This is a genomic window from Luteibacter sp. ME-Dv--P-043b (assembly GCF_030209605.1).
Lineage (GTDB): Bacteria > Pseudomonadota > Gammaproteobacteria > Xanthomonadales > Rhodanobacteraceae > Luteibacter.
In genome coordinates this window covers 1-82443 of record NZ_JARVRT010000020.1, presented here as the reverse complement: position 1 = coordinate 82443, position 82443 = coordinate 1, and the positions used below count along the sequence as shown (strand labels likewise).

The following is an 82443-nucleotide window of genomic DNA, read 5'->3' as shown; positions in this document are numbered from 1 at the left end:
GTTCGAAGCCCGACCCGGATGTGGCGCGGGTAGGAGCGCACGATGTGCGCGAATCGGGTACACGGCCGCGGAGCGGCCCTTCTCCAGCGGGTCGCCGCAGGCGTGGCCCCGAGGGTGGCACCCGCCGGCTCTTGCCCCAAGGCGCCAAGGTGCCAAGGCCCAACGCGATGCCGAAGGCGAGCCCACCAACCTCACACCGATCCAGCAATACGCTCCCGCAACCACTGATGCCCCGGATCGCGGTGGACCCGCTCAGGCCAGAGCATCAGCATGTCGAAGCCGGGCACATCCACGGGCGGCTCGACGACCCGAAGCATCGCGTTGCCGCGTACCAGACGCGACGGCACCATCGCCACCAGGTCGGTACTCGCCAGCACGGCGCTCATGAACAGGAAATGCGGCACCGACAGGACGACGCGACGGTGCATGCCACGCTCGGCCAGCACCGCATCGGTCGCGCCCTGGAAGCCGCCCCCATCCGGCGACACGATCACCTGGTCGAGCTTGCAGAACTGCGCCAGCGTCGGGCGGCGTTTCAGCTGGGGATGGTCGGCACGGCCCGCCAATACGTAGCGCTCGGTGAACAGCGGCCTGCAACGCAGGTCAGGCGAGGCTTCACTGCCGATCAGGAAGGCAAGGTCGATGTCGCCTTGCTCGGCCCGGCGGGCTACCTGCGCCGGCGCGCTCTGCATCACGGCAAGCCGCATGGCCGGCGCCATCGCGCGCAGCTCGGCCAGCGCGGGCAGCAACACGGTGAACTCGCTGTAGTCGAAGGCGGCGATACGCCAGGTCCGGTCGGACCGGGCCGGATCGAACGGGCGGGCCGGCGCCACGGCCTGTTCGAGCGCGGCCAGGGCCAGCCGGAGCGGCTCGCGCACCTCGTCCGCGCGTGCGGTCGGCCGCATGCCGCGCGGGCCCGGCAGCAGCAGGGGGTCGCCGAAAATCTCCCGCAGCCGGGCGAGCTGCACGCTGACCGATGGCTGCGAGAGATGCAGGCGCACGGCGGCGCGGGTCACGCTGTGCTCGACCAGCAAGGCATCCAGCGTGACCAGCAAGTTCAGGTCGAGACGTCGCAAGGCATTGTTCATGGCAATACCTAAGATAGCTGAAATTCATTTCCACTATGAGCGACCGGCCATCAGTCTTTCCTGCTTCAGCGAAGGAAGCCCGACCATGAAAGTTCTGCTCGTCCATGCACACCCCGAACCGACCTCCGTGACGCACCAACTGGCCGACATCTCGCACGAGGTACTGCAAGCGCAGGGGCACGAGGTGATGCGATCCGATCTGTATGCCATGGGATGGAAGGCCGTCTTCGACGCGCAGGACTTTCCCGACCGAGTGCAGCGGGATCGCCTCTCCTTCATCGACGAGTCGCGGCATGCGTTCGCGCAGGCGTGCCAGACGGCCGACGTACAAGCCGAGCAACACAAGCTGCAGGAAGCCGAAGCGGTGATCCTGCACTTTCCGCTGTGGTGGTTCAGCATGCCGGCGATCATGAAGGGCTGGGTGGATCGGGTGTGGGCCTACGGGCTCGCGTATGGCTATCGGGAGGCCGGCAACGCCTTCCGATACGGTGATGGTGGCTTTGCCGGCAAGCGTGCGCTGCTGGCCGTCGCCGTGGGCGGCCCGGCGATCGACTACTCCCCTCGCGGCATCAATGGTCCGCTGGACCAGCTGCTCTTTCCCATTACCCATGGGACACTGTTTTTCCCGGGGATGCAGGTATTGCCCACGTTCGCCGTCTACGGCGCCGCCGCCATCGATGCCGCGGCGATGGCCGAAGCCGCTACGACATGGCGCAGGCGGGTGGAGGGGCTATTCGACGACGCACCTATCCCCTTTCGTACCCAGAACGGTGGCGACTACCCGGACCGTCATGTACTGGCCGATCATCTCGTGCCGGATCGCAGGGGACTGATGGCGCACGTGGCCGAAGCCCTCGCGGAGACGGAGGGCCAGGCGCCGGTCGCTCGTTGAGGTGCACCGTTGACGCGCTACGCGAAATCCGCAGGCGTCAGCGGCACCATGCCGTGCTTCAGCCTCGCCTTGTCGCACTGCGGGCTGGGCTGTCCGTTTTCCCACGCGGGCTGCAGGTCGTGACAGGGCGAGGGGCGTACTGCGTAGATACCGCAATGCGCCGCCACGCCCACCTCGCCGACCAACGACCGGCACCGCGGCTCGTACGCGTTGGTGCCGTGCATGTTCACGCGATGCGGATCGAGGTGCTCCGTCAGCGCCGACGGCACGATGCCGCCGGCGAGGTCGGTTTCCATCCAGTGGAAGGCCACGCGATACGTGGCGCAGCACGCGCCGCAGCGCAGGCAGGGATGCGTCATGAGCAGCTGGTCAGAGCGAACCGGCGAACGTGTCGCACTGGGCCATGTCGCCCGAGGCCAGGCCGGTCTTGAACCAGTGCACGCGCTGCGCGGAGGTGCCATGGGTGAACGAGTCGGGCACGACGCGACCCTGCGCCTGTTCCTGCAAGGTGTCGTCGCCGATGGCGGTGGCCGCGTTGATCGCCGACTCGATGTCGCCGGCCTGCAACCACTTCTGCCGCTGGTCGGAGTGGTTGGCCCAGACGCCGGCGTAGCAATCGGCCTGGAGCTCCTGGCGCACCGACAGGCCGGTGGCGCCTTCCACCGAGGCGCCTCGACGCTTGGCACCGTCGACCTTGTCGAACACGCCGGTCAGGTTCTGTACGTGGTGGCCGACCTCGTGCGCGATGACGTAGGCACGGGCGAAGTCGCCTGCCTCGTGGAATCGCTGCTGCATGGTCTGGAAGAAACCGAGGTCGAGGTACACCTTGTGATCGGACGGGCAGTAGAACGGGCCGACCGCGGACGAGGCGGAACCGCAGGCCGTGCGCACGCCGTCGCGGAACAGGACCAGCTTCGGCCGCTCGTACTGCTGCCCCTTCGCGGCGAATATCTCGCCCCAGGTGTCTTCGGTCTCGCCGAGGATCGCCCGCACGAAGTCGGTCTGCGGATCGGCGGCCGAGGCCGCGTCGTCCACCGGGCGTGCCGGCTGCTGCTGGGTGGTCTGGTCGGTGCCGGCGCCCGGATCGCCCTGCCCACCCAGGAGCGCAGTGGGGTCCTTAAAGAACACCATGCCGATGATCGCCAGCAGGATGATGCCGCCGATGCCCAGGCCCCGACCGCCGAAGCCGCCACCACCGCCGCTGCCGCGACCGGCATCTTCCACGTTGTCGCTTCTGCGACCCTTTTGCCAAAGCATGTCGGTGTCTCCTCCCATGGGGCGCCTCCAGCGAGACGCGGTCGGCATGATCGCATGGACGGTTGCCGGTAGACTCGCAGGTCATTCAGCCTACGGATCGCTTCATGACCAGCCAGCTACCCGCCGTCGTCACCCTGCTCACCCTGCTGCTCATGTTCTACACGGTATGGACGGTAGGCCACGCACGCAAACGCTATGGCATCAAGGCGCCGTCCATCTCGGGCGATCCTGCGTTCGAGCGCGCCTGGCGGGTGCAGATGAACACGCTGGAGAACGCCGTGATGTTCATCCCGGCGCTGTGGCTGGCGGCCCAGTACGTGGATCCGCTGTGGGCCGGCATCGCCGGTATCGTCTGGCTGGTCGGGCGCGTGTGGTACGCGATGGCCTATGTGCGCGACGCCTCGCGCCGCGGCCCGGGCTACCTGGTGTCGATGATCGCCTGGGCGGCGCTCATGCTGATGGCCGCCGGCGGCATGGGCATGGCCATCATGGAGAACAACGCGTCGCCGCCGGTGGACGACGCCGCCGCGGCGGGCTGAGGCCTCTCAGGCCTCGTCCCGCGGCAACGACAGCACGCGCACGCGCTGGATGCGGGCGCCATCCATGGCGGTCACCTCGAAGTCGAAACCGTCGACATCGAAGCGATCGCCAGCCGCTGGCAGCCGGCCCAGCTGGGACAGGACAAAGCCCGCCAGCGTGGAGAAGTTTCCCTCGGCCGAGCCCGGCAGGCGATGACCCAGCAGGTGCTCGACGCGACGCACGTCCAGGCTGGCATCCAGCAACCAGGCCCCATCGGGCTCGCTGACCGCCGAGGGGTCGCCTTCGCGGCTCTCGTCGGGGAATTCGCCGGCGATCACTTCCAGCACGTCGGCGGGGGTGACCAGGCCGAGGATGCTGCCGTATTCGTCCACCACGAGTGCCATCTGCAGCGGCGCGCGGCGGAACTCGTCGATCAGGCGCAGCACGCTCAGCGATTCCAGCACCGTGATCGGCTTGCGCACGAAGTGCGAGGTTTCCAGGCGGCCGTGATCGGCCAGACTGGCCAGCAGGTCGCGTGAGGACACCACGCCCACCAGCTGGTCGAGGTCGCCCTCGGCCACCAGCATCCAGTGGTGCGCCGACTCGCGCGCTTCCGTCAGCAGCGTGGTCAGGTCCTCGCCGGGGTCCACCCAGACGATCTCCGTGCGCGGCGTCATGATGGAGCGCACCGGACGCTGCGAGAGGTCGAGCACGCCCTGCACCATCTCCAGCTCGTCCTTGCCGAACACGGGCGTGTCCGCGGCTTCGACGCCGGTGTCGTTCTTGCCGTTGTCCGGCTCGTCGTCGGAGCGGCCGCCGAGCAGGCGCAGCACGGCCTTGGCGGTGCGGTCGCGCATGGCGCGGCCGCCGACCAGCAGCGAGCGGTGGCGATTGCGCCGCATCGTCTGGTTGAACACCTCGATCATGATCGAGAAGCCGATGGCCGCGTACAGGTAGCCCTTGGGAATGTGGAAGCCGAAGCCCTCGGCGATGAGGCTGAAGCCGATCATCAGCAGGAAGGACAGGCAGAGGATCACCACCGTCGGACGCGCGTTGACGAACGCGGTCAGCGGCTTGCTGGCGGTGATCATCAGGGCCATGGCCACCACGACGCCGACCATCATGATCGACAGGTGATCCACCATGCCCACGGCGGTAATCACCGAATCCAGCGAGAACACCGCGTCCAGGATGACGATCTGCGCCACCACCAGCCAGAAGCTGGCGCGGCGACCGGACTTGCCGCCGTCGTCGTCGTCGGCCTCCAGGCGCTCGTGCAGTTCCAGCGTGGCCTTGAACAACAGGAAGCCGCCGCCGATCACCAGGATCAGGTCGCGCCAGGACAGGCCGAAGCCGTTCCAGTTGAACAGGGGGGTCGTCAGCGTCACCAGCCAGGACATGGCGGCCAGCAGGCACAGGCGCATGACCAGCGCGAGGCCCAGGCCCATCAGCCGCGCGTGGTCGCGCTGGCGGGCGGGAAGCTTGTCGGCGAGGATCGCGACAAAGACGAGGTTGTCGATACCGAGCACGATCTCCAGCACGATCAACGTGAGAAGACCCGCCCAGGCCGAAGGGTCGGCAAGCCAGTCGAATGCGAACATGGGTCGGCGCGGCGAAGCGCCCGGTTTCCTCCTGAAGGGACGAAATACTATACAGGTGCCACGTGACGGTCGACGCCACGCGCGTCGTTGCATTTGCCGCGGGGCCTCCGCTAGGGTGCCGCATGCCTCACGACCTGCCCCTCGCCACGCCGCCGCCCGTTCCGGTCGCCGCCCCTGTCCGCGCGCCCGGGCTGGTGGAGGCCATTCTCACGATCCTGGCCTACTTCGCCCTGCAAGTGGGCTTCGGCGTGGGGTTCAAGCTCAGCACCGACCTGCTCGCCCGCTGGTTTCCGGACGCCATGCCGGATGCGCCGGACCGCATCATCCTGGTGGTGATGGCGACTGTGGCGCTGTCCACCTGGCTGATCGTGCACGTCGTGCTGCGCCGCTGGGGTCCACTGGCGCGGTCCGGCGACGCCCTCGGCCTCGGTTTCCGTGAGCCAGACGGCAAGTTCATTGCCATCGGCGCCGGGCTGGGCATCGCCGCGGCCATCCTCGGCGGGTTGCTCACTCAGTGGCTGGCGGGCGATCGCGCGGTCTCGCAGACCGTCACCGAGATCGCCGATAAAGCGCACCTGGGCATGCGCATGGCCCTGGTGCCTGTCGCCGTCCTGGTCGGGCCGCTGGTCGAAGAGGTGCTGTTCCGTGGCGCGCTGCTGGCCCGCCTGCGTGTGCGCCTGGGCGACGGCTGGGCCATCGCGATATCCAGCGTGATCTTCGGCGCCGTGCACCTGCCCGACCTGGGCTGGCTCTGGTATGCCGTGCCCAACCTGATCCTGGTGGGCGTGTTCTGCGGGTGGCTGCGCGTGCGCAGCGGCTCGATCTGGCCCGCCTATGTGGCCCACGCGGCCAACAACGGCCTGGCCGTGATGGCCTGGTTCTCGGCTACCGCAGCGGGTTAGCAGGTCTCCAGCGCGGCCACGTGGCGCGCCAGCCGCGGGCTGGCGTAGCACTGCGAGCCCACCGGGATCAGCCCCACGGCGTTGAACGCCTCGCGATAGAACCGGGCCGGCCGGCCGTGGAAGCCCACGCGATCGCCGCCGGGATCGTCTTCCCGCGTGTACACCTCGAGGAAGGCCAGGCCTTCGGTCATTTCGCCGATGCCGACAAGTCCCGCGCGGATCTCGGCGGGCTTGAGGTAGTGCAGTACGTCGGTGCACACGATCAGGTCGAAGCGGGTGTCGAAGCGCAGCTCGGCCAGCTGACCGAAACGAGCCAGGCCGATCTGCCGGGAGCGGCCGTAGCGCGCCACGGCGTATTCGCTGGCTTCCAGGCCGCGGTAGGCGATGCCCGGACGCAACCGGCGCAGCACGGCCCGCCAGGGCGCCTCGCCGCAGCCCACGTCCAGCACGTTGCGCACCGGCCGGCCGAGATAGAACTCCGCCTGGCCCAGCACCATCGATACCTTGCGGGTCAGCTCGGCCGGGGAACGCACGGCGTGCTCCGCGCTGCGATACCACTTGTCGAAATAGGCCTGGTCGTAGGTCTTGCTCATGCGCCGCACGCCACCGGAAAACCGCCATGGTAGCGGGCCGTACACCCGGGGCATACATCGATCGCCGCAGCATCGGGGCTCTTTGTTCCGAGGACCAGCCCATGCCCCTTATCCAGCTCCGTATCACCGGCGACCGCGACATCTTCGACGACGTGATGAACGCCATCCATGGCATCGACCGGGTCGAGCGGGTCGAGGAAATCGACGACCTGATGATGGGCGTCCGCGACGATTCGAGCTCCAGCGAGTTGTCCGACGATGTCTCGTCGCGTACGTACGTACTCGAGGTCGAGGTGCCGAACGACAAGGTCGGCGAAGAAGTGCGAAGCGTGGCCGAAGAGACCGCCGGAACGCGCGAGGCCGCGATCGAATTCGTCGATCCGGACGAAAGCGAAATCTGAACCGACCCATGAATGCTGCATTTTCTTGCGGCATTCATGCGTAAACCCCTTGAAAGGGTCGCCGTTCTAAGGTGTTGCACGCACCGAGAACGGAGGTTCCATGCGATCGCTCGCTATCGCTATCCTGCTGGCCCTGACTGCCCTGCCCGCCGCCGCGCGCGATGCGCCGCTATCCAAAGACGACGTAGCGTGGCTGAATCGCGTCACCTTCGGCGTGGATTCGGCCACCGTGGCGCGCTACCGCGAACTGGGGAGGCGACGCTTCCTCGACGAACAGCTGCACCCCACGGCCCAGGGCCTGCCCGAGGCGGTACGCGCGCAGATCGCCGCCTACGACGTGATGAAGGCACCGCTGCCCCTGCGCATGGCGCAGCTGCGCCAGCGTTACCAGTACATCAAGGCGATGCCCGACGGCGATGCCAAGACGGAAGCAAAAAAAGCCGTGCAGAAGGAAGGCAGCCAGTACGCCGAGCAGGCGCAGGCGATCGAACTGCTGCGCGCGGTGTACGACGAGAACCAGCTACGCGAACAGATGGTCTGGTTCTGGCTGAACCACTTCAGCGTGTTCCAGGCCAAGGACCGCGTGCGCTGGCTGGTGGCCAGCTACGAAGAAGACACCATCCGCCCGCATGCGCTGGGCAAGTTCCGCGACCTGGTCATGGCCACGCTGCGCAGCCCGGCCATGCTGGAATACCTGGACAACGCGCAGAACGCGCGCGACAAAATCAACGAGAACTACGCGCGTGAACTGATGGAACTGCATACGCTGGGCGTAGGCTCCGGCTACACGCAGGACGATGTGCAGAACCTGGCCCACGTGCTCACCGGCGTGGGCATCGACAACGACGGGCAGCCGCGGAAGATCCGCCCGGCTTGGCAGGCGTACTACGTCAAGGACGGCCTGTTCGAGTTCAATCCGAACCGCCACGATTTCAGCGACCAGCATTTGCTCGGGCAGACCCTGGCAGGCGGCGGCATGGACGAGGTGGAGAAAGCGGTCGACCTGATCGTCAGCCAGCCGGCATGCGCGACGTTCGTGTCCACCAAGCTGGCCAAGTACTTCGTCTCAGACAACCCGCCGCCGTCGCTGGTCGCAGCCATGGCCAGGACATTCCACCGTACTGACGGCGACATCGCGGCGGTGATGCAGACGATGCTGGAGTCGAAGGAGTTCACCGCCTCGCTGGGCAAGCGCTACAAGGACCCGACCCAGTTCCTGGTATCGACCATGCGGCTGGCCTACGACGGCAAACCCGTGAGCAATCCCCGCCCGCTGGTGAACTGGATCAACCAGCTCGGCCAGGCGCCGTTCGGCCGTATCACGCCCGACGGCTGGCCCACCGCGGACACCGAGTGGTCCAGTTCCGGCCAGGTGGCCAAGCGCTTCGAGATAGCTCGCTCCATCGGCAGCGGCGCCAACCACCTGTTCGATGTGGACGACAGCGGCAAGGTGCAGGGCGGCGGTTTTCCGCAACTGACCACACCCACTTACTACGCCACCATCGAACCGTGGCTGAGCCCGAAGACGCGCGACGCGCTGGCCCAGGCCACGTCGCAGCAGGAATGGAACACCTTCCTGCTGTCCTCCCCCGACTTCAATTACCACTGAGGCTTCCCATGGATCGCCGCCAGTTCCTGCTCGCCCTCGCCGCCACCGTGCCCGCCCTGACCCTGGGCGGACAGGTATTCGCCGCACCCGCCGGCTCGCCGCGTTTCCTCCTGGTGTTCCTGCGTGGCGGCTACGACGCCAACAACCTGCTGGTGCCTTATTCCAGCGATTTCTACTACGAATCGCGCAAGAACATCGCGCTGGCCCGACCCACGCCCGGCGATCCTAAGTCCGTGCGCGCCCTGGACGCGAACTGGGGCCTGGCGCCGGCAGTCGCGGCCAGCATGGGCCCGCTGTGGGACAAACGGCAGCTGGCCTTCGTCCCCTTTGCCGGTACCGACGACCTCTCGCGCAGCCATTTCGAGACCCAGGACAACATCGAGGCCGGTGCCTCGGGTAACAGTCGCGACTACGGCTCGGGCTTCATGGGCCGTCTGTCGTCGGTATTGCGCGGCGTGCCGCCGATCGCCTTCACCGACGCGCTGCCGCTGACGTTCCGCGGCACGGGCGACGTGCCCAACATCTCGCTGAAAGGCGGCGACAAGGCCGTTTTCGACGACCGTCAGTCGAAGATCCTTGCCGACATGTACCAGGGCACGACACTGCAGGCGGCGGCCACCGACGGCCTGCAACTGCGCCAGCAGGTCGCGAAGGACCTGCAGACCGAGATGGTCGCCGCCAGCCGCGGTGCGGTGAACGCGCGCGGCTTCGCCCAGCAGGGCCAGCGCATGGCCACCCTGATGCGCGATCGCTTCCGCCTGGGCTTTGTCGACGTGGGCGGCTGGGACACGCACGTCAACCAGGGCGGTGCCGATGGCCAGTTGGCTGGCAACCTCGACAACCTCGGCCAGGGCCTGGCGGCGTTCGCCGACGGCCTGGGCGAGGCGGAATGGAACAACACCGTCGTGGTGGTCGTGTCGGAATTCGGCCGCACCTTCCGCGAGAACGGCAACAAGGGTACCGACCACGGCCACGGCACCACGTACTGGGTGATGGGCGGCAAGGTGAACGGCGGTCGCATCGCCGGGCAGCAGGTCGCGGTGGATGCGAAGAACCTGCTACAGAACCGCGACTACCCGGTGCTCAACAACTACCGCGACCTGCTCGGTGGCCTGATGCAGCGCATGTACGGGTTATCCCAGGAGGACATCAACCGGGTGTTTCCCGAGGCGAAGCCCACCGACCTGCATCTGGTCTAGGGCTGCCAGACCTGCCCGTCTGGATCGCTCAACTGACGATCCAGATAGAACGCGGCACTGATGAAAGCCAGATGCGTCAGCGCCTGCGGGAAGTTGCCCAGCAGTTCGGCTCTCAGGCTCAGTTCCTCGGAGAACAGGCCGAGGTGGTTCGCGTAAAGCACGCCGCGCGCCATGATCTCGCGCGCCTCGGTCAGGCGACCGGCGCGCGCCAGGCATTCCACGTACCAGAACGTGCACGTGGTAAAGGCACCCTCCCCGCCTTCCAGGCCGTCCTCGTTGCGATAACGGAACATCATCCCGTCGTCGGCCAGCTGGTCGTGGATCGCATCCAGCGTGGCCAGCCAGACCGGATCGGTAGCAGAGACGAAGCGCACCAGCGGCATCATCAGCAGCGCGGCATCCAGATCGGTGCCACCTCGCGTCTGCACGAAGTAACCGTGCTCGGGGTGACGGAAGTTCGTCCAGATGTCGTCGGCGATGCGATCGCGCACGGCGGCCCACTCCACCACGGGACCCGGCAGCGAGCGCTTGCCCGCCAGCCGGACGGCGCGGTCCAGGGCCACCCAGCACATCAGCCGGGAGTGCAGGAAATGCTGCTTGCCGCCGCGAATCTCCCAGATGCCTTCGTCGGGGTCCTGCCAATGGCGACTGACGTGATCGACCATGCGCACCACGTGCAGCCAGCCGGTGTGGCTGATCGCGCGGCCGTACTTGTTGGCCAGGTACAGGCTGTCCATCAACTCGCCGAAGATATCCAGCTGGGTCTGCGTGCGCGCTCCGTTGCCGATACGCACGGGGCGTGACCCGGCGTAGCCGGCCAGGTGCTCCAGCGTGTCTTCCTCCGCTGCTTCGGTGCCGTCGATGGCATACATGATGCGCAGCGCGGTGTCCTCGTCCAGGTCCATCAGCCGGGCTTCCGTCCAGCGACGGAAGTGCTCCGCTTCGTCGATGTAGCCCAGGCGCATGAACGCGTACACGGTGAACGAGGCGTCGCGTATCCAGGTGGCGCGATAATCCCAGTTGCGACCGTGGCCGGTGGCTTCGGGCAGGCCGAAGGTCGCGGCGGCCGCCACCGAGCCGTGCGTGTGCGACGTAAGCAGTTTCAGCACCAGCGCGGAGCGCTCGACACGCTCGCGCCAGCGACCGCGGTAGGTCGATCGACGCGTCCAGCGGCGCCAGGCCTCGGCGGTGTCCTCGCAGGCGGCTCGGCATTCCGCTTCGTCGGGCGGATCGTGCGCCTCGTCGCCAAGGGTGAACCACACTTCCTCGCCAGGATTTAGCTCAAACTCGGCGTGCGCGGCGCCCTCGCCTTCCTCGATCATCAGCGGCACCTTGGACGCCAGGCGCAGGGACTGCGGCCCGTCGTGGAAGACCACGCTGTCGCCGTACTCCTCCACCGCCGGCACCCGCCGCGCGTAATCCAGTCGCGGGCGGCAGCGCACGCGGATACGCACCCTGCCACGCGGCACGCGGATACAGCGCATCACGCAGGCGGCCACGCGCGGTTGTGTCTCGGGATGGGGCATGAAATCAGTGAGTTCGACGCTGCCCGCCTCGCTCATCCAGCGCGTAATGAGCACGTTGGTCTCGGGTACGTAGAGCTGCATGGTGCGCGCATCGACCAGGTCCGGCGTCACCGTGAACTCGCCACCCTTGTCCGGATCGAGCAACCCGGCGAAAACGGTGGGGCTGTCCATGTGCGGCCAGCACATGAAATCGATGGTGCCGTCGCTGGCGACCAGTGCCGTGGTGTCGAGGTTGCCGACGATGCCGTGTTCGCCGATGGTGCGGCCGGGCACGGGGTTGAGCTGCGGTGTTTTCGAGGGCTTGGACATGGCTAACCCATGCCACAGCACATGTGAAGACGAAGCGGTAGGACCGCTCAGAACTCCATGCGGTAGGCCACCTTGACCAGGCCCTCCTGCACGTCCTTCAGGGAGAAACTGCGCCGGAACTGGGATTGGACGTCATCGTCGACGTCGTCGGTGTAGCCGCCGCGGTTGTAGACCACGTAGAGGTTGGACAAGGGGGCGATTTCATAGCGGTAGCGGATCTGGAAGCCCAGGTTGGCCACGCCCAGGCCGTCGATCGGCTGGTCGGTATCGACCGCGGCGCCCGAGGGCGTGATCTCCAGACGGCGGCGCAGCGTCGCGCCCACGGCCAGGGCTTGCATCTTCACCCGCAGCTCCTGCTTGTTGCCCAGGTTCCAGTTGAGTCCGCCGTCCAGACCCACTGTGCGTCCGTCATAGGCACCCACCAGGTTGTCGTGCTGCCAGATCAGCCAGTTCGGGTCCCACTCGTAGCTGGCCCCGGCAAACACACTGAAGGCGTCGGTGATGAAATAGGTAGGCGTGAACTTGAAGTAGCCGCCCAGGCGGTGGTAACCGGTGAGCGCATTGCCGCCGATGAAGCCCTCGGCTTCCCAGGCCCAGCGGCCGACGCGCGGGTGCGTGCGGTCGTAGCTGAGCTTGGCCGTCGGCGGCGTGCGCTGCTTGTTGCCGCCGCGCGTGAGCAGGTCGTCGTAGGCCGCCGTGAGGGCGTCCAGCCGCCACATCTCCTGGCCGCCGTCGCGCCGCTGGCTGTTCCGCTGGACACGGAAGCGACGGCGCACGATGAGGCCCTCGGTGTTGGTCTGCGCCGACACGCGATACCGCCACACATGCGATGCGTAGGCCGAGTCGGCCGGCAGGCCGGTTTCGCGTTGCCGCACTTCCCAGTGCAGGTAGCGCATATCGTTGCGCGGCAGGTAGCCGAAGTCGTCGATGTCCAGCCGCCGGCCGAAGTACATGCCCAGCCACTGCTGGCTCCACACGTCGTTCATTTCCCAGAACGCGATACTTGTGGCGCCCAGCCCGGCGCTGTCGTTACGCGGCTGGTCGATCTTGCTGCCCACCACGTTGCTGGTGAGGGTGAAGCTCTCGTTAGGCTGCCAGCGGTGATCCAATCCCAGCACGTTGGCGTCGCGGTCCAGGTAGGGATGGTTCACCCGCGTGGCCAGAAGACCGAAGGATTGCGTGCCGGCGTTCTGCAGCAGGCGAAACGCGCCGAAGGTGCGGCCGTCGTCGCCTTTCTCCTGTGCCGTGAGGATGCCGTAGCTGGTCGAGCCGACGCTGCCGTTGACCTTCACCGCCGCGGCGATATCGGCGGCACCGTGACCATCGTCCGCGGCGCCGCCCACGCGCCGCGTGTAAAGCAACTGCGAATCGTCGTCGAGCAGGCTGAAGTCGAAGATGCCCTGGCTTTCCGTGAAGAACGGGCGCTTGTCGGTGAAGAAGGTTTCCTGCGGCGAAAAGTTCACCACCAGGTCGTCGCTTTCCACCTGACCGAAATCCGGGTTGATCGTGGCGGTGAGCTGGGTTTGCCCGTTCGGTTTCCAGAGGATGTCCGCGCCCTGTTCGAACGACGTGCCGCCATGTGCGCGATCCACCTTGCCGACGAGGTAGGGTGTCACGGCCACCAGCGACTGCGAGTACGCCGGCACCTCCACGCGCTCGAAGCGCGAGAGGAAACGCCCGCGATCGAAGGCGACCGCCGGCCACGCCATCCGTTCGCCGGTGGCGGCGATCACCCGGTCGATGTACAGGCCGATGGTGCGCGTCTCGCCATCGGCCTTGCGCATGGGTGCGATGTACCAGGGAATCAGCAACTCGACGGAGTAGCCTTCGGCATCCTCGCTGACCGCGTGGTCCCAGCGACCGTCCCAGTCGTAGCTGAAGTCGGATTCGTTGGTGATGACCTCGTCGGCCACGCCGCCCATGGACTTCACCTCGAAGTCGTAGCCGACGCGTCCATCCGCATCGAAGTCCACCATGACGTTGATCCGATCGACCATGGCGTCCTCGTCGCGGCGGGTCTGTTGCCGCGAGCGGGGCACGTCGGCCGACTGGGTGACGCGGATGGCCACGGCCAGCCCTTTCGGCGTGGACATCACCCAGGCCTCGGTCGGCTGGCTGCCGGGCTTGCCGGTCATGGGCTGGGTGTCGCGAAAATCCGCGATGCGCCGCGCGCCCGCCCACTCGGCGGGGTCGATGTGGCCATCGATGACCACCTCGGCCCTGGCAACCGCCGTGACGAGGAAGAGCACGGCGAACAAAGCGAGGCGACAGCGCATGAGGGGTCCGGAGGGTCGTGACATTCTGCGGATAGGATGCCTGCCGGTCGCAAAAGGTTGGGCATGACTATCGGCCCATGCGCCGCGGCGGCCGGCGTGGGTGCTGCCCCGAAGGCGACGCGCTCTGCTACTTTCACGGCGTTCGCCACTTTTTCCAGGGGTTTTCCATGCTCGCTCGTAACTGTATTGCGCTCGCCCTTGCCTTCGCCCTGCCCGTCCCCGTCATGGCCGCGGACGCGCCCGCCGGGGCGCATACGCCGACACCGAAGGAACTACTCGCCAAGGCCGCTCCGGCGGAATGGCGCACGCCGGACCCGCAGAACCTGGTCTACATGGACCTGCCGCAGGGCCGCGTGGTGATCGAACTGGCACCGGACTGGTCGCCGCTGCATGCCGCCAATATCCGCACGCTGATCCGCGAGCACTATTTCGACGGCACCCAGGTGATCCGCGTCCAGGACAATTTCGTCACCCAGTGGGGCGACCCCGATGGCGACGACAAGAAGAAAGCGAAATCACTGGGCACGGCGAAGGAGACCCTGCCGCCGGAGTTCACGCGCAAGGGCGGCAAGCCCTACCCGTTCACCCGGTTGCCGGATGGCGACGTGTACGCCCCCGAGGTCGGGTTCTCCGACGGTTTCCCCGTGGCCCGCGACAAGGGCGAGGCATGGATCGCCCACTGCTACGGCACCGTGGGCGTGGCCCGCGACGTCGGCGCGGACACCGGCAACGGCAGCTCGCTCTACGCCATCATCGGCCAGGCCCCGCGCAACCTGGACCGCAATCTCGCGGTGGCCGGCAAGGTCATCGAGGGCATGGACCTGCTCGCCGCGTACCCACGCGGCGGCGAGCCGATGGGCTTCTACGACAAGCCCGAACAGCGGGTCACGATCAAGCAAGTGCGCCTTGCTGCCGATGTACCAGTAGCGGAGCGCACTTCAATCCAGGTCCTACGGACCGACAGCACGACGTTCGCCGCGCTCATCGAGGCCAAGCGCAACCGCAAGGACGCTTTCTACACCCGTCCGGCCGGGAAGATCGACCTCTGCAACATCGGTGTGCCGTCGCGGAATCCGTCAGGCAAGCCATGACCGATACCATCGAAGCCAGCGGCGACTACCTTATGAAGACCTTCTCCCGGCTCGACCTGGCGAAACCCAAGGACTAACGCAAGTCGAATCAAGCCTTTGGAAATCTCCTGCCGCGCCACCTGGGTGATTTTGAGGCGATTAGTCGGCGTGCGACTAGATTTGGGCTGCTTTCGGCCATGTTGCCATGGTGGTTTTCGTGTCCTCTAGCAGCCGACCGTCCGCGGCTTTGATCGGATAGGAAAAAGGGAATGTCATGCAGATCTTCATAAACACGCTGATCGGAAAACAAATCGCTTTGGAAGTAGAATCAGACACGACCGTCGACGAAGTCAAATCCAAAATCGCTGATAAGGAAGGCATACCGACGGATCAACAGCGCCTGTTATTACCGGGCGGGAAAATAGTGCTCGAAGATGGAAAAAATCTCTCTTCTTATGGCATAGGATTCAATGCCAAGATCAACTTGACCGTCAAATTAAGCGGAGAGAGCTGACTTTGCGCGAATGCCCTCGTTTGCTATTTGCAGAATCAATGCTCGCCGTGGGCGGTTTTGCAGCGCCGCATAGTGCAGGGCTGATCACATAGGTTAACGACCTGCCTGCCGCCGTCGGCCTGTTTGAAGTCGCGACAATCTAACTATTGGGCAGGTTTGCTTGTACGCACCGCGGGTCTCCTTACCGGTATTTTGTTTCGAGACCTCGGTGTGTTTGGAGCAGTGCATGGCCGATCGTCAGATTGCCCAGCGTGTCGCTAAGGCACGGCAGGAGACGATCTATCCGCGTGGCGGCGAACCCATGGGCGTCTACGACAAGCCCGCGCAGCGCGTGTCGATCAAGAGCGTGCGCGTGGCCGCCGACGTGCCCGAAGCGGAGCGCACGTCTATACAGGTGCTGCGGACGGACAGCACCCCTTTCGCCGCGCTGATCGAGGCCAAGCGCAATCGCAAGGACGATTTCTACACGCGACCAGCGGGGAAGATCGACCTGTGCAACATCAACGTGCCGGTGCGGGATCCTTCGCAGAGGAAGCCGTAGGCGCCTCGGACCCGGACGAGGCCGCGTCCGGCTTGACCACTTCCTGCCGCAACCCGCGAAGCTTCGCTTTCAGCTTCGCCTCATTGATCGGACCGACACGGATCATGAAGCGCTGCCCGGCCGAGAGCTGCTCGATGGCCGGGTTGGCGTAGATATAGCCTTCCTTTTCCGGCAGCAGCTGCAGGTTACCCTGCGGCTCCGGCGCGGCCAGCAGGTCGTCGATCACCTGCACCAGCCGGTCGTTGAAATAGCCGCCGGTGCCCAGGTCGCGATAGGCCTGCTGGAACAGCGGGTAGTTGTGCTTGTACCAGGCAGCCGCGGCCTTGGGGCTGATGCGGTCGGCGACATACATGTAGGTCGCGTAGCGCTCCGCATTTTTCTTCGACGCGACGAAGCTTCCATCGTCCGACACCACCTGGAAGCGGCCGGCCGGCGTATGCAGCGGCAACACGTTCGTGCCCACGGTGCGTTTCGGCAGCGCGTCGATCGTCGAGACCATGCGCGAGACGATGGCATCGGACTTGAGCAGCGACTTCAGTGCATCGTCGCTGGTCAGGGCCAGCAGGCCCGACAGCACCGCATCGTCACTCTGGTCCAGGCTGGGCAGCGCGGCCGTGGAACCCGTGGCGGGGCCGATGGGGTGCTGGGGAAGCGCGGGTTCGTTCAACGCCGTGGACGTCGCGCCAGCAACCGACGACGCAGCCGTGGGAGCGGGCGTGGCGGCGTCGCGCGCCTGTTTTTCGCGCCAGAAGAACACACCGGCCACCGCAACGATGGCAAGGATCAACACCCCGGCGATCCACTTCGAACCCGACGACTGACTGCTCAATGTACCGCTCCCACGACAAAATCTGTCCCCATGGGACTACGGATGGGGGCGATGGTTCAAGGTTGCAGGGTGAATCCAGCGGTGGCAACTACACGAGTTACCATGGAAGGATGCCGGTATTCCACCATTACCGCGGCATCTCACGCTTCACGCTTTCCTTCATCGGCCAGGCACGACGGCCGCAGGCTTCAGCGGGGGATATGCCCAGCGTAGTGCGTAGTGCTCGGAGGCTCGATAAATGGTGTCGTGGTGCTGGTCCGGGCGGGGCACGTACGTCCAAGTGAGGCCAGCGGGCGGTGCAGCGGCCAGAAGGCGATCCAGCTGAGCGACGTGCGGGCCGATGGTGTCCTCGTCGGCGGAGGTGAGGAACAGACGCCGCGGGGCGGCGGGCATCGCGGCGATCAGCGCGGGTGCGTCACGCATCAGCGCCGCGTCGTTCCACCAGAGACTGGGGCTGATCGCGATCACCGTGTCGAACAACGTGGGCTCGCGCAGCAGGCTTTCCACGGAAAACAGCCCCGCTAGCGATTCGCCGATGATGCCGCGGTGCCCATCCACGCGGTAACGCCGGGCAATCTCCGGCACCAGCTGCCGGGCGATGAAGGCTCGGAATAAGGCCGAGCCGCCCACGTGTGGGGCGATCTTCTTGTCCTCAGCCACCGTAGTGGGCCCGGTCATGTCGCGGCGCCGTTCGGTGTTCTCGATGCCCACCAGGATCACCGGCCGGATCTCCCCTGCCCGGATGCCTTCGTCGAGGGTGGCGGCTACATGTGGAAAATCCTCCTGCAACCCGCCGTCGGGCATGTAGAGGACGGGATAGCGGTCTTTAGAGGAGCCGTAGCCCGGGGGCGTGTAGACGTTGATGTGGCGGGTTTCGGCGGATGCCGTGGCAACCAGCGTGAAGCCGTCGCTATGCGGAGTCACCTGGGTGGCCTGCGTGGCTTGCGCGACCTGGGCGGCCTGCGTTCCCGGCGCCACGATCGCGAAAATCGTAAAACCTAAGGCGATGGCCATCCGTTGCATGCAGGACTTCCCTGAAAGTATCGCCCCAGCTTAGCCGCATCGACCCGACGGGACCAAGCCTTGCCGGGTCCACATCGGGCACTGCCGCGGCGCCTGGCCGCCGCGCCGATTACATGTTTCGGCGGTACTCGCCACCCACGTCGTACAGCGCGTGGCTGATCTGGCCGAGGGAGTTGTTCTTCACCGCGTCCATCAGCTGCTCGAACACGTTACGCCGGTCGCGCGCCGTCTTCTGCAACGTCACCAGGCTCTCCGGGGCCAGGTCGTTGCGCGCCTTGCCGTAGAGCAGCACGTTGTCGATCTGCTGGCCCTTTTCTTCTTCCGTGGAGCGGATCAGCTCGATCTCGGTGGCGATCTCGCCGCCATGGTCCTTGGGCAGGAAGGTGTTGACGCCGATCAGCGGCAGCGTGCCGTCGTGCTTGCGGTGCTCGTAGTACATCGACTCTTCCTGGATCTTGCCGCGCTGGTACATGGTGTCCATGGCGCCCAGCACGCCGCCGCGCTCGCTGATCGCTTCGAACTCCTTGTACACCGCTTCTTCCACCAGGTCGGTCAGTTCGTCGACCACGTAGCTGCCCTGCCACGGGTTTTCGTTGAAATTGAGGCCAAGCTCGCGATTGATGATGAGCTGGATCGCCACGGCGCGTCGCACGCTTTCCTCGGTGGGCGTGGTGATCGCCTCGTCATACGCATTGGTGTGCAGGCTGTTGCAGTTATCGAACAGCGCGTACAGCGCCTGCAGCGTGGTGCGGATATCGTTGAACTGGATCTCCTGCGCATGCAGCGAGCGGCCGGAGGTCTGGATGTGGTACTTGAGCATCTGGCTGCGCGCGGTGGCGCCGTACCGCTCGCGCATCGCGCGCGCCCAGATGCGCCGCGCCACGCGGCCGATCACCGTGTATTCCGGGTCCATGCCGTTGGAAAAGAAGAACGACAGGTTGGGTGCGAAGTCGTCGATCTTCATCCCGCGGGCGAGGTAGTACTCGACGATGGTGAAGCCATTGGACAGGGTAAAGGCCAGCTGGCTGATCGGGTTGGCGCCGGCTTCGGCGATGTGATACCCCGAGATCGACACCGAGTAGAAATTGCGCACCTTGTGGTCGACGAAATACTGCTGGATGTCGCCCATCATGCGCAGGGCGAACTCCGTGCTGAAGATGCAGGTGTTCTGGGCCTGGTCTTCCTTGAGGATGTCCGCCTGCACCGTGCCGCGCACGTTGGCCAGGGTCCAGGCCTTGATGCGCGCGTAGGTTTCCGGATCGACCACCTCTTCGCCGGAAACGCCGAGCAAGCCGAGGCCCAGCCCGTCGTTACCCTCCGGCAGGTCGCCGTGGTACGTCGGGCGGTTGCCGTCGGGGTACAGGCGCGCGATATGCGCGTTGGCGGCATCCCAGCGCGAGGCGTCCTCGTTGAGGTACTTCTCGATGTTCTGGTCGATCGCAGTGTTCATGAACATCGCGAGGATGATCGGCGCGGGGCCGTTGATCGTCATCGACACGGACGTGGATGGCGCCGAGAGGTCGAAGCCCGAATACAGCTTCTTCATGTCGTCCAGCGTGGCGATGGACACGCCGGAGTTGCCGATCTTGCCGTAAATGTCCGGCCGCGGCGCCGGGTCTTCTCCGTACAGCGTGACCGAATCGAACGCAGTGGACAGCCGCGCGGCGGCACCGCCCAGCGACAGGTAATGGAAACGACGGTTGGTGCGTTCCGGCGTGCCCTCGCCCGCGAACATGCGGGTGGGGTCCTCCCCTGCGCGGCGATACGGGAAGACACCGCCGGTATACGGGTAATGGCCGGGCAGGTTCTCCCGCATCAGGAACGACAGCAGCTCGCCCCAATCCTTCGTCTTCGGCGGCGACACCTTGGGGATCTTCTGGTGGCTGAGCGATTCGCGGTAGTTCTCGACCCGGATCACCTTGTCGCGCACCTGGTACTCGTTGAACTCCGCCGTGACCGCGGCGAAGCGTGACGGCCACTCCCGCAACAGGTGGATGGCCTCGCTGGTCAGTTCGCGCACGGCTTCGTTGTAACGCTGGCGGAGCGTGACCAGCGAGCGGTCGCCTTCCACGGTGAGCGCCGCGTGGTCGTAGAGGTCGAACGCCCGCGGCAGCGCGTCGTCACCGATGTCCTTCAGCGATTCGTAGTAGTGCTGCGCCTTGCTCGCCGCCTCGGCCTGCTTCGCGATGCCGTGGTTCACGCCGCGCCCCTGCTCGGCGATTTCCGCGAGATAGCGCACGCGGTTGCCGGGAATCAATACCGTGGCGCGCGGCTCGCGCAGCGTGGTATCCACCACCGGCGTCCATGTCGCGCCGGGCAGCGCCAGCTTCTCGCGCAGTAGCCGGCACAGATTGTCGAACATCCAGGTGACGCCCGGGTCGTTGAACTGGCTGGCGATGGTGGGGTAAACCGGCACGTTCTCGTCGGCCATCTGGAAGGCGGTGCGGTTACGCTTCCACTGCTTGCGCACGTCGCGCAGGGCGTCTTCGGCGCCACGCTTGTCGTACTTGTTCAGCACCACCAGCTCGGCGAAATCCAGCATGTCGATCTTCTCGAGCTGGCTGGCCGCGCCGTATTCGCTGGTCATCACGTAGACCGGGAAATCGACCAGGTCGACGATTTCCGAATCGCTCTGGCCGATGCCGGCGGTTTCCACGATCACCAGGTCATACGCCTGCGATTTCAGAAAATCGATGCAGTCGTGCAGCACGATGGACGTGGCGGCGTGCTGCCGGCGCGTGGCCATCGAGCGCATGTAGACGCGCGGACTGCGCAGCGAGTTCATGCGGATGCGATCGCCCAGCAGCGCACCGCCGCTGCGGCGACGCGTGGGATCCACCGCCAGCACGGCGATGCGCATGTCCGGGAACGCATGCAGGAAACGCAGCAACAGCTCGTCCACGACCGACGACTTGCCCGCGCCACCGGTGCCGGTAAGGCCGAGCACCGGCGTCTTGCCGCCGGCCAGTTGCCAGGCCTTGCGCTGGCGCGCCAGATCCGCCTCGGGAAGCTGGTCTTCCTCGATGGCGGACAGCATGGCGCCGATGGAAATCTCGTCGTCCACCGAGGTAGCTTCCGGCGTGGTGACGGTGCGTTCGCGCGTGGCGTTGCGCGTGCGCGTCATCACGTCCTCGATCATCTCGGTGAGGCCGAGCTTCATGCCGTCGTTGGGGTGGTAGATGCGCTCCACGCCGTACGCCTGCAGTTCGCGGATCTCCTCCGGCGTGATGGTGCCCCCGCCACCGCCGAACACGCGCACATGGCCGGCGCCGCGCTCGCGCAGCATGTCGACCATGTACTTGAAGTACTCCACGTGGCCCCCCTGGTACGACGACAGCGCGATGGCATCGGCGTCTTCCTGCAAGGCGGCGCGCACCACGTCTTCCACCGAGCGGTTGTGGCCCAGGTGGATCACCTCGGCGCCCTGGCTCTGGATGATCCGTCGCATGATGTTGATCGCGGCGTCGTGGCCGTCAAACAGGCTGGCCGCCGTGACGAAACGCAGCGGCGTTCCCTCCGCGTCGGTATGGCTGGCGGGGATAGGCTTGGGCTGCGAGCTCATGGAAACTCCGGGGAACGCGACGTCTGGGGAGGGAACCGGTCGATTCTAGCCCCGCGGGCGCCGCGGGCTCTGACGCGGTGCAGCGAGACTCTTCCCCGGCCGCGCCGAGATCGGGTCTAATGCCCTTTGGACCAGGGAAGGAGCGCCACGCTTGGCCGACGTACAGCACGCCTACCGCTACCAGGGCGCCTCGGCGGTCGCCGACCGCGCCGACTGCGCCGGCCCGCACCTGACGCTGGTGACCAGCAGCCCGCTCGAGGCCGCCCCGCCCCGTTTCTTCGAGGGTCGCGTGCACCGCCCGCGCCTGGTCGCCGATGCGCTCACCGCGGTGCACCTGATCGTCGGCGCGCGCTTCTTCACCCCGCCGAACACGCTGGCCAAACGCATCGCGCTGGCCGACCCGGTGGTCACCTCGGGCGGCGGACTGCTCCGCTTCGAGGGCTTCTCGTCCTGTTGCAGTGCCTACATCCGCGTGGACCTGGGGCAGCGCGGCTACGAAGGGGACATCGTCGGCAAGGGAACCACCAACGTCGATTTCAACGCCCCTATGCGCGCCGCGCTTGCCCGCGTGCGCGACGATCATGGCCTGGGCTTTTCGGTCGGCACCGACGAAATGACGCTGACCAGCGGCGCAGGGTCGGTCACCGAACGCAAGGTCGCCCTGCCCGAACGCTGGGTACGCGGCATGCTCGAAGTGCAGGCCTTCCAGTCGGCGATGACGCCACGACTGGAGGTCACCGCCGTCGATGCGCTGCGCTTCCTCCGCGCGCTGCCTCGCGCCTCCACCAGCCGCACACCGCTGTGGATCGCCCGCGGTGCGTCGGGCCTGTTCACCACCACCCGCGCCGTGGACGATGGCGTCCGCCTCACCGACAGCACGCGCCTGCGCGTGCTCGAACCGCTGCTGCCGTACGCCGAGCGGCTCACCGTCCACGCGGATCCGGCCAACCAGGCCAGCGCCTGGGTGCTCGACTTCGACGGCATCCGCGTCACCCTCGCGCTGAGTGCGGAAACCTGGCGCGGCTTCTCCGGCGAGGGTCAATCGCTGCATGCGTTGATGCGCCTGGACAACGAAGGCCACGCATCCGTGCTCGATCGCGTCCGCGCCCATCTGAACTGGCAGGGCCTGCTGCGCGCGGACGAGGTATCGCTGGCCACCGGTATCGCCCTCGAGCGGGTCGACGACGCGTTACGCGCCCTCGGCGCGGTCGGCCTCGTGGGCTACGACGTCGCCGAGCAGGCCCACTTCCACCGCGTACTACCCTTCGATCTTTCGTCTATCGACGATATGCATCCCCGTCTGGCCGCGGCGAAAGACCTGCTCGCCCATGGCGCGGTACGCCTGGAAGCCGGTCCGTCGTTCGTTGCCGAGGTCGAGAGCGACGGTATCAGGCATCGCGTCCGCGAGGTCGACGGGCAGGTGCGCTGTACGTGCCCATGGTTCGCCAAACACGGCGAGGAACGCGGACCGTGCAAGCACGTGCTCGCGGCCACCGCCCTGCGCGAGGCCCAGGCATGAGCACGACCATCGGCCACATGCTGGACGAGGCGATCGAACGGGGCGATATCGAGGCCGTCACCGCCGCGCTGCGCGAGATACCGCGCGGGCAACGGGCCAGCCTTGCACCGGCTCTTCGCGAGCGGGCTCGCGTGCTCAGGGAACAGGACGACCCGCAGGTGCCGTGGGAGGACAAGCAACCCCAGCGCGACCGCGAGTTCGCCACGGGCGCGGCTCTTTTCGTTTGCGGCACGGCACGCGACGCGGCCGGCGCGTTCCTGCGCGCAGACGATGCCGCGGCGCTGGCTCGCGAGTTCGATCCGCCCAGCCTCGAAGGCCTGGGCGAGGCGATGATGGCGCTGCCACGGGTCACGCTGAATTACCTGAACCCGTTCATCGAAAGCGGCCTGGTGCCCCGGCCGGACGATGAGGCTCACACGCAGATGATGATGGACCTGCCGACCTACGCCGGCTGGGCCAAGAAGGTGTCGATGGAAGCCTATGTGCAGGGCGATCCCACCTTGCACGACGTGATCCTGCGCGTCATGGAAATCGAAGGCACCTCGGATGCCAGCCTCGCCTCCGTGGACAAATACCGCCGGGACGCGTGGTCGATCTTCTTCGCCTCGCCGTGGTCACAGTCGCACTTCGGTCGCGACCTGCTGCTGGACAAGACCCTCGACGCGCTGGAAAAGGACTGGCCGCAGTTCCGCTCGGGTTGGTTCTCACGTTTCCACGAGCGCCTTGGACCTACACCCGACGAACTCGGCGCGCGCCTGCCGCGTTACCTTGCGCTGTGCCGCAGCCGCATTCCGCCCACCGTGGGCCTGGCGCTGAAGGCGCTGGAGAAGATCGACGCCTCCGTATCGATCCAAGGGCACGACCTGCTCGACGCGCTCGCACCTGTCATGCACGCGGCGGCGAAAGGACAGGTCGAATCGGCGATGAAGCTGGCCGAGCGCCGTCTGCGTGTCGAACCCGCACTGGCGGACCAGGTAGCGCGGCTTCTCGTCGACGCATTGGGGCACGCCGATGCGGGCGTGCAGGCGAAGGCGATCAAGCGGCTGAGCGGTATAGCGCTCGACGACACGTTACGCGCGACGCTCGCGACCTACCTGCCCGGCATCGCCGCATCGAATCGCCCCGCGCTGGTCACACTGGTCGCCCTGTCGCCCGCCGTGGAACGCCAACCGGTCGACGTCTTCATCGAAACGACGAAGCTGCCGGAACCGTGCGATGCCTCGCGCGAACTGCCACGCATCGACGATGCCGACACGCTTGCGGAACGCGTGGCCTACGTCTTCGCGAACGACACGGACATCGATGCGTTCGAAGCGGTCCTTGCTGCGCTGACACGCATGGCGCCACTCGGTGCAACCGTTCGTGCGCGACTGGCGCCGGTGGCGAAGCGGCTGTCACGCCAGCGCAAGCCGATCGCCCAGGCGCTCGCGCAGGTCGTCGCGATGCTGCTCGACCTCCCCGCGCCGCACTATGCACGAATGGTGGACAACTACGGCGAGCACGCAGACATCGACCTGCAGGTACTCCACCGCGTGGTCGACACCGTCGCAACCGCGCGGCACGGCGCAGGCCTGGAACCGCTCGACGCGGCAACCCATCGCGGCGGTTTCATCGATCCCGGCCGCCTCGCCCAGCGCATTGCCGCCCATGGCGCGGCCGGCGTGCCGTGGGAAAGACGCACGGCGGTGCGTGCGCTGCTTCGCCTGCCGTCCGCGGCGCCGATGCCGGACGAATTCGCCGCATTGCCCGCTTCATCGCTACGCCAGGCCTTCGGCCATGCGCTGGGCGGCGCCCTCGATCCCGGCGAGCCCGATAGCGCGCTCATGGCTGCGGCGGCGCGCATCCGCCACCCCGGTGCGGACGATCCGCTGATGCTTGCGCGACTGGGCGACCTGGGACCCGACACCACACGCGCGCCAGTGATCTCCTGGCACATCGAGACCCGGCAATCGCAGGTCGACGGCAAGACCTACACCTTTCACGATTTCATCCTCGACGACGACTGCGCGCCCGAGGGTGCCGATCCGCTGTTGATCGCCCTGCACCGCCACCAGCCATCCGCGTTCAAGCCGCGATATGCCTCGCATCGATGGGGCTACGCCGGTATCGACGAAGCGCTGGTGCGTTACTCGGCCACGTTGCTGCCGTCGTGCATGGATACCTTTTTCGCCGGCGGCTGTCGCCTCGTCGGCAACAACCTGGGCTGGTACGAGGCGCAGTGGCAGAACCGCGCCTACCTGTTCCCTTTGCTCGAACCGACGGTGACGCCCGGTCCGATGGGCACACTGCTGCTTGCCCTCGCCCTGGCCGGAAAGGAGCCAGGACAGACGGCACTGGCCGTGGACGGGCTGGCGCAGTCCTCGCTTGAAGGGCGGATCGACCTCAACCGGCTCGGCACGGATATGAGCGCGCTCCTGGCAAGCGACCATGTGCTTGCCGCGCGCTATGCGAAAGCACTGGCCGCCGCCGCACGCACCGCGCCGGGTATGCTGCCGGTGGTGACCGGCCTGCTCGAGGTCTTGATCGGCGCACGCCCCGAGGATCCGCCGCGCGACACGTCGGCACTGCTCGCGCTGCTGCACGAGTCGCTGCTGGAGTCGGGCGGGCGGATCGGCGAGAACACGCGCGCGGTATTGCCCAGCCTCAAGCTGTCCGGACGCGGCGCGGCGCTGAGGAAAGCCCTACTCGCCTGAGCGTCAGCCGGCCTTGAGTCCCACGGAATACTCGCTGGCCCGATGGGAGCTGATGCCGTGGCGCTGCTCGGCCCCCAACGAGAACGCCGGATCGCGCACGAACACCTGCGGCCGCGTGGTCGGTCCCATCAGTTGCAGCAGCAAGGCCTGGCCGAGGCTGTGCGGATGGTGGCGTACCTCATTGGCCAGCGTCGCCGACATCGGTGGCTCCACGGCTTGCGCAGGGTCGGTCCACAGCTTGCCGATGCGGTCGAAGTCGGCCGGGGATACCTCCACCCACACGCCGATCTGGTAACGGTCGTTGCGCCCCGTCAGCGGTAGCGGCAACGTAGAGCGAACGAAGAAACGACGCGCGTCGATCACGCAGAGGTCGTCGTTCTCGAACACGCTGGCGGCGCGGGTGGCCTCGTCGAGTTCCAGTACGGCATCCGGGCGGCGATAGCCCAGTTCGAGTGCTTCCGGGTCGTGCTCCGATCCACACACCGCACAGGTGGTTGTCATGGCTCGCTCCTGGAAAAGAGGCTGGATGGGCGGGTCAGCAAGGCGCCGCGCCCGCGAGAAAGCGTATCGCTGCCGTCATGACGCCTGCGTCATCGACGATGCGGCGGTGCCCCAGGCCATGCGTCTTCAGCAAGGTCGCGCCGGGCCAGAGGCGGGCATACAGTTCACCCTCGCCAACCGGCACGTCGCGGTCGGTGTCGTCGTGCACCACCAGCAGGGGCTGCGTGCGTTGCGGCCCATGGTGCGCGATGTGCAGGGCCTCGATGGCGACGCCCGTGCGCCGCGCCAGGGCGTCGTGCATGGATGGGCGCAGGTGCTGGCCCAGCCGCACGAAACGGGCGAATCGCGCGGTGGCGGCTTCCGGATCGGCCGCGGGCGCGATCAGTACCACGCGCTTCGTCGTCCAGCCACGCTCCAGTGCCAGCGTCGCGGCTGCGCCACCGAGGGAATGGGCGACCACGCCTTCCGGATCGCCGAAATGCCGGGCCACGGCGGTCAGCGTGCGAACGAAATCCGGCAGGGTGCACAGTTCGCCGCCGCTGTGGCCGTGCGCCGGCTGATCGAACGCCACAACCGCCCAGCCCTGGGCAAGCAGATGGGGCGCCCATGTCTCCCAACGCAGGCCGAGGCTGGACCAGCCATGGACAAGCAGGATGTACGGCTGCGTGGCCGGATCGCCCCAGACGTATGTCGCGATGGACTCCCCGTCCAGGGACAACGTGCCACGGCGCGCGGACGTCGACGCCACGGCATGCACCGCCCGCTGGCGGCTGCTGGTCAGCGGCGTCTGGAAGATGCGCGCGGCGTGGGCGACCGTGCGACCGGGCGCGAGCCGGCTGCCCAGCCGATAGGCGAGGCGGATGCCAAGCAGGGTCGCGACGGTGCGCGCACTGAACCGGCGGGGAGGCTTCATGGACTCGGCAGGTCGATGGACGAAAAGGGAAGCATGCGGGAATTCGAGCGCTGGCGGGGAACAAGGTTCCCGCAGCGCGGCGATTTCACGAACCTGAACGCGCCAGAGGCAAGGGTCAACCGGCATCGGCCCGCCCACGTTCTGGCACACGAATCCGCAACCGCGGAGCGTCGCGAAGGAGACCGTCCATGAAGCGCCCCATGCCCCTGCTCGCCACCCTGGCCGCCCTTGGCCTCACCTTCGGCGCCGCGAGCTACACCGCGCCCGCCGCGGCGCGCGAATACGTCAGCGTGACCGTGACTGACCGTCCGCCGCCGCCGCGCTTCGAGCGCATGCCGCCGCCCCGGGTGGGCTATGTCTGGGCCCCCGGTTACTGGAACTGGTATGGCGGCCGCTACGTCTGGGTCGGCGGTCGCTGGGCCGCGCAGCGCCCCGGCTACGTCTACCACCCGCCGGTCTGGCATCCCTACGGCCGCGGCTGGCGCGTCGAACGCGAGACCTGGGTGCGCGACCCCTACTGGCACCGCTGAGACCGTCTGCTGCGCCGCAACCACACGAACCGGCGCAAGGGTTTAAACTAGGCGCCTGACACGACAGATCGCCCCCGCCCTTGCAGGCCGGGGCGATTTTTTTGGACGGTCATTATCGACCGGCGGTCCCCGCCGCCGGTCATTCACCTAGAAGCGGCCTCGCCGCCGCTTGCCACTGGAGTTTGCGCTCGATGATTTTCGAAACCATCGCCAACACGGGCCACGAAGAAGTCGTCTTCTGCCACAACAAGGACGCCGGCCTGAAGGCCATCATCGCGATCCACAACACCGTGCTGGGCCCCTCCCTCGGCGGCCTGCGCATGTGGCCCTACAAGACCGAGCAGGATGCCGTGAACGACGTGCTGCGCCTGTCGCGCGGCATGACGTACAAGAACGCGGTGGCGGGCCTGAACCTGGGCGGCGGCAAGGCCGTGATCATCGGCGATCCCTCCAAGGACAAGTCCGAGGCGCTGTTCCGCGCGTTCGGCCGTTTCGTCAACTCGCTCAACGGCCGGTACATCACCGCCGAGGACGTGGGCATCGACGTCAACGACATGGAATACGTCTACCGTGAAACCGAGTACGTCACCGGCGTGCACCAGGTACACGGTGGCTCGGGCGATCCCTCGCCGTTCACCGCGTTCGGCACGCTGCAGGGCCTGATGGCCGCGCTGCAGTCCAAGCACGGCAACGAGGACGTGGGCAAGTACAGCTACGCCGTGCAGGGCTGCGGTCACGTGGGCAGCGAGTTCATCAAGCTGCTGCGCGAACAGGGCGCCAAGGTGTTCGTCACCGACATCAACAAGGATGCCGTGCAGCGCTGCGTCGACGAACTCGGCTGCGAGGCCGTGGGCCTGGACGAGATCTACGACGTGGACGCCGACGTCTACAGCCCGTGCGCCCTGGGCGGCACGGTCAACGAGCAGACCATCGACCGGATCAAGGCGAAGATCATCTGCGGCGCGGCCAACAACCAGCTGGCCACGGACGCGATCGGCGACGAACTGGCCCGTCGCGGCATCGTCTACGCCCCGGATTACGCCGTGAACGCCGGCGGCGTGATGAACGTCTCGCTGGAGATCGACGGCTACAACCGCGAGCGTGCCATGCGCATGATGCGGACGATCTACTACAACGTGGGCCGGATCTTCGAGATCTCCGCCCGTGACAACATCCCGACCTACAAGGCCGCGGACCGCATGGCCGAGGAGCGCATCAGCGCCATCGGCAAGATCCGCCTTCCCCACATGGGCAACGGTGCGCCGCGGTTCCAGGGCCGTATGCGCGGGCAGTAAGCCCGGCGGGATGTGCGTGATGAAGAGCCGTCCGGGCGACCGGGCGGCTCTTTTGTTGGAGGGCGAGGTGGCCAATAATGCAAATGTAGGAGCGGACGATGTCCGCGATCCCCTCAGGCCCACCCCGGCCGTATGTCCGCGATCCCCTCAGCGATCGCCTCAGGCTGGCCAGGGCGAACGGCCAAACCCCGAAAAGACACACCTCCCCGCCAGGGTGGCTTCGTTGGGCTCACGGAACCGCCTGGACCTTGGGGCGCATGGCGTCTTTCGCCTCGACCGAAGGTGAGGGTTCGCCCACATCGTGGGCTCCTACCTGGCCTTATGATCTGTTATGCTTTTGGCGCCCCTGGGTTCTTGTAAGGCTTTGCCTACACGGCGCTTTTGGGGCCAAGGGGATGCCGCCCAAGGGCTGGCGACGACACGACACTTCCGATCACCTTCATCGCCTCGGTGATGCGCATCCATGACTGGCACAAGCCATCGGTGGATCGCCCGTCCGGGGATGAAATGGACTTACCGAGCTATGAGCGCGATCCCAGCTGACACCCTCACCTACGACGACGTCCTGGTTCGGCTGCGCGCCGTGCTGCAGGAAACGTTCGAGATCGATCCGGCCAAGGTCACGCCCGAGGCCAACCTGTTCACCGATCTGGAGCTGGACAGCATCGACGCGATCGATCTGGCCATCCAGGTGCAGGACATGACCGGCACCCGGATCAAGCCCGAGGATTTCAAGAGCGTGCGTACGGTGGGCGACGTGGTCGCCACCGTGCAGACGCTGGTCGCCCGCTGAGCGGACCGATGGCGGGCCGGTACGAACCGCGCGACGACGCGGCGCCTTCCTTCGCGCCCTGCGCGGTCGTACCGATCTACAACCACGGATCGACCATCGCCGCCACGGCCGAGGCCCTGGCGGCCCATGGCCTGCCCGTGCTGATCGTGGACGACGGCTCCGAGGCCGCTACCGCCGATGTGCTGGACCGGCTGGTGGCCGGACGCGACGACCTCCGCCTGATCCGCCTGCCGGTCAACGGCGGCAAGGGTGCCGCGCTCACCGCCGGGTTCCTCGCCGCCCATGCCGCCGGCTACAGCCACGTGCTGCAGATCGACGCGGACGGACAGCACGACACCGCCGACGTGCCGCGCTTCCTGGCCGCCGCGGCCGCCGCGCCCGATGCCATGGTCTGCGGCAAGCCGATCTACGACGACTCCGTGCCCCGGGCGCGCCTCTACGGTCGCTACCTGACGCACGCCTGCGTCTGGGCGGAAACGCTGTCCTTCGACATCGCCGACTCCATGTGCGGCTACCGGCTGTACCCGCTGGCCCCGACCCGCGCGGAAATCGCGCGCAAGCCGCTGCCCTCGCGAATGGATTTCGACACCGAGATCGCCGTGCGCCTGTTCTGGCGCGGGGTTCCGGTCATCAACCTGCCGACCCGGGTGATCTACCCCGAGAACGGCCTCTCCCATTTCCGCATGTGGCGCGACAATGCGCGCATCACCGCCATGCATACGCGACTGCTGCTCGGCATGCTGCCGCGCGCGCCGCGCCTGCTCCTTCGCACCTTCCACCACGGAAACCGCTGATGCGTCGTCTTTTCGCCTTGTTTGCCCTGCTCCTCGTCTCCACCGCCCATGCCCAGGCCCCGTCGCTTGTCGACGACGTGCTGGGTCGCCTCGCGAAGCATCCCCAGGTGCGCGCCGAATTCACCCAGCAGCGCGACAACCCTGCCCTGGCTGCGCCGCAGGTAAGCAAGGGCGACCTGTTGTTCGTGATCGGGCACGGCATGATCTGGCATACCCGCGAACCGTTCGAGGACACGCTGGTGCTGACCTCCGGCAACAGCGCCCGCCTGAATGCGCAGGGCAAGCTGGAGCGCGTGCGCGATGGCAACCGCGGCGTCAGCCAGGTATCCGGCATGCTGCAATCGCTGCTGGCCGGCAAGTCGGACGAGGCCATGCGCCAGTTCACCATCACGGCCGAGGGCAGCCCGGAAGCGTGGTCGCTCCGCTTCGTGCCGCGCCAGGCGCGCGTCGCGCGTGTCCTCGCCGGCATCACGCTCAAGGGCGATGCGTTCCTCGAATCCATCGAGGTGAACCTCGCCAGCGGCGAGCGCACGCTGATCACCTTCACCGGCACGCGCGACGCCGATACGCTCACCCCGCTCGAAACGCAGGTCCTCGGCGTCAAATGAAGGCGTCGCCGACCACTGTGCGCGCCGGTCTGTTCGCCATCGCGGCGCTGGGCGTCTGCCTGCTGTGTGCGTGGCTGCTGTTCGGTCGCGCCACGTCGCCGTTGCAGACGGACATCCTGACCATCCTGCCGGCCACGGAGCGCCACCCCCTGGCCGAAGACGCCGTCGAGCGCCTGGCCCGCGCCAGCGGCGACCGGATGATCCTGCTGGTGGCGAACCGCGACGACGCCTCCGCCAAGGACGCCGCTCGTGAACTGGGCGAGACGCTGGGCAAGGACCCGACGTTCGCGTCGGTGATCGCCGAGCTGCCGCCGTTCGACCTCGACCAGCTGGTCACGCCGTTCCTGCCGTTCCGCTTCCACCTGCTGACGCCGGAAGATCGCGCCGCCGTGACCCTGCCGGGCTTCGATGCCGTCGCCACGCTGTCGCGCCGGCTCAACGAGCCGTTCGGTGCCAACGTGGGCGCGAAGCTCACCGACGATCCGTTCGGCTGGATGCAGCACTGGCTGGACCGCCAGCCCTGGAACCGCTCGGCCCTCGTTCCCGAGGACGACATGCTGACCGCGCACCAGGGCGACACCAGCTACGTGCTGGTGATCGCCACGCTCAAGGGCTCGTCGTACGACGACACGGTGCAGCGCGCGGCGCTGGCCACGCTGGAGCGTGCCGAGGCCGGCATGCTGGCGAAATACCCCGGCACCACGCTGCTGCGCACCGGGGCGATCTTCTACGCGGCGGCGGCGCGCGCCGGCGCCGAGCGCGACACCCACGTGGTGGGTATCGCCTCGTCGGTGGGTATCGCCCTGCTGTTGCTGCTGGTGTTCCGCTCGGCGCGGCCGTTGCTGATCGCCTTCCTTTCCACCGCGCTGGGCGTGGTCGGCGCCATCGTCGCCACGGTGCTCGTGTTCGGCCAGCTGCACCTGCTGACCCTGGTGTTCGGCGCAGCGCTGCTGGGCGAAGCGGTCGATTACTCGATCCAGTACCTCTGCGCGCGTGCGAACGCCGGTGCCGCCTGGAACGCCGAACGCGGCGTGCGCCAGGTGCGTCCGGCGCTGCTGCTGGCGCTGGGCACCTCCCTGCTGGGTTACGCGCTGCTCGGCGTGGTGCCGTTCCCGGCGCTGCAGCAGATGGCCGTGTTCGCCATGTCGGGTATGGCGGTGGCCTGCGCCAGCGTGTTCTGGCTGCTGCCGGCGCTGGCGCAGAAACCGGCGCGCGCGCCGCTGTCGCCGGCGCTGGTGCGCCTGGCGCTGGGCTGGCAGCGGGCCGCCTCGGGCCGGCGCGCCCTCGTCGTGCTGGCCGTGCTCGCGCTGGTCGCGATCCCGGGCTGGCTGCGGCTGGGCCACGACGACGACATCCACCTGCTGATCTCGCCGCCGAAAACGCTGGAAGCACAGACGAACGCGATCCGCGACGTCGCCGGCTTCGGCGGCGGCACGCAGTTCTGGCTGGTCGAGGGCGCCACGCCCGAGGACGTGCTGCAGCGTGAGGAAGCGCTGACCGATCGCCTCCAGGCCTGGATCGCGCAAGGCAAGCTCACCGGCTTCACCGGCATCACCGCCATGCTGCCCTCGGCGAAGCGACAGGCGGCCAACATCGCCGCGCTCGATCCACTGTTCACGCCGCGCGAACGCATGACCGGCTGGCTGGGCGCGGCCGGCTTCCGGCCGGAAGGCACCGCCGCCTTCGTCGCCGCCTACCCGGGGCGCGCCTTCACGCTGGACGACTGGCGCGCCATGCCCGCCTATACGCCGTTCCGTTACCTGTGGCTTGAAGGTGAACACGGCACCGGCAGCATCGTGGTGCCGCAGGGCCAGGACGACGTGGCGCTGTTGCGCGACGCATCGGCGGGCCTGCCGGGCGTATCGCTGATCGACAAGCCGGCCAGCATTTCCGCACTGTTCGGCCGCTATCGCAGCTACGCCGACGTCTGGCTGGGCGGCGCGCTGGCCCTGGTCGGGCTGGCCTTCCTGTGGCGCTACGGCCCGCGTGCGGTGGGCCGCGTGCTGTTGCCGCCGATGGCCGGCATCGTCTTCAGCGTGGCCGCGCTGGGTTATCTCGGCCAACCGCTCACGCTGTTCCACATCATGGCCCTGATGCTGGTGCTGGGCGTGGGCGCGAACTACGCCGTGTTCCTGCGCGAGGGTGAGCCGCATGCGGCGCATATCCCCGGTGCCGCGTACGCGGGCGTGCTGCTGTCCGCCGTCACCGCCTTGCTGTCCTTCGGCCTGCTCGCGCTGAGCACGATGCCGGCCCTGCAACATTTTGGCCTCACCCTGTTACTCGGGATCGGCTTCACGGCGCTGGTGGCGCCCGTGAGCGTTCCCGCACCGAAGAAACCACTCGCATGAACAGCGCAGCACAGGTCACCGGCGGACGGACGCCCCGGCGCGTCGTCGTCACCGGCTTCGGCGGCATCACCCCGCTGGGCAACGACTGGGACGCCATCGAGGCGCGCCTGCGCAGCTTGCGCAACGCCGTGCGTCGCATGGGCGAGTGGGATTACTTCGATGCACTGAACGGCCGCCTGGGCTGCCCCGTCGATGATTTCACCCTGCCCGCCCACTGGTCGCGCAAGCACCTGCGGTCGATGGGTCGCGTGGCGCAGCTGGCCGTGGCCGCAAGCGAGCGGGCACTGGCCGATGCCGGCCTGCTCGACGATCCGGCCATCGGTGACGGCCGCATGGGTGTGGCGTACGGTTCGTCCGGCGGCAGCATCGCGCCGGCCCGCACCATCGGCCGCATGCTGGAAACCGGCTCCATGCAGGGCGTGACCGCCACCAGCTACATCCAGATGATGGCGCACACCACTGCGGTGAACGTGGGCGTGTTCTTCGGCCTGCGCGGGCGCATCATCACCACGTCCAGCGCCTGCACGTCGGGCAGCCAGGCCATCGGCTATGGCTACGAGGCCATCCAGCAGGGCAAGCAGACGCTGATGCTGTGTGGCGGCGCGGAGGAATTGTCCGGCCCGGGCGCGGCGGTATTCGACACCTTGTTCGCTACCAGCACGCGCAACGACGCGCCGGCCACCACGCCGCGTCCGTTCGACGCGAAACGCGACGGCCTGGTGGTGGGCGAAGGCGCCACGACCCTGGTGCTGGAAGAATACGAGCATGCGCTGGCACGCGGCGCCACGATGTACGCCGAGGTGGTCGGCTTCGGCACCAACTCCGACGGCCAGCACATCACCCAGCCCACGCGCGAGACCATGGCCGCGGCCATGCGCATGGCGCTGGCCGACGCCGGGCTGCCTGCCGATGCGATCGGCTACGTGAGCGCGCACGGCACCGCCACCGATCGCGGCGACGTGGCCGAGAGCCACGCCACCGCCGACGTGCTGGGCGCGGGCGTGCCGATCAGCTCGATGAAGAGCTACGTGGGCCACACGCTGGGCGCGTGCGGCGCGCTGGAATCGTGGTGGGCGATCGAGATGATGCGTCGCGGCTGGTTCGCGCCCACCATCAACCTGGACACTCCCGATCCGGAATGCGCCGCGCTGGATTACCTCACCGGCCAGGGCCGGGAGATCCGCACCGGGTACGTGATGAACAACAACTTCGCGTTCGGCGGCATCAACACCTCGCTGATCTTCAAAGCCCTGCCCGAATGAGGCGCGTCGTCGTCACCGGCATGGGCGCCGTGTCCTGCCTCGGGCCGGATCGACGCGCCCTGTTCGACGGACTGCGCGCCGGACGCGCGGGTTTCCGCGACATGCCGGACTTCGCGGCGCTGGGCATGCGCTGCCGTGTGGCCGCACCGGTCGAGCTGGACGGCCTGGCGCCACCACCGCGCAAGCTGCGTCGCTACCTGCCGCCGGCCGCGGAATACGCCTGGCACGCCACGCGTGAGGCGCTGGACGAGGCCGGTCTGGACGCCGCGCGCCTGCACGAGCGCGATGCCGGCGTCGTCATGGGCGGCTCGGCCGCACTGAGCGAATACGACGCGGGCCTGACGGTGTTCCAGGGCCGCGGCATCGGGCGGCTGTCGCCGTTCACGGTGCCGCGCACCATGGGCAGCGCGATAGCGGCGACGCTGACGCATGCCTTCGGTTTCGGCGGCCGCGCCTTTACCGTCAGCTCGGCCTGCAGCAGCGCCACGCATGCCATCGGCCAGGCAATGGAACTGATCCAGCTGGGCCGCCAGGACATCGTGGTCTGCGGTGGCGCGGAAGAACTGCACGACAAGGCCGCGATGTGCTTCGACGTGATGCATGCGCTGTCCACCGGCAGCGTGGCCGGGCAACGTGTGTCCGCGCCTTACGAAGCCGATCGCGACGGCCTGCTGCTGGGCGGCGGCGCCGGCGTGCTGGTGCTCGAATCGCTCGACCACGCCCTGGCTCGCGGCGCGACCATCCTCGCGGAAATGGCAGGTTACGGCGCCGCGTCCGATCCGGACGGCATGATCGGGCCGGCGGCGGACGGCATGGCCGAGGCCATGCACCAGGCGATCGACCTGGCCGGCATCCTGCCCGACTACGTGAACACCCATGCCTGCGCGACCGTGCACGGCGACCTGGCCGAGTGGCAGGCGCTGCAGCGCGTGTTCGCCGATCGCGGGCAAGCGGTGCCGTGGATGTCCTCGATCAAGGGGCTGACCGGACACGCACCCGCGGCGGCCGGCGCGCTGGATGCGATCGCCGCCATCGCCATGATGGACGCCGGCGTGATGCTGGGCGGCGCGCCCCTTCGCGAACGCGATGCCGCCTTCGCCGACGCGCCGCTGGTGGAAGGCGAGCACGCGGCACGCATCGACAGCGTGCTGTCGAACACCTTCGGTTTCGGCGGCAGCTGCGCGGCCCTGCTGGTGCGCCGCTTCGACGAGGCCGCCGCATGATCGCGCTGCGCGTGGACGACTGGCGTGCGTGGGCACCCGGCATCGAGGATGCCGACGCATGGGCACGCTGGGCGGGGGCACCGCATGTTCCCGCGGAAACCAACGAACAACCCGACTGCGCCTTCGTGCCGCCGATGCAGCGGCGCCGGCTCAGCCGGCTCGCCCGGATCGTGATGCATGCCGCCTGGCCGCTGTGCGGTGAGGACGAACAGCTGCCCTTCGTCTATGCGTCGCGCCACGGCGAAACCACGCACACCTTCGCGATGCTCGATGACATCGGCCGCGGCGTGCCGTTGTCGCCTACCCGCTTCGGCCTGTCCGTGCACAACGCGATTGCCGGGCAATGGTCGATCCTGCGCGAACAGCGCGGCGAGTCCGTGGCCATCGCCGGGGAAGCGGATACGTTCGAACACGCCATCGTCGAGGCGGCCACGCTGCTCGATGACGACGTGCCCGCAGTGATCGTCGTCATGGCTGAAGAGCGGCCGCCGGCTGCCTACGACGGCTGGATCGACGACGTGCCGTGTTCCTATGCCGTTGCGCTGCGCCTGTCGCGTATCGGCGCAGAGGGCGCCGGACCCTGCTGGCGTTTGTCGCTGGGCAAGGCGGACACCACACCGCTGCCGATGTCGTCCGATTACCCGCATGCCTTGCGCTTCGTCCGCGCGCTGCACGATGGCGCTCCCTTCGCACCTGCATGGAAGGCCCGGCAGTGGACCTGGCGACCGCTCCCGTGACGCGCCGCCGCGACGCCTGGGCCTGGCGTTTCGTCGCCACGGCGCTCAGCTTCGCGCTGTTCGGTGTCGGCGGGCTTCTGCTGCGCGGGCTGATCCTGCCCATCGTGCTGCATTGGCCGGGCGAGCCTGCCGTGCGCCGCCGACGCGCGCGACATACCGTGGGCCGCGCCTTCTGGCTGCATTCGCGGTTCATGCAGCGCATGGGCGTGCTCGAGATGCGTTTCGAGGGCCAGGAACGCCTGGGCAAGCCGGGGCAGATGATCGTCGCCAACCATCCGTCGCTGATCGACGTGGTGTACCTGCTGGGCCACGTGCCCGACGCCAACTGCATCGTCAAGCACGGGCTGTGGAAGAACCCGTACATGCGTGGCCCCGTGACCGTCGCCGAATACATCAGCAACGACGGCAGCGCCGAGATGCTCGACCGCGCGGCTGCGGTGTTGCGCGAGGGACAGACACTGATCGTCTTCCCCGAGGGCACGCGCACCACGCCTGGGCAGCACCCGGTATTCCACCGGGGTGCGGCCGCCATCGCCGTGCGCGGCGCACGGGTGGTCACGCCCGTGTACATCACCGTGGAACCGACCACGCTGACCAAAGCCGACCGCTGGTACCACGTGCCCGACCGTCGCGTCCGCATGCGCCTGCGCGTGGGCGACGACATCGATGTGTCGGCCTTCAGCGACGGCGTGCCCGCACCGATCGCCTCCCGCCGCCTCAATGAGCACCTTCACCACCTTTACGCCACGGAACGGACGTCATGAACGACCTCGAAAGGGATATCGCGCAACTGATCATCGATACGCTGGCGCTGGAACACCTGCGCGTGGACGACATCGCGGTGGACCAGCCACTGTTCGGGCAGGGGCTGGGGCTGGATTCCGTGGATGCGCTGGAACTCGCCCTGGCCTTGCAGAACCGCTATGGCCTGAAGGTGGGCTCGGATTCGCGCGAGGCGCGCAAGCACTTCGACACGCTGCGCAGCCTGGCCCTGTACGTACACGCGGAAGGCACGCCATGCGCAAGCTGAGCTCCCTGGTGCTGCTGATCGTCGGCATCCTCTATCCGTTCATCGTCTACTTCGGCATGGACCATGTGTCCACGCCGATGTTCGGGCTGATCCTCGGCGCGCTGTGGCTGGTTCGCGCGCCGGCGCTGATGCGCCAGCCGGGCGGTCGCTGGATGCTGGCGATCACGCTGGTCTACTGCGCGGTGCTGGCGTTCGGCGGCGAGGAACACCTGCTGCGCTGGTACCCCAGCCTGATCTGCGCGCTGCTGTTCGCAGCGTTCGCGCTCAGCCTGAAGTTCGGGCCGCCGATGATCGAGCGCATCGCGCGCGTGGCCGAGCCCGACCTGCCGCCGGTGGCCGTGGCCTATACGCGCAAGGTCACCTGGGTGTGGGTGGCGTTCTTCGTGGCCAACGGCACCGCATCGGGCCTGCTGGCCGCGTGGGGCCCGCTGTCCTGGTGGACGTTCTACAACGGCATCCTGGCCTACTCGGTGATGGGCGTGCTGTTCGTCGGCGAGTGGATCATGCGCCAGCGCCTGCGCCGCCGGATCAACAAGGCACCGATGGACGCGGCCGCCGCGCGACTGCACTCGCATCCGTGGGTGGACGGTGCCATGGGCGGCTATGCCGGAAAGAAGGGTCCCGGCATGGTCGTGGCTCTCTCCGCGGCAGGGCGTACCGCCCTGCTGCGCCACGGGCGCACGGGCCTGCTCAACGAACTCGGCCAGCAGGCCGCGGGCGACGATGCGCTGTCCACACCGCTGGTCTGGCGCTTCGCTTCCCGACTGCCGGAAAGCGCCGGCGTGGACGACGTGCTGCGCGGCGCTTTGCCCGACGATCCGGTGATCCTGGCCGAGCGCCGCGACGGCGACGACGTGGTCATCGACCTCGAACTGCCGCTCGACCTGGCCTGCTTCGCCGACCATTTCCCGGAAGCCCCGGTGCTGCCGGGCGTGACCCAGGTCGGCTGGGCGCTGGCCTTCGCCGCGCCGCGACTGGGTACGTCGACGACCTGCCGCGCGATGGATGCGCTGAAGTTCCAGCGGCTGCTGCGCCCCGGCGACCGTATACAGCTGACCCTGCGCCACGATGCCGAACGGGGACGGCTGCACTTCGCCTACCGCATCGACGGCGAGCCGGTGTCCTCGGCATGGCTGCGCATGGGCGATGCGCATGCCTGACTCCGTCGCCACCGGGCACTGGGCCACGCGCCGGGAGCGCGGCAGCTTCCACCTGCTCAAGCTCACCGCCATCGCCGTGCGGCTGCTCGGCCGCCGTCCCGTGGCGCCCGTCATCGGGCTGGTGGTCCTGTATTTCTTCGTCACCGGACGCCGGGCGCGCCGGGCGGTCGCCGACTACCAGCGACGGCTGGCGGCATGGAGCGGCCGGGACGACCTGTTCCCCCGCCGCCGTGCCGCGCTGGCCCAATACCGCGCCTTCGGCGAGTGCATGCTCGATCGCTTCGACCTGTGGCGCGGCCGGCTGACCCTCGCCGGGGTCGACATGCTGGACCCGGACGACGTGCGTGGCGCCCTGCTCGGCGGCGGCCGTGGCCAGATCCTGGTCTGCACGCACCTGGGTAACCTGGACGTGTGCCGCGCCATGGCGCAGATCGGCGAGGGCGTGGCGCTGAACGTGCTGATGCACCTGCCGCAGGCCGCCCATTTCAACCGCCTGCTGGCCCAGTCGGGCGACCCGCGGCTGCGGCTGATGCATGTGGGCGACCTGGATACGGCAACCATGCTGGACCTGTCGCAGCGGCTGGACCGCGGCGAGTGGATCGCCATCGCGGGCGACCGCGTGCCCGTGCATGGTGGCCGTACCGTGGCCGCCGACTTCCTCGGCGCTCCGGCGCCCTTTCCGCAGGGGCCGTGGCTGATGGCAGCCCTGCTGCGTTGCCCGGTCAACCTGGTGTGCTGCCTGAAACAGGGCGGGCGCTATCGCATCCACCTGCGCCGTTTCGACGACGCGTCCGGCTGGGACCGATCGCACCGCGAACGTATCATCGGCGAATCGGTGCAGCGCTATGCCGACTGGCTGGCGCAGCGCTGCCTCGACGCACCCCTGCAGTGGTTCAACTTTCACCCGTACTGGCAAGGTACGAACGGAGCGTCGCATGCGCGCTAGCGGTGTGCTCGGCACGCAGATCGAACTGGTGGTGCCGTTCTTCGACGTGGATTCCATGGAGGTGGTCTGGCACGGCCACTACGTGAAATACCTGGAGCTGGCGCGCTGCGCGCTGCTGGACGAACTGGGCCACAACTATGTGCGCATGAAGGAGACCGGCTTCGTCTGGCCGATCATCGACATGCAGTTGCGCTATGCGCAGGCGGCACGCTTTGGCCAGACCCTGATCGCGCGCGCCGACCTGGTGGAATGGCAGAACCGCCTGAAAATCCATTACACGCTGAGCGACGCCGCCAGCGGCGAGCGCCTCACCCGCGCCAGCACCGTGCAGGTGGCGGTCAGCCTGGCCACGGGCGAGATGCAGCTGGTCTCGCCCCGTGTCTTCACCGACGACGTGGAACGGCGCCTGGCGCGTTCGCCGTCGTACGCCGTCCTGGATCGCGCGTGATGAAATACGCCAGCGCCACGTACGTGGAAGAAACCCGCCTCGGCTTCGTCTTCCTGCGCACCCACACCTGGCAGCACCACGTGTTGCGCGTGGCCATCGACGACCTGAAACGCCTGATCGGATCGCCGCTGCCGCAGGGCGGCACGCTGCTGGACGTGGGCTGCGGCCAGGGGCGCTCGTTCCGCTACCTGCGCGATGCGTTCCGGCCGGATCGCCTGATCGGCCTGGATGCGGATCCGCACAGCCTGGAGCACTCGCAGGCGGAAGCGTCGCGCGAAGGCATCCAGGCCACCCTGTTGCTGGGCGACTGCGCGCACATCGACCTGCCCGACGCCAGCGTGGACGTACTGTTCTGCCACCAGACCTTCCACCACCTGGTGGAACAGGAACGCGCGCTGGACGAATTCTGGCGCGTGCTTAAACCGGGCGGCCTGCTGCTGTTCGCCGAGTCGACGCGGGCGTATATCGACACCTGGGTGATCCGCTGGTTCTTCCGCCACCCGATGCACGTGCAGAAGAGCGCGGACGAATACCTGGCGATGCTCCGCGACCGGGGGTTTGGTTTCGACGCGCGCCAGGTCTCGCTGCCCTACCTGTGGTGGAGCCGCGCGAAAGACTTTGGCCTGCTGGAGCGCTGGGGCATCCGCCGGCCACCGCCGCCGGGCAGGCGCGACGAAACGCTGGTGAACGTCGCCGCGCGCAAACCGCTCGACCCCGCATGACCACCTTCCTCAACGCACTGGGTGTGGCCTGCTCGCTCGGCGTCGGCAAGGCGGCCGTGGCCGAGGCCCTGTTCGGCGGCGCAATGCACGGCCTGCGTGACAGCCCCGACTGGGTGCCCGGCCGCACGCTGCCGGTGGGTGGCATCGACGCAGCGCTGCCGTCGCCGCCGCCGGCAATGGCCGATCGCGACACGCGCAACAACCGCCTGCTGCTGCTCGCCGCGCAGGAGATCGAGGACGAACTGCGCGTCGCGGTGGCACGTTACGGTGCCGATCGCGTGGGCGTGGTCATCGGCACCAGCACCACGGGCATCGAGGAAGCCACCGCACACATCGGCACGCGGGGCGCCACGGGCACGTGGCCTGCCGCGTACCGCTACACCGACCAGGAACTGGGCGCACCGGCGGCCTTCCTGGCCGAGTGGCTGGGCACCGCCGGGCCGGCCTACGGCATTTCCACGGCCTGCACCTCGGGAGCGCGCGCCTTGCTTAGCGCGCGGCGCCTGCTGCGCCTGGGCCTCTGCGACGCCGTGGTCTGCGGTGGCGTGGACACGCTGTGCCGGCTGGCCACGCAGGGTTTCGCCGCGCTGGAGGCGATCGACGACCGGCGCTGCCTGCCGTTTTCGCAGGCACGCCGGGGCATCAACATCGGCGAGGCGTCCGCGCTGTTCCTGATGACGCGCGACACCGGGCCAGTGGCCTGCGTGGGCGGCGGCGCCAGCGCCGATGCCCACCATATGTCCTCGCCGCTGCCCGACGGCAGCGGCGCCGCCGACGCGATGCGCCATGCCCTCGCCGACGCCGGCATCCCGGCGGCCGCCATCGACTACGTGAACCTGCACGGCACCGCGACGGAGCACAACGACGCCATGGAAAGCCACGCGATGGCCCGGACCTTCGGTCACCCCGTGCCTTGCTCGTCCACCAAGGCCCTTACCGGCCACACGCTGGGCGCGGCCGGTGCACTGGAAGCGGCGTTCTGCTGGCTGGTGCTGACCGATCCCGCGCGTCGTCTGCCGCCGCATGTGTGGGACGACGATACCGACCCCGCCCTGCCGCCGCTGCATTTCACCGCACAAGGCCACCGCCTGGCGGACGGCACACGGCACCTCATGAGCAACTCGTTCGCGTTCGGCGGCAACAACGCGAGCCTGATCCTGGCGAACGCGACATGACCCTCTGGCCTATCGAAACCCTGCTGCCCCACGCCGGGCGGATGATCCTGCTCGATCGCCTGGTGTCGTGGGACGCCGAAAGCGTGGTCTGCGAGCGCCTGGTCCGCCGCGGCGACCCCTTCGTCGACGCCACCGGCCTGCCCGCGTGGGCGGGCGTCGAGCTGATGGCCCAGGCCATCGCCGCCTGGAACGGCTGCGGCATCCTCGCCGCCGGCGGCAGCGTGCGCCCGGGTTTCCTGCTGGGCACGCGCAGCTACCGCGCCGATGCCGACGCCTTCGCCCACGGTGCGCTGCTGCGCATCGAGGCGATCCGCCATTTCCACGACGAGGACGGCATGGGCGCGTTCGCCTGCCGCATCGACAGCGACACAGCGCACGCCGAAGCGCGCCTGACCGTCTTTAGCCCGGTCGATCCGACGCCGTTCCTCGATCCTCGCCATAACCGTCTCGACTCCAGGGGTACCGCACCATGAGCGACACCGTTCTCGTTACCGGCTCCAGCCGCGGCATCGGCCGCGCCATCGCGCTCAACCTCGCCGACGCAGGCTACGACCTCGTGGTGCACTGCCGGTCGCGTCGCGAGGAAGCGGATGCCGTGGTCGCCGAAATCCTCGGCAAGGGCCGCGCGGCACGCGCGATCCAGTTCGACATCGCCGACCGCGCGGCCTCCGCCGCGGCGCTGGAAGCCGACGTGGCGGAACATGGTGCGTATTACGGCGTGGTCTGTAACGCCGGCCTGACGCGCGACGGTGCGTTCCCCGGCCTGACCTCCGAAGACTGGGACCAGGTGCTGCGCACCAACCTCGACGGCTTCTACAACGTGCTGCATCCGCTGGTGATGCCGATGATCCGTCGGCGCAAGGCGGGGCGCATCGTCTGCATCACCTCGGTGTCGGGCCTGATCGGCAACCGCGGCCAGGTGAACTACAGTGCGTCCAAAGCCGGTGTGATCGGCGCGGCGAAGGCGCTGGCGGTGGAACTGGCCAAGCGGAAGATCACCGTCAACTGCGTGGCGCCGGGCCTCATCGACACCGACATGCTCGATCCGGAGGTGCCGGTGGAACAGATCCTCAAGGTGATCCCGATGGAGCGCACCGGCACGCCGGAGGAAGTGGCCGCCGCGGTGCGCTTCCTGGTCAGCCCGGAAGCCGGCTACATCACCCGCCAGGTGCTGGCCGTCAACGGCGGCCTCTGCTGAGGCCACGCATGCGCCGCCTACGCGAACTTGCCGAGTCCGACCGCTTCGCCGATGTCGTGCGCGTGCTGTTCGCGCTGACCGGCATCGCCGTGTGGTGCACGATGGCCGGCCCGGCCGACGCCATCGTGCCGGCGCTGCTCGGTGCCATCGCCTGTGCGCTGGCGGAGACCGACGATGCATGGCGGGGACGCCTGCGCGGGCTGATGGTCACCCTGCTGTGCTTCGCGGTGGCCGCCGCCGCGGTGAAGGCTTCCCTCGGTACGCCCGTGATCTTCGCGCTGCTGCTCCCGCTGGGCACGTTCGCGCTGGTGATGCTGGGTGCAGCCAGCGGACGCTACGCCACCATCGCCACGGCGACGCTCATCCTGTCCGTATACACGATGATCGCCAGCGACGGTGCCGGCGCGACGACGGACGGCTGGCGCGGCACGCTGGCGATCCTGGGCGGCGCGGCCTGGTACGGATCGCTGTCGCTGCTGTGGAGCGCACTGGCACCCCAGCGCGCGGTGCGCCATGCGCTGGCGCGGCTGTTCGCCTCGCTGGCCGACCTGATCGAGGCCAAGGCCGCGCTGTTCGAACCGGTGCGCGGCCTGGACCGCGACGCGCTCGACCTCGCCGTCTCCCGGCGCAACTTGCGCACAGTGGATGCGCTGACCGCCGCGCGCGGCGCCCTGCTCGACCGGATCGGCCGGCGGCAGCCGCGTGGCCGCGCCGCCGCGCGCCTGGGCATGTTCTTCGTGGCCCAGGACATCCACGAGCGGATCAGTTCGTCGCACTATCCCTACGATGAACTGGCAGGCGCGCTTTACCACAGCGACCTCATGTTCCGTTTCGGTCGCCTGTTGCGCCTGCAGGCCATGGCGTGCCGCGAGCGTGCCGATGCCATCCGCCGGGTGGCGCCGCTGCGCTCCATCGCCCTGCCCCGCGCCGCGCTGGACGATGTGCGCGAGGCGATGGCCTATCGCCGCCGCCACGACCCGCCCGACCAGGCCGTGGACGATGCCCTGTCCGCGCTGCTCACCAACATGCAACGCCTGCAGGAAGGCATCGAGGACGAAGGCAGCCTGCGTGAGGATGCGGACATCGCCCTGCAGGGCAACGAGCCCGCGTCGCTGCGTGAAGCCCTGGCACGTGTCCGGCTGCGGCTGGACCGCCGCTCGATGCATTTTCGTCACGCCATGCGACTGGCCGTCGGCATGCTGGGCGGCTATGCGCTGATGCTCGCGCTGCATCCGCGACACGGCTACTGGATCCTGCTGACCACCCTGTTCGTCTGCCAGCCCGGCTACGGGGCCACCCGGCGCCGCCTGATCCAGCGCGTGGCCGGCACCACCGCGGGGCTGGTGGCCGGCTGGGCCCTGCTGCGCCTGCTGCCGCCGGGCGACTGGCGGCTGCCGGTACTGGTCGCCAGCGGCGCCGCCTTCTTCGCTTTCCGGCTGCGCCGCTACACCCTGGCCACGGGTGTCATCACCCTGTTCGTCCTGCTCTGCTTCGATCGCGTGGGCGCCGGGTACGACGCGATCGGGCCGCGCCTGCTCGACACGCTGCTGGGTGCCCTGGTGGCGGCCGCAGCCATCCGCTGGGTATTGCCCGACTGGCGCGTGCGACGGCTGGACGACATCGTGGCCGACGCATTGCTCGCCCTGGGACGCTATCTCGAGCGCATCGCCGACCAATATGCGCACGGCAAGGTCGACGACCTGCCCTACCGTATCGCGCGCCGCGACGCGCACGCAGCGCTGGCCGCCGTGGCGGGCAACGTGGCGGAACTGCTGGCCGAGCCCGGCCACCCGCGCGACCGTGGCGAACGATCGCTGCGGCGGCTCAGCGCACTGCAGGCGGGGCTGTCGCACCTTTCCACGCTGGGCGCGCACCGCCAGCGCCTCGCCGACGCCGATGCTGCCGTCTTCCGGCAGCGGGCGCAGCGGATCGCCGGCGGCTTCGACACGCTGGCCGCGCACGTCCGCGCCGGTACGCCGATGCAAGCCCTGCACGGCCTGGACGGCAGCGATGGCGTCCCGCCGGATACCGGCTTGCCCGACGAGACCCTCCGACTGGTCCATCGCCAGTGCCGCCTGCTGGTCCGCGTGCACGACCGCATTGCGGCCATCGAGCCCGCCTGATTGTTGCGTCGCGCCGTGGCTTGACCCCCTGCGCACGCTAGGATGGACGGGTTTTCCCATCCCTTCCCCGGAGTTGCACCATGCGCCCGTTCTCCCTCGGCGACGACCTCGACCTCCTGCGCGAAAGCGTCCGCGCGTTCGCCGACAAGGAAATCGCCCCGCGCGCCGATCGCATCGATCGCGAAAACGTCTTCCCTGAAGACCTCTGGCGCAAGTTCGGCGACATGGGCCTGCTGGGCATCACCATTCCCGAGGCATACGGCGGCTCCGGCATGGGCTTCCTCGCCCACATGGTGGCGATGGAGGAAATCTCGCGCGCATCGGCTTCGGTCGGCCTGTCCTACGGCGCGCATTCCAACCTGTGCGTGCAGAACATCTACCACAACGGCAACGACGAACAGCGCCGCAAATACCTCCCCAAGCTGGCCAGCGGCGAGTGGGTGGGCGCGCTGGCGATGAGCGAACCGGGTGCGGGGTCCGACGTGGTCGGCTCAATGAATTGCCGCGCCGAGCTGGTAGACGGCAAGTGGATCGCCAACGGCACCAAGATGTGGATAACCAACGGCCCGGACGCCGACGTGCTGCTGGTCTACATGCGCACCGCGCCGCGCCCGGCCGGCAGCCGCTGCATGACCGCCTTCATCATCGAGAAGGGCATGCCCGGGTTCACCACCGCGCAGAAGCTGGACAAGCTGGGCATGCGCGGTTCCAACACCTGCGAGCTGGTGTTCGACAACTGCGAGATTCCCGCGGAAAACATCGTGGGCGAAGTGAACGAAGGCGTGCGCGTGCTGATGGGCGGCCTGGACACGGAGCGCTTGGTGCTCTCCGGTGGTCCGATCGGCATCATGCAGGCCGCGCTCGACCTGGTGCTGCCGTACGTGCGCGAGCGCAAGCAGTTCAACGCCCCGATCGGCACCTTCGGCATGATGCAGGCCAAGGTGGCCGACATGTACACCGCGCTGCAATCGTCACGCGGCTTCGCGTACATGGTGGCGCAGCAGCTGGACAACGGGGTGAAGTCGCGCATCGACCCCGCCGCCTGCCTGCTCAACGCCTCCACCAATGCCGTCAAGGTGGCGCTCGAAGCCATCCAGTCCCTGGGCGGCAACGGCTACATCAACGAGTTTCCCGCCGGTCGGCTGCTGCGCGACGCCAAGCTCTACGAGATCGGCGCCGGCACCAACGAGATCCGGCGCATGCTGATCGGCCGCGAACTGTTCCACGGCAAATCCTGACTCACCAGGCCATGCGGAAACTCGCGTTCGCCGAACGCGAGTGATCCCGGTCCGCGAAGCGCTGGTCCACGTTGAAACCGAGCTGCGTGCTCGCGGTCATGTCCCAGCCCAGCGACATACCAGCGGTGCCCGCGCGACGGGACAGGCCGATGCCGTCCACCGGCGCCCACTGCGCAAAGCCGGTGTAGCGCGCGGCGAACACTTCGCCCCGGGTGGCGAAGGCGTTCTGCCAACCGAGCTTCGCGTCCAGGTGCACGGCGCCACGCGTGGTCAGCCACGAACTGCCCGCGCGCAGACCGAACCCGGCCTGCCAGCGTGAGGTGGTGTGTCCGTCCGCGGTGAGGCCGAAGCCGTCGCCACCGCTCTCGGAGAAACCGCCGCGACGGATGCTGGCGTACTGCACGTTGGCGAAGGGCGTGACGGTGAAGGCACCCGCCTGGCTGCGGAAGCCCACTTCGCCATAGGCGGAGTTGTAGCTGCCGTTCTGGTCGCTGCCCGCGAAGGCGGCCTGATCACCGAAACGCAGCAGGCGGCGCATGTCGCCGCGGAAGCTGCCGAAGCCGACCTGGCCGACGCCGTACCACTGGGCGCCACGCGAACCGGCGTAGAACATGCCCGCCGTGGAGCGGCTGCGCTGGCTGTCGAAGCTGCCATTGAGCTGCCCGCGACTGGACATCTGCGCCACGGCGACACCGGCAAAACCGTTGATACCCAGACGGACATCGTGGCCCGCCAGGCCACCGTTGAGGTTGAAGCCGACGTTGCCGTAACCGCCGCGGCTCATGCCGCCCTGGTAGCCGAGCGACTGCGTCCACGCGCCCGTGCCCTGCTGGTCGAGGTGGGCGATCAGCGCATCGTTGCCGGCATCGATCCCGGCCAGCGTCACCGCCGTGCCCGCCGCGTACAGCTGACCGGACAGGGATTCCAGCGAGGCCTTGGCCACCGCATCGGTACGCGACTGCTGGATCTGCCCCGCCGCCACCAGCGTGCCGGTGGATGGCGTGGTGACCGATGCCGCGGGCGACGCGAGCGCACCCTGGATCTGCTCGAACGCGCCATCCAGTCGCGTGGCCGAGGTCATCGCCGCCGCCGAGCCGGACATGACCGCGCTGGCGCCTGCCACCGCGGTCACCTTCAGGCTGGTGGTGTCGACCCAGATTTCTTTCGGCGCGTACTGCACCGTGGCGGCAAGGAACACTCCCTGGGCCAGCGTGGTTGTGGTGAAGCGACCGCTGACCGAAGTGGCGGTCAGCACCGATTGGTGGCTTGTCACGGTGTAACCGGGTGTCGCACCGGCAATGTAAAGATCGCCGCCGTACAGCTGCGTGGTGCCGTTCACTGTCACCGGTGCACCCAGCAGGACCGACAGCCGTGACGGGCCGTACATTGTCAGGTCTGCGTTGACCTGGGCGGGATGCGCCGCAAGCTGCAAGGTGCCGTTGACATCGACGCGGCTCCGGTTCGCACCGGAACCGCCGCGGCCGATGTCGCCGTGGACGATGGCCCTGGCACCGGTGCCGGCGATGGTCAGCGTGTCGGGCACGTCGTTCATCACTTCCACGGTGCTCGTGCCGCTGACCGTCAACGCGCCGAAGCTGTTCTTTCCGGTCAGCGTGAGCTTGCCGCTGCCCAGGACGTTGAGGTCGCCGCTGCCGGAGATGTCGTTGGAGAAGGTGACGTTGGCCGTGCCGATGTCCGCGTTGAATCGCCCGAAGTCCAGCCGCGAGGGACCGAGGATCGCCTTGCCCAGGTTGAGCCGCCCGTTGCCGTACACGGCATCCACGCCGGGATCGCCCAGGTCGTCTGCCGTGCCCAGGATCAACTGGCGCACACTGTCGGTGTTGAACTGCGGGAACGTGGACGAGAGCACGGCGGCGGCACCGGCCACCTGCGGGGCGGCCAGCGAGGTACCGGTCCAAACCTGATAGGCCGGCTTCGCCGCCGTGGACGATGCGGCGAGTGTGACGACGGCGCCGGGCGCCGCGACGCAGAAGGCCTTCGCATCGCCGCAGCGGTTGGAATAGGACGCGATCTGGCTGGTGTTGTTGCTGTCCAGCGCGACCACGGCGATCCACCCGCCGGCGAGGTTGGGCACGCGCAATGGCAACGCGGCGATGTCGGACGGGTTGGCCCGGCTGTCGTTGCCCGCGGCGAAGACGTAGAGCGTATCCAGGCTGCCCGCGTGCTTGTACGCATCGGCGAAGCTCGCCGTCACCGCGGTATCGGTGGCATCCCAGTACACCCCGCCCCACGAGTTGTTGGAGATGCGAGCGCCGGCCTGGTAGACCGCATCGTTGACGCTGCCCAGCGGGTCCGCCGAGGTCACCTTGTTGCCGTTGCCCGAGCCGTCGTCCTTGGGTTCGGTGTCGCTGACGATGCGTGCCGAGACGATCGTCGCATCGGGCGCCACGCCACCGGCGAACTGGCCGAACGGACGGCCGGCGGCTATCTCGGCGACGGCCGTGCCGTGGCCGACCACGTCGTCGACATTGAGGTTGTTCGCGCGCGGGTCGACGTAGTTGAGCTTGGCCACGACCCGCCCCGACAAGGCCGGGCTGGCGGCGGTGACGCCGCTGTCGACGATGCCGATGACGGCGCCCGCGCCGGTCAGCTTCGCTGCGTGGGCCACGTCGGCGCCGGTGGCGGCCAGTTGCACGTCGGACGGCGGCTGCGGCTGGGTGGGCGTGGTGGGCTGGGACGGGGTGCTGGGCGGCTGCGGCGTGACCGTTTTTGGAATGTTGTAGCTCGGCACGCTGCCGCCACCACCACCGCAGGCGGTCAGGCCCAGGCTCACGCACACGGCCAGCGCGATCTCGCGCCGACGCGGCAGATTCGTCGTGTTCACGTTGTTCCCCTGATATGACGTCAATGTCTCACGCCCGTCCTCGACGGGCGTATCAGGGCGGATGGTGCCACAACACATTGCGAAAAACCTCACCGACCGTGCAGAAGCTCGACGCATGTCGCAGCGCAGATTGCCCCCCGCGCGCCGCCACTGCGATACTCGACGGGTTTCCGTCCCGTAAGGGGCGGCCATAACGATGTCCCACGGAGTCTCCATGTCTGAGATCGTCATCGCGGGCGCCAAGCGCACCGCCATCGGTTCCTTCCTCGGTCAGTTCACCGGCGTACCCACGCCCACGCTCGGCGCCGTCGCCATCAAGGCGGCACTGGAACAGGCGGGCGTCGCGCCGGACGACGTCAGCGAGGTGATCATGGGCTGCGTGCTGCCCGCCAACCTCGGCCAGGCGCCCGCACGCCAGGCGTCGCTGCAGGCCGGGCTACCCACCTCGGCGGGCTGCACCACGATCAACAAGGTGTGCGGTTCCGGCATGAAGGCCATGATGCTGGCCCACGACCTGATCAAGGCCGGGTCCGCCGCCATCGTGGTGGCCGGCGGCATGGAGTCGATGACCAACGCGCCGCACATGGTCAACGCGCGTACGGGCATCCGCTACGGCGACGGCCAGCTGGTCGACCACATGGCATGGGACGGCCTGACCAACCCGTACGACGGCCAGTCGATGGGTGTGTTCGGCGAGCAGTGCGCCGACAAATACCACTTCACCCGCGAGGAACAGGACGCCTTCGCCATTGCCTCCGTCGAGCGCGCCAAGGCCGCCCAGGCGTCTTCCGCCTTCGCCGGCGAGATCGTTCCGGTGACCGTGCAGGGCCGCAAGGGCGCGCAGGATTTCGTCGAGGACGAGCAGCCGGGACGCTCCGATACGGCAAAGATTCCCACCCTGCGCGCCGCGTTCCGCAAGGAAAACGGCACGATCACGGCGGCCAGTTCGTCCAGCATTTCCGACGGCGCGGCGGCACTGGTGCTGCTTTCGGCCGATGATGCGAAGGCCCGCGGCGTCACCGCGCTGGCCCGCATCGTGGCCCACGCCACCCATTCGCAGGCGCCGGAGTGGTTCACCACGGCCCCGGTCGGCGCCATTTCCAAGGTGCTGGAAAAGGCCGGCTGGTCGGTCGGTGACGTGGACCTGTTCGAGATCAACGAGGCGTTTGCCGTCGTGCCGATGGCCGTCATGCGCGAGCTGGACGTGCCCCACGAGAAGGTCAACGTCAACGGCGGCGCCTGTGCGCTGGGCCATCCGATCGGCGCCAGCGGTGCCCGGATCGTGGTCACCCTTCTCAATGCGTTGACGGCCCGTGGCGCAAAAAGGGGCGTCGCCGCGCTATGCATCGGTGGCGGCGAGGCAACGGCAATCGCCATCGAAGTGGTGTAAAACCGGGGTCGACGCATTATTTCCAGGCATTGAACCGCAATCACGCCAAATACATGGGCTTTAATGCCCACTGAAGCGGCACGATGAGGTTTATAGCTAAGTTACGATAACTAGGCTTTAATACGCCCGCCTCACGGCATTCCACGGCTAAGGAGAAACATAATGAATTTGACGCGTACCCTTCTCGCCTCTGCGCTCGTCGCGCTTCTGGCAGCTTGCAGCAACGGCGCGCAGGATTCCGCGCAGGACGCCCAGAAGTCGGCTTCCGACGCCCAGCAGCAGGCTGACAAGGCACAGCAGGCCGCCGACCAGTCGGCCAATGCCGCCACGACGCAGGCTGCCGACCAGGCTCAGCAGTCCGCCGACCAGGCCAAGGCTGCTGCCAACCAGGCTTCGCAGGCCGCTTCGGCCTCGACGGCTGGTGGCACCCCGGAAGCTGCCAAGGACGCCGCTGCCAACGCTGCTGATCAGGCCGACAAGTCGGCTGACCAGGCGAAGGACGCTGCTTCCAACGCGGATAGCGCCAAGGACGACAGCACCAAGAAGTAAGCCGCAAGGTTTGCTTCGCTGTCGAAACGGCCACCTTCGGGTGGCCGTTTTTTTTGGCGCATTGCAGCGTTTGCCCACCTCGCGCGACCGCTATCATGGTCGTTTCGTCATAGCGCGAACGCCCACCATGCCCATCCTCGATTCGCAGCTCGATACCCGCTCGGCCGAGTTCCAGGCCGCCAGCCAGCGCCTGCGCGCACTGACCGACGACCTGCGTGCCACGTTGGCACGTACCGCCGAGGGAGGCGGAGCCAAGGCCCGCGACAAGCACGTGGCCCGCGGCAAGCTGCTGCCCCGCGAGCGCATCGCTGCCTTGCTCGATCCCGGTTCGCCCTTCCTCGAGATCGCCCCCCTGGCTGCCCATGGCATGTACGACGACGCCGCGCCGGCCGCCGGTGTCATCGCCGGCATCGGCCGGGTGATGGGCCAGGAGGTGGTGGTGCTGGCCAACGATGCGACGGTCAAGGGCGGCACGTATTTCCCGATGACGGTGAAGAAGCACCTGCGCGCGCAGGAAGTGGCGATGGAGAACCGCCTGCCCTGCGTCTATCTGGTGGACTCCGGCGGCGCGTTCCTGCCGCTGCAGGACGAGGTGTTCCCCGATCGCGAACACTTCGGCCGCATCTTCTACAACCAGGCGCGCATGAGTGCCCAGGGCATTCCCCAGATCGCGGTGGTCATGGGTTCGTGCACCGCCGGCGGTGCCTACGTGCCGGCCATGAGCGACGAGACGATCATCGTGCGCGAGCAGGGCACGATCTTCCTCGGTGGCCCGCCGCTGGTGAAGGCCGCCACCGGCGAGGTGGTGGATGCCGAGGCGCTGGGCGGTGCCGACGTGCACACGTCGGTATCGGGCGTGGCCGATCATTTCGCCGAGAACGATGCGCATGCGCTGGCGATCGCCCGTGACATCGTCGGCACGCTCAACCGCGTGAAGCAGCAGCCGCTGGCCGTGCGTGCGCCGCGCGAGCCACGCTTCGCCGCCGAGGAACTGTATGGCGTGATCCCCGAGGACACGCGCCGCCCGTTCGACATCCACGAGGTGATCGCGCGGGTGGTAGACGACTCGGAGTTCCACGAGTTCAAGGCGCGCTACGGCAAGACGCTGGTCACCGGCTTCGCACATATCCATGGCTACCCCGTGGGCATCGTGGCCAACAACGGCATCCTGTTCGGTGAATCCGCGCAGAAGGGTGCGCATTTCATCGAACTGTGCAACCAGCGCAACGTGCCACTGGTGTTCCTGCAGAACATCACCGGCTTCATGGTCGGGCGTAAATACGAGAATGCCGGCATTGCCAAGGACGGCGCGAAGATGGTGACGGCGGTGGCGTGTTCGCACGTGCCCAAGTTCACCGTGGTGATCGGCGGCAGCTTCGGTGCCGGCAACTACGCGATGTGCGGGCGAGCGTATGGCGCGCGCTTCCTGTGGATGTGGCCCAACGCGCGGATCAGCGTCATGGGCGGCGAGCAGGCCGCCTCGGTGCTGGCCACCGTGCGCCGCGACGGCATCGAGGCCGGCGGCGGCCAGTGGAGCGCCGAGGAGGAGGAAGCCTTCAAGGCCCCCGTACGCGACCAGTACGAACGTCAGGGGCATCCTTACTACGCCAGCGCGCGCCTGTGGGACGACGGCATCATCGATCCGGCGGATACGCGTCGTGTGCTCGGGCTGGCCATCTCGGCCTCGCTCAATGCGCCGATCGAGCAGGGCCGCTTCGGCGTATTCCGCATGTAATGCGTTAAGCGTCAGGCGTAAACCGTTAGGCGATAAGGCATTCGGTGCGCGCTAGCGCTTTACGGTTCACGGTTGACGCTTTACGCTTCACGGTCCATGTCCGCCTTCGACGACCGCGCGCCCCCCGAGATATTCACGCCCTCCGGCCTGAACCGGCTGGTGCGCGACCTGCTGGAAGACGCCCTGCCCATGGGCGTGTGGATCGAGGGCGAGCTGTCCAACGTCGCCCGCCCCGCTTCCGGCCATGTCTATTTCACATTGAAGGACGCCAGCGCCCAGGTGCGCTGCGCCATGTTCCGCACCGCTGCCTCGCGCCTGCGCTTCCGTCCCGCGGACGGCATGCATGTGCTGATGCGGGCCAAGGTCGGGCTGTACGAGGCACGCGGCGAGTTCCAGCTGGTCGCCGACCACATGGAGCCCGCGGGTGAAGGTGCCCTGCAGCGCGAGTTCGAGCAACTCAAGGCACGACTGGGCGCCGAAGGCCTGTTCAATGCGGAGCGCAAGCGCGCCCTGCCGGCGTTCCCGCGCCGCATCGGCGTCATCACCTCGCCCTCGGGCGCGGCGGTCCGCGACGTGCTCAGTGTGCTGGGCCGGCGCTTTCCGCTCGCCGAAGTGGACGTGCTGCCCGTGCCCGTGCAGGGCCGCGAGGCCCCGCCCGCGATCGCGGCCATGCTGCGCAAGGCCTCCGCCTGCGGCCGCTACGACGTGCTGCTGGTCACCCGTGGCGGTGGCTCGCTCGAAGACCTCTGGGCGTTCAACGACGAGGACGTGGCCCGTGCCATCCATGCCAGCGCGGTGCCGGTGGTCTCGGCCGTGGGCCACGAGGTGGACTTCACCATCGCCGACTTCGTGGCCGACCTGCGCGCGGCCACCCCCTCGGCCGCGGCGGAACTGCTGGTGCCGGACGGCGTCGACCTGCAACACCGCCTCGATCGCCTGCGCCAGCGCATGACCACCCTGACCACGCGTCGCCTGCAGGCCGCTGCGCAACGGGCGGACCACTGGCAGGCGCGGCTGAACGCGCAGCGCCCGCAGGCCCGACTGGCGCGCGACGGCCAGCGCCTGGAAGCGCTGCACCGACGCCTCGTGATGACGGCCGGTCAAGCCGGCGCCTTGCGCCGCGCACGGCTGGAACGTCTGCAGGCGCGGCTTGCCGCGCAGCACCCACGCCTGCGGCTGGCGCCGTCGCAACGGCGTCTCTCCGACCTGCGCCAGCGACTGGCCGCGTCCATGGCGCGACGCCTGGAACGCCAGCGTGCCCGCCTCACGGAACAGGCGCGCACCCTGCATGCGGTCAGCCCGCTGGCCACGCTGGAACGCGGCTACGCCATCGTGTTCGACGAACGCGACGGTATCGTGCGTCGCGCCGGCGATGTCGCCGTGGGTGAGCGGCTGCGCGTGATGCTGGGCGACGGCGAACTGCACGTACGCCGCGACGACTGAACCCGCCCGGGTCTATACAGCCACTGAACACCGCCGGCGGCATCATGGCGGATCGCTCACGACGAGGCCCGCGCCATGCTCGAGAAGAGCTACCCCTATTACGTGGCCAACAAGGCCCGTAAGACCGGCAAGAAGCTGGATGTTCTGGACAAATACACCGGCAAGGTCGCGACACGCGTCGCCCTGCCCGACGCCGCTGCGCTGGAACAGGCCATCGCGGCGGCGCATGCGGCCACCCGCCCGATGAAACAGTTCAAGCCCTACCAGCGCCAGGCCGTGCTGGAGCATTGCGTGCGCCGCTTCGGCGAGCGCCGCGACGAACTGGCCTATGCCCTGTGCGTGGAAGCGGGCAAGCCGATCAACGACGCGGCCGGCGAAGTCACCCGGCTGATCGAGACGTTCAAGATCGCCGCGGAGGAAGCCGTGCGGATCAACGGCGAGACGATCAACCTGGAGATCTCCGCACGCGCTGCCGGGTACCACGGCTACACGCGGCGCGTGCCGCTGGGCGCCGTGTCGTTCATCACGCCGTTCAATTTTCCGCTGAACCTGGTCGCGCACAAGGTCGCGCCGGCCATCGCTGCCGGCTGCCCATTCGTATTGAAGCCGTCTGAGCGCACCCCGCTGGGCGCCCTGATCATCGGGCAGATCCTGGCCGAGACCGATCTGCCTAAAGGCGCGTTCTCGGTGCTGCCACTGGACGGCAAGCATGCCGACCCACTGGTCACCGACCCGCGGTTCAAGCTGTTGTCCTTCACCGGTGGCCTGATCGGCTGGGACCTGAAAGCCCGCGCCGGCCAGAAGAAGGTGACGTTGGAACTGGGTGGCAACGCCGCATGCATCGTGGACGGCGATCAGGCCATCCATCTGGACGCGGTGGTCGAGCGTCTTGTGTTCGGCGCGTTTTACCAATCGGGGCAAAGTTGCATCAGCGTGCAGCGCATCCTCGTCCACGACGACGTGTACGACGCACTGCGCCGCAAGCTGGTGGCCCGGGTGCGCACGCTCAAGGCCGGCGATCCGAAGAAGAAAACCACCTTCCTCGGGCCGATGATCGACGAGGCCGCCGCGGCGCGCCTGGAAGGCTGGGTGAAGGAAGCCAGGCAAGGCGGCGCACGGGTGCTGTGCGGCGGCGGCCGCAAGGGCGCCATGCTGGAAGCGACGCTGCTGGAGAACGTGCCGCACGACGCGAAGCTGCAACGCATGGAGGCGTTCGGCCCGGTCGCGTCGATCCAGCGTTTCCTCTCGTTCGACGAGGCGCTGGCCACGGTGAACGACTCGGACTTCGGCCTGCAGGCGGGCATCTTCACCAACGACCTGCGCCATGCGATGCGGGCGTGGGACGAACTCGAGCAAGGCGGCGTCATCGTCAACGACGTACCCAGCTTCCGCGTGGACAACATGCCGTACGGCGGCGCCAAGTCCTCCGGGATCGGCAGGGAGGGCGTGCGCTACGCCATCGATGACATGAGCGAGACACGACTGATGGTCATCCGCGACGTCTGACGAGGAAACAGGCATGGCTACCCTGGTTTTCGTGCACGGCTGGAGCGTTACCGATACATCCACTTACGGCAGCCTGCCGAAGGCACTGGCCGACCGCGCGGCGCAAGCGGGCGCGCCATTGCGGATCGTGGACATCCGGCTGTCGGAGTACGTCACCTTCGACGACCGCGTCACCATGGAGGATATCGTGCGCGCATTCGATCACGCCCTGCGCGGGTTGCAGCTGGCCGATGGCACGTTCGACTGCATCACCCACTCCACCGGCGGCACGGTGGCCGTCGCCTGGTTGAACGCGCAGCGCGATCGCCCCGCCCTCTACGCGCCGATCCGGCTGCGCCATCTGGTGATGCTCGCCTCCGCGCACTTCGGCTCCGCCCTGGCTGCCCTGGGCAAGGGCGTGGTCGGTCGATTGAAGGCCTGGTTCAATGGTGTCGAGCCGGGACAGCGCATCCTCGACTGGCTGGAGCACGGTAGCCCCGAGTCGCTGGCGCAGGCGTTGAATGTCATCCATGGTCCGGACTACGCCACGCACGGCACCTATCTGTTCGACCTGATCGGCGATCGCCCCGATCGCAAGCTCTACGACTACGTCAACTCGTACACCGGCGAGGACGGCTCCGACGGCGTGATCCGCCTGGCGGCGGCCAACCTCAACGCACGGCATGTGGTGCTGACGCAGGATCGTGCCAGCGCCGCGTTATCGATGACGACCACGAAAGCGCCGCGTACGGCGTTCAAGCTGCTGGCCGGCCTGTCCCACTCCGGCAGCGACCACGGCATCATGGCCGCCGAGCCGCCGTCACCGCTCACCGTCGAGACGATCATGCGCTGCTTCGCCGTGGAATCCCCGGCCGCCTATACGGCGCTGTGCGATGCGTTCGCCGCGGAAAACGCGCGGCGCGACCGTGACAAGGTCGAGGTGGAAACCAAGCTGCTTACCACGCGCACGCACATCCACGATCCGCACAGCCTGCTGATCTTCCGGCTGCTGGACGATCGCGGCGAGCCGCTGCCGCAGGCGCACTTCCTGCTGACAGCGGGACCCACCGCGTCGCCCAACGACCTGCCACCGGGCTTCTCCACCGACCGGCAGGCCAACGCGCGCAGCCCGGCCACGGTCACCCTGTTCCTGAACCACGCGCTGCTGGCCGGCGATGGGCCCGTCGTGGATCCGCGCGATGCAGGCAAGGTTCTGCGTGAGGCGCAGCCCTCGCATGCGCCTTACGGCGTACGGATCGACCCGGTGGACCCCACGGGGCTGATCGGCCATGTGGTCGCCTCCACCCTGCCGCGTGACGACCTGCTCGCGGTGCTGGGCGCGCATGAGACCACGATCCTAGACGTGGTGTTGTCCCGCCGCGTGGCCGAGGGTGTGTTTCGTTTCACCACCGACCTGACACCGGCAAATTTCCGCACGCCGGTCGCGGGCGCGGATCTTCCCTGAGAGACGCGAAAGAGCGAAGGGGCGCCCTGTGGCGAAGACGCTGCTCCTACGACTTCCGGCCTACTGGACGTGAGATGAGCTTCGTACTATCACGGAATGGTGAGCAACGCAGGCCATGGCGGCCAAGAAGCACGCCATGACATGGAAAGTCAGCTGATCGCCGACAAGCGCGGCGCAGTCGCACTACGCATGGACAGCACAAAGGATCCCACCCGTGACGGACCAACCCCAGCGTGCCCACGCGCCCCTCGCGAAGGACGATTTTTACTCCAACGCGTTCGGCTTCTACAGTCATGTCAGCGGCGCCGTCGACCCGCGCACAGGTATGTATTCGGCGACGATCGACCTGCCCACCGGTAAAGGCAACCGGCTGCGCGGCCCTCACCTTGAATTCCGCCTGAGCTACAGCGCGTTGAACCCCAACGACGACGGTTTCGGCGTGGGCTGGCGCCTCGGCCTGACCGAGCTGAATCGCATTACCAACATGCTCACCCTGGGCGACGGCGACAGCCACCGCATCGAGTGGTTTTTCACCGACACCCCCGCGACCTTCCCCGATCGGAAGCTGGAGAGCTTCCGGCTCGTCCCGGGCGCCGGCAACCTCACCGCGGTGCTCACCCACGCGACCGGCGTGATCGAGTACCTGGAACCGACGCCAGCGAACTCTTATGTCATGCGCCCCGTGCGCATCGTCAACCCAGGGGGGAACGCCATCCACCTTACCTGGGAACTTGGGCCCCACGGTGGCGCGGTGCTGACCCGCGTCACCGACGATGAGGGCGTCGAGATGCTGCGCCTGGCCTATCCCAACCTTGACGAGATACAGCTGCGCATTTCAACAGGATCCACCGATCCCGTGGACATGAACTTCGAGCGCCTCGGCGATGATCTCGTGCGCATACGCATCCCGGCGATCATGAAGCTCAACGCCGGGACCACGGCAGAGGAAGACGAACCCGTGTGGGCGTTCGGCTACCGCAACACCCTAAACGAGATACCGCCGCGCATTTCAACAGGATCCACCGATCCCGTGGACACGAACTTCGAGCGCCTCGGCGATGATCTCTTGCGCATACGCATCCCGGCGACCATGGAGCTCAACGCCGGGACCACGGCAGAGGAAGACGAACCCGTCGGGGCGTTCGGCCACCGCAACACCCTGGACGCACCGTACCTGCGCATGCTTACCTCGATCGTGTCGCCGGATGGCATCCAGGACGAGGTCGACTACGCCGAGCGTGCCCTCGAGTTGCCGCCAGGCGCGCCGCGGCGCTACATGCCAGCCGTTACGAAGCGCCGCCGCACGCTCGTCGCAGCACCGGTGCGGCCACGCCAGCACGGTCCGCGCGCCGTGCGCTCGCGCTTCGTCCAGACCAGCACCTACACCTATGGCAACCACGGCTACAACAATTTCTATGGTTTCCCGCTCGTTCCCGACTGGCAAAGCCGCAACGACCAGCTGATGCAGCACGGCAACGCCGACGGCTTCGTTTACGGCTCGACCGAGACCCAGCGTGATGAGGACGATAGCGTGCTGTGCACCATCGAGCGCGACTACAACCATTTCCATCTGCTGACCACCGAGACCACCCGGCGCGGGCACGTGGTCCAGACGGTCGCCACGACCTATGGTGAAGTGAGGGGCAGACCGTTTCGCGATCAGCCGACCAGCTTCCAGCTGCCGCACACGATCGCCACGACCCTCTACGACGACCGTAATGACACCATCCGACAGGTCATCGTCGCCCAGACTACCTACGACGACTACGGCAACGTTCTGAGCCGATTCGACGGCGCCTCCGGCGTCACCGAGCGCTCGGCGTACTACCCGCTCGACGGCGAGCAAGGGAAGTGCCCGCCCGATCCATTCCGACTCACGCGCCGGCTCAAGCAACAGACCGTCGAACCGGGTCCGGGCGGCGGCCCCACGCTCAGCACCTATTACCGTTACTGCGACGTGCCACTGCGCCACCGCGAGGGAGAAGCGGACGGGGTCTACGTACAGGCCTGCGGCGAATGGACCACGCTCGACGATGCCGAGGATACCGAGGATACCGAGGATAGACTGACCGAAAGCCAGCAGGGCTTTGTCCTCGATCAAGGCGACCAGCATGGCGCCATCGCCTGGGAGACCCGCAAGCAGGACGGCCTGACCGAGCGCCGGGATTTTTACTATCGCGCCGAGGCTCCCGGTACGCTGACTACCCGCACCGTGAACACTACGCACGACGGCCTGACCACCTCCGAGGAGGAAACGCTGACGCTGGTGGGTGGCCTGACCAGGCAGACCCAGGACGCCTTAGGCAACAATGTCCGGTTTACCTACGACTCGCTCGCTCGTCCTGAAGAACAAACACATTTTCGTAGTCGCGACGAAGAAATCGTCGTCGGCCGCTCCAAATATTTCGTGACCAATAAAGAGCGGTGGATAGGTCGTTCCGGCATTACCGGCTTGCTGCACCGCGCATGGCTGGACGAGCAAGGTCGCTTGATCGAGCAGGAAGAGCCCCTGCCCGATGGCGGTGCGATGACGGTACGGGAGGTGGTCTACAACGCCTTCGGCGAAACGATCGAAGACATCGCTTTCGACCGTCTGGCGCCCGACAGAACGCTCGCCCTGGTCTCCCGCTTCACCTATGACGACTGGGGTCAATGCAACGACATCGCCTTGCCCGACGGCAGCCATATCCGCAGCGAAACCGCACTGATCGAACTTTCAGGGGAGGTACTTACCCGCACCACGACCTGGCGGGAAGCGGCCGGTCAGCGTGTGGGCGGCTGGCAGTCCACCGATACCGATGCGGCTGGCAGGCAGCGATGTGCGGAAACTGGCGTATGGGATGCGGAGGGAAACCGCCTTCCTACGGCGACGGCGGCCTGGCGCTACGACGGGCTCGGCCGCTGCGTCGAGACGATCGATGCGATGAACCTCGTCACGCTGCAGACCTGGGATCACTTCGATCGTCTGGTCCGGACCACACTTCCGGACGCAACAGGCATCGTTCGCCGCTATGCACCGGGCGGCGGCGAGTCGGTTGCGAGCATCGAGGTCACGCCGCCGGGCGAGGAAGCGGGCACGGTCATAGGTACCCGGCAGCATGACGGCCTGGGCCGGATGATCGAAGAAGCGGCCGGCAGCCTTGTCACGCAGCTGTTTTACAAGCCGAGGCAGATCCGTGCGACCACCGAGCGACATCCCGGCGGGGGGATGATCGAGCGAACCTACGATCCATGGCTTGACGAAGCACTTCTCAGCGAGGTGCTGTTGGGAAGCCCGCCGGTCATGCTGAAGCAGGCGACTTACGATCCCAAGCTTGGCACACCGATTTCCTTCAGTTCCGACAGTGCCGCGATGACCATGCGCACGGACTATCTGGGCCGCATAACGGAGCAGCAGGTGACCGTGGGCGGCGCGCCATCCCGCTCCACGAAGGTCGAGGTTTCACCGGGCGGTATCGAGCTAAACAAGACCGGTGCGGACGGTATGCGGCAGGTTTTCGATTGCGACGATCAAGGGAGGCTCATCGGCACAAGGCATTGTGCGCCCGACGGCGAAGTCCTGCTGGATATCGCATTCGTTTACGACGCCCTGTCCCGCTCCGTCTCGCGGACGGCACGCGATGTCAGCGGTTCGGTCGCCGAAGCGGTGTCCTACGACGAACTCGGCCGTCTGGCCAGCACCACTTGGACCTACGAAGCGGGCGGTACAGCCGGACGACGCAAGCTGGTATTCGCATGGCGCGAAGACAACAAGCTGGTCGGCAAGCGTTGGTATGGCGACGACGATCGATGGCTTCGCGACGAGGCCATGGACTACGATAAGCGTGGTCGGCTCATAGATCACCAGATCCTTGCTGACACAACGGACGAGTTTCCCATCGACGATGCCGGACAGGCCTACCGCCAGCAGTGCTTCGTCTATGACTGTCTCGACAATCTGCTGAGCGTGACGACGACACTGTGCGATGGGCAGGTCAACGTCACGACCTACGAGTACGACGACATCGACCGCGACCGACTGACCGGCGTGAGCAGCACCTCGCCTGGGTACCCCGGCTACGGGGTCAAACTTGCGCTGCGCTACGACGGAAACGGCAACGTGGTCGATGACGGAGAAGGACGCGCACTTGCCTGGGATGCTGCCGGTCGCCTGACCTCGATGAGCTTGCCGGATGGTAAGGTCATCGAGTATGGCTACGGCCCCGACGGGCGCATCGCGCGACTGCGTCGCAGTGGTCGCACCCACTACCGTTACTACGACGACGGACGACTGTATGGCGAGTTTTCCGATGACGACCAGCGACGCTACTTCCGCGCCGCCGGAATCGTCGTTGCCGAGAGCCTCCTCTCCCAGGCCATCCGCACCACGTGGCTGCTCGGAAACGACCCGCAGGGCTCCGTGATCGTCGAAGCAGGCGAGCACACGACCTTGCGCACGTATGGGGCGTACGGCGGTCGGGACACGACCGACGACGGCGCACGTACCGGCTTCGCCGGCGAAATCGGCGAGGAGGACACCGGCTGGTACCTTCTGGGTAACAGGTTGTACTCACCAACGTTACGCCGCTTTCTCAGTCCGGACGGCGCCAGTCCGTTCGATGCGGGTGGGCTGAACCGCTATGCCTACTGCGCCGGCGACCCGATCAATCGTGTCGATCCCAGCGGCGGCGCCTGGTGGGACTGGCTCGGCGTCGCCGTGGGCGTGATCGCCTCCGCCGTCGCCATCGTCGCGACGGGCGGCGCCCTGCTGGGCGTCGTTGCAGCCGCTGCGGCAGGCAGCATCACGGCCGCTGTTTCTACGCCAACCATGGCGGCCATGGCAGCGTCTGTCGTACTCGAAATAACCTCCGTCGCCGTGGAGATCGGTTCGGCAGCGGCCGCAGAAGTCGGCGACGAGGGTGCCGCCGGTATCCTCGGCTGGCTGGCGCTGGGAACAGGGTTGGCCACTGGGGCCCTGTCCGCCGCACCCGCCACCGGGGCAAGGGCTTCCCGGTTCATCGGAAACGGGCCCGTCGTGGCACAGAAACGAGCGATCGGTTCCCTACCGCCGTTACCCGGCCTGAGCAAGCAAGGGGCGGGCTACAGCAGGCGGACGTATAAGTACGCCGGAGGGAGACAAGTCAAATCCTATACCGTGTCCAGGCAGGCAGCCGGCAACGAGATCAGACTTCACTACGATAAAAAAAAGAAACAGTTCATCGACGAGCTCAAGCCAGTTTGGTCGAGGATCCCTAACGGAGCCGGAGGTTATGTGTACGCTCCCCACACCAGCATCCGCGGACCCGATGTCAGCGAACTCTTGAAGGAAATTCCGCGAAATGACGGAAAAAACGTCATTATTCTCACGGGTGTGCACGGGAACGAGGCGGGATTCAACTGGTTTTTTGGCAGAAGAGTTCTCTCCGACAGCGCGTTATACCGTGACGACACGTATAGGCTCACGAACTATTCGCTCAGGTCAGGGAGAAACCAGGCAGATATACAAATCACCGATATCGGATGGAAGAGTAGCCAGGAAATAAGGGATCTGTGGAATACCGATGCCCACGTCGTGTACGCGACATGCTTCGGCGCAGCAGATGCAAAACTCATGAAGGCATTCGGTATCGACCGCGTCAAAGTTTTCGACCTGTGAGTGACGCGCGTTTACCTCTCTTAGATCGTCAGGCGACGGGCTGGAAGTCGCCGACAAGCGTGGGAATAAGCTCCGACACCGTGGGATGGATGGGCACCGCCCATTGCAGCGTGTCGATGTCCGCGCGGGCGTTCATCATGTCGAGTATCCCGTGGATGGCCTCGTCGCCGCCGACGCCCAGGATGGCGGCGCCCAGGATCTGCTTCGTTTGCGCATCTGCCACCAGCTTCATGAAACCCAGCGTTTCGCCCTTCTCCACTGCGCGTCCCACGCGGCTCATCGGTCGTTTGGATACCAGCAAGGGGCGACCGGACGCGCGTGCCTGGGTCTCGGTCATGCCGACGCGGCCGAGTGGCGGATCGACGTAGAGCGCGTATCCGAGGATGCGGTCGCTCACCTTGCGCGCGGCGCCATCGAGCAGGTTGGCGGCGACGATCTCGTAGTCGTTCCAGGCGGTGTGAGTGAAGGCGCCCTTGCCGTTGCAGTCGCCCATCGCCCAGACGCCGTCGGCCGTGGTCCGCAGGTGGTCGTCCACGACGATGTATCCCCGCTCGTCCGTGGCGATGCCGGCTGCGGCCAGACCCAGGTCGTCCGTGTTGGGCCGACGGCCGACCGCGAGCAACACATGGCTGCCCGTGACGTGCGGTGCCCCGTCGCGGCAATCCACGCCCACGCGCACCCCGGCGGGATCGGTGCGCACCGTGATGCAACAGGCGTCCGTGCGCACGGCAATGCCTTCCGCTTCGAGGAAAGCGCGGATCGCCGCGGAGACGTCCTCGTCCTCGTGGGCCACCAGTCGCGGCCCTTTCTCGACGACGGTTACCTCACAGCCGAACCGGCGGTACATCTGGGCGAATTCCAGCCCGATGTAGCTGCCGCCGACCACGACCAGATGGACCGGCGGCGACTCCAGCGGGATGATCGTGCTGTTGGTGAGGTAGTCCACCCCGTCCAGCCCCGGGAAGTCCGGCACCTGCGCCCGTCCGCCCACATTGAGGAAGACCTGCGCCGCCTCCAGCACCTCGCCGTCGACCTCGATCCGCCGGGGGCCGACGAAGCGCGCGTGACCGCGGATCAGTGACAGGCCCGGCATACCGGCGAGCCAGTCTTCGTTACCCTTGCGCGCGTCCAGAATCACCTGCCGCGCGCGGGCCGCGACCGTCGGCATGTCGATGGTAACGGGGCCGACGCCGACGCCGAACTCGGCGCCCCGCCGTGCCAGGTGGGCGACGTAGGCACTGGCGACCAGCGTCTTGGTGGGCTTGCAGCCGGTGTTGACGCACGTGCCGCCGACCAGGTGCCGCTCGATGATGGCCACGTGCTTGCCGGCGGCGGTGAGCCGCCCGGCGAGGGCGGGGCCGGCCTGGCCGGCACCCACGATGATGGCGTCGAAGGTACGCGTCATGGGCTGCTCCGGCGGCGTGCGCCTGCTCAGGATGGTGACCCCGGCCCGATTCGAACGGGCGACCTTCCCCTTAGGAGGGGGACGCTCTATCCAGCTGAGCTACGGGGCCGACATTCCTCAGGATAACCGAGCGCCCCCCCGGAACGAAAGTCGAATCGCCCCTACAACTTCCGACCGATAGACCCGGGCACCGTTATGCGATATCACTCAGACGTCCCATCCACGATGGCCAAGACGGCCGAGGAAGCACCTATGACACGGAATGTCGCCCTCCACGCGGGGCTGCTCGCCTTCTGCCTCATCGCCGGCCCCGCGCGCGTTACGGCGCAGACCCAGGCCGCCGGCAGCGCTTCGGCGCCGACACAAGCCGCCGTTGCGCAGCCACAAAGCGAGCCGCCCCAGGTGCGGTTGTTCGAAGGCAATAACGCGTCGCAGAACGTGGTGTGCACCATTGCCCTCGCTGCGCCGTTTTCCCAGATGTTCCGATTTAAATCGAAAGACGGCGGCTGCATGAATGACGAGGCCAAATCAATCGATTTCCATTGGATCCCGCCGGGCACCGTGATCGAACTCTACGACGACCCGGACTGCCTTAAGCGCGACGACTGGGTGAAGTTCACCTTCCTCAAGCGAGTCAAATACACGTGGGCCGGTAACTTCGAATCCAGCAAGGACGACACGGATTACGGCGAAGGCGATGTCGTCTACTCGAGGACGTACCACAAAGAAAACGGGCTGGACGGTAAGGTTTCCTGCATGACGATCAACATACCGCCCCCGCCCACGCGCGCCGAATGAATCAACCCGAAATCGACAAGGAAAGTCGCTATGTCAACAGGCACCTCACAGACACAGGCCCAGCCGTGGGTCCAGCTCGCATTGTTCAGAGTCTACAAGAACGCATTCCCGGATAACGAGCCCGCGTTGCACGTCTTCAACAACGGACGGCAGCAATGCGAGGTGCGGATTGTCCTGTCCGCACTCGACGCCAGCGGCAATTCGGTCGCCTTGTCGGATGCGGACATCGCGACGATCGAACTGATCGACTATGTCACCGGTGAGCCCCTGCCGCGCCTGGAAGACCAGCCGAAGGACCTGGCCTGGAGCTTTTCATCCACCAGCGCCGGCTACGTCTGGGATGAAGCGATAGTCGCAGTGGCCGCAGCGCCCGACGGGGCCATCGCTGTCGCGGCCGAGCCGCACCCGTTCCCCAATGAGCCGGGCCAGACCACACTGACGCTTTACGTGGCCACGACGTCCACCAGGGATCGACAGCTCGCGGCGCGCATTCGCCTGCCTTCGGGTGCCGGCTCCCCGCAGTATATCTCGACGAACAGTGCAGGCGCCCACGACCCTGACGGCCAGGGCGAGGATGGTCGCTTCAATTCCTCCGTCATCGTGCACCCCACCGCGTTTCCTTCGCTTCCCGTCAGCAGCTACGGTGACGTCACGAATGAGCGATACCTGACTCCGACACGCGTGGGCAACGACGAACATTTCTACTGGGCACGCGAGCACTATCTGCACGTGTTCTACAAGAACACCCTGCTGCGCATCAGGTCGGTGAGAGGGGCGTCGGCGCAGGCATCCGGATTTGCGATATACGCGTCCGGCGCAGCCAACGACACGGTCAAATGGGCCATCAGCTACTACGGGCAACCGGGTGCGGCCCAGCCCGAGAATTTCCCGCCGCCTCCCCTGGCCAACGTCGAGGTGGCAACCTGGACGACACATCCTGAGGGGAGTACCGAGGGCGCAGTGCTGGAGAACCCTGGCGCCGCCCTCCTCTACGAACCGCGCGAGATGTACAACAAGTGCGTCGGCAACCTGGTCGGTCGCTCGGTCGATCGCGTGGTAGTGGGCCTGCTCATGGGCAACATCGCTGCACGCTTTCTGGACAAGGACAACAAACCCCTCAGCGCCATCAAACAGACCACCCTGCACATCATGGATGTGCACGGCAACGACCACGAGCTATCGATCGCGTTCGGCGGCAAGGTCAACGAGCTGATCCTCACCAAAACAGGCCGCGCCCCGCGCCATGCCAAGGAAGACAAAACATGAGCCGGAATAAGCCCACAAAACCGATGCTGGGACCAGAATGGATTATCGCCAGGGTAGCGTTCGATATCCAGCATCCGATGCTCTATGCCAACGGCAGGCAGCAGTCCAAGGTGATTGCCTACATCGAAGCCGAGAAGAATGCTCAGCGCGTGAAGCTGACGGCGACCGAGCGAGCCAGCATCCGCCTCATCGATTACATGGCGCCCGACGCGGAGATTCCCTTCGCCAATGACGCCACGGGAGAGTCCTACAAGGGCTGGTCGGCCCAACGCGAGCCGCGTGGTTACCTCTTCCATCCCGCCACGCTTACACAGGACAAGGCGTCGCCAGACGAGACGACTCCGATGGCCGGCGGAGATTACGTGGAGCTTTTCGTTACCGCCGATGCGGGTGCCGTCGGTGGTCCCCTGAGCCTCGCCTTTGTGGTAACGGGAGACAATGGCTGGCGATACCGCACCGATGGCTATGTATTCGCGCCGGATGGGACAACGGCACCGAACCAGCTTTTCGACACAGGAAGGGATAAGAACGTCCGCCCCGATACACCGTTGGAATACGGGCGCGGGCAGTTTCAGCTGGAACAGCGTCGCCATACCGACAAGGCCGCCATTTTCAACGATACGGTCACGCTGTCGATACAGGACGGCCGCGTGATCGCCCTGAAACACATGCAGTGCACACCGGCGGGCATGATCCACTGGATCGACAACCTGCCATCGACGCAGAACCCGTGTTACACGGGCTATGCCGAGCCCGGTGACACGCACATCCATTGGAACGAGGCTGTACCGACCGGAGGTCAGCCCAGGCCGACGCTCGCAGCGGCCGAGCCGGGCAAGGGCGTCATCATGCTGTGTGGCCGGATCGACATACCGCGCCGCGACCATGTCGATCCACCCCTTGGCCCGATGATCGTGACCATGATCGACGCCTATGGCTCGGACCAGACGTGCTCGATCGAATTCGTACCCGGCACACGCGACGAGCTACAAGTCACCTGAGGGGGTCCATCGCATGGACGATAAAAGCAAGGGCGCCGGTACCGCAGTCGTCAAGGACGACTTCTACTCCAGTGCATTCGGCTTCTACAGCAACATCAGCGGGGCGGTCGATCCGCGCACCGGCATGTATTCGGCAAGCATCGACTTACCGGTCGGCAAGGGAAACCGCCTTCGCGGCCCGGGCTTCGGCTTCCGCCTGCGCTACAGTCCGCTAAGCAATGTCGACCATGGCTTCGGCGAGGGCTGGCTGCTCGGGATGACCGAGCTGGACCTCGGCTCCAACATGCTCACCCTGGACAGTGGCGACACCCATCGCATCAGCTGGCTGTTCCCCGGCGACGCCGCGCAGTTTCCCGATCGCAAGCTGGAAAGCTTTCGCCTCACGCCGGGGCCGGACAAGGCGAGCGCCACGCTCGAGCACGCGACAGGGGTGGTCGAGTACCTCGAAAAGATGCAGCACGATCCGTCGATCATGCGGACGGTCAGGATCGCCAGCCCCAGTGGTGACGCGCTGCATCTGGCCTGGACGCTCGGGCCCCACGGCACCGTCGTGCTGGCAGGCATCACCGATGACGAGGGTACCGTGCTGCTCGGCATCGACTATCCGGACCTGAGGCAGATAAGGCTGCACTTGGCCACTGGCCTGACGGAGCCGCTCGAAGTGGTCTTCGAACGACAAGGCGCCCAATTGCAACGGGTGCGCATACCTGCGATCGCACAACTCAACGAGGGCCCCAAGTTGACGGACGAAGAACCCCTGTGGGCCTTCGGATACATCAACACGCTCGAGTTGCCGCCCCTCTGCCTGCTCGCCTCGATCGACTCGCCGGACGGTATCCAAGAGAAAGTGAAATACGACGAGCATGCGTTTATCCTGCCCCGAGGCGCGCCGCGGGCTTATATGCCGGCGGTAGTGGTGCGAACGCGCATGCTCGCCGCGTCACCGATCGCCCGCGCAGATACCCGTCGGGCCCCACGAACGCGCTTCGTGCAGGCATCGTCCTATACGTACGACAACCACGGTTATGCCAACTTCTACGGCTATCCCATCGTACCCGACTGGCAAAGCAGGGTGGACCAGCTGCTGCGTCATGTCGGTAGCGACGATTTCCGTTACGGATCGACGGAAACCCAGCGCAACGAGGACGATAAGGACCTGTGCAGCATCAGCCGTGACTATGATCATTTTCATCTCATGACGGCGGAAACCACGCATCGAGGCACCGTCAAACAGGCGGTGACGATCACGTACGGCAACGTCCGGGGTCGGCCCTTCGACGACCAGCCGGCGGACTTCCAGCTTCCCCATGCAGTCACCACCGCTGTTTACGACACCCGCGACGATGCCGTGAAGCAGGTCACCGTGGTTCTCAGCGACTATGACGCCGATGGCAACCTGACTGGCCGACTGGATACGGCGTCGGGCATCGAAGAGCGGTTCAGGTACTTTCCGCTCGAAGGTGAGGCCGGTCGATGTCCCGGCGATCCGTTCAAACTGGTCCGCCGACTCAAAAGCGCCACGGTGATACCCGGACCGGGGGGCGGCCCGACCCTCACCACGCACTACACCTATGCCGCCCTGCCCAAACGTGCCGCCCTGCCCAAACGCAAGCGCAAGCACTCCAAGGCCGACGCGGATGCTGTCTACGTGCAGGCGATCGCCGAATGGACCACGCTGGGCGACACCGGGCAGCCACTGACGCAAAGCCAGCAGGCCTTCATCGTCGACCAGGGCGCGCATCACGGCGCGCTGACGCGGGAAACGCATACCGTGGACGACAAGAAGCACACGCGTGAGCTGTCCTATCGCACCGACGCCCCGGGTACGGTGACACTGCAAACCACCGACACCACACCCGACGGCATCGTGTGCGTCACCGAGGACGTGCTCGCGCTGGTAGGCGGCTTCGCTCTCGAAACGACTGACATGGCCCGCAACAAGATACGTCGCGCCTACGACAACCTGGGCCGCCTCACGGAGGAAGTCGATTTCCGCGACGGTGTCGGCCAGCGTTCCACCAACCGTTGGACATACCGGCTCACCCGCGCGTCGCGGTCGGTCACCCGCATCGGTAGCACGGGGCTGGCGCACCGGCAATGGCTGGACGAACAGGGGCGACTGATCGCACAGGAAGAGCCGCTCCCCGACGGTGGAATGCAGATCGTCGGCGAGACGGTGTACGACGCCTTCGGCGACGTGGTCGAAGACATCGCTTTCGACCGACTGGCCGATGGCCGACGGCTCGCGCTGACGACGCGCTACACTTACGACGATTGGGGTCAGTGCACCGATACGGTGGCCCCCGATGGCAGCCACACGCGCGCCCTGACTTCGCTGAACGATGAGGCGGGCGAGGTCATGACCCACCGCATCACCTGGCAGGAAGCCGGCGGCGTGCGTATCGGCGGTTGGCAGTCGGTTGATGAGGACGCCGCCGGTCGCCAACGGCGCGTGCAGACCGGTTGCTGGGATACCGACAGCAACCCGGTAGCGTGCACTACCGAAACCTGGCTCTACGACGGGTTGGGTCGCTGCATCGAAGCCTGCGACACCATGGGCCGTGTGACGCGGCAGCGGTGGGATCACTTCGGCCGCCTGACGGAGACGCTGCTTCCCGATGGCAGCGTGGTCACGAGGACCTATGCCACCGGCCAGACCGGCGAACTGATCGCCTGCCTCGCCGTAACCGCGCCCGGCGAAACCGCCCCGATCGTTCTGGGCACGCGTCGCTACGACGGCCTGACCCGTTTGACCCAGGAAACGGCGGGAAGCCTGAACTGGAAACTCGGCTATGTCGCAAGGCAGATCAGCCCGGCCAGCGAGGAACGGCCGGACGGCGCCGTCATCGATCGCACCTACGACGCGTGGCTGGGCGAAGCGTTGCTTACCGAAACCCTGCGCGGCGCACGTCCGCAGGTGCTCATGCAGGCCACCTACGCGCCCGTCACGGGCATGCCCGCCAGCCTTAGTTCCGACGCGGGCGCCATGATGTTCCGTACCGATTATCTGGGCCGCATGACCGAGCAGGACATCGTCACGAGCGGCACCCTCAGCCGCAGTACATGCGTGGAAATTTCACCCGGCGGCCTGGAACAGGCCAAAACCGGTGTCGACGGCATGCGTCGCGTGTTCGTTTACGATGATGTCGGCCGTGTCACCCGCACCACCGATTACGACGCCGCGGATGCGCTCGTCGTCGAAGTGAGTTTTGCGTATGACGCGATATCCCGCCCTCACAGCCGCACCAGCCGTGACGCCGACAGTGCATTGACCGAGACCGTGACCTATGACGATCGCGACCGAATCGCGCGCACGACATGGACCCACGAACGGCAAGGCACGACAACCCGGCGTTCGCTTGCGCTCGCCTGGCGCGACGACGGCAAGCTGATCGGCAAGCAGTGGCACGACGGGACAGACGATATCTATCGGAGCGAATCGATGGATTACGACGTGCGCGGACGTCTGTCCTGCCACGCGACCTCGTCGGCCACCGGCGATCTCCCCGTCGACGACACGGGGCGACCCTTCACACACCAGAGCTTCACCTACGACTGCCTGGACAACCTGCTGGCGGTCGACACCACGTTCGTCGACGGAAGCGGCGAAGCGACCCGCTACGAGCACGACCCCGTCGATCGCGACCGCGTCACCGCCGTCGTCACGACGCTTACTGATAACGGCGTCAGTCGGCAGCGCCGCGCGGTGATGCGCTACGACGATGCCGGTCGTCTCGTGGATGACGGGGTCGGCGGCAGCTTCGAATGGAACGGGGCGGGACGCCTCGCGTTCGCCTCACCGAAGGACGGCGAACGCCGCGGCTACCGTTACGGCCCCGATGGCCGTGCGACGTCTGTGGATAGCGCCCGAGGTACAGCGTACCGATATTACGACGATGGTCGTCTCTACGGCGAGTTCAGCGACGACGACGAGCGACGTTTCATACGCGCTGGCGATGTGGCGATCGCGGAAACCGTCCTCAGCCACGCCGTGCGCTCCACCTGGCTGCTGGGCACCGATCCGCAGGGCTCCGTCGTGATGGAGGCCGGAGATAGGCTCCACTGGCGCACGTACGGCGCCTACGGTGAACGCAACACGTCCGGGGACGGTGCTCGCGGCGGCTTTGCTGGTGAGAACCATGAAGACGGCACCGGCTGCTATCTGCTGGGCGATCGTCTGTACTCGCCTCGTTTGCGGCGGTTTCTCAGCCCGGACCACGCCAGCCCTTTCGAGGCGGGCGGGCTGAACCGCTATGCCTACTGTGGTGGCGACCCGATCAACCGCGTCGATCCGACCGGCGAATCCTGGCTGGACTGGCTCGGCGTGGCGGTCGGTATCGTGGGCGCCGTGATCGCCACCGTGGCCACCGGAGGGGCATTCGCGGGAGTGGTGGGCGCCGCCGCGGCCGGCAGCCTTGCGGGCGCAGTGGTCACGCCGGGCATGATGGTCATGGCGACCGCCACGGTACTTGAGGTGACCACCACCGCCGTCGACCTGGCCTCCAACATCGCCGCGGAAGCGGGCGAGGATCGCACGGCCGGCATCCTGGGCTGGATAGCCTTGGGCACAGGGGTGGGGGCGGCTGTCACGGGGGGGCTATCGGTGCTGCCGGCAGCGGGCCGCTCCGGGGGGCAAGCCTCGCGCCGTTTTGTCGGTCGGTCGCTGGATAGGGGCGCGATGCGTTCGCCACCGGCTTTCCTCGGAAACAAGTACTACCCCGGTGCAGCAGGTCCCGCCAGCGCCAAGGAGCGATGGGAGCATCCAGGAGGTCGGGTAGTGAAGTTGTATAGGGACCATGCGGCGCTCAGGAAGGTCGCTCCCCATCGCGTCAGTGCCACGGGCGAGCACATAAAGCCTCAGTGGCACATCCGCCGTAACCGCGCAGGCGGATACATCTATGCATCCGACACAAGAATAAGAGCAGGCGATGTCAATGAACTGATCGATCAGATCATACAGACCAGTGGCGATAACAAGCGCATCATCATTAAGACTGGGGCCCATGGGAACCCCTTGGGCCATAACTACACGCCTAACGGCCGCAGAGGCATCGCGGACGCCACATTCTTATCGGAGGACAGGCGAATCGCTGCATGGCATCGACAATTCACCACGCGCGGCATCGAGGTCGTCAAGATCAGTCGCAAGTCGAAGGCGACCCTGGCCGCCTACGCCCAGAAGAACGCGCACGTCATCGAGGGCTTCTGCTACTCCGCCGCCGACCCCGTGGTCATGGAAGCCATGAACCTGGACAAGGTCAAAGTGTTCCAAATATAACGGGGCAACAGCCAACTGCGGAGCACCGCCTCACCTCACGTCCGCTAGTGCGGGACAGAAACGGAAGCACGCCGGGCGGGCATAGGGATAGCCACCGGCCGCTTTATATCCGTACCGAAGGGGCGCCATACCCCATCGGCGCCTTCGACATCGATGCGCGCATCGCCGCCGTCGCTGGAGGCCCTGCTTACCGCGCACCGCAGTGCGTCGTATCGCGAATCGCAACGCTCGATCACCCTGCCGGCCACACGCACTTCCCACGCTCTTCCGGCATGGGGGTGAAACGGAACCTCGTAGATACGCACCATGGTGCCCTCCGCCCGGCTGGGATCGTGATATGCAGCGTGCGCGTCGCCGTGTCTTCGTCAGGTGCTTTCCGCCCATGGCCGTCATAACAGGACGACCACGTGCGTCCCGCGCCGCACAACGGAGTGTGAAGGTCACGTTTGCTAGAATCGCGGCTTTAGGTCGCGTCGGCATTCCGTTGGCGCGTCGTCCAAGGAGTCGTCATGTCCTCGAAGATCCTCGCCGCACTCGGCCTCAACGCCACCGAATCGGGCACCTACCTCGGCCGCGGGGAGTGGGCGTCCGCCACCGACGCCGGCACGCTGACACCGGTCAACCCCGCCACCGGCGAGGCGATCGCCACCGTGCACGCCACCGGCGCGGCCGACTACGAGACCATCGTGCAGCGGGCTCAGGAGGCCTTCACGGTCTGGCGCACCACCCCGGCACCCCGCCGCGGCGAGGCGGTGCGCCTGTGCGGCGAGGCGCTGCGTCGGCACAAGGACGCCCTGGGGTCGCTGGTCGCCCTGGAAATGGGCAAGATCAAGCCCGAGGGCGATGGCGAGGTGCAGGAAATGATCGACATCGCCGATTTCGCCGTCGGCCAGAGCCGCATGTTGTACGGCTACACCATGCACTCGGAGCGCCCGGGGCACCGCATGTACGAGCAGTGGCATCCGGTCGGCCTGGTCGGCATCGTCAGCGCGTTCAACTTCCCGGTGGCCGTGTGGGCGTGGAACGCCTTCCTTGCCGCCATCTGCGGCGACATCTGCATCTGGAAGCCCTCGCCCAAGACCCCACTCTCGGCCATCGCCACGATGAAGATCTGCAACGAGGCGCTGCGCGACGCCGGCTTCCCGGACATCTTCTTCCTGTTCAACGATGCCGGCACCGACCTCGCGCAGGCGTTCGTGGACGACAAGCGCATCCCGCTGATCAGCTTCACCGGTTCCACCAAGGTGGGCCGGTCCGTCGGTGAGCGCGTTGCGAAGCGCATGGGCCGCAGCCTGCTGGAGCTGGGCGGCAACAATGCCATCATTCTCGACAAGACGGCCGACCTGAAACTGGCCATCCCGGCGATCGTATTCGGCGCCGTGGGCACGGCGGGCCAGCGGTGCACGAGCACGCGCCGCGTGCTCGTGCACCGATCCATCCACGATCAGGTGGTGGACACCCTGGTCAAGGCCTACGGCCAGGTGGAGCAGAAGATCGGCGACCCCACGCTGGCCACCACGCTGATGGGTCCGCTGAACAGCCCCGAAGCCGTGCAGGCCTTCGTCGACGCGGTGGCCCGGGCCGAGGCGGCCGGTGGCACCGTGCGCACGGGCGGCAAGGCCCTGACCGATCGCAAGGGCAACTTCGTTCTGCCGACCATCGTCACCGGCCTGAGCAACGCCGATGAGGTGGTGCAGACCGAGACCTTCGCGCCGATCCTCTACGTGATGCCGTTCGATACGCTGGACGATGCCATTGCCCAGCAGAACGCCGTGCCGCAAGGCCTCTCGTCGGCCATCTTCACGCAGGACCTGAAGGCCGCCGAGCATTATCTGTCGGCCGCCGGTTCGGACTGCGGCATCGCCAATGTCAATATCGGCACTTCGGGCGCGGAAATCGGCGGCGCCTTCGGTGGCGAGAAGGAAACCGGCGGTGGCCGCGAGTCCGGTTCGGATGCCTGGAAGGTGTACATGCGCCGCCAGACCAACACCATCAACTACTCCGACTCGCTGCCACTGGCACAGGGCATCAAGTTCGAGTTCTGACCCGCGGATGACGCCATGACCGACCTTCGCTCCACGGACCGTTTTTCCGACCGCGTGGCGGACTATGTCCGTTACCGGCCGGACTACCCGAAAGCGCTGGTCGGCTGGCTCCATGGGTTGGGCGTGGATACCGACTGGACGGTCGCCGATATCGGCGCGGGCACCGGCATGTCGGCCAAGCTGTTCCTCGATGCCGGCCACCGCGTGATCGGCGTCGAACCCAATGCGCCGATGCGCGACGCGGCACGCCAGTGGCTGGCCGGCGCGGAAGGCTTCCGTGCCCATGACGGTACGGCGGAAGCCACCGGCTTGCCGGATGCCTCGGTGGACCTGGTGATCGCCGGTCAGGCCTTCCACTGGTTCGATCCGGTGGCGGTGCGCCGTGAATTCGCGCGGCTACTCACGCCGCGTGGGCTCGTCGCCATCTTCTGGAACACACGCCGGCTGGTCGGCACGCCATTCCTCGAGGGCTACGAGCGTCTGTTGCACGAGTACGGCATCGACTATGCCAGCGTGGCCGAGCGCTACGCCGACGATGAAGCCATGGCCCGCTGGTTCGCACATGGCTATCGTGGCATGGCGTCGTTCCCCCACACGCAGAATCTCGACTACACGCAGTTGCTGGGACGCACGATGTCGTCCTCCTACATGCCGATGGCCGGCCACCCGAACCACGAACCGCTGCTGGTCGCGCTACGCGCACTGTTCGACGCCACGCAGTCGGGCGGTACCATCGCCTTCGATTACGACACCCGCATCTTCGCGGGTCATCCGGACACCTGATGTACGACCTGATTCGCCCCTTGCTGTTCGCCCTTGATGCGGAAACCGCGCACGACCTTACCCTTTACGCCTGCGATGTGGCGCAACGCAGCGGCCTGTCCCGGTGGATCGCCACGCCGCCGGCCGATCTGCCGGTCAGGGCGTTCGGTATCGACTTTCCCAATCCCGTGGGCCTGGCCGCCGGACTGGACAAGAACGGTGCCCACCTCGATGGGCTGGCCGCGCTGGGCTTCGGTTTCCTCGAGATCGGCACGGTCACGCCGCGCCCGCAGCCGGGCAACGATACCCCCCGCATGTTCCGCCTGCCGGGCCACGAGGCCGTGATCAACCGGCTGGGCTTCAACAACGGCGGCATCGACGCCCTGGTGCGGAACGTGGAGAAAGCCGCGTTCCGTGGGGTGCTCGGCATCAACATCGGCAAGAACAAGGACACCCCCAACGAGCGCGCCATCGACGATTACCTGCTCTGCCTGGAGCGGGCCTATCCCCTGGCCAGCTACGTCACGGTGAACATCTCCTCGCCGAACACCCAGGGCCTGCGCGACCTGCAGGAAGAGGACACCCTGCGCCGCTTCATCGGCACGCTGCGCGAGGCGCAGGAACGCCTGGCGTCCCGGCATGGTGCACGTAAGCCGATGCTCCTGAAGATCGCGCCGGACCTGTCGGGCGTCGAACTGGACGCCATCGCCGACGTGCTGCTGGCCTCGGGTATCGACGGCGTGATCTGCACCAATACCACCGTGGATCGCGACACCGTGGCGGGCGCGCCGCATGCGCAGGAAGCCGGTGGCCTTTCCGGCCGCCCCTTGTTCGACAAAGCCACCGGGGTATTGCGCGCCATGAAGGCACGGGTGGGCGATCGCCTGCCGATCATCGGCGTCGGCGGCATCGTCGACGGTGACACGGCGGCGGAAAAACTTGCCGCCGGCGCGGCGCTGGTCCAGGTGTATTCCGGGCTGGTGTTCCGCGGACCGAAACTGGTGGCCGAGGCCGTGACCGAAATCCGTCGCCGGGGCCTGCCTGCATGAACAACGAACCGGTCGACATGGGCGGATTCCAGCTCACCAGCGATGCCGCCATGGGCCGGCGCAACACGCTGCGCGTGGATGCGCGCGCGCGGTTGCTGGCCGAGGTGCACGACGTGACACGGCTGCCCGAGGTGCTGGCCTACCCCGCCATCGCGGGCGGCAAGGTACTGGTGCTCGGCGAAGGCAGCAACCTGCTGATCCGTGGCGACATCGACGCCACGGTACTGGCGATTGCCAACCGCGGTGTCGAGACCTTCCAGCGCGACGACCACGTGCTGGTCCGCGTGGCCGCCGGCGAGCGCTGGGACGACTTCGTCCGCTGGTCGCTGGGCCAGGGCCTGGCCGGTCTGGAAAACCTGATCCTGATTCCCGGCACGGTGGGCGCCTCCCCTATCCAGAACATCGGTGCCTATGGCGTGGAAGTGGCGGAGTTCATCGATACTGTAGAGGCCTGGGACACGCAACAGGGTGAGTTCGTGGTGCTGGACAAGGCTGCCTGCGCGTTCTCCTATCGCCACTCGACCTTCAAGCAGCAGGCCGGCCGCTGGATCGTCGTGGCGGTGACCTTCCGCCTGCCGCGCGAGCGGCCGTTGTCGCTGGACTACGCCGGCATCGCCGAGGAAATGGACAAGATGGACGTACAGCGCCCGACGCCCTATCACGTGGCCGAGGCCGTGGTCCGCCTGCGCTCGAGCAAGCTGCCGGACCCCGCGGTGATCGGCAACGCCGGCAGTTTCTTCAAGAACCCGATCGTCGGCGCCGTGCAGGCCGATGCCATGGCGCTCGCGCATCCTGGCCTCCCCGCCTGGCCGCATGCCGGCGGCACGGCCAAGTTGTCCGCCGGATGGCTGATCGAAGCCGCAGGATTCAAGGGCGCGCGCGACGGCGATGCCGGCATGTCGAACCGACACGCCCTGGTGCTGGTCAACCACGGCAAGGCCACCGGTCCCCAGCTGTGGGCATTCGCGCAGAAAGTGATCGCCGGCGTGGAGGCCATGTTCGGCGTCACCCTCGAACCCGAGCCGCAGGTGGTCTGATACCGCCGCCAGCCTGTACGAAGGCCCGATGGCGGTGTCACCGGGATGTAAGGGCGCGGTCATATGCTTCGCCGGGCGGCGTACCATGGGGTCGTCGTAATTCGCGACGAGGACGACGCCCTGGACACGATGACGCCACCCACCGAGACGCCGGCCGCGCCGAAGCCTACCGCCGCCAGGCCCGCGCCCGTTCCCGAGATACCGGAGATCGACCTCGGCGACAGCAGTCTCTACATCCATCGCGAGCTGTCCCAGCTGCAGTTCAACATCCGGGTGCTCGATCAGGCACTGGACGAGTCCAAGCCGCTGATCGAGCGGCTCAAGTTCCTGCTGATCTTCTCGTCCAACATGGACGAGTTCTTCGAGATCCGCGTGGCGGGACTCAAGCAGCAGATCGCCTTCGACCACGAAGTGATCGGGGCCGACGGTATTCCGCCGCGGCGCGTGCTGGCCGAGATCGCCGAGGTGGCGCACCGGCAGATCGACCGCCAGTATCGGATACTCAACGACCATATCCTCCCGGCGCTGGCGCTGGAGGGCATCCGCATCGTGCGGCGCAACCAGTGGTCGCACAAGCAGAAACTGTGGATACGCCGGTATTTCCGCCACGAGGTGGCGCCGCTGGTCACGCCCATCGGACTCGACCCCACGCATCCGTTCCCGCGGCTGGTCAACAAAAGCCTCAACTTCATCGTCCAGCTGGAGGGCACCGACGCCTTCGGCCGCGACTCGGGCCTGGCCATCGTCCCGGCACCGCGCATCCTGCCGCGGCTCATCCGCATGCCGGCCGATATCTGCGAGGACGGCGACAACTACGTGCTGCTGTCGTCGATCATCCACGCGCATGCGGACGACCTGTTCCCGGGCATGCGCGTGCTGGGCTCCTATCAGTTCCGGCTTACCCGCAACGCCGACCTGACCATCGATCCCGAAGACGTCGAAGACCTGGCGCGCACCCTGCGCGGCGAACTCTTCTCGCGCCGTTACGGCGACGCGGTTCGCCTGGAAGTGGCGGACAACTGCCCCAAGCCACTGGTGGATTACCTGCTGAAGCAGTTCGCGCTGGAAGCCGACTCGCTCTACGAGGTCAACGGCCCGGTCAACCTCGCCCGCCTGTTCGAGATGACCCTGCAACCGCAGTACGCGCGGCTGCAATTTCCCACCTTCGTGCCCGCCCTGCCCAAGGTGCTGGCCGATGCCGAGGACATGTTCTCGGTGATCGGCAAGCAGGACGTGCTGCTCTACCACCCGTTCGAGTCGTTCTCCCCCGTGGTGGACTTCCTGCGCCAGGCCGCCAAGGATCCGCAGGTCCTCACCATCAAGCAGACGCTGTACCGCAGCGGCGCCAATTCCGAGATCGTCGATGCGCTGGTGGAAGCCGCGCGCTCGGGCAAGGAAGTGACGGCCGTGGTCGAGCTGCGCGCGCGCTTCGACGAGGAATCCAACCTCAGCCTGGCCTCGCGCCTGCAACAGGCCGGCGCCGTGGTCACCTATGGCGTGGTCGGCGTGAAGACACACGCCAAGCTGATGCTGGTGCAGCGCCGCGAGAACGGCAAGCTGGTCAGTTACGCCCACCTGGGCACCGGCAACTACCATTCCGGCAACGCGCGGCTGTACACCGACTACAGCCTGCTTACCTCGGACGTGGCGCTGTGCGACGACGTCCACCGCCTGTTCCGCCTGCTCACGGGCATGGGCAAGGCGCTGAAGATGAAGCGCATGCTCTATGCGCCGTTCACGCTGAAAAAGGGGCTGCTCGACCTCATCGCGCGCGAAGCCCTGCACGCCGCCGCGGGCAAGAAGGCGGAACTGGTCTTCAAGCTCAATGCCGTCACCGACCCGAAACTGATCCGCGCCCTGTACCGGGCCAGCCAGGCGGGAGTGAAGGTGGAACTGATCGTGCGCGGCATGTGCTGCCTGAGGCCAGGCATCCCGGGTGTCTCGCAGAACATCCGCGTGCGCTCGGTGGTCGGCAGGTTCCTCGAGCACAGCCGGGTCTACTGGTTCCACAACGACGGCGAGCCCGACCTGTTCCTTGCCAGCGCCGACCTGATGGAGCGCAACCTCGACCGCCGCGTGGAAACCTGCTTCCCCATCGAGGGCAAGAAACTGCGCCAGCGCGTTCGCCGGGAACTCGAGCTCTACCTGACCGACAACCACTCGGCGTGGATACAGCAGGCCGACGGCGGCTATACCCTGCTGCAGCCCGCCACCGGCCAGCCGGTACGGGACGCGCAGACGCAGTTGCTGGAGCGCTTCGGCGGCCTGGCCGCACCGGCCACGAAGCAGACATTCACCTGACCGGAACGGCACTCAGGACAAGCTCCCTGGATTGACGGCACAATACGGTCGCCGGTGGCGATCGCTGGACGCAGGACGGGCATGGGTTCGAGGGACGTACAGCAACGTTGGCTCCATCGCCTGCTCCGGGCGGCGAGCACCTGCCTGCTGTTCCTCACCATGGCCGCGCCGGCCGCCACGCTCACCGGCAACTGGCGCGACGCCCACCCCGGTGACGTGCCCGCCAACGTGCTCGAAGAAGCGTACACCCGCCCCCTGGCGTCGTTCGATCCGGCGCGCATGCAGGTGTTTCCCAATGCCGCCGACGGAACCTGGGTGATCCTGCGGCAGTTGCCGCCATGGACCGCCGGCGATCGGGTGGTCAGCATCAACACGCCGGGCCTGGGCGCCGTCTCGCTGTACGACGAGCACGGCCGGGTGGCCACCACCTCGCTGGAGGATTTCAGTCCCGTCGTGCACGGCCACGGACGCCTGATGTTCAGCCTACCGGCTTCGATACCGGCCTCCCGGCCCATCCTGCTCAAGTTCGAGCCGACCGGCATGCCGCCCGGCGCGGTCACCGTGTCGACCCGTTCGTGGCCCGACTACCTGCGTGAGGACAGCGGCTGGGTGGCCTTCGCCACCGCATGCTTTGCGGTCATCCTGACCATGGCACTGATGGCCACGTGTTTCGCGGTCATCCTGCGCGACATGACGTTCGGCTGGTACGCCGCCTACCTGGTCTGCTATGTGCTGATCCAGAGCGTGAAGACGGGCTACATCTTCCACCCGCTGGAGTTCGAGTCTTTGGCGGGCATGGGCGACACCCTGGCGGCCGCGGCCACGGCGTTGTCGGTGTCGTTCTCGGCCTTGTTCCTGCTGCGCTTCGCGAAGATCGACGACTATGCCCCGCTGCTGAAGATGCCGGTGCTGGCGCTGTCCGTGGGCATGCCGCTGCTGGTAGTGCTGCGGGCCACCGGCGTCGCCGTCCTGGTGCAGACAGCGGCGCTGCTGCTGCAGCCGCTGCTGCTGATCGGCGCCTCGCTGTTGCTGGTCGCCGGCGCCATGGCCGCCGCCCGCGGCTCGCGGCATGCGTGGTTCTTCCTCGTCGGCTGGACACCGTTGCTCGTGCTGACCGCGCTGTGCGGCGCGCAGGAGCAAGGCATGCTGGCGGGTGCGCCCTGGCTGCCGGATGCGGCGATCGCTTTCGGTGCGTTCGAGGCCATCGTCCTGTCGATCGGTCTGTCCGATCGTGCCCTGACCATCCGGCACGACCGCGACCGCGCGCGCCAGCTGGCAGACAGCGACCCGCTGACTGGCGTGCACAACCGTCGCGCGTGGACGGACGCCGCGCTGGAACGGCTCGACCAGGGCATGGCGCGTCCCATAGCCCTGCTCTTCCTCGATCTGGATCACTTCAAGGAACTCAACGATCGCTACGGCCATGCGGCCGGCGATCGCGCGCTGGTCGCCGTGTCGGCCGCGCTGCGCGACGAGCTGCGCCCCTCGGACCTGCTGGGGCGTTTCGGCGGAGAAGAGTTCGTCGCCTTGCTGCAGGGCGTGGACCGCGACAACGCCATGCAGGTGTCGACACGGCTGTGTCGCCGTATCACCCGTCTGGACGTCCACCTGGGTGAGGACTGCGAGCCGCTCACCGTGTCCATCGGCGTGGCGCTGCGCACGCCGGCCGATACGTTGCAGTCACTGATCGAGCGTGCGGATGCCGCGATGTACGCGGCGAAGCTGGCAGGCCGCAACCGCGTGGTGTGCTCCGGGCCCGCCGGTCCCACCCTGGTACGGCGAGAGGCCAAGTTGGCGCGGTGAGGGGTGGGTGCCGGTGGTTTAACGGTGGCACGCTCGCCTTCGGCATGCGTTTAGCCTTCGAGCCTTGGGCACTGGAGCAAGAGCCGGCGGGTAGCCCCCTCGGGGCCACGCCTGCGGCGACCCGTTAGGGAAAGGCCGCTGGCGCGGCCGTGTACCTGGTTCGCGCACATCGTGCGCTCCTACG

General features: G+C 67.1%; 62 protein-coding genes and 1 tRNA gene. 48 read left to right on the top strand and 15 right to left on the bottom strand.

Annotated features, from left to right (window positions below; translation table 11 throughout):
- Positions 1-191 precede the first annotated feature (191 nt).
- Positions 192-1088 (bottom strand): LysR family transcriptional regulator, encoded by an 897-nt coding sequence (locus tag QRN34_RS13220; RefSeq protein WP_285405064.1) that lies wholly within the window; start codon positions 1086-1088, stop codon positions 192-194.
- On the opposite strand from QRN34_RS13220, the gene QRN34_RS13215 reads away from it, so the two are divergent.
- A complete protein-coding gene (locus QRN34_RS13215) occupies positions 1045-1980 on the top strand; it encodes an NAD(P)H-dependent oxidoreductase (RefSeq protein WP_285405063.1) in 936 nt (311 codons plus the stop codon). The genes QRN34_RS13220 and QRN34_RS13215 overlap by 44 nt on opposite strands.
- A gap of 17 nt (positions 1981-1997) precedes the next feature.
- On the opposite strand, the gene QRN34_RS13210 is transcribed toward QRN34_RS13215, so the two are convergent.
- The gene (locus QRN34_RS13210) at positions 1998-2339 is read right to left on the bottom strand and encodes a YkgJ family cysteine cluster protein (RefSeq protein ID WP_036143039.1); all 342 of its coding nucleotides are present in this window, start codon (positions 2337-2339) and stop codon (positions 1998-2000) included.
- 10 nt (positions 2340-2349) lie between these two features.
- Entirely contained in the window at positions 2350-3237 is an 888-nt protein-coding gene (locus QRN34_RS13205) for a neutral zinc metallopeptidase (RefSeq protein WP_285405062.1), read from the bottom strand.
- 104 nt (positions 3238-3341) lie between these two features.
- Between QRN34_RS13205 and QRN34_RS13200 the strand changes: the two genes are divergently transcribed.
- On the top strand, positions 3342-3776 hold the full coding sequence (locus QRN34_RS13200) for an MAPEG family protein (RefSeq protein WP_285405061.1): 435 nt from the start codon (positions 3342-3344) through the stop codon (positions 3774-3776).
- A gap of 6 nt (positions 3777-3782) precedes the next feature.
- Here QRN34_RS13200 and QRN34_RS13195 read toward each other — a convergent pair whose 3' ends face one another.
- Positions 3783-5357, bottom strand: coding sequence for a TerC family protein (locus QRN34_RS13195; protein ID WP_285405060.1), 1575 nt, complete (start codon positions 5355-5357; stop codon positions 3783-3785).
- A gap of 122 nt (positions 5358-5479) precedes the next feature.
- Between QRN34_RS13195 and QRN34_RS13190 the strand changes: the two genes are divergently transcribed.
- Complete coding sequence (locus tag QRN34_RS13190) at positions 5480-6259, top strand: CPBP family intramembrane glutamic endopeptidase (RefSeq protein WP_285405059.1); 780 nt, start codon at positions 5480-5482, stop codon at positions 6257-6259.
- On the opposite strand, the gene QRN34_RS13185 is transcribed toward QRN34_RS13190, so the two are convergent.
- Positions 6256-6852, bottom strand: coding sequence for a class I SAM-dependent methyltransferase (locus QRN34_RS13185; RefSeq protein ID WP_285405058.1), 597 nt, complete (start codon positions 6850-6852; stop codon positions 6256-6258). The two genes, QRN34_RS13190 and QRN34_RS13185, sit on opposite strands and share 4 nt — an antisense overlap.
- Before the next feature lie 101 nt (positions 6853-6953).
- Here QRN34_RS13185 and QRN34_RS13180 point away from each other — a divergent pair, with 101 nt between their 5' ends.
- The 3 genes from QRN34_RS13180 to QRN34_RS13170 all read left to right on the top strand — a co-directional run bounded on the left by QRN34_RS13180 (position 6954) and on the right by QRN34_RS13170 (position 10061).
- Positions 6954-7253, top strand: a complete 300-nt coding sequence (locus tag QRN34_RS13180; RefSeq protein WP_285405057.1) for a hypothetical protein — start codon at positions 6954-6956, stop codon at positions 7251-7253.
- A 100-nt stretch (positions 7254-7353) separates the two neighbouring features.
- Positions 7354-8862, top strand: coding sequence for a DUF1800 domain-containing protein (locus tag QRN34_RS13175; protein WP_285405056.1), 1509 nt, complete (start codon positions 7354-7356; stop codon positions 8860-8862).
- 8 nt (positions 8863-8870) lie between these two features.
- A complete protein-coding gene (locus QRN34_RS13170) occupies positions 8871-10061 on the top strand; it encodes a DUF1501 domain-containing protein (protein WP_285405055.1) in 1191 nt (396 codons plus the stop codon).
- Here QRN34_RS13170 and QRN34_RS13165 read toward each other — a convergent pair.
- Positions 10058-11896 carry a glycoside hydrolase family 15 protein gene (locus QRN34_RS13165; protein WP_285405054.1) on the bottom strand — a complete coding sequence of 613 codons (1839 nt, stop codon included), beginning with the start codon at positions 11894-11896 and terminating at the stop codon, positions 10058-10060. The two genes, QRN34_RS13170 and QRN34_RS13165, sit on opposite strands and share 4 nt — an antisense overlap.
- Positions 11897-11943: 47 nt before the next feature.
- Entirely contained in the window at positions 11944-14172 is a 2229-nt protein-coding gene (locus QRN34_RS13160) for a DUF5916 domain-containing protein (RefSeq protein ID WP_285405053.1), read from the bottom strand.
- A gap of 167 nt (positions 14173-14339) precedes the next feature.
- Here QRN34_RS13160 and QRN34_RS13155 point away from each other — a divergent pair, with 167 nt between their 5' ends.
- The 3 genes from QRN34_RS13155 to QRN34_RS13145 all read left to right on the top strand — a co-directional run bounded on the left by QRN34_RS13155 (position 14340) and on the right by QRN34_RS13145 (position 16297).
- Positions 14340-15263 carry a peptidylprolyl isomerase gene (locus tag QRN34_RS13155; RefSeq protein WP_285405052.1) on the top strand — a complete coding sequence of 308 codons (924 nt, stop codon included), beginning with the start codon at positions 14340-14342 and terminating at the stop codon, positions 15261-15263.
- Between the two features lie 253 nt (positions 15264-15516).
- Entirely contained in the window at positions 15517-15756 is a 240-nt protein-coding gene (locus QRN34_RS13150; RefSeq protein WP_285405051.1) for a ubiquitin-like protein, read from the top strand.
- Positions 15757-15982: 226 nt separating this feature from the next.
- Positions 15983-16297 carry a hypothetical protein gene (locus QRN34_RS13145; RefSeq protein ID WP_345782901.1) on the top strand — a complete coding sequence of 105 codons (315 nt, stop codon included), beginning with the start codon at positions 15983-15985 and terminating at the stop codon, positions 16295-16297.
- On the opposite strand, the gene QRN34_RS13140 is transcribed toward QRN34_RS13145, so the two are convergent.
- The 3 genes from QRN34_RS13140 to QRN34_RS13130 all read right to left on the bottom strand — a co-directional run bounded on the left by QRN34_RS13140 (position 16257) and on the right by QRN34_RS13130 (position 21711).
- Entirely contained in the window at positions 16257-17126 is an 870-nt protein-coding gene (locus QRN34_RS13140; RefSeq protein WP_285405050.1) for a DUF3014 domain-containing protein, read from the bottom strand. The genes QRN34_RS13145 and QRN34_RS13140 overlap by 41 nt on opposite strands.
- A 159-nt stretch (positions 17127-17285) precedes the next feature.
- Positions 17286-18149, bottom strand: coding sequence for an alpha/beta hydrolase-fold protein (locus QRN34_RS13135; RefSeq protein WP_285405049.1), 864 nt, complete (start codon positions 18147-18149; stop codon positions 17286-17288).
- 109 nt (positions 18150-18258) lie between these two features.
- Positions 18259-21711, bottom strand: a complete 3453-nt coding sequence (locus QRN34_RS13130; protein WP_285405048.1) for a methylmalonyl-CoA mutase family protein — start codon at positions 21709-21711, stop codon at positions 18259-18261.
- 151 nt (positions 21712-21862) lie between these two features.
- Between QRN34_RS13130 and QRN34_RS13125 the strand changes: the two genes are divergently transcribed.
- The gene (locus tag QRN34_RS13125) at positions 21863-23230 is read left to right on the top strand and encodes an SWIM zinc finger family protein (protein ID WP_285405047.1); all 1368 of its coding nucleotides are present in this window, start codon (positions 21863-21865) and stop codon (positions 23228-23230) included.
- A complete protein-coding gene (locus QRN34_RS13120) occupies positions 23227-25923 on the top strand; it encodes a DUF6493 family protein (protein ID WP_285405046.1) in 2697 nt (898 codons plus the stop codon). Before QRN34_RS13125 ends, QRN34_RS13120 begins: the two co-directional genes overlap by 4 nt.
- 3 nt (positions 25924-25926) lie before the next feature.
- Here the strand turns inward: QRN34_RS13120 and QRN34_RS13115 are convergent, their stop codons facing one another.
- Both QRN34_RS13115 and QRN34_RS13110 read right to left on the bottom strand, forming a co-directional pair.
- A complete protein-coding gene (locus QRN34_RS13115; RefSeq protein WP_285405045.1) occupies positions 25927-26424 on the bottom strand; it encodes a DUF2199 domain-containing protein in 498 nt (165 codons plus the stop codon).
- A 34-nt stretch (positions 26425-26458) separates the two neighbouring features.
- Positions 26459-27337, bottom strand: a complete 879-nt coding sequence (locus tag QRN34_RS13110; RefSeq protein ID WP_285405044.1) for an alpha/beta fold hydrolase — start codon at positions 27335-27337, stop codon at positions 26459-26461.
- A 188-nt stretch (positions 27338-27525) separates the two neighbouring features.
- On the opposite strand from QRN34_RS13110, the gene QRN34_RS13105 reads away from it, so the two are divergent.
- From QRN34_RS13105 to QRN34_RS13010, 20 genes are all read left to right on the top strand, one after another.
- Positions 27526-27867, top strand: a complete 342-nt coding sequence (locus tag QRN34_RS13105; protein ID WP_285405043.1) for a hypothetical protein — start codon at positions 27526-27528, stop codon at positions 27865-27867.
- 191 nt (positions 27868-28058) lie between these two features.
- Complete coding sequence (locus QRN34_RS13100) at positions 28059-29162, top strand: Glu/Leu/Phe/Val dehydrogenase dimerization domain-containing protein (RefSeq protein WP_036143059.1); 1104 nt, start codon at positions 28059-28061, stop codon at positions 29160-29162.
- Positions 29163-29685: 523 nt separating this feature from the next.
- Positions 29686-29955: an acyl carrier protein gene (locus QRN34_RS13095; protein ID WP_036143061.1), complete on the top strand. Its 270-nt coding sequence runs from the start codon at positions 29686-29688 to the stop codon at positions 29953-29955.
- 8 nt (positions 29956-29963) lie between these two features.
- Positions 29964-30749 carry a glycosyltransferase family 2 protein gene (locus tag QRN34_RS13090; protein ID WP_285405042.1) on the top strand — a complete coding sequence of 262 codons (786 nt, stop codon included), beginning with the start codon at positions 29964-29966 and terminating at the stop codon, positions 30747-30749.
- Positions 30749-31357, top strand: a complete 609-nt coding sequence (locus tag QRN34_RS13085; protein WP_036143065.1) for an outer membrane lipoprotein carrier protein LolA — start codon at positions 30749-30751, stop codon at positions 31355-31357. The genes QRN34_RS13090 and QRN34_RS13085 overlap by 1 nt, the downstream gene beginning before the upstream one ends.
- The gene (locus tag QRN34_RS13080) at positions 31354-33705 is read left to right on the top strand and encodes an MMPL family transporter (RefSeq protein WP_285405041.1); all 2352 of its coding nucleotides are present in this window, start codon (positions 31354-31356) and stop codon (positions 33703-33705) included. Before QRN34_RS13085 ends, QRN34_RS13080 begins: the two co-directional genes overlap by 4 nt.
- Positions 33702-34967, top strand: a complete 1266-nt coding sequence (locus QRN34_RS13075) for a beta-ketoacyl-ACP synthase (RefSeq protein ID WP_285405040.1) — start codon at positions 33702-33704, stop codon at positions 34965-34967. The genes QRN34_RS13080 and QRN34_RS13075 overlap by 4 nt, the downstream gene beginning before the upstream one ends.
- Positions 34964-36190 (top strand): beta-ketoacyl synthase N-terminal-like domain-containing protein, encoded by a 1227-nt coding sequence (locus QRN34_RS13070; RefSeq protein WP_285405039.1) that lies wholly within the window; start codon positions 34964-34966, stop codon positions 36188-36190. Before QRN34_RS13075 ends, QRN34_RS13070 begins: the two co-directional genes overlap by 4 nt.
- Positions 36187-36927: a beta-ketoacyl synthase chain length factor gene (locus QRN34_RS13065; RefSeq protein WP_285405038.1), complete on the top strand. Its 741-nt coding sequence runs from the start codon at positions 36187-36189 to the stop codon at positions 36925-36927. Before QRN34_RS13070 ends, QRN34_RS13065 begins: the two co-directional genes overlap by 4 nt.
- Positions 36903-37691, top strand: coding sequence for a lysophospholipid acyltransferase family protein (locus QRN34_RS13060; RefSeq protein ID WP_285405037.1), 789 nt, complete (start codon positions 36903-36905; stop codon positions 37689-37691). Before QRN34_RS13065 ends, QRN34_RS13060 begins: the two co-directional genes overlap by 25 nt.
- Positions 37688-37957 carry a phosphopantetheine-binding protein gene (locus tag QRN34_RS13055; RefSeq protein ID WP_285405036.1) on the top strand — a complete coding sequence of 90 codons (270 nt, stop codon included), beginning with the start codon at positions 37688-37690 and terminating at the stop codon, positions 37955-37957. The genes QRN34_RS13060 and QRN34_RS13055 overlap by 4 nt, the downstream gene beginning before the upstream one ends.
- On the top strand, positions 37945-39117 hold the full coding sequence (locus tag QRN34_RS13050) for a hypothetical protein (RefSeq protein WP_285405035.1): 1173 nt from the start codon (positions 37945-37947) through the stop codon (positions 39115-39117). The genes QRN34_RS13055 and QRN34_RS13050 overlap by 13 nt, the downstream gene beginning before the upstream one ends.
- Positions 39110-40063 (top strand): glycosyl transferase, encoded by a 954-nt coding sequence (locus QRN34_RS13045; protein ID WP_285405034.1) that lies wholly within the window; start codon positions 39110-39112, stop codon positions 40061-40063. Before QRN34_RS13050 ends, QRN34_RS13045 begins: the two co-directional genes overlap by 8 nt.
- The gene (locus tag QRN34_RS13040; protein ID WP_285405033.1) at positions 40053-40511 is read left to right on the top strand and encodes an acyl-CoA thioesterase; all 459 of its coding nucleotides are present in this window, start codon (positions 40053-40055) and stop codon (positions 40509-40511) included. The genes QRN34_RS13045 and QRN34_RS13040 overlap by 11 nt, the downstream gene beginning before the upstream one ends.
- Positions 40511-41233: a class I SAM-dependent methyltransferase gene (locus QRN34_RS13035; protein ID WP_285405032.1), complete on the top strand. Its 723-nt coding sequence runs from the start codon at positions 40511-40513 to the stop codon at positions 41231-41233. Before QRN34_RS13040 ends, QRN34_RS13035 begins: the two co-directional genes overlap by 1 nt.
- A complete protein-coding gene (locus tag QRN34_RS13030) occupies positions 41230-42408 on the top strand; it encodes a beta-ketoacyl-ACP synthase (RefSeq protein WP_285405031.1) in 1179 nt (392 codons plus the stop codon). Before QRN34_RS13035 ends, QRN34_RS13030 begins: the two co-directional genes overlap by 4 nt.
- Positions 42405-42881 carry a 3-hydroxylacyl-ACP dehydratase gene (locus QRN34_RS13025; protein WP_285405030.1) on the top strand — a complete coding sequence of 159 codons (477 nt, stop codon included), beginning with the start codon at positions 42405-42407 and terminating at the stop codon, positions 42879-42881. The genes QRN34_RS13030 and QRN34_RS13025 overlap by 4 nt, the downstream gene beginning before the upstream one ends.
- Complete coding sequence (fabG, locus tag QRN34_RS13020) at positions 42878-43606, top strand: 3-oxoacyl-ACP reductase FabG (RefSeq protein WP_285405029.1); 729 nt, start codon at positions 42878-42880, stop codon at positions 43604-43606. The genes QRN34_RS13025 and fabG overlap by 4 nt, the downstream gene beginning before the upstream one ends.
- A gap of 8 nt (positions 43607-43614) precedes the next feature.
- Positions 43615-45729 (top strand): YccS family putative transporter, encoded by a 2115-nt coding sequence (yccS, locus tag QRN34_RS13015; RefSeq protein WP_285405028.1) that lies wholly within the window; start codon positions 43615-43617, stop codon positions 45727-45729.
- Between the two features lie 80 nt (positions 45730-45809).
- Entirely contained in the window at positions 45810-46967 is a 1158-nt protein-coding gene (locus QRN34_RS13010; RefSeq protein WP_285405027.1) for an isovaleryl-CoA dehydrogenase, read from the top strand.
- A 1-nt stretch (position 46968) separates the two neighbouring features.
- On the opposite strand, the gene QRN34_RS13005 is transcribed toward QRN34_RS13010, so the two are convergent.
- Complete coding sequence (locus QRN34_RS13005; protein ID WP_285405026.1) at positions 46969-49812, bottom strand: autotransporter serine protease; 2844 nt, start codon at positions 49810-49812, stop codon at positions 46969-46971.
- A gap of 214 nt (positions 49813-50026) precedes the next feature.
- Between QRN34_RS13005 and QRN34_RS13000 the strand changes: the two genes are divergently transcribed.
- The 7 genes from QRN34_RS13000 to QRN34_RS12970 all read left to right on the top strand — a co-directional run bounded on the left by QRN34_RS13000 (position 50027) and on the right by QRN34_RS12970 (position 63514).
- A complete protein-coding gene (locus QRN34_RS13000; protein ID WP_285405025.1) occupies positions 50027-51202 on the top strand; it encodes an acetyl-CoA C-acyltransferase in 1176 nt (391 codons plus the stop codon).
- Positions 51203-51364: 162 nt separating this feature from the next.
- Complete coding sequence (locus QRN34_RS12995) at positions 51365-51751, top strand: hypothetical protein (protein ID WP_036143086.1); 387 nt, start codon at positions 51365-51367, stop codon at positions 51749-51751.
- Positions 51752-51878: 127 nt separating this feature from the next.
- A complete protein-coding gene (locus QRN34_RS12990; protein ID WP_285405024.1) occupies positions 51879-53486 on the top strand; it encodes a carboxyl transferase domain-containing protein in 1608 nt (535 codons plus the stop codon).
- A 96-nt stretch (positions 53487-53582) separates the two neighbouring features.
- Positions 53583-54929, top strand: coding sequence for an exodeoxyribonuclease VII large subunit (gene xseA / locus QRN34_RS12985; RefSeq protein ID WP_285405023.1), 1347 nt, complete (start codon positions 53583-53585; stop codon positions 54927-54929).
- Positions 54930-55004: 75 nt separating this feature from the next.
- The gene (locus tag QRN34_RS12980; protein WP_285405022.1) at positions 55005-56435 is read left to right on the top strand and encodes an aldehyde dehydrogenase family protein; all 1431 of its coding nucleotides are present in this window, start codon (positions 55005-55007) and stop codon (positions 56433-56435) included.
- Between the two features lie 13 nt (positions 56436-56448).
- Complete coding sequence (locus QRN34_RS12975) at positions 56449-57879, top strand: phospholipase (RefSeq protein ID WP_285405021.1); 1431 nt, start codon at positions 56449-56451, stop codon at positions 57877-57879.
- 214 nt (positions 57880-58093) lie between these two features.
- The gene (locus QRN34_RS12970; RefSeq protein ID WP_285405020.1) at positions 58094-63514 is read left to right on the top strand and encodes an RHS repeat-associated core domain-containing protein; all 5421 of its coding nucleotides are present in this window, start codon (positions 58094-58096) and stop codon (positions 63512-63514) included.
- A 28-nt stretch (positions 63515-63542) separates the two neighbouring features.
- On the opposite strand, the gene QRN34_RS12965 is transcribed toward QRN34_RS12970, so the two are convergent.
- Both QRN34_RS12965 and QRN34_RS12960 read right to left on the bottom strand, forming a co-directional pair.
- Positions 63543-64919 (bottom strand): FAD-containing oxidoreductase, encoded by a 1377-nt coding sequence (locus QRN34_RS12965; protein ID WP_285405019.1) that lies wholly within the window; start codon positions 64917-64919, stop codon positions 63543-63545.
- Positions 64920-64951: 32 nt separating this feature from the next.
- Positions 64952-65028: transfer RNA gene (locus QRN34_RS12960), tRNA-Arg, on the bottom strand.
- A gap of 143 nt (positions 65029-65171) precedes the next feature.
- On the opposite strand from QRN34_RS12960, the gene QRN34_RS12955 reads away from it, so the two are divergent.
- The 10 genes from QRN34_RS12955 to QRN34_RS12910 all read left to right on the top strand — a co-directional run bounded on the left by QRN34_RS12955 (position 65172) and on the right by QRN34_RS12910 (position 82259).
- Positions 65172-65717 carry a hypothetical protein gene (locus QRN34_RS12955; RefSeq protein WP_285405018.1) on the top strand — a complete coding sequence of 182 codons (546 nt, stop codon included), beginning with the start codon at positions 65172-65174 and terminating at the stop codon, positions 65715-65717.
- Positions 65718-65747: 30 nt separating this feature from the next.
- Positions 65748-66983, top strand: coding sequence for a hypothetical protein (locus QRN34_RS12950; RefSeq protein ID WP_285405017.1), 1236 nt, complete (start codon positions 65748-65750; stop codon positions 66981-66983).
- Complete coding sequence (locus tag QRN34_RS12945; RefSeq protein ID WP_285405016.1) at positions 66980-67984, top strand: hypothetical protein; 1005 nt, start codon at positions 66980-66982, stop codon at positions 67982-67984. Before QRN34_RS12950 ends, QRN34_RS12945 begins: the two co-directional genes overlap by 4 nt.
- Before the next feature lie 13 nt (positions 67985-67997).
- Complete coding sequence (locus QRN34_RS12940) at positions 67998-73262, top strand: RHS repeat-associated core domain-containing protein (RefSeq protein WP_285405015.1); 5265 nt, start codon at positions 67998-68000, stop codon at positions 73260-73262.
- A 509-nt stretch (positions 73263-73771) separates the two neighbouring features.
- Positions 73772-75307, top strand: coding sequence for an aldehyde dehydrogenase family protein (locus tag QRN34_RS12935; protein ID WP_285405014.1), 1536 nt, complete (start codon positions 73772-73774; stop codon positions 75305-75307).
- Between the two features lie 15 nt (positions 75308-75322).
- Positions 75323-76090 carry a class I SAM-dependent methyltransferase gene (locus tag QRN34_RS12930; RefSeq protein ID WP_285405013.1) on the top strand — a complete coding sequence of 256 codons (768 nt, stop codon included), beginning with the start codon at positions 75323-75325 and terminating at the stop codon, positions 76088-76090.
- Complete coding sequence (locus QRN34_RS12925; RefSeq protein WP_285405012.1) at positions 76090-77118, top strand: quinone-dependent dihydroorotate dehydrogenase; 1029 nt, start codon at positions 76090-76092, stop codon at positions 77116-77118. Before QRN34_RS12930 ends, QRN34_RS12925 begins: the two co-directional genes overlap by 1 nt.
- Positions 77115-78155: a UDP-N-acetylmuramate dehydrogenase gene (gene murB, locus QRN34_RS12920; protein WP_285405011.1), complete on the top strand. Its 1041-nt coding sequence runs from the start codon at positions 77115-77117 to the stop codon at positions 78153-78155. The genes QRN34_RS12925 and murB overlap by 4 nt, the downstream gene beginning before the upstream one ends.
- A gap of 129 nt (positions 78156-78284) precedes the next feature.
- The gene (ppk1, locus tag QRN34_RS12915; protein ID WP_285405010.1) at positions 78285-80456 is read left to right on the top strand and encodes a polyphosphate kinase 1; all 2172 of its coding nucleotides are present in this window, start codon (positions 78285-78287) and stop codon (positions 80454-80456) included.
- Positions 80457-80537: 81 nt separating this feature from the next.
- Positions 80538-82259: a diguanylate cyclase gene (locus tag QRN34_RS12910; RefSeq protein ID WP_285405009.1), complete on the top strand. Its 1722-nt coding sequence runs from the start codon at positions 80538-80540 to the stop codon at positions 82257-82259.
- Positions 82260-82443: the final 184 nt, after the last annotated feature.

Bases quoted from the DNA above. Each gene is read 5' to 3' on its own strand.
- QRN34_RS13165 (WP_285405054.1), bottom strand. From the start codon at position 11,896: ATGTCCAAGCCCTCGAAAACACCGCAGCTCAACCCCGTGCCCGGCCGC.
- QRN34_RS13085 (WP_036143065.1), top strand. From the start codon at position 30,749: ATGCGTCGTCTTTTCGCCTTGTTTGCCCTGCTCCTCGTCTCCACCGCC.
- QRN34_RS13205 (WP_285405062.1), bottom strand. From the start codon at position 3,237: ATGCTTTGGCAAAAGGGTCGCAGAAGCGACAACGTGGAAGATGCCGGT.
- QRN34_RS13210 (WP_036143039.1), bottom strand. From the start codon at position 2,339: ATGACGCATCCCTGCCTGCGCTGCGGCGCGTGCTGCGCCACGTATCGC.
- QRN34_RS13065 (WP_285405038.1), top strand. From the start codon at position 36,187: ATGATCGCGCTGCGCGTGGACGACTGGCGTGCGTGGGCACCCGGCATC.
- ppk1 (WP_285405010.1), top strand. From the start codon at position 78,285: ATGACGCCACCCACCGAGACGCCGGCCGCGCCGAAGCCTACCGCCGCC.
- yccS (WP_285405028.1), top strand. From the start codon at position 43,615: ATGCGCCGCCTACGCGAACTTGCCGAGTCCGACCGCTTCGCCGATGTC.
- QRN34_RS13190 (WP_285405059.1), top strand. From the start codon at position 5,480: ATGCCTCACGACCTGCCCCTCGCCACGCCGCCGCCCGTTCCGGTCGCC.
- QRN34_RS13175 (WP_285405056.1), top strand. From the start codon at position 7,354: ATGCGATCGCTCGCTATCGCTATCCTGCTGGCCCTGACTGCCCTGCCC.
- QRN34_RS13130 (WP_285405048.1), bottom strand. From the start codon at position 21,711: ATGAGCTCGCAGCCCAAGCCTATCCCCGCCAGCCATACCGACGCGGAG.
- QRN34_RS13080 (WP_285405041.1), top strand. From the start codon at position 31,354: ATGAAGGCGTCGCCGACCACTGTGCGCGCCGGTCTGTTCGCCATCGCG.
- QRN34_RS13050 (WP_285405035.1), top strand. From the start codon at position 37,945: ATGCGCAAGCTGAGCTCCCTGGTGCTGCTGATCGTCGGCATCCTCTAT.
- QRN34_RS13135 (WP_285405049.1), bottom strand. From the start codon at position 18,149: ATGCAACGGATGGCCATCGCCTTAGGTTTTACGATTTTCGCGATCGTG.
- QRN34_RS12965 (WP_285405019.1), bottom strand. From the start codon at position 64,919: ATGACGCGTACCTTCGACGCCATCATCGTGGGTGCCGGCCAGGCCGGC.
- QRN34_RS12945 (WP_285405016.1), top strand. From the start codon at position 66,980: ATGAGCCGGAATAAGCCCACAAAACCGATGCTGGGACCAGAATGGATT.
- QRN34_RS13030 (WP_285405031.1), top strand. From the start codon at position 41,230: ATGACCACCTTCCTCAACGCACTGGGTGTGGCCTGCTCGCTCGGCGTC.
- QRN34_RS13170 (WP_285405055.1), top strand. From the start codon at position 8,871: ATGGATCGCCGCCAGTTCCTGCTCGCCCTCGCCGCCACCGTGCCCGCC.
- QRN34_RS13195 (WP_285405060.1), bottom strand. From the start codon at position 5,357: ATGTTCGCATTCGACTGGCTTGCCGACCCTTCGGCCTGGGCGGGTCTT.
- QRN34_RS12955 (WP_285405018.1), top strand. From the start codon at position 65,172: ATGACACGGAATGTCGCCCTCCACGCGGGGCTGCTCGCCTTCTGCCTC.
- QRN34_RS13010 (WP_285405027.1), top strand. From the start codon at position 45,810: ATGCGCCCGTTCTCCCTCGGCGACGACCTCGACCTCCTGCGCGAAAGC.
- QRN34_RS12975 (WP_285405021.1), top strand. From the start codon at position 56,449: ATGGCTACCCTGGTTTTCGTGCACGGCTGGAGCGTTACCGATACATCC.
- QRN34_RS12935 (WP_285405014.1), top strand. From the start codon at position 73,772: ATGTCCTCGAAGATCCTCGCCGCACTCGGCCTCAACGCCACCGAATCG.
- QRN34_RS13075 (WP_285405040.1), top strand. From the start codon at position 33,702: ATGAACAGCGCAGCACAGGTCACCGGCGGACGGACGCCCCGGCGCGTC.
- QRN34_RS13145 (WP_345782901.1), top strand. From the start codon at position 15,983: ATGGCCGATCGTCAGATTGCCCAGCGTGTCGCTAAGGCACGGCAGGAG.
- QRN34_RS13115 (WP_285405045.1), bottom strand. From the start codon at position 26,424: ATGACAACCACCTGTGCGGTGTGTGGATCGGAGCACGACCCGGAAGCA.
- QRN34_RS13120 (WP_285405046.1), top strand. From the start codon at position 23,227: ATGAGCACGACCATCGGCCACATGCTGGACGAGGCGATCGAACGGGGC.
- QRN34_RS13070 (WP_285405039.1), top strand. From the start codon at position 34,964: ATGAGGCGCGTCGTCGTCACCGGCATGGGCGCCGTGTCCTGCCTCGGG.
- xseA (WP_285405023.1), top strand. From the start codon at position 53,583: ATGTCCGCCTTCGACGACCGCGCGCCCCCCGAGATATTCACGCCCTCC.
- QRN34_RS13095 (WP_036143061.1), top strand. From the start codon at position 29,686: ATGAGCGCGATCCCAGCTGACACCCTCACCTACGACGACGTCCTGGTT.
- QRN34_RS13160 (WP_285405053.1), bottom strand. From the start codon at position 14,172: ATGCGCTGTCGCCTCGCTTTGTTCGCCGTGCTCTTCCTCGTCACGGCG.
- QRN34_RS13055 (WP_285405036.1), top strand. From the start codon at position 37,688: ATGAACGACCTCGAAAGGGATATCGCGCAACTGATCATCGATACGCTG.
- QRN34_RS12990 (WP_285405024.1), top strand. From the start codon at position 51,879: ATGCCCATCCTCGATTCGCAGCTCGATACCCGCTCGGCCGAGTTCCAG.
- QRN34_RS13110 (WP_285405044.1), bottom strand. From the start codon at position 27,337: ATGAAGCCTCCCCGCCGGTTCAGTGCGCGCACCGTCGCGACCCTGCTT.
- QRN34_RS12910 (WP_285405009.1), top strand. From the start codon at position 80,538: ATGGGTTCGAGGGACGTACAGCAACGTTGGCTCCATCGCCTGCTCCGG.
- QRN34_RS13100 (WP_036143059.1), top strand. From the start codon at position 28,059: ATGATTTTCGAAACCATCGCCAACACGGGCCACGAAGAAGTCGTCTTC.
- QRN34_RS12980 (WP_285405022.1), top strand. From the start codon at position 55,005: ATGCTCGAGAAGAGCTACCCCTATTACGTGGCCAACAAGGCCCGTAAG.
- QRN34_RS13090 (WP_285405042.1), top strand. From the start codon at position 29,964: ATGGCGGGCCGGTACGAACCGCGCGACGACGCGGCGCCTTCCTTCGCG.
- QRN34_RS13040 (WP_285405033.1), top strand. From the start codon at position 40,053: ATGCGCGCTAGCGGTGTGCTCGGCACGCAGATCGAACTGGTGGTGCCG.
- fabG (WP_285405029.1), top strand. From the start codon at position 42,878: ATGAGCGACACCGTTCTCGTTACCGGCTCCAGCCGCGGCATCGGCCGC.
- QRN34_RS13045 (WP_285405034.1), top strand. From the start codon at position 39,110: ATGCCTGACTCCGTCGCCACCGGGCACTGGGCCACGCGCCGGGAGCGC.
- QRN34_RS13105 (WP_285405043.1), top strand. From the start codon at position 27,526: ATGAAGCGCCCCATGCCCCTGCTCGCCACCCTGGCCGCCCTTGGCCTC.
- QRN34_RS13185 (WP_285405058.1), bottom strand. From the start codon at position 6,852: ATGAGCAAGACCTACGACCAGGCCTATTTCGACAAGTGGTATCGCAGC.
- QRN34_RS13180 (WP_285405057.1), top strand. From the start codon at position 6,954: ATGCCCCTTATCCAGCTCCGTATCACCGGCGACCGCGACATCTTCGAC.
- QRN34_RS12995 (WP_036143086.1), top strand. From the start codon at position 51,365: ATGAATTTGACGCGTACCCTTCTCGCCTCTGCGCTCGTCGCGCTTCTG.
- QRN34_RS12925 (WP_285405012.1), top strand. From the start codon at position 76,090: ATGTACGACCTGATTCGCCCCTTGCTGTTCGCCCTTGATGCGGAAACC.
- QRN34_RS12930 (WP_285405013.1), top strand. From the start codon at position 75,323: ATGACCGACCTTCGCTCCACGGACCGTTTTTCCGACCGCGTGGCGGAC.
- QRN34_RS13220 (WP_285405064.1), bottom strand. From the start codon at position 1,088: ATGAACAATGCCTTGCGACGTCTCGACCTGAACTTGCTGGTCACGCTG.
- QRN34_RS13035 (WP_285405032.1), top strand. From the start codon at position 40,511: ATGAAATACGCCAGCGCCACGTACGTGGAAGAAACCCGCCTCGGCTTC.
- QRN34_RS12940 (WP_285405015.1), top strand. From the start codon at position 67,998: ATGGACGATAAAAGCAAGGGCGCCGGTACCGCAGTCGTCAAGGACGAC.
- QRN34_RS12950 (WP_285405017.1), top strand. From the start codon at position 65,748: ATGTCAACAGGCACCTCACAGACACAGGCCCAGCCGTGGGTCCAGCTC.
- QRN34_RS13155 (WP_285405052.1), top strand. From the start codon at position 14,340: ATGCTCGCTCGTAACTGTATTGCGCTCGCCCTTGCCTTCGCCCTGCCC.
- QRN34_RS13025 (WP_285405030.1), top strand. From the start codon at position 42,405: ATGACCCTCTGGCCTATCGAAACCCTGCTGCCCCACGCCGGGCGGATG.
- QRN34_RS13200 (WP_285405061.1), top strand. From the start codon at position 3,342: ATGACCAGCCAGCTACCCGCCGTCGTCACCCTGCTCACCCTGCTGCTC.
- QRN34_RS13000 (WP_285405025.1), top strand. From the start codon at position 50,027: ATGTCTGAGATCGTCATCGCGGGCGCCAAGCGCACCGCCATCGGTTCC.
- murB (WP_285405011.1), top strand. From the start codon at position 77,115: ATGAACAACGAACCGGTCGACATGGGCGGATTCCAGCTCACCAGCGAT.
- QRN34_RS13150 (WP_285405051.1), top strand. From the start codon at position 15,517: ATGCAGATCTTCATAAACACGCTGATCGGAAAACAAATCGCTTTGGAA.